Origin of the sequence: Microcoleus sp. Pol17C6 (genome assembly GCF_036701145.1) — a bacterium.
Taxonomy (GTDB): domain Bacteria; phylum Cyanobacteriota; class Cyanobacteriia; order Cyanobacteriales; family Microcoleaceae; genus Microcoleus.
In genome coordinates, this window is record NZ_JAUBQH010000005.1 from 1 (window position 1) to 115343 (window position 115343).

Genomic DNA, 115343 nt, shown 5'->3' on the forward strand with positions numbered 1-115343 from the left:
TGAGGACGACCAGACATTGTAATTGTCTCCTTTACTTTGAACACAAGTCTATCACATATTTAAAAAAATGGTATAAGTCAGCTTCCAACTGCTCAATCGTCGGCAAACATCCTTTTAGGAAAAGCTGTTTCTCAGTCAACAGCTAAATGGTCTATAACTTTTGCTCCCCATCCTCGCTGCTGTTGCCTGTTTAAAATATTCCGTTCAATTAGCCAGTAAAGCAACACTAATTCGCGATTAACAGAAAGTACGGCCCGCACTTGATATTGCACAATACCTTCCTTAAGTTCTCGCAAAAAATCATGATAATCTTCAGCAATTGACGAACTATCCGCCAGAACCCACCCTCTGCCGATTTTCCCGAATCATCGCCTCTAACTTGGCACTCTAGGCAAATTGCCTCTCCAACTTCGCCGTCAAATGCAGCATCTTCTCGTCCAAACCCTCCTCCTCCTCCTCCTCCGCCTCCGCCCTCATATACCTCTCAGGAGTTAAAACATAACACTTACCGTTTTGCTTTTTTGTTGCCTTTTGACTCCGCACAAGTGTTACAACTCTTCTGGAAAGTACATTTGCAGCAAATCTCTCCCGCCCTAACCCAACCGGCCTAACTTCTCCAGGACTTAGGTAAAAAGCACCTAAAGTATGATGCGAAACTCAGGCAAAACTCTTATTCTATAAATCGATCGGGCATTAAACCGATATCCACAACCGCCAAGATTTATTGCCAAAAATTAAATCTTTCCGGCGAAAACTTGCTATTTACTGAATAAGACTTTAAAATCCAGCTATGTAAATCAAAATCTCAATGAGCAGCCCTGCAAGCACGAACCCGAAATGGGTCGCAAGTGCCAAAAAGCAGCAAAAGCTACCTTTTTTAAGTCTTTCAACAGCAAAGCATTGGCAGAAAAACCCAGGGATCGACGGTTGGCATCTTGGAACGAATGCTTTGCTCGCAATACTACAAATGTATCAAAACTTGTCAGCCAAATTTAGTCCTAACAGATGCCTAGCTGTAACTCTTGCTGCGTAAGGTTTCAGTTTCTAATTAGGCTGGTTTTATTGTCTTTAACTACTTGAGTGAGGATTTGCTCGCATGGTTTCGATTTCTACAACTCAATCCGATCGGCTACCTTTGTCTTCGCCAACCGTAACGGCTGCAACCCAAAGCACCGTGGCCGCAGCCACTGGGGTCTGCGTGACGGTTCACGGTCACTTTTACCAGCCACCCCGGGAAAACCCTTATCTGGACGCGATCGAACGCCAAGCCAGCGCCTCTCCCGCCCACGACTGGAACGAACGCATTGACATCGAGTGCTACCGCCCGAACGCCTTTGCCCGCATACTCAACGATCGCGGCGAAGTCACGGGGATCGTCAACAACTACGAGTATATGAGCTTCAACATCGGGCCGACCCTGATGAGCTGGCTCGAACGCTACGACACGGAAGTCTACCAGCGGATTCTGGAAGCCGATCGCAAAAGCTGTCAGCGCCTCAACGGTCACGGCAACGCGATCGCCCAAGTATACAATCACATCATCATGCCGCTGGCTAACGAGCGAGACAAATACACCCAAATTCGGTGGGGGATCGCAGATTTTCGCTCCCGGTTCAATCGCGATCCCGAAGGAATGTGGCTCGCCGAAACCGCCGTAGACTACGCCACCCTCGAAGTTTTAGTCGCTGAAGGCATCCGCTTCATTGTTTTAGCCCCCTCCCAAGCCGAACGCTGCCGCCCGCTAATCGGGCAAAACCACGAAGGGGAACCAGGGCAAAATTCCGAATGGCACGAAGTCGGCGGGGGTCAAATCGATCCGACTCGCCCGTACCGCTGCTATTTGAAGCCGGAAATGCGGTTGATGGCTGACCAACTCTCGCCGCTGAGCACTCACTATTTTGGCCGCCAGCACTCCCAAAATTCTGCTGCCCCACCTGCCAACACTCCCTACATTGATATCTTTTTCTACGACGGCCCGATCTCGCGGGATATGGGCTTCAATGACGTTCTCAGCAGCAGCCACCACTTGGCCGGGCGGTTGGGTCAAGCAGTACGGGGAGACCACCGACCGGCTCAATTAATCTGCGTGGCGACGGACGGCGAAACTTTCGGCCACCACAAAAACGGTACCGAAAAATGCCTCGCCTACGCCTTCACAGAAGAGTTTCCCCGTCGAGGCTGGACGGTGACGAATTTTGCTCATTATATAAGTCAAAATCCGAGCGCTTGGGAAGTGGAACTCAAACCGGTGACGGCCTGGAGTTGCTCTCACGGGGTCGATCGCTGGCAAGATGATTGCGGTTGCGGTGGCGGCGGCGAGTGGAACCAAAAATGGCGCCGCCCTCTGCGGGATACTCTCAATTGGCTGCGCGATCGACTGATTCCGATTTACGAAGAAGCGGGGCGCAAGCTGTTGTGCGATCCCTGGAAAGCCAGAGATGAATATATTGAGGTCATCCGCGATCGATCGCCCGCTAACGTTGACAGTTTCCTCGAACGCCATCAAGTGCGCCCCCTCGATGCCTCCGAACAGGTGGACGCCCTGCGACTGCTGGAAATGCAGCGCCACACCCTGTTAATGTTCACTAGCTGCGGCTGGTTTTTTGAAGAAATCTCGCGCCCAGAAGGCGTGCAAATTCTGCGCTACGCGGCCCGGGCGCTGGAATTGGCGGGCGAAGTTACCGGCGTGCAGCTAGAAAAGGATTTTGTTGCTCAACTAGCCCTCGTACCCAGCAACGTTGACTATTTCACAACAGGGGCAGAAGTTTACCGCAAACTCGTGGTGACAGCCCAAATTAGTCTCCGACAAGTGGCCGCCCACTACGCGATCAGTTCTCTATTTGCCAAATATCCCCGCGAACAGCGAGTTTACTGCTATCAGGCCCAGCAGCAAGATTTCCAAATTCAGCGCATGGGCTCGATGACTCTGGCTGTGGGTCAATTGCAGTTAACCTCGGAAATTACGCGGGAAACAGAGGTTTTTGTGTTTGCTGCGCTGCACCTCGGCGGCTGGGACTTCCACTGCTGCATTCAGCCTTTTGGCAGCCGCCGGTCTTACACTATGCTCAAAGAGCGGTTGTTTGGAGTTATGCAAGAAGCTTCGGCGTCCCACGCGATTCTGGAAATGGTGCGGCTGTTTGGGGATCAGTCCTTTAGCTTGCGGGATTTATTTGCTGAGGAACGCCACCGGATCGTGCAGTTGCTGAGTCAGGAAAACTTGACTCGCTTGGATCAGCTTTACACTCAGGTTTACCGCGAAAATTACGGGGTGATGATGGCGTTCCACCGCGACGAGTTGCAGGTGCCGGTAGAGTTGCAGGTGGCTGCTGAGGTGGCTTTGGGACACCGCTGTTTGACGGCGGCCAAGGCCCTGGAAGTGGAAACGGAGGATGTGGAACCGCTGCTGGCCGAAATTGAGGCGATCGCCACTGAAAGCGGCCATCTCCGCTGTCGGTTGAACGTTCCCGAAGTCAAGGAAATTTTGGAAAAGATGGTTTGGCGATCGCTTGACGCGCTGCTGCAACCAGGATCGGGCGCGGAGGCTCGCTCGCCTGTCAACTTAGAAGCTGATATCCGCACGATCGAGCGTTTGATTGCGGTGGGCGATCGGCTGAGTCTGGGTTTGTGTCTGGATCGATCGCAGGAACTGTATTTCAATTCTCTGTACACTCAAATTGTGCCTCTGTGTTTGGGCTGGCTGCAACTGCAAGATGCCTCGGCGGGCGACAGTGTGGTCGCTGCCGTTGCCTTGGGGATTGCAGGTTCCGGCGTGGGCTGGGACTTGTCTTCGATCCGGCAGTTGCTGGAGTTGGGTCAAACCTTGGCCGTTGATGTTGAGTGTTGGTTAAATCAGTTAAATTGATTGTTTTTCGATTAAACCAAATCAATTCTCGCCCTTGAAAATCCGCCCGATCGAGCTTTAAAAGCCGATCGGGCCTGCGGGTTCAACCGAGAATGGATCGACATTTCGGCTGAGGTGGAGCGCGGCTGGGGATCGAAGCAGCGACAGGGAACCGCCAACTTTGTTTAAGTTTTCGCTCTACTTGTGGGAAGATAAGAAGACTGTCGGCAAAGCCTACAAGTGTTAAGCACCCCTAGGCTTTGCAGAGTTTTGAAGAGAGAACACTAAATATAAGTCTATGAAAGTTGGCGATCGCGTTTGCATTAAAAACTCTGTTGTTGTCTACCACCACCCTGAAAATCGCAGTCAACCATTTGATATTAAGGGTATGGAAGGAGAAGTCGTGGCGATCGTTCACGAATGGCACGGCAGACCTGTCAGTGCTAATTGGCCGATTCTAGTACAATTTGACAAAAAATTTCGAGCTCACCTGAAAGAGGATGAGGTCGAATTGATATCTTCGGAAGTCTAGCTGTCTCAAAAGTTGAAGCCGGAGCCCAAAGACAATATCAAATCCGGTCAGTCGATTTTAGATTTTAGATTTTAGATTTTAGATTTACTCCACAGATGAATCTGGAAGCTTGAACTAGAGTCTAAAATTTTGCGCTGATCACGACTCCTGTTGGAAAGCAGGTATCCGTTTTTGGGCGGGAGTCAAATAGCTGTTGTACAGTTTGTAGTGAGGACTTCAGTTTTTTATGTCGCTTTTAGTCGATCGGCGGGGCTAAACTCCTTACTACCAACCGTCTTTTTTATTTAATCATTAATTTTTCGACCGTCTGCGGCTGAACCAACCTAAAATATTCCAATCTCCCTGCATTTTCTGCAATTCCTGCTGATGCTGCTTGGCTGTAGCGTAATACCACTGGCAGTGAAGTTCTAGTTCTTGACGGTACTTAATTTCATCGTAAAACTCGCGGACAATTTGGTGTCTCTGAAAAATTTCGGCCGCGGGAGTCGGTTCTGGGGCAATGTTTTGCAACTCGTGGGGCAGCATGATTGTTTGGGGGCGACGGTGGCTAATATTGGCTTTAATGACTTTAAGCTAGCACACTGAATCAATTTTGGATTTGGGAAGTGACTTCACGGTTGAGACTACTTAAATTCTTCCATCCAAAATCCCCAATCTAAAATTCTGTTAAAGCCATCCCCGCAGCCGATAAACGATTAAGCCGATGTATTCTTTCAAAGCTTTAGTTGACTGGTTTAACTGATAGGTATCCGGCAATAAATCCAAGGCGACTGCTTGCCAATTGTTTTGGGATGCTGCGATATCCTGCTGCGTTATCTGGAAGTCTGTTGGTGCGGCAATTGTTTTTATTCCTTGACGCTGGAAAATTAAGAGCGAGCGAGTCATGTGCATTGCCGATGTCACTAGCAAAACCGGCCCTTTTATAGCTTTAGCATCTAAAATTTTCCGCACGTTGACAGCATTTTGATAAGTGTTGTGTGAATCGGGGTCTTGCAGAATTGCTGATGCCGGTACACCCATTGTTTGGGCAATTTCTGCCATGTCTGCCGATTCGGGAGCCCCGCCGCCTTTCCAATCTACTCTACCGCCGCTGAGAATGAGCAGCGGAGCTTTGCCTTGCCGGTAAAGTCGGGAACCGTAGATTATTCGATCGCCCGCTTCCGCTAATTCTACCCAAGGACGGGGAGGTAAAGCTGCTTTGACACCGCCACCCAAGACGATTATCGCTTCAGCTTGAGGGAGTTCGGCGGTTGGTAAGTTTTGCCATTCGAGCGATCGAACTAACGATTTTGAAACCCAACCGCTACTTCCGAGGAGTAAAATAATTAAAGCCCCAGCAATTGGCGCCGCCGCCCATTTCGGACGCTTCCAAAGTGTGATTAAAGCCGCCATCATTAACAGGCAACTCAACCCCAAAGGATAAATAAAAAGTGGCAGGAGTTTCGATAGAAATACAAACATTCAGCAAGTAATTCAAATTGCTCGTTAGCGGGAATGGGTAATTGGAAATGAACGAGCGTTAGTCGCTAATCTGTAATTAGTAATTTAGGTGGCGGGAGTGGTTAATTTTTAGTATAGAGTTGTGAATTATGAACTCTTTAACTTAAAGCTTACAACTCAATACTCAAAACTATTTTCGGTGCTAGCGACGATCCTCTGGTCCAGATAACCAGCCAAACAATGTAGCAGCATCACCCCTAGAGGTTTTGCTATATTTATGGGCGTCCCTTTGCACTACTTCTTTATTGACGATAGCATCTGAGGTTTTGTCCTTGGAATTCATATTCGGGTTGAGTAGTAATTCGTTGTGCCACCAAGCGACAATTAAACCTGCTGCCACGCCACCGATGACACCCAAGCCGAGACTCAGGGGCAGCGTACATCCTACTAAGCGAAACCCAACGGTAAACAACACAAACCATATCAGCGCGGGGCTAAACCCCTTGGAGTCTCCAGTAAATTTTGGCATGATCTGTAAGTTTTGTTTTTAATAATACAGAAAGATATTGACAATATTAGCAGACAATCAAATTGCCAAGGGCGATCGCTCTGCAACTACTCTCCACAAATCAAGTTTAATTGTACCTCTAAGTCTTGGGCGGTATCTACAATCTTTACAGAAATTTGCTCTAATTCTGTAAAAGGTTCAAAATCTGCTTGCTGCGAACTCAATAGTTCGGCTGTCGCGTCGGCAATATCGCCCCTGCGCTGTTGCAGGCGTTCTCGCAATACTTCAATTGGTGCGGTGCAGTAAATAATTTGCAGGGGCAAGCCGTGGGATTGAGCCTGATTAATTGCATCGGTTCTCAAGTTTTGGCGATCGAACTTTGCATCTAAAATCACATCCCAACCTCGGTCAGCCAGCACTATCCCCAACTCTAACAATCTACCATAAGTCTGGGCTGTCATTTCATCCGAGTACAAATCTTGCCCCCCGCGTTCATTTAAAGGAATTCCCCCTAAATGTTTGCGAACAGCATCGGATCGAATGTGAATTGCCCCTGTGCGGCGAGCCAAATATCGAGCTGCTGTACTCTTGCCAGAACCAGACAAACCCGACATCAAAGTTAACTTGCCTTGGCGCGGTTGCGTGTATTGCCAAGCCAGTTTATAGTAATGAGCTGCTGTCTGTGAAATCTCTGCTTTTTGGGCAGTTGAAATAGCGGCATCGTCCAACATTAACGAAGTTACTTTCGCTCTAACATAAGCTTGACGGATCAAATACAGAGGCAACAGTTGCAGTCCTTCCCAATCCCCTGTTTGTTCGATGTAAGTATTGAGAAAAGCATTGCCCAAGTCTCTGCGCCCCCGCGATTCCAAATCCATTACTGTAAAAGCCACATCGTACATGAAATCAACAAAGCGAAAAGGCTCGTTAAATTCAATGCAGTCAAACAGCAAGATTTTATCTTGCCAGAATGCTATATTCCGCAAATGCAAATCTCCGTGGCACTCGCGAATTTTATTATTGGCAATCCGCCGGTTAAATAACTCTTGATTGGTCACAAAAAACGCATCAGTATAATCTTTAGTTTCCTGATATTGTCTCTGAGTCTGCGGCCCGCCGATATATTTTTGCGAAATCCGGTAATTGTTATCTATTGCTGTGCGAATCTGACTGACTTCGCCAAATGTCCGAATATAGCTATTACTAATTGCTCTGCTGTGAAAGTTGGCAACTTCGCGCCCTAATTCTGCCATAAGTTGCTCTGTTAACAGTCCGCGTTCCAACAAACTAAGCAACAGCGTACCTTGAGGAAACTCCCGCATTTTTAGCACATATTCTACAGCATTTTCTGTAGATTTTAGTGCTAGTAAGTTCCTGCCCAATTGAAACGAATCCCCAATTTTAATAATTGGCAAAACTTCTAGATAAATTTCCGGAGCAGTGCGTCGGTTAAGCAGCAATTCTTCGTTGCAGAAATGCTGCCTTTTCTCCACAGTTGAATAGTCCAAAAAGCCAAAGTTGACTGGTTTCTTTAGTTTGTAAGTATACTCTCCTGTCAGCAAAACAAAGGAAGCATGAGTCTGAATTAGCTGCACTGGTTCTGTCACCCCATGTGGGTAAAACCCGGGCTGCAACATTTGCTGAATCAGAGGTGGGAGACAAGTATCAGTCATATCAATTTTAGATTTTGGATTTTAGCTTAGATCGATTTGGGCTTGGAGATTTAGATAAAGATAACTTAAAGAAAATAGATGTTGAGTTGAAGTCAATTTATTATAAAGTTGATAATTAGTGTAAACCAAAAATTACTGATGACAGAAAACAATCAAGATTCCCGCTCCGTGGATGTGTTTGGCGTGGGAAATGCCCTGGTAGACATCCTAGCATTGGTGGAAGATGAATTTGTACTCGGCCACGGGCTGAATCGCGGCGGGATGACGCTGATGAATTCGGAAACGCAGGGGGGGATTTTGCACGATTTAGAACACAATTCGCTGCAAATGCGATCGGGCGGTTCGGCGGCAAATACGATGATTGGTTTGGCTCAAAGCGGCGGTAAAGCGTATTATTCGGGGAAGGTTGCTAAGGATACTAACGGCGAATTTTATCGGCGAGATTTGCTGGCGGCGGGGATTGATTTTAACGTGCATCCTGCTGAGTCGTCGAAGGAACCCACTGGTACTTGTGTAGTGCTGACTACGCCGGATGCGGAACGCACGATGTGTACTAATTTGGGTGTTTCTACTACTCTGGCTGCGACTGATATTGATGTCGATCGCCTGAGTCACTGCAAGTACAGTTATGTTGAGGGTTATCTTTGGGATGCTCCCGATCCGAGAAAGGCTAGCATTGAGACGATGGAACAGTCTAAGCGTCTGGGTGTGAAGGTGGCTTTTACTTTTTCGGATGGCTTTTTAGTTGATCGCTTTGCTGATGATTTTCACAAGGTGGTTTCGGAATATTGCGATGTAATTTTTTGCAATGCTGATGAAGTTCGGAGCTTTTTTAAGGAGGAATCTCTGGAAGAGTGCGCTCGGAAAATGAGCGAGATTTCGGATTTGGCTTTTATCACTAATGGGGATAAAGGCTGCATGGTGGTGGAGAACAAACAGATTGTTGATGTGGCTGGATTTCCGGTAAAGGCGATCGATACTGTGGGTGCTGGGGATGCTTTTGCGGGGGGTGTTTTGTTTGGAATTACTAATGGTTTGAGTTCTACACAAGCGGCTCGTTGGGGCAATTATTTGGCTTCTTTGGTGGTGCAGATTCACGGGCCTCGTCTGGAGGGTTCTCAGGCTCATCTTTTGAGTGAGGTGATTTCTGGTTAGGAATTGAAATGGGCGATCGCACTTTTTGTCGTAAGGGCGATCGCTCTTTTTTAAACCGCAGATAAAGGCAGAGGAACGGGGATGAACGCAGATGCAGCAAGGGCGATGGTGTTAAAATCAGTGAAAGTTTAATTAACCGCACTTGAAATGCTAACAATTACATCGTTCACAGAGATAGTAAATAGGGCTTTAATTACCAATCAATTGCTCTTATGATTGCCAATAACTTATTCAGCCAGACCTATTTTAGCTGTTTTTTTTTGCACCTGACAACCTTTTGTGGGTCAGACAATCCAGAGAGTGTTTACTTTTCCAACTTATTAAACAAGCCCTAAGTATGTGTAAGGTGTACCGTGCGCCTTCTACAGATAGAGTTAGCACGTAATTCCTCAACCTTATTTCATCAGATAGGGAGGTTCAGATTACCCAAATAAATCCCGATCGCACTACTGGTACAATTGCGATCGACGTTTGCGCTCAATCAAATGGGCAGTATCTGTGTCAGATTTCATCATCTCTGAGCGATCGCCCTGATGATACCATGAATTTTTACGGACAAACGAAAGAACACGCGATCGCGATCGCTCTAGAACATTTAGCCGAAGAGTATCGCGAGAAAGCAGAAGAGTCTCAGAATATAGATTCGCTCGCCGTGGAAATTTCAGATTCTGAAGAACCAATTAATAAATATTATCATGTAATTGTACACTACGAAGAAATTGCGGAAGCAGAATCTAAGTTTAAGGCAGTACACAATACAATGATGGGAAATACGATAGTTGAGAAGGCCAGAATTGCAGCCATTGAGATTTCTCCAGATATTGAAATCCAGCCGTTAGAGCGATCGGGATATTGAGCGATCGGGACTTACGAGCAGAGACTATATGTAGGGTGCGTAGTGCGAACCTTACCCCTACGCATCAACGATCGAAACGTGAGTTTGAGGCGATCGACTAGAAGCGATTGCATAATTTCAAATACCCATTAATCCAGGTTTCGGAGGCAAATACGGACCGAATACCCCACCTACTACACCTATTGTTTGTGGTATCTTTCTGCTGTCTCCTTCCACAAGAGTTTCTCCCTTCACATTTAATTTAGACGAATCAGAACCATCTAGCATCATTACTCGATTAGCTCCAAAATTTATGAGAGTATCACCAGCATTTTTTTGATTTGAATTGCCGGAAGTAAACAATAAAACGCTCTCATTAATCCCATCAGAACCATGAAGATCGCCAATACCGATGAAAGTTCTGCCCTTTTCCACATTCCGTTCTGCTCCATACTCTATATGATCGTAGCTGACAAGAATATTTTTGGCTAAAGATGAATCGAAAGTGTTACTATTGTAGTCTTTGATAGTTGCCCGATCGGAGAACAACTCTAACATGAGTAGACTGTCTGCTTCCTCTTGGGTTTTAGCACCAGTGCTTGCTCTTTGCCCATCAATTTTTAGAGGGTGAATAACTTGAGCGCTCGTATCCCAGAACCAGCCTCCAAACCAAAAATTGTTAACAGTATCCAAAGGTCCTTGATCGAAGTATTGACCGTTGGTAACAGAGAAAACCCGCGAATTTGCTCTTGAAAAATCCGACCATGCCTCATCAATAGTTTGAGTCTTAAACTCAGGACTATTGCCCTGCTCAGTAATTTCTCCATGAAGGAACTTGACGGAGGCTCCTTTGCTTAGATCTACAACTTGTACGTAGTCAGAGTCTCTGCGATAAAAATCAACACCTATTGCACTAGGCAAAGTCTCGAAGCCATCGGGAATAGTTCGCGGTTTTTCAGGTATTGTACCGCCTGGGGTGTTGCCACCGTTGTTACTTCCTCCGGGGTTAGTGTTACCAGGATTGGACGGTTTAGCAGGCTCTTGGTAAGCAGTTGCCTTGTTGCCATTCCAGTAAATGTGACCGCCTTCAAAGTATTGAATCTTGTTACCGTTGCCCCGATCGATCTCTCCGCTCTTGGGAACTCCCAACCTACCATCCAATCCGCCTGTTTTCAAGTATTCTTGGCGGATACTGCCGTAAATCGGAAAAGTTCCTTTGGAACTGCTGACAATCGAACCGCGCTCAAATAGTTGATAGCTGACATTACCTGAATAGTTGGTGACATCAGAAGTGGGTTTGCCGATCGCACTTTGATACTTGTCGTAAACCGGATAGAATTTGCCAGCAATATTGTGACCGTTGATAGAGGTTGAATTAGGTGACTGTTGCTCTGGCTTTTCGATCGAATTGTCACCGCCATCAGATGCCGCTACTTCTACAGGAACCTCTATTTTTTGACCTTCAGAAATTACGCTGGGATTGGAAATGTTGTTGTGTTTGGCAATGAATTTGTAGTAATCGGGAGCAGCGCTGCCCATTGTTTCTCTGGCAATTTCGCTGAGACTATCTCCGGCTTGAATCGTGTAAGGTTGCCACTCATAAGATTTGCCGTTAAATCGATCGGCAGTAGCTCGTTCCATTGGCTTCGCGAGCCCTTCGTAACCCCAAGTTTCAGGTGTTGCGAATTCTGCGCGAGTGCTCGATTGCGGTGCTGTTTCCTTCGCTAGCTGCACGGCTTTATCTAAATTCAACAATCCAAAACCTGTTTTCCGATCCCAACCCGGTAAATTGACATCGATCGCACTTTGTTTGAGAATATCAATTACTTGGCGATCGCTCAACTCTGGATTGCTTTCCCACACAACAGACGCCATCCCAGTCGCTTTCGCTGCTGCAAAAGAAGTTCCCGTAAGCGCATCTAGATCGTTTTCCCCCTCGGCAACTACAGCATCCAAACCATAACCGTAACTCGAATATGACGATCGGCGCACTCCGTCAAACGCCCCAACTGTCATAATATTGTCAAACTCCTGGGAAGCTTGACCCAAAACCGACATCACACCGCCATCGTTGCCAGCAGCAACCACCAGCAGCACTCCATTCTGACGAGCATATTCTAAAGCAGCCCGCTCTCTGGGCGTCAATTCGTAGCGCGTCGTCACCCTGCCGTCGGGGTTAACTTGAGTTAAGTCTAGGCTGAGGTTGACAATAGCATTCCGCTGCCCCTGTGCCTTGGCTTCCTGCACAAAATCTGTCAGCGACAAGTCCCACTGCCCGGAACCGCTGGCGCGTCCCAGCCAAACAGGAGCGCGATCGTTAATACCGTCAATGCCAATATTATTACCTGCGCGAGCGCCAATCAAACTCCAAACAGCCGTGCCGTGTTCGTTTTCTGCATCAGACGACACTAAAGGGTTGTTGTCATTGTCAATGCGATCGCGCCCCAGTGTCACTTTAGAGTAGTCAAGATCCGGATTGTTCGCAGCAAACCCACTATCGATAATCCCAATCAAAGGCAGGCTGGGCTTCTCTGGTGGCACAGGCGGTTCCGGCTCAGCGGGCGGTTGAGTTTCAGCCGGTACCTGGGTATCATCAACAGGCGGTGTTGGCTCTACAGGAGGTGTTGGCTCTACAGGAGGTGTTGGCTCTACAGGTGGCGTTGGGGCTACAGGTGGCGTTGGGGCTACAGGCGGTGTTGGCTCTACAGGTGGTGTTGGGGCTACAGGTGGCGGTGGAGCCACAGGCGGTTTTGCCTCCGCAGGTGGCGTTGGCTCCGCAGGTGGCGGTGGAGCCACAGGCGGTTTTGCCTCCGCAGGTGGCGTTGGCTCCGCAGGTGGCGTTGGCTCCGCAGGTGGGGGTGAGGCTACAGGCGGTGTTGGCTCCGCAGGTGGGGGTGAGGCTACAGGCGGTGTTGGCTCCGCAGGTGGCAGTGGGGCTACAGGCGGTGTTGGTGCAGGTGTTGGCGCAGGTGCAGGTGTTGGCGCAGGTGTTGGCGCAGGTGCAGGTGTTGGCGCAGGTGTTGGTGTGGGTGGAGGCGGTTCTGTATCCGCAGGCGGTTTGCGCTCATCAGGCAGTTTTGAGGTGACATAATCGATCAATTTCTTACCGCCTTCAGATTTAGTCCAATCCTTAGCCGGAGCGATAACTTCTTTCACCTCGACCGCTTTGCCTGTCGCACCCGTCAAACGGAAAATCACATCCTCGTAGTCGTAATCTGACTTCGGAGTAATTGATCGATCCTCGATCGCGAATGTCTTACCATCGCCAGTAATATCTGCCACCTGACCCAACAGCCAAGCATCATCCGCGTCACTGCTAGATAGCGAAAACAGCGGACGATTGTCGCCGCCAATATCCGGTTTATCAAATACTTCTTTAACCGTGCCATCCGGCACCAGCATCACAGCAAATGCTTCTCCAGGAGTCATCGCAAACTTCTTCACACCTTTGTAGGGCCCGGTGTTCAGATTTACCTTCCCTAAAGTACCCCTGAATTGAGGATCTGTTCCTTCTGTAATATCAGAAATCACGACGTGACCCAACACCGAATTACTCAGAGCCCTTTTTGCAGCTTCCTTGATAAACTCCTCAGAGCCTGGAGTAAATTTCTCCATACCCTGCAAACTAAATATGGCTAATTGTCCTTTGAATCCGCCGCCATCATACAGGAAATCAAAGCCTACTTCACCGGCAGGATCGGACGTAAAAAAACCGGAGTCAACCTTCAAACCTGTGAGTGGGTCAACTTTGTCATTTGCCGCCAGACTAATCTGATAGGTTGTGTCGGAGGAGATGGGAGAAACTTTGAGAGTATAGTCTCCTGCGCCCAAATTATCGGTACTGAGAGTTCCGGGATTTTTGCCGCTAGTTGAAATAGTTTCGATCGGCTTTCCTTGGCTGTCGAGCAGTTCCATTTTCAGACCGCCGCTAAAACCTTCAGCCAAGACTTGGAAACTGCCTGCCGCAGGACGATTGAAACGATAAATGTCTGTGGAATCGAGCTTACCAACGAAATCGATATTGAAATAGTTATCGTTAAGACTGCCGAGTTGAATGTTAGACATTTTGCACCCTGCCCACAAACTTACTTGTATTTTAATCAGTCGGCATAATTGAGCGATCGAGTTTCAATACATCTGGGCTGCTTCCCAGATCAGGTCTCTCCCCACAACACAGATATCCACCCATTCCAAAATCTACGATTGTAAGCTACTACCTATCTCTCGGAATTAAGTCTTACTTTTTTCGCTGCAAGCAAACTTTACAGACATTACTTTGTAGCCAGGATATAGTATTAGTTTGGGTTAAAGATTTTTTGAAAGAAAGCTCATTACTACCTTCTATCTGTTGAGGATACTTTATGTGTGCAAAGTTGACAAGCAATCTGAACGATTACTAGCTTGGCGAATTTAGATGTCAGTCAATGAGACAGGACTTACGCACAGCCTCTAAATATAGGGTTTTGTAGGGCAATCCCCCCGCTGATGAAGACTCCATACATCTGGATATGGCGCGTAAATCCTGCTTGATGTGTTGTGGAACGGGCGGAATATCCCGTTTTCTTAGTCTCTTAGAGAGCGGCTTCATTTGTGTAGTAGTGCTTTCAACCGCCGGGTTTTAACCGCCGAGTTTCAGCCGCCGATTTTATGGACTTCAACCACTAGAATAAATCCCTCTTTCTTGCAGTTGTTGCATAAAAAACTCTTCCAAACTAGGCTTAGCCAAATTCATGGCAATTAGCTGCCCTCCCGTACCACTCAGACTAGAAATAAACTCCTTCGGCTCGCCCTGCAAATGACCGTACCACAAATCATTATCAACTTCCATATCCGGTATCCATTTTTGCAGGATATTCAAGTGGCCGCCCCTACCTTCAACTCGGTAAGTTTCAGTATTACCCAAGAGTTCGTCTATCGCCCCAATGCAGATTAATTCACCCCTAGCCAAAATAGCCACTCGATCGCAAATCTTCTCCACATCAGACAATATATGCGAATTAAAAAAAATTGTTTTTCCTTGATTTTTCAGCGATAAAATTATCTCCCGCATCTGATAGCGGCCCATCGGATCTAAACCAGACATCGGCTCATCCAAAAATACCACATCTGGATTGTTAATCAAAGCTTGAGCCATGCCGATCCGTTGCAGCATTCCCTTAGAATACTGGCGCAACTGTTTTTTAATTGCTGCCGATTGAGATAGCCCAACTAAGTCTAGCAAATTCGGAATTCGCTGCCGCTGAATTGAGGGGGGAATTTGAAATAAGCCCGCCGCAAATTGCAAGAATTCCCAGCCCGTGAGATAATCGTAAAAATAGGGATTTTCTGGCAAGTAGCCGACTCGCTGCTTCACAGTGCGATCGCCCAAAGGCCTCCCCAACAGCAGCGCCCTGCCAGAAGTCGGCCGTACTATACCCAGCAAAGTTTTCAGCAGCGTAGTTTTCCCCGCTCCATTTTGCCCTAACAGCCCGAAAGTTTCCCCCTCAGAGACAGTCAGAGTGCAATTTTTGAGCGATTCAATTTTTTCATTCATCCAGAAGCCGGTACGGTAGAACTTCCCCAGATTAAATGTTTCCACCACTGGGGTAGCTCTGGGCATCTCGATGGGATTTGGCGCATCTACAAGAGGTTCCATTTTGGTCAGAGAAATAACTAGCACCTGATTATATTCTATTGCATAAGTTAAGTAATAATTGCTATTTTTAATGTTAAACTAATATTAGCTGTAGTTAAAACTTGCTGAATATGGATCGTTCAAAAATTGTTGCTATTATCACCGGCGTGATTTCTATAATTTTAGCAGTTGCCTACCTGCTGCTCGTCACCCTCCTCGACTTCCGAGGCGAAATGCTGCCCGCACCTCCAAGTCAATTGCCCGTCTCCATGCCATTTCAGCAATTAGGCACTGCTAACCCGACTTTGCGAGCACCAAGAATTTATTCTCAATCGTGAGAAAATTAATACAATTAAAATTCCGAAATTTCCCCAGCACATGATGTAGACAAAATTACCGATAAACTAACGATAGGTTGAGATAATCGGCTAATAATTCTCACCTATATTTTGGCTCAATAAAGTCAATTTAGCATGATGGAGGATTTTAGATATGAAACCGATAATTCTAATCGCTATCTTAACTCCTTTGTGGTTGACTCCGCCGGCGAAAGCGGAAAATATTACTTGTACCCGACAACGGATTGCAACACATTACTGCAAAGATCATATTAGTCAAGCTCTGAATATTACTCTCGGACAAGCTTCAGATTTAATTAGCAAGTGGCTGGAGGCAAAGCAGACAATATTTGCTCCTCCATTCGATCGCCAATTGCTGGCTAAAATGACTACAGGTATTTTGTATGCCGATACAGTCAAAGGGATAGACTATCTGACAAACAGTAATTCTCAGTACAGATACGGTGTCCAAAAAGTTGAATCCGTCGAACGCTTTGCAGCATCTGGGAACAAAGCCACTATTGAAGTCAGAGTCACCGAAGATGCCACAGTTTACCGAAATGGCAAAGTCGATAGTAGCAGTTTCAACACTAAGCTAGTTCGCTATACCTTAGAGTATTGGGATGGCATCTGGAAAATTGCCGACTCTCAAATTATTAGCCATTAGTCATGGGTTAGTTGTTATTTGTTACTAATTATAATTAGTAATTGCTAATGGTGAGTGGAACTAATGACCAAAGACCCATAAACAAATCACAAATAACAACTCACTAATAAGAACTAACTAATACACATGAATTGCTTTCATCATGTGATATGCAACTAGCAACTGCGTCAAAGCTAGCGGGTAACTTTGCAAAACTTCACCAGTTGTGCCGATCAGTTTGCCAATTTCCGGGTTGCCTTGGGCGGAACAAAATCCCCGCAGGTGTGGCAACTCGCTGCACAAAATCTTTTCTAGTTCGTTTACTTGCTCACTGGTAGCATGGGAGTCTACTTCCAAAACGTCAACAGGTTTGCCCATGTCGCGATCGAGTCCCAAGCGAATTGCAGGTTGAAAACTATCGCTGCCTCGACCTAAAATTTCAGTAAAATCAGGGTGAGGAATTGTCGGTCTGAGCACTAAACGGACGCTCAAATTCGATTCATTGTCCGCTTCTGGCGGGTAAAAACTAACTACAACATCGGCAGATTTGCGCTGAGGACGAATGAAGTCTTCAGAGTCCGGTTCCCGTTTTTTTATTTCTGCAAGCACCTGTTCTTCAGTATAACCGCGCTTCATGACATCGCGCTTAACTTTCCACTGACTTCGCAATTCTTCGGGAGGAGCAAGATACACTTTTACGTCGTAAGAATCGCGGATGGTTCGGGTTGCGTAACCCAGCAAACCTTCAACTATTACAAATTTGCTGGGCTTGATGTATTCCGGTGGGTCGAATGTACCTGTGGTGTGGTTATAGATGGGTTTGAGAATTGCTTGTCCGGTACGCAGCAGGCTGAGGTGCTGCTGCATGATGTCGAGGTGATTGCAGTCGGGATGCAATGCTGTGATTCCGATTTCGGCCCGCTGCTTTCTGTCGTAGCGATGATAGTCGTCAGTGCAAATCACAGTGACATTTTCTGGCCCTAATACTTGGGCAATTCCCCGCGTCAGGGTGGTTTTGCCCGCTGCGCTGTCTCCGACAATACCGAGAATAATTGGTCGATCGCTCATTGTTTTTACCCGGACGCACAATAGCAAATTTTGTTGTCAATCTTAAATCTTATCAAAATTGTGTTCGATCCGATCGCTCGGTTTGACTTGCTTCCCCCAGAGTCTCCCCTATGTGTAAAATTATTGTAAAATTTCTTAATAAAATTCAACAAAGCATACTCAGGGAACATCTCATTGAACGATCGTAATTACCCAATTCTCACTTCCCTGTTTGGCCAATTCCCTGTTTGGCCAATGCCCCATTACCATTCATCGTTTCGTTTGTTGCTGTAAGTTTCCCAATCGTCTTGTTGGGGTGGCTGATACAAGGGTTCGGGTTCTATTTCGGGTTCCAATTCCGCTGACATTTCTAATTCTGGTTCCGATTCCTGCTGATAAATGTTCAGAGGTTCGACAACGCGGGCGATCGCATCTTTGACAAATGCTTTGACAAACTCGTCTTTCCGATTTAACTGAAACTGCCTTTGCACAACTTCGGTGATGCCACCGTCGCCCCAATCTTGGTCATGGCGGAAATATTCAATAAAACTTTTACCGGCAATTCTGGTTAAATAAGCGGCACTGACTGCTTGAATTGCTTTGCCAAGTACAAACCCGGCTACGCTTAACTGCAGCGCCCTTGATACTACTTGAATTACGCCTTCAACTATTCCCAAACTTGCTAGGGTTTTTGCTAGAGACAATGCCAATTCTTTCGCGCGATCGATATTTAATTCGCAGCCGTAAATCTTGGCAATTTCTACTACCATTTGAGCGTTAACTGCTGCTGTCGCTAACAAATCCACAACTGGCAAAGGGGTTACGGCAATTACTCCGGCTCCGATCCACTGAAATCGCTCTACTGCTTTATCAGCTTGCCGCCTCCTTTGAGCGTCAATTAACTTGCGCGCTTGATCTCCCAAGTGCTGAGATTGCAGCAAAATATTGTCCGCAATTAAGTCTTCGCCTTCAGCTCGCAAAATGGCAGCGACGCGCCGAATTAATGGCATAATATCCGGGTCTGGCTGAAAAATTGTGCCGTCTTCTAGTACAACTTTTTGCGGATTGGCGCTAATGGCTACTACATCCATTGCTGCTACAAAACCTTTGACTCGCTGCCGCAGTCGATCGAGAATTTCATCTCTGTCGGTGTCGGGATAAAGGTCAACTTTATTAAAAACCACGATCGACCTTTTGCCAATTTCCGCCAAAGTCCGCAGCGGTTCGTACTCGGATTTTCGCAAATCGCCGTCCAAAACAAATAAGATTAAATCTGCCCTCGCCGCCAACTGCCTCGCCAATTCTTCTCTGTAAGTCCCCGCAACTCCCGCTTCCAAGATACCTGGGGTATCAGTAATTGCTAATTCTCGATCGATTCCTTTCAATTTCAGAGTGTAAGTTTCGCCAACTTCCGTAGTTCCCATCGGCGCGCCCACTTGTCCCGCCATCCGCCCCACCAACGCATTCACAGCGGAAGTTTTGCCCGCAGAACCGGTGCCGAAAACAACTACTCGAACGCTGCCGCGAGCCATGCTAGCTTCAATTTCGCGGGCTCTCAACAGCAAAGCTTGCCGCGCTACTTCATCTTGAATGCGATCGACTTGTTGCCGAATTGCTTTGAGATTTTCCGAAGCTGCTTCACTTTTGACAACAGGAACCTTCGGAGTAATCGGCCGTTTTCCCTTAACTTTCTGAGGGCGTTGCAGCAGCCTAAAATAGTAAACCAGCGCAAAAATTAGGGTTCCCAAAAGTACAATTATCAGGAAAATCAGCAAATTAGCCAGCAGCGGAGAAGCAGACCACGCAACTTGACTGTAAAGCCCTGTTAAGGAACTCACCAGCCCAATAATCAGCCCCAGGGCGAGGCAGAAAGCAGCAATTAAGGTTAACAGGCGTGGCAAAGGCATGAGGAAAGTGGCAAATAAAAAGGTTATGCTTTGATTTTTACATTACGCCGATAGTCATCAGTCATTGCAAATCTAAAATCTAAAATCTAAAATCTAAAATGGCGAAGCGCCCGTTAGCGTTAGCGAAGCGATCCGAAGGAAAGCCCTCGAACAGGATCGTACTGCGCGAACCCGCAAATCCCGATTCAGTCGCACTGCAGGCGCGGTTTACGGAGTTTGATCGCCAGCGGGACGGACAAGTGCGATCGCCCTCTTGCTGCAATTGTAGCTTGCACGATAACTCAGCTACAGCTTATCACCCGCCGGAACAGCAGACTGGTTTATTTGCATCTACCTACTTATTTATTCGGTGATTTATTTGATCACGAGTCTAGCAATACTTTTTTATTAAGAAACAAATATGACATTAAGTACAGAGAAATCCGCTTTTGTAACACCAGTGCCTCCTGGAAGCTCGGAAACTAGAAACGAGAAACCGGGTTTCTTAGGCAAGGTAAGAGCATCCTAATTTACAAAAATTATCACATTAAATATCAATGCGGTACTCTCTAATCAGCCACGAGTTAAGTTAGACTGAATTGTCAGTGCGTGAATTATTCACAGGTTAGCATCTATGCAGCTCAAACATCTAAATCAGCCTTCACAAGAACTCTCTACCTCTTGCGAGCATAACATCAAAGAGACCCAGCCACCAAAGCCCAATTATTTCGCTCACATAGCCCGTTCCTTTGGCAACCTCAGTATTCACGAGAAAATCTGCCGTGGGTACGCACTGGCTCTTTGTGTTGCGATTGGGGGAACGAGTGTCGGGATGTTGGTGGGCACTCATTACTATCGAATAACTAATAATCAAGTACACATCGATCAAGAAAGTCAGCTTTTACATAAGTTGCAGGTGGCTTTAGTGCGGACGCAAAACAGCCAAGAGTGGTTGATTTACGGCATCGATAAGCCCCAAATATTTAACAGCAAATATCAACAGCTACAAAAAAATATTTACAGTTTAAAAGTGTTGTTATTTGAAGTAAAAAAAACTAAATACCTGAAACAAATAAAAGGGATAGGAAAATTTAGAAATACTTGCGATTCGCTACTCTCTAATTATATTTATCAACTCGAAATAGTTAATAAAAAAATTAGTTGTTTGCCAAATAACCCCGCTCAACAAAGCGTAAAACGTAAGTTGCTGTCGAATTTCGCTCGAAATAAAATAGCGTTGCAACTAGATATGGCTGTCAATGATATAGCAGCAATTATCGATCGCGCCCAACAGCAAGAAGATGCTGGGCGGGAGGATCTGCTGCGAGCCCAGGCGCTGCGGGTGCAAATAATTTTGGGTAGCATGGCACTGTCGATCGTCGTTGCAGCAGTGCTGGCGGGCTTCACCAGTCGGGCGATCGCCAAACCCCTAGCCGCTGTAACTAAAATCGCTCAGCGAGTGACTGAAGAATCTAATTTTCAGTTGCAAGTACCAGTTACCAGCACCGATGAAGTGGGAGTCTTAGCAGCTTCGCTGAATCAACTGATTCAGAAAGTAAATCAGTTGCTAGAAGAATTGAAATCTGAACAACAAACCCAGATACTTCAAAATGAGAAAATGGCAACTTTGGGGCGGATGTTAGCCGGTGTTGCTCACGAAGTTAACAACCCAATCAATTTTATCTATGCCAATATCGCTCCGGCCAGAAATTATGTTGAAGATATTTTAGATTTGCTCAAAACTTACGAAACAGAAATTTCCAACCCCCCGGCCGCAGTGGTCGCGAAAGGCGAAGAAATAGACATCGATTTTCTCAAAGAAGATTTGATCAAAATATTTGACTCGATGCAAGTAGGCGCTGAAAGAGCCAAAGCTATTATCTTAAGTTTGAAAGATTTTTCTCGCCTCGATGAGGCAGCCCCTCATCCCGTCGATTTGCACGCCTGCATAGACAGCAGTTTGCTGATTCTAAACAGCCGAATAAAACAAGGCATTGAAGTGGTGTGCAATTACGGGAACATCCCGAGTATTGAAGGCTATATGGGTTTGCTTTACCAGGTATTTGTGAATCTTCTGAACAATGCACTAGATGCTGTGGAAGAGAAAGCAAAAATTGATAAATTCAGCTCTGAGGAGGGGAAAAAACAATCGGCTTCGGAGTCAAGCAAACAGCAAGCACCGAGTTTTTCCCCAAGAATTGTGATTGCTACAGAATACTTGGACGAGGACTCAGTGGTAGTGCGAATTTCCGATAACGGTATGGGAATAGCGCCAGAGAGTCAAGAAAAAATGTTTGAAACATTCTTTACTACTAAACCGAGAGGTGTAGGTACGGGTTTGGGATTGGCAATCGGTCGCGAAATTATCGTCAAGAAACACGGCGGGACGATTAACTTTTGGTCTGAGGTTGGAAGGGGGACGGAATTTGCGATCGCCCTGCCGATTAAGCACGAGGATTCAATGCCAAATCCGCTGTTAAAACCTCCAATTGCTGGCGAATATAATTCCCTTGGCAACGGGAACGCGCCAACAAAGTCCGAAAAGAGAGGAACTGTAAAAACTTAAAAATATATTTTTTTTACACAGTAAAAAAATCCAACTGCAAGCAAGCTAAAAAATCTGAGATCATAATTCTTGCCAAATATCCCATTTCAAATAGTATGAGATTGCTTACTGACTGCCTGCCGCTACCCCACCCGCTGAGTGATAATACCAAAATAAAAACTATTTTCCATAATCTTGAAAAACAGGATTTGCTATAATTTAAAGTTGAGCAATCACTGTACGGAGCGAAAATTATGGGACTATTTGACCAAATTTTGAGCGCGATCGACAATCCCAACCAACAAGCAAGCCCCAATCAGTTGGGCAACATTATCGGTGCGGTAGAGCAGTTGAGCGGCAACCAGGGCGTCGATGCGGGTACGACTCAGTTGGCGATGTCGGTTTTGGGCGGATACGTGCGATCGGCATTGCAAGACGTGCGATCGCAGTCAGGAGACGCACAAGCTCAACAACTTGTCAACCAATTTAGCGGCACAAATCCCAATCCGCAAGCGGTACAGAGTTTGTTCGGAGCCGGCCAACTAACGCAGATAGTGGCCGATATCGCCCAAAGAACCGGTTTAAATAACGCCACAGTGCAGGCGATGATACCTGTTTTGGTGCCACTCTTACTGAATTTGCTACAAACCGGCGGTAACGCTCAAAATCCAGCCCAGGGGGGAAATCCCGTTTTGAATACGTTTTTAGATGGAGATGGAGACGGCGACGTAGATATTACTGACGCCATGTCGATGGCAGGCCGCTTTTTGAATCAACGCAGTTAATTTGGAATGTTTTAACCGCAGATATCAGCGGATGGACACAGATGAACGCAGATAAAATCCTATCTGCGTTCATCTGCGTTTATCTGCCTTCATCGGCGGTTACAAAAACTCCTACTTTAACCCAAACCCAAATCAGTCACAGCACCAACACTGCTAGAAGAAACCAACTTAGCATATTTAGCCAAAACGCCCTTAGTATAGCGAGGTTTAGGAGGCTGCCAAAGAGCCCGCCGCTGCTCCAATTCTGCATCAGAAACATTGAGCTGCAACAAGCGATTGTTAGCATCAATCGTAATTGAATCGCCCTCTTTTACCAAAGCAATTGTCCCGCCGACTTGCGCCTCCGGTGCAACGTGACCAACAACCATGCCGTAAGTTCCGCCAGAGAAGCGACCGTCAGTAATTAACCCTACAGAATCTCCCAAACCAGCGCCAATAATTGCCGAAGTTGGTGCTAACATTTCGCGCATTCCCGGCCCGCCTTTGGGCCCTTCGTAGCGGATGATAATCACATCTCCGGCTTGAATTTTCCCCGCTAAAATTGCATCCAAACAATTTTCTTCAGATTCAAATACCCGCGCCGGGCCGGTAATTTGGGGTTTTTTAACGCCCGTAATTTTAGCAACGGCTCCTTCTGTTGCCAGATTTCCCCTGAGAATTGCTAAATGTCCTTGGGCGTAAAGCGGGTTGTTCCAAGGGCGGATGACATCTTGGTCGGTGCGGGGTTCGGCTGGAATATCTGCTAACACTTCAGCAACAGTTTGGCCGGTAATTGTCAGGGCGTCTCCGTGCAGCAAACCCTTTTCTAGCAGCATTTTCATTACTTGAGGAATGCCGCCGGCTTTGTGCAAATCGGTTGCTACGTATTTGCCGCTGGGTTTGAGGTCGCACAGCACTGGTACTTTTGCTCGAATAGTTTCAAAATCGTCGAGGGACAACTCAACGCCGATCGCATTGGAAATGGCTAATAAATGCAGCACAGCATTGGTTGAACCGCCGACTGCCATGATTACCGCGATCGCATTTTCAAAGGCCTTGCGCGTCAAAATTTGGCTCGGTAACAACTGTTTGCGGACAGCTTCCACCACAACTTTTGCAGATTCGGCAGCGCTGTCAGCTTTTTCGGCATCCTCAGCAGCCATTGTCGAAGAATAAGGCAAACTCATGCCCATCGCTTCAAAAGCGCTCGACATCGTATTTGCTGTGAACATTCCGCCGCAAGAACCCGCACCCGGACAAGCATTCTGTTCCACTGCATTGAGTTCTGTTTGGTCAATTTTGCCTGCGCTGAATTGACCGACTGCTTCAAAAGCGCTGACAACGGTTAAATCGCGTCCGTTGTGGTGTCCTGGTTTGATCGTGCCACCGTAAACAAAAATAGCAGGAATGTTCATGCGGGCGATCGCAATCATCGCCCCCGGCATATTTTTATCGCAACCGCCGACAGCCAGCAACCCGTCCATACTTTGGCCGTTGCAAACAGTTTCTATCGAATCAGCAATTACATCTCTCGACACCAGAGAATATTTCATCCCTTCTGTTCCCATCGAGATCCCGTCGCTGATAGTAATCGTACCGAACATCTGTGGCATCGCCCCAGCTTCCTTTGCACCCGCAATAGCCCGCAAAGCGAGGTCGTTCAATCCCATATTGCAGGGCGTAATCGTGCTGTACCCGTTGGCAATCCCCACAATCGGCTTAGTGAAATCGCCGTCACCAAAACCGACTGCCCGCAGCATTGCTCGGTTGGGCGCGCGCTGCACGCCCCCAGTCACAGCTTGGCTTCTCAAATTTTCAGGCATTTTAAAATTTCCTTTGTCTGTTGACAGTTGACAGTTGACAGTTGACAGTTGACAGTTGTCAGTTGTCAACTGCCAGCTCGCCCAAAAACGAATACAAGTTTCCGATAATCGTCGTGGTGAGCCCATAATTTTAGACCAAAGTTCCGGCTCCCAGATGAATCTGTGGAGCAAATCTAAAATCTAAAATCTAAACTCGACTGACTCAGTGCCGAGCGCCGAGAGTTTTACCCTATTGTTGATTTTCTCAGAAGCTTTGATATTTGTCAGACCTTTTAGGAGGCAGTGGCACAGCAGTGTCCGGAAAGCAGTGCAAAGATTCTACAGATAGTACAGCGTGCAGAGTGAATACCGTAGTTATCTGGGATGATGTGGTAACACCCATCACTCTAACGTTTAAAAAAAATTGCGAGGCGAATGACATGGAGGCCGATCGAATTCTGAGGCAATATGCGGCCGGAGAAAGAAATTTTCGAGAGATTAACCTCGTCGGGGCCGACTTAAAAGGGGTAAACCTCAGCGAGGCTAACTTTACCCGAGCGAATTTCCAAGACGCAAACCTCAAAGGCGCTAACCTGACGGGAGCGAACTTGCGCGAGGTGAAATTGGCAGGGGTGGACTTGACGGAAGCCAACCTCAGCGAAGCAAATCTCATCGGTACCGATTTGAGCCGCGCCAATCTCAGCGGGGCTAACCTGATGGGAGCCAACCTGCGCGGATCAATGGCGAGAGAAGTCAACATGACCAAGGCTAATTTGACCGAAGCTAATTTGACCGAAGCCAACTTTACCGAAGCGAATTTGTTTGCGGCCAACTTAACCGACGCTAGCATGATTCGTATTAATTTGATGAAGGCAAATTTGAGTTGGTCAACTCTCAAAGCGGTAAACCTGACAAATGCCATCCTCAGCGAGTCGCTTTTAGAAAGAGCTAATCTGAATCAGGCAATTCTCAGCGGGGCGATGGTGAGCGGGGCAAACTTGGCTGGTGCAGACTTGCGCCAAGTAACGATGGTTGGAGCTAATCTCACCGACGCTAATCTGAGCAATGCTAATTTGAGAGTTGCTAATGTGAGTTGGTCTACGCTGGCAAGAGCTAATTTGAGCGGTGCTAATTTGTACCGGGCAAAGCTGTGCTGGTCTAATTTCAGCGGGGCTGTTTTGGTGGAAGCGGTTTTGATTGATGCTAATCTCAATCGAACTAACTTCCGCGATGCCGATTTGAGGCGGGCAATTATGCCGGACGGCACAACTAATGATTCTTAAAATTTGATTGTTGACTGTTAACTGTTGACTGTGGACTGTTGACTGTTGATTGTTGACTGTGGACTGTTAACTGTTGACTAATGACTAATGACTATCACTGAATTATTGATGTTGGGTGCGGCGGGAGTTTTTGCCGGAATTCTAGCTGGATTTTTGGGTATCGGTGGCGGTACGGTTCTCGTGCCTTTGTTGGTGGCTCTCAATTACGCCCCCGTGCAAGCGGTTGCTACTAGCGGTTTGTCGATCGTCATTACAGCTATTTCTGGCAGCATCCAGAATTGGCGCATGGGCTACCTCAGCTTGAGCCAAGTCGCAGGCATCGGATTTCCCGCCGTCATCACAGCACAAATCGGTGCTTATTTGGCGGGGATATTTCCGCCTTACTTGCTGTTACTTACTTTTGGGCTGTTGCTGTGGCTGAATATTTATTTGATTGAAGTTCGCAAGCACCTGACAGCTAAGAAGAAAGCGGAACTAGAACAACGGGAACTGGGAGGACAAGCGGGACAAGGAGAAAATGCTCAATTACCAATTACCAATCACGAATTACCCAATAATTCAAATATTTTATTCCATCCAACTTTTGCTAAAATTGCTACCGGCAGTGCGGCGGGTTTATTAGCCGGTTTGTTCGGCGTAGGCGGCGGCGTAATTATGGTTCCCCTGCAAATTTTGCTGTTAGGAGAAAGCATTAAAACCGCAATTCAAACCAGCTTGGGCGTCATAGTCATCACGGCAATTTCGGCGACGGCGGGACACGCGGCGCGCGGGAATGTTTTGTGGGTTGTGGGGTTAATTCTTGGCGGCGGCGGTTTGTTGGGCGCGCAGGTGAGCACGCGGTTTTTGCCGAGATTGCCCGATCGTATTGTTAGTTTAGCTTTTCGATCGCTCTTGGCAGTGTTATCGATTTATGTTTTCTGGCAAGCTTGGCAAAAATTTAGTAACGGGTAATGGGTAATTGGTAAGGTGCGCGACCCGGCGCACCCTACGAAAGAATGCGGGAAGATGCCCGCGCTGCACCCTACGAAAAACGAATAAGTAAGACTAATTTGCTGATAGTTTCTTCACGGCGCGAGTCAGACGCTGCAAATAAGGCTTGACAATTTCTTGATTTTGTCTCTGCAACTCGGACACTTGCTGCTGCAAATGCTGTATCTCGGTTTGCAGCATCCCTGCATCTATTGTGGGTCGATCGAGCAAATCCTGCAATTGCTTGAGAGAACCTTGGATTGTATCGAAGTCTACTTCATTCGATCGCTCCTGTAACTGAGCCGTAATAGTTTTAACTTCAGTTAACTGTTCGCCCATCAATAAAAATCGGACGTTGACATTTTCCCAATCATGCTCTCTGAGGGCGCTATTTTCCAAAATGCGGAGTTTTTGCTGCAAATCGGACAGTTGCGTGTGGAAATCCTGAGAATCTGCAGGCAGCGCCTGGGCTTGGCGTTCGAGGGAGGCTACGGCAGCTTGTACCTCGGCGATGGCCCCGGATTCCAAGCCCTGGAGTTTCTGCTGCAAGTCAGAGACGGCGGTGTAGAGTTCCGCAGGTTCTCCAGGTAGTATCTGAACTTGCTGCGATCGACGTTCTACTGCGGCCTGTACGTCCGCAATCGCAGAATTTGCCTTTTGTTGCATTTGTTGCTCGAAACGCTGGCGATTGGCGAGATTTATCGAGAGTGCTGCGGTTAAGGGGGCTGCAGCGTAGACAATTTGGCCCGACAATCCTGCAGCAATCGTGCCAATCGCTGAACCAGCAACAGAGGCGTATTCTACCAATTCTAGCCAGTCCGGCTGGTTCGGGGCACTTCTCAAAGCTGGGAATGATGCTTTTTCAATCTTCTGCATAGCCTTTTAGTCGTAGTCGGATAGATGGCGATACGGACATGATAAAAGCGATCGGCAAATAAATCAGGGCTATTTGTCAAAATTTCCTGATTGTGGTATTTTCATTGACCTCGTGCCGAATACGTTCTGCCTTCAAAACGGTCAATCTCAGGTAAAATTCAGGATTAAGTCGATCGCTCAACAGTTAACCAATAAGCGTTCACCGCCGTCTGTCAGGAGTATACAGAACATGGGTCTTAAGATTATTGAAAGCTACGATAGCAGTTTTGTCCTCGAACCCGATGCTAAAACTGCACTGTTCGGTTTATTAACCGGTGAAAGCTTTGTCAAACAAGTAGCGCTACAATTGCAATGCTCGCGCATTGAGTTTGCCGAATTACTTTTTCAGCCAGTCCCTTACAGCAGCGAGACGCCGAAGGGAATGCCTGCGGAATTTGAAAAGTATCATCAATCGAGCGATTTTGCGATCGTCAACGTCCCGCCTAATTTCATGTTCCAAGCCAAAATATTTAAACCCAGCCGCCTCTGTGCAATTTATCGCGTTTTCAAGAATTAGGTCAAGGCTGGTTAATCTGTGGTTTAATCTAAAATCTAAAATCTAAAATCTAAAATCGGATGACAGAAGACATTCAATCTCTCGCCAGCTTAGAATTCATTCCCTACATAGACTCCGAGGGAAAATTGCCCGATTTTGTGCAGGGAAAAATTGGCGTTTACGCGATTTTTGATAACGAGAAAGTCCTGCAATTTGTCGGCTATTCTCGCGACATTTACCTCAGCCTTAAACAGCATTTGGTACGCCAAACCCAGTATTGCTACTGGCTGAAAGTGCAAACTATTGACAAGCCCAGCCGCACTATTCTAGAAAGCATTAGAGAAAGTTGGATTGCCGAAAACGGTTCCCAACCCCAGGGTAACGGTGCCGATGCTGCCAAGTGGAACGATCCCATCGACACAAAAACGGTAATGACTGCCCAAGAAACGGCTAATTATGAAGGTATCTTCGCCGATGAAATTGCCAAAGATAAATTGTTGAAAAATGTCGCGCGGCGCGTGGAAAATGAAATTTTCGCGCTGCTGAAAGCTCGCGGCGTAACTGAAGAAATCCGGTTTAATCCCAAGCTCAAAACGAGCGGATTGTTGGATTTAAAGTAAATACGCTCTCTGGTCAATTCCCCACAATCAGCCCCTGTTTGTAAGGAGGACTGCTATCAAATCCGGTTGCATTGGAATTAATATTACCCACAGCTTTCGAGACGGCGCCGTGCCTTTCGTCGTGTCAACTTAAGCTTTTAGTCCGCCAGCCCTCCCGCTCACCCGGCAGTCCACCAGGGAATGAATTCCACGGGGCTTATAGCAAAAGTCCTCTAAAAGAGGACTGGATAATTTATTAGTCCTCTTTTAGAGGACTTTCGCTTTGAGGCAGGGGTTTCAACCCCTGACGGACTGAGGGACTATCGGTTTTACCTTAAACAGATGCTCGCGTACAATCTATCTGATATATCCTCTGGGTCGGTTAAATTTTAAAATGTTGAAATTTATTAAAATTTAACAGATATCGGAATCTGCACAATTAACTTGGTTCCTCGGCCCGGAGCAGAAATACAACTTATTTGACCTCGATGTTTTTCCACTACAATATCGTGACTGATTGCCAACCCTAATCCAATACCGCGGCCTACAGGCTTCGTAGTAAAAAATGGGTCAAATATCTGGTGGCGCACTTCCTCACTCATCCCACAACCGTTATCGGCAATGTGAATAACAACGGATTTATAGTTGTGAGTGGCTAATTTTGAATCTTGATTGTGCAGGGCCGATTCTGACTCACAACTTACTGAAGTGCTGATGGTAATTTTTCGGGGAGATGGTTGAGTTTCCAGGGCATCAATAGCATTACTTAGCAGGTTCATGAACACCTGATTTAACTCACTGGCGTAACAGGTGACTCTTGGCAGTTGGCTGTAGTGTTTAATGACCTCTATCTCACCAGCTTTGTTTGCTCCCTTCAACCGGTGCTGCAAAATAACTAAAGTATTGTCAATGCCTTCATGAATATCCACTGGCTTGTACTTTTGTTCGCCAAGGCGGGTGAATTTCCGCAAAGACATCACAATTTCGCTAATCCGAGAAGCACCTTCTGTCATCGAATTCAGAAGTTTTGGATAATCCTCTGCGATGAATTCGGGTTGAATCTCGTCCAATTCGCCGATAATTTCTGCCACCGGGTGCGGGTAGTAATGTCGGTACAATTCGAGGAGGCGAAGCAAATCTCGTGCATAGTCCGCCGCTAGAGCAATGTTACCGTAGATAAAGCTGACGGGATTGTTGATTTCGTGAGCAATTCCTGCCGCTAGCTGACCTAAAGAAGCCATTTTTTCCTTCTGTATTAACTGAGCTTGAGTTTTCTTGAGTTCAGTTACGGTTTGTTCGAGTTGCTGGGCGTAGGATTGTGTTTGCTGGAACAACTGGCGCTGCACGAGTTGATTTGAGACGCGGGCGAGAACTTCTTGTTCGTGAAACGGTTTTGTGATATAATCTATACCACCAACTTCAAAGGCTTTGACTTTATCTAACACTTCATTCAAAGCACTGATAAAAATAACCGGAATGTCCTTGGTTTTGGGAGAAGCTTTCAATGCTTGGCAGACTTTGTACCCGTCCATACCGGGCATCATGATGTCGAGCAAAATTAAGTCAGGAGGAGTTAACTCGATCGACCGCAGCGCTAGTTTGCCGTCGGGTGCGGTGCGTGTTTTGTACCCTTGCTGCGAGAGTATTTGAGCTAAAAGTTGCAAATTAGTCGGAATATCATCAACAATTAAAATATTCCCTTTTAAGACGGGAGTTGCTTCGTAATTCATATCTAGTTCGGTAAAATAACCTTTATAGGCTTGTAGTGAGTACGATCGTCCTAGCGGGTTTTATGAGGACGGTCGTACTCACTACGAACCGGGTATAATATCATTTCTCTTTCGTTTCGGGATGGATGAGAGCTAGTATTTGATTGAACTGAAACTGGTTAGCAAATCCGGCTAGAGCACTAGCTAAAGCGTCATTGCGATCGCGAATTTGCTCAATTTGGATCAGAATTAACTCTAAATCGCACTCAATTGTGGCTTTCTCTAAAGCTGCCAGCCAATCTGCGGGTAAGGCTGCAAGAGTCTCTGGAGTCGGAGCCTCGATTTGAGTTGACTCGGGAACACTCTCCGGTTCACCGTAAATGTAACGCACTCCCAGATGTTTGTGGAGGGTGGCAAAAATTTCTGTATCTCGAAAGGGTTTGTGGATAAAGTCATCGCAATCATCTGATACAGTAACGCTTTGCGCTTCTTCGGCGTTACCGGCACTCACGGCAATTATTGCCGTAGCTTGACCTTTAACGGTGGCTTTAATGCGTTTGGTTGCTTCATGTCCATCCATCACGGGCATCCACATATCCATAAAAATTAAGTGTGGCTCAAAACTCGACCACATTTCAATAGCTTCCATGCCGTTGCTGGCTTCTTCGAGTTCAAAGTTAAAGCCCGCGAGGAGTTTGATCAGCAGTTGGCGGTTGTCCGATTGATCGTCCACAATCAAAATACGATAGCGTGGCTGGTTGCGTTCCAGGGCTATCACCCGACGCAGTGGCTGTACGGGTTGAGTCGCCGGGGCATCAACGGCGCTGACGGGGATATCAAACGCGAAGGTGGTGCCGCGTCCTACTTCACTCCGTACAGTAATCACGCCGCCCATCAGCTTGACAAACTGTTGGCTGATAGCCAGCCCCAAGCCTGTTCCTTGCTGAGATTTGGTTCCTGTTTTGGTTTGCACAAAGGCTTGGAAAAGCTTATCTAACTCATCAGCAGCTATGCCGGAACCCGTGTCTTCTATTTCAAAATGTAATTGGTAATTACTGATGGGTAAGTGCTGATTTTCACTGTCGATAGATGCACTTACTCTTAACCTAATTACGCCGTGTTTGGTAAATTTAATGGCGTTAGAAAGCAGGTTAATTAAAACTTGGCGCAATTTCATTTGATCTGTTTGCACGTATTCGGGAGTTTCGCTAGAGCAGTAAAAGATTAACTGCAATTGTTGCTCCCTTGCCTGGAGTTGAAACATCTCTTCCAGATCGTTCAACAGGCTGCTTAATTGAAATTCGGTGGGGTTGAGTGTAATGCGTCCTGCCTCTATTTTGGCTAAATCTAATATTTGATTGATCAGAGCTAGCAAGTGTTCTCCGCTGCGGTTGATAATGCGGATATTTTCCTGTTGTTCGCGAGTGAGGTTGGTAGAGCGCTGCATCAATTGGGAGAATCCCAGAATTGCGTTGAGCGGGGTGCGGAGTTCGTGGCTCATATTTGCTAGGAAAGTGCTTTTGGCAAGGTTGGCAGCTTCTGCGGCCCAGGCGGCTTGTTGAAGCTGTACTGCTTGCTGTTGAGTGGCTTCCAGCAATTGAGCTTGTTGTAAGGCGACTCCCAGTTGAGTGCTAATTTGCAGCCCAATATTGATTTCTGCTTCGCGCCAAGTGCGGGGTGCAGAATTTTGATAGCTGGCGAGCAAACCCCAAAGTTGACTGCCGCAAAATATGGGGAAAATAACGTAGGCTCTAGCTTGGAATTGTTTTAACAGTTCTAGGTAACAAGGACTCAACCCAGCGCTGTATATGTCTTCAATTATGCGGTAAGGAACGCCTCTAGCGTACATACCGCCTTGATTTTTTTGTAGATAGGTATCCAGAACTGGTGTACCGCCGGCTTGCATAGTTTTCACGGTACAGCGAGAGTCTTCGACGAGAGTGTTTGGCACATTAAAATCGTCGGCTTGTGGGATCAGAGACTTCCAGCCGGCAGCCATTGATTCGGCAACAAATTCCCCGCTCCAATCAGGATTAAAGCGATAGATACCGACACGATCGCATTTTAGGGTTTGTCGCAGTTCAGAGGTTGTGGTTTTGAATATTGTGTCAATATCTAAGGATTGACGGATGCGCTCGATCGATCGGGCGATGGCTTGTTCTCCCTGGGCGCTTTCTCGCAAAGCTGACTCCGCTTGTTTGCGATCGCTAATATCCAAGACAGTGCCGAACAAACGGATCAACTGCCCTTTTTCATCATAAACAGGTTTCCCTCGGACTTCAATGTAACTGAGCGAGCCATCTCTTCGGATCAGCCGCAGATCAATTTCAAAGCTTTTCCCACACATAGCTTGATCGCGCACCATTGCCAGATAGCGCGATCGATCTTCTGGATGAAAACGCTCGATTAATTGTTCGCTGGGCAGCGGTTTTTGAGTCGGATCGAGCTCATAAATGCGATAGAGTTCTTCACTCCAAGTGGTTGTTGCTGTGGCAATATCGTATTCCCAACTGCCAATACGGGCAATTTTTTGGGCTTCCAGCAGTCGGGCTTCCGCCAACTGGCGATCGCTAATGTCGCGCGCTACCCAAACCGCAGAGCTATCCGACAGCGGCGAAATTTTCGCAGCCAACCAAACTTCTTGGTTATTAATCTGCAGACTGTAATCAAAACTAATAGTTTGTTGGGTTGCCAATGCCTGTCGAACTTGCGCGAAATAAATCGCCTCGCTGGCCTCCTGAAAAAATTGTTCGATGATGGTGTCGATCTGATTCGTATGATAGTTGTATTGAAAAATTCCCTTAGTGGGTATAATTTGGATGGTTTCTTCTTGGACATCAAAAATCAATACAATATCTGTAATTGACTCAAATATTTTCACAAATTGCTCAGTAGAAGTGTAAAGTTTTTGTTCGAGCAATTGGCGATCGGTAATTTCATATTGTAATAGTGCGTTAGCACGAGCTAATGCCCCGCTACGTTCGGCAACTTCGGCTGCTAAAGTGTGATTGTAGTCAGTTAATATTTTTTCAGATTGTTTGCGCTGTGCGATATTATAAAAAGCATGGATGGCATAAATAATATTTCCGCCTTCGTCAAAAATTGGTGTGGCGCGCACCTCAAAAGGAATAAATTTCCCATTTCGATGAAGTTCTACATCTTCCACGAATACTGTTTCGCCACGCAGTGCTCGGAATGCGGGCAGTTCTTCAGTGGGATAAAGCTGGTTTTGGCGGTAGATTTGATAAACTTCTACTGCTTCTTCTAAAGTCGCATCGGGGATAGTTTCTACGCCGAGCCAATGCTTGGCAGTTTTGTTCAAGTACACGACTTTACCGGAGGCATCGTGGATAGATACTCCCGCAGGTATGGCTTCGAGAAATTGCTTGAGTTGGCTCTCTCTTTGCGCTAAAGCTTCGTTTAAAGATTTTTGGTCTGCAAAAGCCTGTTGCAGTTGCGCTGCCATAAAATTGAAAGAATTGGCGAGATATCCGACTTCATCCCAGCGTCTAATTTCTAAAGGTTGATCCCATTTTCCTGTGGCAACATTTTGGGCTGCCGTATTCAAGCGCCTAATTGGCTTTGTCACCCAACGGGAAGTCAAAAATCCGATCGCGATCGCCAGCGGCAGTGTACCGGCCAATAACCACAATGTGTTGCGCGTATTTGCTTGAATCGGAGCCATGAAATCAGACTCTGGCACCACCACCACAATCAACCAATCCAAACCACGGAAATCTCGATAGGGAGTGACGCGGACAAACTGCCTCTCGCCCTTGCTCACCAGGGTCAATTTCTGGGTTGTTTGCAGGGTGCGGAAGTTGCCAAATCGGTTGGTGAGTTGTCGAGCAATATCTCGCGTGCGGGCATCCTTGCTGTTGGTGGCTAGCAATGGCGTCGGTTGCTTTTTTGCGGGCGTCACCAAGGGTGTTTCTAGTGTGGATGTGGCAATCAGATTGCCCGATCGATCCATAATAAAAGTTTGTCCTGACGCCGAGAATTGCAGCCTAGGCAGAAAGGTATTGATTGCCGACAGCCCATTATTATCCGTGAGGCGATCGCTAATCCGTTCTCCTACTTGTTCGATTAACTGATGCGCCACATCCTCGACTGATTCCTGACCACTTTTGAAAGAAAGATAGCCCACTAGCCCAACTACACTTACCGTTTGCAAAACAAACGGAACAATCAGAACCGTTCGCAGTGGCAGCTTGCTGAAAAATTTGGCGGTTAGGCGGTTGAAGTGATAAATGGGCATGGGTGTGAACCAATTGCGCTGATAATCCTATTTTAACTGCTGTAGCGTGCCTTTCCCGGCAATTGGCGCGCCCTAAAAACTGTGAAATTTTCCGCCCGGTTCAATATAGCCCACTACGGTTCATTTAAAACTATTTATTCCTCGGATATCACCCTCGCATCCCCCTTAAGAAGGGGGACTTTGAGTAAGTTATTGTCCCCCCCTTAAAAAGGGGGCTTAGGGGGAATCGAGCTTAAATGAACCGTATTGCAATATAGGCAACTACTATGGAAGATTGGACGCGCCTGTCAAAATTTGCTTCTGTTAGTTCTGTTTCTAACTGTTGAGCATTTGATTCATTTTTACTTACAAAAACTGTGATAACTTTTCTAATTTATTTGTTTATTTCGGCAATCATGTCGTTAATTAAAATCCAGCGGGGGCGGGTTTATGAGATTGTAGATTAGGGGCAATTATTATTGGTGAACCCGCCCTTACAAGATTTAACATCATACAAATCCGAATCAAAGGGAAATGATCTTATTTGTGCGTTAATCGAACCCGATCGCCCTAATGCCCTTTTGCTAACTTGGCTAAAACGGTGGCGAAGAGAGCGGGTTCGATCGGCTTTGTTAAATGTTCGTTGTAACCAATGGCGATCGCCCGATCGCGGTCTTCTTCGCTAGCATAAGCTGTCAGCGCCACGGCCGGCAAGCCCTTGATTTTGTCGGATTCGGACGATCGCACTTTGCTGATCAGCCAGTAGCCGTCCTCAACGGGCATACCGATATCGCTGACTAAAATATCCGGCGGCGACTCCTGTAAAATGTCGATCGCCTCTGCAGCCGAAGCAACCGCCGTCGCAGTCGCCCCGCACTGTTGGAGCGCAAGCATCAAAAACTCGCGGTTTTCGGGTTCGTCGTCAACTACCAACACCTTTAAACCAGCCAAAATACCCGGAGGCCTTGGATTGGATTTCCTTTCTCCTCTCAACTGCGGCTGCGTACTCCGAGGCTGTTTGAGAGGGAGTGTCACGGTAAATGTCGCACCCTGGTCTTTACCGGGACTTTCCGCAGTCACAGTGCCCCCGTGGAGTTGTACCAAGTGATCGACGATCGCCAATCCCAGTCCCAAACCGCCCTCAGCCTTAGTTTTCGAGGCGTCTGCTTGTCGGAAGCGATCGAACACGTAGGGCAGAAAATCAGCAGGAATGCCCTTTCCGGTATCGCTGACAGTAATTTGCACGTAATTGGGTGATGAGGAATCGCTAACAGCTACCGCAGATAAGCGCAGTTCCACATTTCCCCCCGAAGGCGTAAACTTCACGGCGTTAGTCAGCAAATTCCACACTACCTGCTGCAACCTCTGGGCGTCGCCCCACATCAAGCTGACTGCGGGGTCAAGTTCTAACGAAACGGTGACAGACTTGGCCTCGGCTGCCAAACGAACTAAATTATGAGCCGCCTCGATCGTCTTTACCATGTAGAACCAGCCGGGTTTCAGGGCCAGCTTGCCTTGAGTAATCCGGGAAACGTCGAGCAAATCTTCCACTAGCTGGCTCTGCACCTTCGACTGACGCTCAATGGCTTCCAAACCCGAAGCTAATTTAGCTTCGTTGTAGGGGTGGGCGCGCAGGATCTGTGCCCACCCCTGAATCACATTTAAAGGCGTTCGCAATTCGTGGGAAAGAGAGTCTAGAAACTCGTCTTTCCGGCGGCTGATAGCTTCTGCTTCCACCCGCGCGGCCTGTTCGCGTTCGAGCAACTGAGCGCGTTGGGCCTCGACTTGCTTGCGATCGCTGATGTCGGCGATGATCGACATACAGTTGATGTTGCCGTTGCTGTCGCGGACTGGAGTTGCCCACAAACTGATGTCGATCGAGCTGCCGTCTTTCCTTTGGCGGTGGGTTTCCATGCCTGCGATCGCGTTTCCTTCGCGAATTCTTTTCAAATTAGCCGTGAATTCCTCCCGCTTGTCTGCGGGAACGCAAGGCACAAATTGACCTACCGTTTCTGATTCATGCCAGCCAAAAATCCTCTCGGCTGCTGGGTTCCACATTTTCACAGTGCCGTCGTCGCAGTCCAAAACGGTAATTGCTAGGGGACAAGCCTGAATCAAGGCTTCTAAAGTTTGATTGATGTGCGATCGCGCGGCTTCTGCTTGTTTGCGATCGGTGATATCGACATTCACCCCGATCATCCGCAAAGGCAAACCCCGATCGTCCTGAAACACCTTCGCCCTGCAAGCAATCCAGCCCACGCTTTTGTCCGGGCGGCAGATGCGGAACTCAATGTTTAATTCCTCCCCGGACACCGCCGCAGCTTTTACCTGCTGTTGAGTCAAAGCGCGATCGTCTGGATGCACCATTTGGGCCCAATTTTGATAGCTGTCGATACCGCCTGCAGGCAGCCCGTACAAAGCCTCTAACTCCGGTGTACAGGCGATCTCGCCGGTTTGGACGTTCCATTCAAAAGTTCCGATTTTGCCTGCTTGCTGAGCGATTTGCAGCCGTTCTTGATTGTTTTTGAGTTCTGCTTCCACGCGGGAGATCTCGGTCAAGTCGATGAAGAATGCGACGATCGTCTCTGGTTCGCGATCGTCGGCACACAGAGTGGTTCCGCCCATCAGAATCGGCACGCGGCTGCCATCTTTGCGGATGTACTCTTTCTTGAAAGGAGTTGCGACTCCCTTAGCCCGCAGTTCTTGGGCCGCTAAGGCGTCAAGGTGCAGGTATTCGGGGGGGGTCATTCTGTCCCACCGTATTTGACCGGAGAGCAAGTCTGAGCGGGTGTAGCCGACCATGTTGAGCAGGGATTGGTTGGCGTAGGCGATGCGGCCGCTAAAATCGCCGATCGCGACTCCGAAAATATTTGACTCGAACAGCCGCCGGAATATGGCTTCGCTTTGCTGCATTACCCGTTTTGCTTGGTTGCGATCGGTGATTTCGGCAACCACGGTGCTGACTCCCAGCAGTGTTCCTGATTCATCGATCACGGGGTAAAAGCTGATTTGCCAATCCCGCACAACTCCTGGCTGTTGCTTGGTTGCGGACTTAACTTCCAAGTCAAGCACGGGGGTTTGCGTCGCCAGCACTTGGCGGTAAATCCGCTCTACCATATCGGCCATTTCGGGAATTACTTCTCTAACGGTGCGCCCGATGTGATCTGAGATCGATCGGTCATTTATCGCAGCGAGGCATTCGTTGATGCGGATGTAGCGCAAATTGGTATCGAGAAAGCACAGCCCGACTGGTGTGGTGTTGTAAACTAAGTCGAGTTCTGCTAGTTGGCGACGAATGCGTATTTCGTTTTCTCGGAGCTGATTTTGGACTTGTTTGCGATCGGTGATATCTAGTACGAAGAATGCTCCTTTGTCTGTACATCCTTGGAAGTTTCCGCCGCCGACTAAAACTGGGAAGCGCGTGCCGTCTTTGCGGAGATATTCTTTTTCAAAAGGTGTGCAACTTCCTTCTGCTTCGACTTGCGCGATGGCGACGCGATCGAGTTCTAGATATTCCGGCGCAGTGAGTTCGAGCCAGCGGATCTGTCCCGAAGCTAAGTCTTCTCTTGTATATCCGATCATTTCCAGCAAGGCGTCGTTAGCGTCCGTAACTTCGCCGCTGGCATCCCAGAAACCGATGCCGATCATGTTAGATTCTACCACGCTGCGGAATCGCATTTCGCTTTCCCGCAAAGCTAATTCAGTTTGTTTTTCTGCGGTAATATCTGTGATAATTAGGCCGACTCCGATTATTTCTGCCCTTTCATTTTTTACTGGGTAGTAGTTGGCGAGCCAGTAGCCGAAATATCCGGGTTTTCCATCAGGTTCGCCGCTCATTTCTAAGTTTAAAACAGGCTGGCCGGTTTCTAAAACTTGCTGAATTATCGGCGCAAATTTGGCTGCATGTTCTGGCAACAATTGCCGGAAGTCTTGGCCGAGATGCTGTTCTATCGGCAAACCGTTGAGTTCTGCTAATACTTGATTGATACGGATGAAGCGCATTTCGCGATCCAGAAAGCAAATCGCTAGGGGAGATGCTTCTAACAGCGCGTCAATTAAGGCGAAGGATTGCGATGTTTGAGATAGTGCTTCCTGCGCTTCTGTGTAAAGTCTGGCGTTGTCTAGGGCGATCGCCACGCGGTATGCTAAATCTTCTAGCATTGCCATGTCTTCTGCAGTGTAGCGGCGGCCCAACTTCGAGGTAAAGCAAGTGATGGAACCCATTACCCGCCCGCGGGCTTTCAGCGGTACGCAAGCGTGAGATCCGATATTGAGCGATCGCAATATTTCCATTTCTGCGGCATTTTCCGCTCCTGCTGCTAAAATCTCCTCATCCACTTCGGTAATTAGTTCGGATTTTCCGCTGCGGATTACCAGGGGATAGCCGTTAACAGCATTGTCAGCGCTCAAACTTCGGATTCTCAAGTTATTCAGACTATCAACTATAGAGGCTTCGGCGTGAGCTGCAGCGACTCGACGCACTTTTGAGTCGCTTTCGGTCAAATGAATGCAGCACCCGTCGGCGATCGAATTTATTGCTAATTCTGCTACCTTTTGCAGCACCGTTTCCCCGTCAAACGCATCAGCCAGCATTTTGCTGACTTCTGCTAAAAAGGCCGAGCGCTGCTGTTCTATTTCCGCTTTTTCCCTCGCTGTTTGCTCGATTGTTAACTGCAATCTTTGAGTTTCTGCAAGTTTTATTTCTGTGATATCGCGGGCGACAATTAAAGCCGATTCTGCTACGCCATTTTGGTCAAATTCTGGAACTACCCGCGATTGATAACTTCGGATGCCGTTGGTTGAGGAAGCCTGAAATTCGATGATTTCTTCTCGACCTGTTTCTAACACTTTGTGCAGGGTTTCCTCCCACATCTGGCACTGTTCCGGCGACATTCCTATTGCTTGACTGGTTTTGCCCAAGAAGAATGAAAGCGGTTTTCCTTGGGTTCTTTCAACTGCTTGATTGACATAAATATAACGCAGTTCTTTGTCAGCGCGGATAATGATATCTGGCGTATTTTCTAGCAGCCTTCTCAGTTGCTGTTCGCTGCTTGCCAAAGCTGTTTGCGCCTGTTGTCTTTCCGTGACATCTCTCACCGTGCCCACGTGTCCGATGAGTTCGCCGGAGTCCGAAAACATCGGCGAGGAACAAACGTTAATCCAGCGCACAATCCCCTGTGGTGTTTGCAGGCGATACTCGATCGCATATTCCCCACCTTGCCGAGTATAATCCAGCCATCGGCTCAATACGCGATCGCTGTCTTCCGGGTGAATGCACTTCTCCCAACCGTCTCCTAAAATTTCTGTCAAACTTAAGCCGCAAATAGCCTGACAGCGAGGGTTGGCATAGGTGTAGCGCCCCTCAAAATCTGCCATAAAAATGCCGACAGGCGAACAGGAACTTAAACAGCGAAATCGTTCTTCTTGAGCTTGCAGGGCTTCTTTAGCTACTGTCAGTTCTGCTGTGCGTTGTTTGACGTGGCTTTCTAGGTTAGTGTAGGATAAAGCCAGGGCTATTTCTGCTTCTTTGCGATCGGTAATATCAATACCAGTTCCTATCACATATTCCACCAAGCCATCGCCATCTAGGGTCACAGTATTAGACCAAGAAATTAAGCGCTTCTGCCCATTTTTAGTGCGCCAATAGTTTTGATATTGGCTGTTAAAATTTTCGAGCTTGAGCTTGGTAAAAACAGTTTTAACTGGCTCTGTTTCTTCTGGAATTAAAAACAAATCCCAAAGATATTTATTGATTACTTCTGCTGTCGAGTAGCCTGTAGTTTTTTCGCAAGCTTGGTTAAACCGGACAATCCGTCCTTGGCTGTCTAGAACTACAATCAAGCAAGCCGTCGTGTCAATTACTTTGGAAATAATATTACGTTCTATTTCTAGTTCTTGTTTTGCGGACTTTAAGCCCGCATACCAAGCGATGACCATTGCAGCCGCCAAAAGTAAGATTGCAGGAGCTGCCTGGAAGGAAAACAGTAACAGAGTTGTCAGCAGTAAAGCCGTGCCGGCGCTAAATGTAGCAATACTGTAAGATTTAATGGGTAAGGGCAAGACCTCAAACGGACTCATTTTTTTTGACCTGTAGCGATGGCGCGATCGCACTATTGCTTATGTCTATGAAACAACCTTGTTAAAACTTAGTTAAAACTAAGTATTTATTTTTTCTATACAAAACCACATTTGTCGGCTCTGTGCCATCTTCCCAGAGACAGATTGGCACGGGAATTTCTGCTAAATCAACTGCTATCATAGATCAAGGGACAGATTAGATTATCTAATTTCTGGGAGCAATAAGCGAGTGAATCACAAGCTGGCCAAAATTATCGGATTATTTTTCGCAGCCGCCACCCTCTTTGGATTCGTCGGTTACGCGCTGCAAAATCCCAACTTCGCCAGCAACTCAGCGATATCGATCGGCTTCCCCAATCTTACCACCCTGGCCGTCGGGGCGATCGACAACAAACGATCGCAAATCTATCTCAACGGAACTTGGCAATTTGTCCCCGCAGTTGGCAACCCCCAAAACCCCCCTGTCTCCCCAAATTGGGGTTCCATCTCGGTGCCCGGAGATTGGCAAAAAGAAAACAACGAATCCGTACCCGGAATCATCACTCGCGGCAACGGCAAAGATTGGGAAAACTTCAACAGTAAACAACTATCAAAAGCTTGGTATCAGAGAAATATAGACCTTCCCGGCGACTGGACAAACCGCCGAATTTTTCTCGACTTAGCCAGAGTCAGCACCGATGCAGTCATCTTTGTCAACGGCATTAACTGCGGTCAAATCCCCTGGCCCTACGGCACTATTGAAATTACCAAAGCAGCAAAACCAGGTCAAAACACCATATCTATTTTAGTGGTGGCAGTATCCGATGAAAAGGAAAAAGCCGTCATCATGGGCCCCACAGAAATCTACACAGAAAAATCAAAGTTGCAATCGCGGGGAATAATCGGCGAAGTAAGGCTTCTGAGCCTTCCTCCAGGCCCGCTAATTAGGGACGTATTCGTCCAAACTTCCACCAGAAAAAAGCAAGTTAAATTAGATGTTGAACTCAAAGACGTTGCCCAAAACGGTCAAGTAGAAATAATCGCGCAAATGCTCGACGAAAAAGGCAAAGTACAACAAAAATTCACCGCCACTACCAACGTTAAAGCTAAACCAATTCAAACCGTCCAAGTTCATTGGAATTGGCCAAATCCCCGTCTTTGGGATCTCGGGCAACCAAACCTTTACACCCTGCAATTAGAAGTAAAAGGCAGCGGCATTGACACACAATACAACCAACCTTTTGGCTTCCGCGAATTTTGGATAGAAGGGCGCAAATTTTTCTTAAACGGAACTGAAATTCGACTGCGACCAATCTTGCACTCCGATACTTGGCAAGGCGGCACAGTAGAAGTTGCAGATAGCCTAATTGATGGCTACGTCAAAGCCGGGTTTAACATAACAGAAATGTGGCCTTGGAATCACGACGAACGGGGTAGATGGCACTTCCGAGAGTTGTTTTCCGAAAGAGCAGACCTCAAAGGTTTTCCCATTATGGCTCCCGCTTTAGACATTAGTCCTATCGCTTGGAATGGCAAGTGGAAGAACCCCCTGTGGAAAAACCGCTGGAAAGAGCGAATGGTGACTGAAATGCGCCGCTACCGCAATCATCCATCAGTATTAATGTGGGCGACAAGTCCTAATTTTTTCGGCAACGCTGACGACCTAAATCCCCGTCGCATCGGCAAAAGCAAAGTAGAAGGAACTCTCAGTCCCCCGGAAAACCAGCGTTTGCGGGTCAACACTCCCCTAGGAAATGACGCTTTAGCTACTATTAAATCGGCAGACCCAACCAGACCTGTGATGGTACACCAAGGCGCCCACTTCGGCGATGTTTATGCGCTGAATTCTTATTTAAATATGATTCCCTTGCAAGAACGGGAAGAGTGGATTTCTGAGTGGAGCAAAACCGGGGAAAAGCCCTACATGGCAGTCGAGTTTGGGACTCCTCTGCACGCAACAATGATGCGGAATCGCAAAGGTTTTGGTCAGGTGATTCTCAGCGAACCTTGGATGACTGAGTTTGCGGCAATTTATTTTGGCAAGCAGGCTTACGAGTTGGAAACTGCCGCTTATAAAGCTAAAATTCGCGAGCAATTTGTCAAGGGTCAGGAGTATCAAAACTGGCATTTAAAAAAAGAGTTAGATTTTGCCCCAGCTTTTCAAAAGTTGCAGCAGTTATTCAGTACAAATACTTGGCGGAGTTGGCGGACTTTTGGAATGTCTGGGGGGATGATTCCTTGGAATGACGGACATGGTTGGGAAGTTTCCGAAGCAGGAAGAAAAAAGGTGGATATTGGGGCCTTTCAACCGGGTCGCCGGGGAGTTTATTTGAAGCAAGTCTCGAATAATCTTTTGAATTATTTGCAGCCCGAAGCTTACACTGTTCATCCTGGGGGCGAGGCTATTATGAATAATAATAGCTCGACTTTGGCTTGGATTGCTGGTGCTAGCCCGGTTTTTACTGCCAAAGATCACAATTTGTTTGTGGGCGGAAAAGTGGCCAAGCAAGTAGTGTTAATTAACGATAGGCGAACGCCGCAAGAATTTACGTTTAATTGGCGAGTTTTGGTGAATGGCAAAGAAGTAAAAAAAGGCGAGGGAAAAGGGATGATTGAGGCGGCAGGAACGCTGTTTTTCCCAATAGACGTAAAATTGCCAAATACCATTTCTAGCAAGGCTGACGGCGAAATTCGCTTGACCGCACGGGTGGGCGATCGCTCGCATTCTGATACATTTGCTTTCCGCGTTTTTCCCAAACAATCCAACATCAAAGATTCGGTGACAATTTTCGATCCAGCCGGCAAAACATCGGCAATGTTAAAACAATTAGGTTATCAGCTTGTACCGTGGAATGGTTCGCAAGTTTCATCGCTATTAATTATCGGTAGGGAAGCGTTTTCAAGCGGGGAAAATTTGCCGGGAAGTGTAGAAAGTTTTGTGCGAAACGGCGGCAAAGTAATTGTGTTTCCTCAGCGCCGGGAATGGCTGGAAAATACGGGTTTCCGGGTTGCTGCCCACGTCAGCCGCCGCGCTTATCCAGTTGACAGCAAACATCCCGCAATTAGCAGTTTAGACAGTGAAGATTTGCGGGATTGGGTGGGGGAAAGCACGCTGGTTGAAGCTTATCCAGATACGATCAAAACTGGCCCTAATTTGAGTCCGGCAAATAAACCTTGGTACGGCTGGCGTTGGGGAAATCGTGGCGGTGTCAGTAGCGCTTCAATTGAGAAACCGCACCGCAGCGGTTGGCGTCCCATTTTGGAATCTGAGTTTGATTTAGCTTATTCGCCGCTGATGGAATTGGATTACGGAAAAGGGCGGCTAATTTTAAACGAATTGGATTTGGAAGACCATTATTCTGTAGATGCTGGGGCGGCGCAGTTAGTGCAACAAATTGTGAGTTACGGGATGAATTCTCCGGTACTTGGAAAGCCGGATCAAGTGGTTTTAATAGGGGGAGATGAAGATGCCCAAAAGTTGGACAGTTTGGGGGTAATTTATCAGCGCGCTAGTTCGCTTTCTAATGATGTTGGTTTGGTGATTCTGGGGAAAGAAGCGAATCTGAAAGATGCAGATTTGCGCGGTTATTTGAATGCTGGCGGGAAGGCGTTTTTCTTGCCGCGTCAAGTGTCTGTTGCGGGTTTGGGCGTGGGTTTGCAGCAAGCGCAGGATTTTGGGGGTTCGCTGGCGGTTCCGAGTTGGGATGAGGTGAAGGGGGTTAGTGCATCCGATTTGCGATCGCGCTCTTTTTATGATACTTGGTTGATTAAGTCTGGGGGAGAAATCGGTGCTGACGGGTTGTTAAGTCGGGTACAAGTGGGCAAGGGTGTGGCGATTTTCTCTCAGATTGAACCGGACAGTTTGGATGCTGATACTAAGACTTATTTGCGTTTTACTCGCTGGCGGCAAACCAGGGCAAATGCTCAGATTTTGGCTAATTTAGGGGCGAGTTTTAAGGCGGATGGTTCTGTGTTTAACGGTTCGAGTCGGGAGTTTTATCACTGGGATTACAGAACGGATTTTGAGAATGGGGACGATCCTTATCGGTATTATAGATGGTAGAAGTTTTTAACCGCAGATTAACGCGGATTAACGCGGATGTTATGGAGGATATTACAGGTCAAAGTTACGGCGGAAGCGGGGGTCTAGTTTGTCTGTTTTCTTTTGGTTGCAGGTGCCGCAGAGGGTTTGCAAGTTGCTGATGTCGTTGCTGCCGCCGCGCGCTAGGGGGATGATATGATCGATCGTGAGTTGTGTTTCTAGTTTGGTTTTGCCGCAGCTTTGGCATTGGTATTTATTGCGAGTAAATACGTATTTTCTGACTTCCGGGGGAATGGGGATTCTAGGGGTTTTAGTCATGATGATTTTTAACCGCAGATGAACGCGAATTAACGCGGATGTTTGATGGATTAGCTGGGCGAGTTTTCTTGATTGAGAAGTTGGCGGCGCAAATCATCGAGGGGGGATTCTGGTTTGCTAGTTTCTGATTCGTTGTTTTCTGGTGTTTCTGCGACTTCGGGTTCATCTGGGCAAAACTCTATAGTGACATTGAGTTTGAGCTTCATCTTTCCTTTCTTCCAGCCCTGAGCACCCACTCTGAGAATTTCACAATCTATACCTTCACCAAACCAATTGTCATATGAAAAACGTTGTTGGCGAGTGTCAACAGGTACATCGATATGTAAGTTCTGTTCTTTTAACGATTTATTGAGTGTCTCTCCTAACCCATACTCAGGCAAAACTCTATTTACTGTTTCCTTTAGTTTTCCTACTTTAAGCATTGCTTTACCAAAAGATAAAGCATCATCATTACCGCAGTTGTGAAAATCAAATTTATTTTCCATATTTATATCTAACCTAATAGGTTTTTTACCCATGAGTTTTAACCGCAAATGAACGCGAATGAACGCGAATATTTGATGATGGCTCAGTCGGCAAATATTTCGTCAAAAATGTCATTTTCCGCACTCAGCCAATCTTGATAAGCTTGGGATACAAGCATCGGTTGAACTGATTCTTTCCCACTTTTAAAGAATAGGGCTATGTTCAGAAGTGTTGCTAACTTATCCTCTGAAAGTTTTTCGATTATTGTTAAAAGTTTTTCGCGAATGTTCATAGGATTAAAGTCGCTCTTTGTTGGCTATTGTAGCATAATAAACACAATAAAGATAGCGGGCGATTGGAAATCGCCGATTCCCGATTGCCAAAATTGCAATCATTCACCATCCACCGAAACGCTATCATTTTGTCCAATTACAGGCAACAAATGCTCGTGCAACTTCATCGCTTGCAAACAACTATTAATCCCCGAAACTGCCCGATCGTACTCTTGAATTTTCTGCTCATTCTCAGCTTGCCGCCGCAGATTCCCAGCAATCTTTTCCTCAGCCTCCTGTGCCAAAGTTTGCTCCAAATAATCGCGGGCTTGACTGTATTTCTGCAAAATATCATCAGCTTGCTTTTGGGCCAGCGGCAACAAATGCTCTTTCAGGGTTTGGTTGACAGTTTGGCGGAAAGTTTGCCGAATAGTTCTAGATACTTTCGGCTCAAAATCCAGCCGCAATAATTGCCGAATTGCCGGTTGGGCGTCCACCATGTTTTCGCAGTCGAAACCTTGAGAAGTTTGCTGCAATGTTTCCCGGAATTGATAAATCGAAAACGTGCCTTCGTCGTAAAAACGGGGACTTTCTCGCACGTAGCGATCGCACTCTACGCCCGCCGCATTTACCAAAGCATCAGAAACCCGCTTTGATAACTCCTCTAACTGCTGTTCAATTCCCCCGTCGTTCCCCAACAGCCGATAAAGTAATCGATAGTATTCTGACTTGCGAACGCTATCTTTCAAATACTGAAAATAATTATCAACCAGTGACTTAGTAGCCTCTACTAAAATATCTTCCAACTGATTCGCTAAATAGTAAAGTGCCTCAACTAAAACAGCAATTAAAGGTGCTGTCGCATTGCGGGGATGATTCCGCAAAGTGCGTCCGTAAGCCGCCTCAACAGAAAATCCGTCTAACAATTCATCCAAGCGCCGGATCATCCGAGATTGCAATTGCCGAAAGTCTGTATCGAAAATATCGCATTTATTCATAATCATTTCATTGACTTCTTCGGCGATATGTTCCCGAAAGTCCTGTCCGACTTGCTGCAACTCTTGATTTAGTCGCAAAAGTTCTTGTGCTTTCATCGCTTCAATTTCGCGGGGCTGGCTGTCCAAGTTCCGCTGAATTGTTTGGTAATGTTTCCGCAGTTGAATGCACAAGTCTTCCAAGTCGTCAGCTAAATTTTTGAACAGTTGCGGGCGTTTTTCTTCTGTGAGGTAACGGGTGATGGCTGTGCGAAAATCTTCGATGCCGCTATCTTGAATTAATTGAGCAATTAATGGTTGTCCTTGTTCTGCAAGAATCCGCACGTAGTTTTCATTTGGTGTTTCGTAGCTGTTAACAGAAACCCGAAATTTGCTGGGAGATAACTTGCCGGAATTGGCACAGTATCGGTTAAACTCGCTGACAAATTGCGGTGTTTCTTCACTATTACCGAGAAACTCTGAATCTAATTTATCATCTCCAGAAACTCGCCCTTGACTGCTGGCAAAGATTGTATTTAAACCAAAGCGATCGCGCCCTGTTGTCCCTCGAATCCTACTCCCGTAAAATCCCAACAATCCGCTAGTTTTGTAAACTCTCGCAGTATCGCGAAAGTCGGAATTAATCAGATTTTCTAAGCGCTGTCGCAGTTGCGTGTTGTACCAAGTTTCGTCGATGCGGTTGAAAATGTAAAACAGTCGATCGCGAATTCCCGGATTTCCCCGTGTTTTTTCCATCAACTCGGTTTCCTCCGTCGTCATTTCCCCAGACGAAGCTGCTTTCAAAACGCAGACAACTGCCGAAGTATCGGGGCTTTCAATCTTATCATAAGTCAATTCTGCATCCCGCTGCACGGGCGCATCAATTCCCGGCGTGTCGATAATAATATTGCCATCTTGTAGCAAGGGATGATAACAGTAATATTCAACTCGCTTGAGTACAGCACTGTTGCTACCGCGACGGGCATAACTAGCAGCTTCCTTGAGATTGGAAAAATTAAACTGTTCCATCGAGTAGGTAGCGTTTTCGAGAGTTTGGATGCGATCGCGATTTGCCTCAAAACCTTCTAACAGCAGCATCAAAGCCTTAGCTTTTTTGGCTAGTTCCGATTTATTTTCGCCGCCTTCCGTTTCAATAATTATGTTACATCCCTGAGACAACAGCGACACTACATCTGTTTGATTAATATTAAGTTCAGTAGTTAAACCTAACTGATGGCAAAGCACAGAAGCTTGCTGGCTAATCTCAAACTCGCTCAAAAAAGTTAGAACAACGCGCTCTTGTTCCGGCTCAGCAAAGGCGATATAACATTCCGTACCTGTCGCGTGTCCTTCAGCACTGTAGAGCAATTCCCGCTCCAGCAAAGCATTAATCAGCATCGATTTTCCCGCACTGAAAGCGCCAGCAAACACAATTTCAAACTCAGGAGAAATTGCCTTTTTCAGAGAAGCTTGTACCGCCGTGATATCTTGTTGTCGCAAAGAAGATTCCTGACGCAGCAGTTGCAGTAAAGAGTCAACTTGTTCTTGCAGATTGTTGCATTGAGGGGGCATTTGAGTCATCGCTGCAGACTGCTCCTGATTGTGGGAAAATTACCTTATTTTTAATTCTCTGCTAGTTCAGGAATAATCACAACAGTAATTTTACTTATGCTATCCAGGATTGCTGAAAGTGCGATCCTCTTCGAGGGCTCCGCTAACGGCTATTCTGGCGACAAATCTTATCGTTTACGGTTGTTTCGGAATTATTAAACCGCAGAGGCCGGAGAGGGCGCACAGAAAGAGAAGAGAGAGATAAATAATTGCTATACCCACGGATTTGATATCACCTATTTACAGCCAACTAGCTAAATCTGATATGTCAGTAAAATTTAGCCAAGCATCTCCTAATTTTTCGTAGACCATTAGTAGTAAGGCGCGCATTATTGCGCCTCTACAAAATTAAACTAGCGCCTTGCGTACTCTACATTAAACCGATAAATCCTGACGCGGTTTAAAAGACTCAACCTGCCGCAACTTTTCGTATAATTCCCGTTCCTCTTGACTAATTTCTTTGGGAATTAACACCTGAATTTCTACCAATTGATCGCCCCGATCGCCATTTCCTGTCGGATAGCCCTTGTTAGCCAGCCGCAACCGCTTTCCCGACGTTACTCCCGGTGGCAATTTCATTTTCACCCTACCATCTAGCGTCGGTACTTCCACATCTCCACCCAACACCGCTTCGCTGGGAGTCAGTGGCAATTCGCAGCAAATATCCGACATTTCCAAGCGAAAAAATGGATGGGGAGAAACTGTGATTTTTAAATATAAATCTCCGCCGCCCATACCTTGATTTCGCAAGCGAATCCGCTGGCCTGATACCATAGCAGGAGGCAGATTCACCTCGATCGCTCGCCCATCTTCCAGACGAATTCGCTCAGTACCGCCCGAATAAGCCCTTTCCAAAGGCAGAGTTAGCCTTGCTTCAATGTCTCTTCTGGGTTCGCGATCGACTGTTTCCCGTCGAATTTCGCGATCGACTGCTTCCCGTCGAATTTCGCGATCGTCCACATCCCTTCTGGTTTCGCGATCAACTGTTTCCCGTCGAATTTCGCGATCGACTGTTTCCCGTCGAATTTCGCGATCGTCCACATCCCTTCTATCTTCCCTAGAATTAGCTACATAACTCGTTCTCTTAGAAGCCGTACTCCACGGTTCATAGGAGGCTGCTCGCGGTGCATCATTGGCGGTCGCCATCCTCACTTCCCGGCGCCTTCCGAGCACTTGATCTAGAAATTTATTAAAATCCGAGTAATCGCTAAAATCGACATCTTCGGCCGGTTTTTTGCGGGTAGCTTTACCATTTCCCCAAGTTTTGAAATTGGGAAGTCGCACCCCTTGCTTGCCTTGAAATCCCTTTTGTTTCCAGAACTTACTAAACTGATCGTATTGAGCTCGCTTGTCAATATCGGAAAGAATATCGTAAGCTTCATTAATATCCTTAAACCTATCTTCAGCCGATTTATCCCCCGGATTTACGTCAGGGTGCAACTGTCTGGCTAGCCGTCGATAGGCTTTCTTAATCTCATCAGCCGTGGCATCTTTGGGCACTCCCAAAATTAGATAGTAATTGCGAAAATTCTGCATAGTTAGTCATTAGTTATTAGTCATTAGTCATTAGTCATTAGTTATTAATTATTAGTCATTAGTCATTAGTCATGCTGCTTCCCTGCTTCAAACTAGGGACTAATGACTAGGGACTAATGACTAACCACTAATTAGAGCCAATCGTCGTCATCATCCCAATCGTCGCTTTGATTTTGATAAGGCCGAGTGGGGCGATTAGCACTGCTTCTGCGATCGCCCATACGATCGCCCATACGATCGCCCATACGATCGCCGCTGCGATCATATGGGCGATCGGGAATTGGATCGACAGTCGATCGCCTGTACGGCTTAGCATTGGTATAATAGCTGCTGTCATCGCTGCGCCGCTTCGTACCGTCGCCCGTAAAAGTCCGCTTCACAGACTCAAAGAAATCGTCATCATCGTCATCCATCGCAAACGCGGAAACTTCTCGGCTCAAATCGTAAAGAGCATCCTGCAAATCCGAACCAACTTGGTCAACTCCCCGCTCATCATTGCGTTCCAAACTGTCTCGCAATTCCCGAATTAAAGTTTCAATTCGCTGGCGACTTCTTTGAGCAAACTGCATTCCGCGATCGAGCGCTACCTCTCGCAACTGCCGCTCCGCTTGATAAGCTAAAGCTTCAGCGCGATTGCGTTTTTCTACCCTTTCCCGCTGCAACTTATCAGCTTGAGCAAACTGTTCCGCATCGCGAATCATTTGATTCACTTCTTGTTGAGTCAGCGTCGAAGCACCTTGCACAGTAATGCTTTGTTCCCTGCCGGTAGTTTTGTCCAAAGCAGTCACCAACAGCATCCCGTTAGCATCAATATCAAAAGCTACTTGCACCTGCGGAATCCCTCGCGGCGCTGGCGGAATTCCAGTTAGTTTAAACCGTCCCAAAGACTTATTATCTCGGCCTAATTCCCGTTCCCCTTGGATTACGTGAATTTCTACCACAGTTTGGTTGTTTTCAGCAGTGGAAAAAATGTCTGATCGCCTGACGGGAATAGTAGTATTCCGAGGAATCAGTTTTTTCATCACACCGCCGATAGTTTCCAAACCCAGCGACAGCGGCGTTACATCTAACAGCAGCACATCGCGGACCTCGCCTCCCAAAATCCCCGCCTGAATTGCCGCTCCCACCGCCACAACTTCATCGGGATTCACATTTTGATTCGGCTCTTTATCAATCAAGTTGCGAACAACTTCCTGTACCAAAGGAATGCGAGTCGAACCGCCGACTAGCACAACTTCATCAATGCGAGAAGGACTCAAACTTGCATCAGCCAAAGCTTGTTTCACCGGACGCCGCAGCCGCTGCACCAAATCTGTGCACAGCCCCTCAAATTGACCGCGAGTTAGTCGCGTTTCCAGATGCAAAGGCCCGTCTTCGTTCGCATCGATAAACGGCAAATTAATCTCAGTGACACCGACTCCCGACAGCTCAATCTTGGCTTTTTCTGCCGCTTCGATCAAGCGCTGCAAAGCTTGCCGGTTGCGTCGCAAATCAATTCCTTCTTTTTCTAAGAATTGTTCTGCCAACCAATCCACAATTTTGGAGTCAAAATCATTACCGCCTAATTGAGTATCACCGCTAGTTGCTTTGACTTCAAATACTCCGTCTCCCACGTCTAAAATCGACACATCAAAAGTACCGCCGCCCAAATCAAACACTAAAATAGTTTGACTTTCTCGCCTGTCCAAACCGTAAGCCAAAGAAGCCGCTGTCGGCTCATTTAAAATCCGTTTGACATCAAGTCCGGCAATTCGTCCAGCATCCCGCGTCGCCTGTCGCTGCGAGTCATTGAAATAAGCGGGAACAGTAATTACAGCCCCCGTCACCTCTTGTCCCAGATAGCGGCTGGCTTCATCGGCCAGTTTCCGCAAAACCATCGCCGAAATTTCCTCTGGGGCAAAATCTTTTTTCAGGCGGGGACACTTGATTTTGATGTTCCCGTTCTCGTCGCGGCGAGTTGTGTAAGGGACGCGCTTTGATTCTGGAGTCAGTTCGGTATATTTGCGTCCGATGTACCGCTTGACGGCGTAAAAGGTGTTTTGCGGGTTGAGAACAGTCTGGCGTCTGGCCATCTGTCCGACAAGGCGTTCTCCTTCCTTTGTGAAAGCGACTACCGAGGGAGTTGTCCGCATCCCTTCTGCATTGGCAATCACAACCGGTTTGCCGCCTTCCATGACGGCTACTACTGAGTTTGTTGTTCCGAGGTCAATGCCAACTACTTTACCCATGCGTCAGTTGTCTCCTGTGGCGTTGTGTGTAGCCTTTTCAATATAAGCGTTAAGTATGATTGCATTTATTGTACCGCGTCGAGAAGCGGGGGCTGCAGGGGGATTGCCTCACCTGCGCTTCAGGTTGCTGGGGTTGGCTGGGTGCGCGCGGCGGGTTGCAGGCGCGTGTAGCTGGAATTTGCGTTAACCCGGATCGGCATTATTTGTTGGGTTCGTTTTACTGGCCCAACCTATGCTGTTTAAACTAGAATAGAAAGCAAATTTAGCGGGTTAATTATGCAAAGTATTAAAGTACGATCGCGCGTTGGTTCCGACGGGATGTTGCATTTGCAAATCCCCGGTGGTATCAAAGATACAGATTTGGAAGTTATTGTAATTTTCCAGCCCATAGCAATTGCAACTGAGGGTAAAACACCGGAAGATTTAGGCTGGCCGCCAGGTTTTTTTGAGAGAACTTTCGGGTGCTTTCAGGATGAACCTTTAGTTCGAGGAGAGCAAGGGGAATATGAAGAGCGAGAGGAATTGCTGTGATTTATTTACTGGATACTAATACCTGTATCGGTTACTTGAACGGCAGATCGATTGGAGTTTTGCAAAGGTTGCAGGCTCTACCTTCACAGGATGTCGCAGTATGTTCTGTTGTTAAAGCTGAACTGTTCTATGGATCTATGAAAAGCAACAATCCCGATCGCTCGATCGCCCAACAGCAAGATTTTTTGAATCGCTTCATATCTCTTCCCTTTGATGACCAGTCTGCCCTAATTTACGGTCAAATTCGCGCTCAATTAGCTGCATCTGGAACACCCATTGGCCCTAATGACCTTTTGATTTCCTGTATTGCTCTTGCCAACAACCTAATTCTTGTAACTCACAATACCCGCGAGTTCAGCCGTGTTGAGGGTTTGCGTCTGGAAGATTGGGAGATAGAGGCATGAGTTAGATGTATCGGGTTCGCCTACAATCACAATCTCGCTCCAACAATGCCTGCAATCAAAATAAAATTATGAAATTCACCCTCGATGTCGAAAACAATCCCGCAGGCTGGCCGGATCACACTCAATTACCAGAATCCGACGGCACTTTTGTGAAAAACTTTCAAGAACATCCCCAAAGCATTCTATTAACCGATTCAATTACTCCCGTTTTGCAAAGAATCCACGCTGACGGTAACTATTGCATCGGTCAAGACTGCGGCATTTACTGGCGATTAACTGAGCCGCTAGAACGGGGTGCGGAAGCACCGGACTGGTTTTATGTACCTAATGTCCCGCCAACAATTGACGATCAATTGCGCCGTTCTTATGTGATGTGGCAAGAGTTTGTATCACCGTTAATTGTGTTAGAATTTGTATCGGGCAATGGGGCAGAAGAACGGGACAGAACGCCTTTATTGCGATCGGGTCAACAGGAAACTAAGCCGGGTAAATTCTGGATTTATGAAAATGTCATCCATCCGGCATTTTACGGAATTTATGAAGTAACCAAGGCTAGTGTTGAAGTCTATCACCTGATCGAAGATAGGTATCAATTAGTTGCTGCAAATGAGCGAGGTCATTATCCGATCGCACCGTTAGGAGTGGAATTGGGGATTTGGCAAGGAGTGTATCAAAATGTGGAATTACCTTGGTTGCGCTGGTGGGATAGTGAAGGGAATCTGTTGTTATCTGGATCTGAAAGAGCAGAACAAGAGCGGCAAAGAGCCGATCGCGCCGAAGACCAATTAGAGCAATTGCGCGCTCAGTTGCGATCGGCTGGAATTGAACCGAAATTATGAATTGTCTGCAAGTGCGATCGCGCCCCTCCCCAGCGATCGCACGTAAAAACTTTACAATGGCGATCGGGAATATCGATCGCTCCTATTGAAGCTAAAATCAAACAACAACCCCAAATAAATCTATGGGACTCTTTGACAAGATTCGCGGCGAATTTGTCGATATCATCGAATGGTTGGACAATACCAGCGACACCATTGCCTATCGATTCGAGCGTCATCAAAACGAAATTAAACAAGGTGCTAAACTAACTGTACGGCCAGGACAAATAGCAGTCTTTGTCAGCGAAGGCAAAGTTGCCGATGTCTTCGATCCGGGAATGCACGAACTGTACACCCGCAACTTACCCGTTCTGAGTACCTTAAAAGGTTGGCCCTACGGTTTCAACTCTCCCTTTAAAGCAGAAGTCTACTTTTTTAACACCAAAATATTTACCAACCTGAGATGGGGAACATCTAACCCTGTAATTATCCGCGATCCAGAACTCGGCCCAGTGAGAATGCGGGCTTTTGGCACATACAACATCAAAGTTTCCCATCCAGAAAAACTCTTAAAACAACTAATCAGCACTGACGGGCTATTTCAAGTAGATGAAATCACCGATCAACTCCGCAATACAATAGTCAGTGCCTTTGCCAATTGGGTTGGCAATTCCCGCGTTCCCCTGCTGGACTTTGCAGCCAACTACACCCACATGGGCGAACAGGTACGAGTTGCCATAGAGCCAAGTATCCAGCAGTTCGGGTTAGAATTAACTCAGATATTAATTGAAAATATCTCGATGCCTCCAGAAGTTGAAGAAGCACTCGACAAACGAGCCTCGATCGGACTTCTGGGAAATATGCAGCAATATACCCAATATCAAGCTGCTAACGCCGTAGAAGCATCAGCAAATAACCCCAGCGGCGGCAATCAAGGATTAGAATTGGGCATGGGAATGGCACTAGGTCAGCAAATGACAAATATGATGCAGCCGCCAGCATCGCAGACTCCGCCGCCACCTCCCCCGCCAATACAAACTCAGTGGTATATTGCCCAAAACGGTCAACAATCAGGCCCTTTTGGATTGGAGCAACTTTTGCAAAATGGTTTGACACATCAGGTAATGGTGTGGCGTGCGGGTTTTGACGGCTGGAAGTTAGCATCGCAAGTGCCGGAATTAGCATCTTTGTTGGCGACAGTACCGCCGCCTCCCCCGCCAGCCGCCGCCTAAAATTTTGCATATTTAGTTAATTGGTAATTGGTAATTGGTATGGTTTCTCGATTACCAATTATCAATTACATCACCAATTAACCATTATGAATACTTCTGAACCTGCTGTTAAACGTTTTCCTTGTCCTAGCTGCGGGGCTTATTTAGAGTTCAACCCCCAAGCAGGAAAGCTCAAGTGTGCTTACTGCGGCTGGGAGGATGCAATTCCCCAAACTGCTGAAGAGGTAAAGGAGAACTCTTACGAACAATATCTCCAACTCGATCGCACAACGCTGACAACTTTATCAACAACAGCCCTTGAAGTAAAATGCAATGATTGCGGAGCAAGTGTTACTTTTGAACCGCCGAAAGTAGCGGGTAAATGCCCATTTTGTGCTTCGCCAATTGTGACGCAACCTGAAAAAGCTAGCCCTAGCTTGCATCCAGAGGGAATTGTTCCTTTTGAAGTTACTGATAAACAGGCCAGAGAAAGCATTCAGAAGTGGCTAAGCAACCGCTGGTTTGCTCCTTCTGCTTTGAAATCCCTAGCGCAACAGGAGCAAATTCAAGGGGTTTATTTGCCGTTTTGGACTTACGACACTTATACGGTTAGTTACTATCAAGGTTCTCGCGGAGAACACTACTATGTGACTGAAACTTATACGGAAACAAACTCGCAGGGCGAAACTGAAACTAAAACTCGCGAAGTCCAACATACCAGGTGGTGGCCTGCTTCTGGGAAAGTCGATCGCACTTTTGATGATATTCTGATTCCGGCTACAAGTTTGATCGATCGCCCGCGTCTGGATGCGTTAGAACCTTGGCATCTCAAGGAGTCGCTGCGCCCTTACAATTCATCTTATTTAGCTGGGTTTGAAGCGCAGCGATCGCAAGTTTCTCTCACTCAAGGATTTGAATCTGCTAAAAATGTCATGGCCGGTACTATTCACTCGGATGTTTGTAGGAATATTGGTGGCGACGAACAGCGGGTTCACAGCATTTCTACTGATTACAGTGGTATCACTTTTAAGCATATTTTGCTACCTGTGTGGCTGTGTGCCTATCGTTATCAAAACCAACGATATCAAGTAATGGTTAATGCACGCACCGCTGAAGTTCAAGGCGAACGTCCCTACAGTGTTTGGAAAATTACTGCTGCTGTTGTTAGTGGTGTCGTGCTTGCGGGTGTTATGTACCTATTGTTTACTGGTAATTGGAGATATATCCGTGTTCCCGGTTTGCCTCAACCGCAACCCCAACCAACTTCCCTACCTGTACCGAGACAACAATTACCGCCAGTTCCTATTCCCTCTAGCGCACCTGTACCGAGCCAAAAATTACCGCCAGCGCCTGTTCCCTCTTCTAATTAGTTCATTGTTCATTTTTTATTTAAACGAAGTACAACCGCGTCTCTGAGCGATCGCCCGCAGAAGATCGCGATCGCTTTCTAAACTATATTGCCCACATTCAACTCACCGAGGCGCTTCAAAATACTCAGCACACTGTACAAATCATTCCCCGGATTGAACATAGAAAACCAGCGAGAAAAAGCGTACTGCGGTGTTTCCCGCTTAACTAACTTGACAAACAGAAAATTAGAGCCATTCATTAACAATCCGTAAGTAGGTCGAGCGCTATTCAGATTAGCTAACATATAAGCTAGTAACTGCGGAATCCCGACCTCCAAAGAAAACGCCGCTTTCTTAGATTCAATAACTACTACCCAAAACTCCTGAAACAAAGCCAAAACATCCAACTGTCCCTTCACAATTACTCCCTCATCTTCGTCCACAATTTCTACAGATTTTTCTGAAGTAACATGAAAAGGAGCCAGATAAAAATCCGCTAAATCCAAAAAAGGAGACAGCACAACCATTTTGACTGTATTTTCTAGAAGTGGCGGATGTTTGAGCAAATTCCTGTAACTTGCCTTCACTCTGTCCAGCCGCTGTTTTTCATAATCGCTGATTTCTGCCAAATCATCTTGCCACTCGCGAAAGAATTGGTCATCTTCAACCCACTCAATTTTGAAGTGGGTTTCCAAATCATTCAGTGCAATATTTCTAGCTTGAATTGTTTGTACCATCATTTTACACTAAGTTTAAAGTCTATACAGATTGTGTTGTACGGTGGGCGTTGCCACCTTACAAATGGATTGTTAGCCTAATTACTGCCTCTATTAACTCTTGCTTTCCAACGCATCAACTCTCTTTTCCAGTTCTAGTATCCTCTGAATCATGGGTACACCTTCGACAGAATCTAGGTGTTTAGCTAGGGCGCTAACTATGACATCAGTTTGAGATATGCCCGTTTGCTGAACATATCTTTTGAGCTTGCTAAAAAGACTAGGAGGAACTCTAACAGCTATTTGAGATTTTTTACTCGGAGGTAGACCCTTGAGTTTGGGTTCTACACTTAATGGTTCCACTGCTTCTAGTGGGTGATTTACTTTGTAAACTTCAAAGTCTTTTTCTCTAATTGTGAAAATCCGTCTGTTAAAATACTCGTAATTTCCTTCAGTAAAAGTAGGGGGAGCACCATCTTTTAATTCTGCAGTTCCCAACAGGATTTGACCTTCTTTCTGAAGCTCTGAAAGACGTTCTTTAGAGACCCCTTTTCTGCTACAAAAATCTACTTCACTCTCTCGCACCCAAGGCATTTTACTGATCTCTTCCTCTTCTACAAGCCATACAATTTTAGCTTCGTGTACTAACGTCTCGTCTCTGACAAAACTGGCCATAATTTTTACCTCTATGTGGATGATAACCCGATTATAGCACGCATGGCGAATATGGCAATGCCATAACTCAACGACGCCAAAAATAACTCAGAGCATCCCCGCACCCCTCGCCTCACCTTCCCCAGTTCCCAAAAAAATGTAACGAGTTGTAAAGTATAATTAAACCGAAGCGAACACAGAGGCCAAGTAGTATCAAATGCGAGTTGCGATCGCCGGAGCCGGCTTAGCAGGACTTTCCTGCGCTAAATATCTTACCGACGCGGGCCACACCCCCATCCTCCTAGAAAGTCGGGACGTACTCGGCGGCAAAGTAGCCGCCTGGAAAGATGCGGACGGCGACTGGTACGAAACCGGCCTCCACATCTTCTTCGGCGCATACCCGAATATGCTCCAACTCTTCAAAGAACTTGACATTGAAGACCGGCTGCAATGGAAAGAACACAGCATGATTTTCAATCAGCCGGAAACCCCCGGAACCTATTCCCGCTTTGACTTTCCCGACCTTCCGGCCCCCTTCAACGGCGTCGCAGCCATCTTGAGCAACAACGATATGCTCACCTGGCCCGAAAAAATCCGCTTTGGCATCGGTTTGATTCCGGCGATGCTTCAGGGTCAAAACTATGTCGAAGCAATGGACAAATACTCGTTTTCCGACTGGCTGAAAAAGCAAAACGTCCCCCCCAGAGTCGAAAAAGAAGTATTTATCGCCATGTCCAAGGCGCTCAACTTCATTGACCCCCACGAAATATCTGCAACCATACTGCTGACAGCCCTCAACCGCTTCTTGCAAGAGAAAAATGGCTCGAAAATGGCCTTTTTAGACGGTTCCCCCACAGAGAGGTTGTGTCAGCCGATGGTAGACTACATAACTGAGCGCGGCGGTGAAGTCCGGCTGAATGCACCCATCGGGGAGTTTTTGCTCAACGATGACAACACGGTGCGCGGCTTCCAGATTCGGGGAGTAAAAGGGGCAGAGTCAGAAATTCTGACGGCCGATATTTACGTTTCCGCGATGCCGGTTGACCCGCTGAAGCTGATGATGCCGAAACCTTGGGGCGAAATGGATTATTTCAAACAGCTCGAAGGCTTGGAGGGAGTACCCGTGATTAATGTACACTTGTGGTTCGATCGCAAATTAACTGATATCGACCATTTGCTGTTCTCGCGATCGCCCCTGCTGAGCGTCTACGCCGACATGAGCAACACCTGCCGCGAATATGCCAACCCAGACAAATCAATGCTGGAACTGGTTTTAGCACCGGCAAAAGACTGGATCGGAAAATCTGACGAAGATATCGTCGCAGCCACAATGGTCGAGTTAGAAAAACTCTTTCCCGATCAAATCCCAGAACCCGCCAAACTGCTCAAATATCACGTAGTCAAAACCCCACGTTCCGTCTACAAAGCCACTCCCGGACGCCAGCAGTGCCGTCCCACACAAACAACTCCCATTAGAAATTTCTATCTAACGGGGGATTATACGATGCAGCGTTATCTTGCGAGTATGGAAGGTGCCGTGCTTTCTGGTAAGCTGACAGCGCAGGCTATTTCAACGGCCAATAACCAATGAAAAATTAAGAATTTTTCATAAAGACGTAAAAAATCTCCCGTTTTCTAAACGGGGGAAAATCAGTTCTAATCTTTAAATTTCTTATTCTCGGATGCTGCAACTGTCAAAACTCCAGTGCATGAGAACTCTGGCCTCTGTGGATGACTCTTACGAACTGTGCCGCCAAGTCACGGCGAGTTATGCCAAAAATTTTTATTTAGGCACTCAACTCATGCCCGAAGCCAAGCGTCGGGCGATTTGGGCGATTTACGTCTGGTGCCGCCGCACCGACGAACTCGTAGACGGGCCGGGTTCTGATGCAACGACCCCTGAAACCCTCAATCTGTGGGAAAAACGGCTAGAATCGGTGTTTGCCGGCCATCCTCACGACGACTACGACGTAGCGTTGGTGGATACGCTGTCTCGTTTCCCGATCGACATTCAGCCGTTTCGAGAGATGATTGCGGGCCAGCAAATGGACTTGTACCGTAGCCGCTACGAAACTTTTGAAGAGCTCAATCTTTACTGTTATCGAGTAGCGGGTACTGTAGGGCTGATGTCGATGTCTGTCATGGGTGTAGGCGAATCGAACTCCGCTGCTAACTGGAATTGGCATTGGGGGAATAGAATTCCCAAAGAAGAAGCGATAGCCCTGGGTATTGCTAAGCAGTTGACTAATATTCTGCGCGATGTCGGAGAAGATGCCCGCCGCGGCCGCATTTACATTCCCTTAGAAGACTTAGCCTTGTTTAACTACACCGAAGAAGATTTATTCAACGGTGTAATTGACAACCGCTGGCGGGAATTGATGCGGTTTCAAATTCAGCGAGCTCGCAAATTATACGCCAGCGCCGAGCCCGGAATTAAAGTGCTCAGTCCCGATATCCGCTGGACTGTTTGGGCTGCTACTATGCTGTACAGCAGGATCTTAAATGCGATCGAACGCAATCAATATGATGTGTTTCAGAAGCGGGCTTATGTTAGCAATTCTCAGAAACTGCGGTGTCTCCCCGCTGCTTGGCTGAAGTCAAAAGTGCTTTAGCCGCAGGCAATTGTGCTGGCGATTCGGCAACGGGTAAGGGGTATTTGTCAAGTTACAAATTATATGATGTCCAGCAAATTGCATATGAGGTTTGTGGGGATGCGCTAGTGCCGTGTCCCTAGGTTTGGTGTGTTAATTTAAGTCAAATTAGTGGAGTAGCGGGCGGAATTTGCAATTGGGCGATCGAACTTTCCAACAATTGCTTTTCCTGCTGGAGTTTTGCTTCTAAATTTTGAATTTGTTCTCGGCGGGCTTCAACTTCAATCAAGCGGCGAGACAATTCTTGACTCTGCAAAGTGAGAGATTGCCGCCAATCTTCGGCTTTCTGGGCTTCTTGCTGCAAAAAATCGGGAGTAAAGCCTGTTGTTAAATATTTCTCAACTAATTGTAGTACCCAGTTTGTAGCTGGTTGAATATTTACAACCTGGTTATTTTCGCCAATATCTGCTAATACTAGCATCCCTTCATTTAAAACATTAGTTGCAGAGTTAATTGGATTTTGAGCAAAATCTTTCGGTAATGTCAAGAAACTTTCTTCACTAAGAATAGCCCAAGTATCATCAGAATTTTGGCAAGCCAGCAATTGCAGACTTATCTCGCCTAAATTTTCCTGATTTTGTATTTGGGCTAAATATAGCATGAGGGTAATTAGTGATTGGTAAGTGGTAATTGGGTATTAATTATTGGTTATTAGTTATTGGTTATTAGTTATTTGTATATCTCGCTTGTAGCCGAGACTCGATCCCCCTAAATCCCCCTTAAGAAGGGGGACTTTGAGCGCTTTTGTCCCCCCCTTTTTAAGGGGGGTTAGGGGGGATCGAGAGGATTGTGACTCAGACAGAAAACCCATACTACCTTGACTGTACAATTTAGATGCGCCTCAACTTAACAGTCAACAGTCAACTGTCAACTATTAAAACACCTTTAGCCGATCGCGCAAAATCTCGGCCTGTTTTTCGGCTTCCGCCAAAGCATCCCTCGCCCCCTGAACCACATCAGGAGTAGCCTTATCCACAAACTTCTGATTAGTCAAGCGCGCCGCAGTATGCTTAATTTCAGCTTCCACCTTACTCAACTTCTTTTCTAACTTAGCACGCAAAGCCGCCAAATCGACCACCCCAGCCAGAGGAATCAATACTTGCACAGTACCTACAACCCCAGCAATTGTCTGTCCCAAATCTGTATCCAAACTAGCAGTAACTGTCAGATTTTCGACTTTTGCCAAATCCTGAATGTAAACGCCTCCATCTGAGAGGATTTGGCGTTCTTTCTCGCTTTCGCTTTGCAAAATCGCCGTCACCTTCACACTGGGTTTGATATCAGCATCTGCCCGCAAATTGCGAACTGTGCGAATTGTACCGAACAACAACTCAAACTGCTGTTCTAATTCAGCATCAATGAGCGAGATATCCGCTTCAGGATAAGCTTGCAAAGCCAAACATTGATCGTCACCTGTTTGAGTCAGAGTGTGCCAAATCTCCTCAGTAATGTGCGGCATAAAAGGATGCAGCAGTTTCAGAATACCCTCCAACACAAAAGCAAAAGTTTGCTGTGCCACTTTCTTAGAATTTGGTTCAGCATCTTGTTGCAAGCGAGATTTGACTAACTCAATATACCAGTCGCAAAAATCGCCCCAAATAAACTCATAAAGTCCCTTCGCCGCTTCCCCCAAACCGTAACTTTCCAAACAATTGCGGCTTTCTTGCACAACTTGATAATAGCGAGAAAGAATCCAGCGATCGCACAATTCCAAACCACCTCCCACAGAAGGACTTCCCAATTGTTGCGGAGTCTGTCCCTCCAAATTCATCATCACAAACCTAGCCGCATTCCACAACTTATTCGTGAAGTTCCGGGAAGCTTCCACCGATTTCGATTCATCAGTTTTGCGATCGTACTCCATGCGAATATTTTGACCTGCCCCTACCACTTCCTTAACCAAAGTGTAGCGCAAAGCATCAGTACCGTACTTGCCAATCAACAGCAGCGGGTCAATACCGTTATTTTTACTCTTAGACATTTTCTGACCGTTTTCATCCAACACCAAACCGTGAATGTAAACAGTATCAAAAGGCATCTTTCCAGTAAAATGTCCTGCCATCATCGTCATTCTAGCTACCCAGAAAAAGATGATATCAAAACCTGTAACCAAAGTAGTTGTCGGATAGTAAAAATCCAAATCTTTAGTTTCGTCCGGCCATCCCAGAGTTGAGAAAGGCCACAACCCAGATGAAAACCAAGTATCCAATACATCTGGATCTCTTGCTAGCTGCACGTCATTACCAAATTTAGCCGTAGCTTTTTCCTTAGCTTCAGCTTCTGTTTTCGCAACTATAAAAGGTGTTGTATCAGTAATTTCTCCTTGGGTTTCGCTAACAGCATACCAAGCCGGAATTTGGTGTCCCCACCACAATTGTCTGGAGATACACCAATCCTTTAGCTTCACCAGCCAATCGCGATAAACCTTTGTCCATCTGTCAGGAACAAAGACTGGTGAGTTACTTTGATCTAATGCTTCTAAAGCGCGTTGAGAAAGAGGGTTTATCTTCACAAACCATTGAGTAGATAGCAACGGTTCGACCGGAACTTTGCCGCGTTCGCTGTAGGGTACTGTATGCTTGTAATCTTCTATTTTAACCAAAACCCCGTCAGTTTCTAACCGCTGCACCACATTTTTCCGGGCAACAAATCGATCTTGTCCCTGGAACTCTCCGGCATTTTCATTTAAAGTGCCGTCCTTATTCATAATGTTAATAAACGGCAAATTGTGACGCTTACCCATCTCGAAGTCATTCGGATCGTGGGCGGGTGTCACCTTGACACAACCAGTTCCGAAAGTCGGATCGACAAACTCATCAGCAATGATTGGGATTTCGCGATTCACGATCGGCAAAGTCACAGTTTTACCGATAAGATGCTTGTAGCGATCGTCCTGTGGATTCACAGCCACCCCAGTATCGCCCAACATCGTTTCCGGCCGAGTCGTCGCCACCTCCAAATAACCAGAACCATCCGTCAAAGGATAGCGGAAATGCCACAAATGCCCGTCAACTTCCTGCTGGTCTACCTCCAAATCCGACACAGCAGACTGACTGGCTGGACACCAATTCACCAAGTAATTGCCGCGATAAATCAGCCCCTCATCGTACAGACGGACAAACGCTTCTAAAACCGCAGCGGATAAGCCTTCATCCATCGTAAAGCGTTCGCGCGACCAATCAACAGACACGCCCAAACTGCGTAATTGATTAGTAATAGTATTGCCCGATTCCGCTTTCCACTCCCAGGCCCGTTCCAAGAATTTTTCTCGGCCTAAATCGTGACGAGTTTTGCCTTCTGCTTTGAGTTGCTTTTCGAGAATAGTTTGAACTGCGATGCTAGCATGATCCGTTCCCGGCAACCATAGGGTATTGCGTCCAGTCATGCGGTGATAGCGGACGAGGACATCAATCAGCGTCTCTTCAAAAGCGTGTCCCATGTGGAGGCTGCCGGTCACGTTGGGCGGCGGAATGACAACGCAGTAAGGTTCGCCGCCGGCTTCTGGGTCAGCTTTGAAGGTTTGGTTGTCTTCCCAGTATTTTTGCCACTTCGCTTCGGTGGCTTGGGGGTCGTATTGGGGGGGTAGGTTTGCGGTCATGGTGGCTTGAGAGTTTGATCTTATTTAAGATTGTGCCACAGGAGAGGGAGGAGAAGAGTTTTGAACCGCAGAGGGCGCAGAGGGCGCAGAGGGAAGAATGCTGGGAGGGTTTTGGGTTATGATTGCGATCTAGGTTTGAGAAGAGGAGAGAGGAGAGTTGGGAGAGGAGCTTAATGAGTTGACTTATGCTGTGATTGGGTCAGCAATGGAGGTTCATAAGGAGTTGGGGCCGGGGTTTTTGGAAGCGGTATATGAGAATTCGTTGCGTGAAGAACTCTCGCGCCGGGGAATTCCTTTTCAACCTCAACCTACAGTAAATGTAACTTATAAAGGTGTTGTGGTTGGGGAAGGCAGATACGATATGCTGGTTGCCAACACTATCGTAGTTGAATTAAAGTCAGTCCAAACTATACTTCCTATCCATGAAGCTCAAGTTATTTCATATCTGAAAATGACTGGTTATCCTCTCGGTCTTCTCATCAACTTTAACGTCCGCTTTTTAAAAGAAGGAATCCGCCGCCTCATCCTCTCCTAAATAAACCTCTCATCCCTCTCTTCTCTGCGCCCTCTGCGCCCTCTGCGGTTAAATCCTCTTAATATCTCTAATTATTTCACCTCTTTATAATCAACTCCATAACTCGTATCTCTCCCCGACAAATACGTCGTTTTCCCCGTTAAAGTCTCAAGAGCTTTTTTCGTTTCAGCCGAAGTAATCGAATTCAGAGGTACGCCGAACTTGCTAGCCAAGGCAGCCGCCACGCCCACACCTTGTCCTTGATAAATATTCACTGTCGCAATTCGCCCGACGGATACAGCCATACCGACATAACCGGACGATCGCCCGACTATGGCTAAATTCTTCACTTTGCTAGCTAAAGCACTTTCTATCCCGAAATTATAGACTGGCAGCGGCGGAATTCTCGCAGATAAATTCTTGACTCCGCCCCGCATATCGAAATCGTAGGAAAAACTGCCGATCGACTTTTCGGGTACTGTTCCCCCTTTGATAATCTCCTGCCCCGTCAGCGGATCTACCACATCGCGAACGTTCAAAGTTTGCCTGATATAAATCTCGTCAGGAATAAATACTCTCACATCTTTACCAGACTTCTTTTGTAGCCAGTATTGGAGAAATGACATTTCTCTAATCATTTCAGGAGTCGGTTTTCTGCCGTTAGCTTCCATCTTCATGATTTGGTCAACTTGGTATTTAAACAGAAACCCGTTCCAAGACAGCACATTTTTGTTATAAACGCAGACATTGCCTTTATCAAAAAAGAATCCTTTATTTTGACTGAAGGGCAGCTTTCTGTCTATGTGATACGCTGCACCTATAGCTACGCTTCTGATGTCGTACCCGTCTGTATATGGCTGATAAATCGTACTCCAGAAATTCCTCATCCAGAATTTTGTACTAGCCGGATCTTTAGATTTCATAATGCTTTCTTTAATCTTTTTTACCAAAGGCCTGTTGTAGAGAATTTCATCTTCTATGCTGCGGAATTCGGACATCGTTATACCCGTGATTCTCGGAACTACAGAGACAGCTAAAGTTTCATTTTTGGATTTTATATTTTGAGATTCATATCCTGTATAATAAGATAACCCTGATTTTCTTGCCAATTCGGCGTCTTGAGTTACGTCAATAAAAGAGTTGGCTTTAATTATGAGATTGCTGCCTTTTACTTCGGCATATTCAATTTTTTTATCGACGACGCGGGGAGTAAGAGTTGAGTTGGAAATAACTTTGATTCCGGCTGCTGAAAGCATCTGTTTGAGAGCTCTATCTGCCTTTTTTGGGTCTAAGCAAGATTCGGGCGCATCCGCTTTATCTAAGAATTCCTTAAAACATTGCGCGTAAGGTTGGCGATACCAACCGGGGATTTTATCTACATCGATGTAAGCTAAACCGCCGCGGGTGAGTAAGCCGCCCAAAGGTGCTCTTCCGTAGTTTGATCGCACGATCGCAACTTTGCCCTTTGCGCCTAAAGTTTTCTTAGCCCATATCGCCGCACATATCCCCGGTACTTCATCACCATATACTACTACATCAAACTTTTGCTCCGGTGATTTTTTGGGAACTACCGGAGGCGGGCTGCTGGGTTTTTGCGGCAGATTTCCAGCGTCTAAGGTAGCACTTGCTGGGTCTCTATTTGCGATATAATTTTCTATTTCTCTGAAAACTGGATAATTAAGTAAAAGTTTTAGGGCGGCAAAGATAATTGCAATTGAAGCTAATTTCTTAAAAGTAGAGAGCATTCAGTTGACTCGTTTGTAAATTTGCATTACCTGAAAGCACAGTTCAGGGTTGACGGAATTGAATATAGCACGTTTAGATAATTTCGACACAAGTTTAAATTTTCCGGCAACTGTTGTTAGAGGTTTTGCCAGTGTTACTGGTTTGGCAGGGCAATTGATGAGGGTAATGATGGTGGGTGCGATCGCATCTCAGATATCTGGTGTCGGGAAGGGCGATCGGTTACAATAATTTAAAAACAACAATTGAGTCACCTTAAACATACCGAAAAAATGCAAAAAGTTTTTGTACATCCTGAATGTCCTTTTTCAGCAGAGACATTTAAATTATTGGAAGAATTTTCTGCGGCTGAGGACTGGTCGGATTTTTATATGGCACGTAAAAAAGATTTCTTAAAATATTTAGAACAGCCGTTAAAGCATATTTCAAGTCAGGTGGAAGAGATGTTGCCATGTTTTATCAAAAAACATATAAGTATTAAGTGGGAAAAACTTGCCTCTACCAACAAAATTAGAACATTATCTTCTTGCTTAATGGTTTATAGTGTAGCTTTTGGTCTTGAATATAGCAGGTCTCTAGATGATGCTCAGTTAATGCTAATATTCGATCGCCAAAATTTAACCTTTGGGTTTTATGCAGAAAAAGATTGTGTTAGTCACATACTAAATAATTATCAACGCAATTATATAGATAGAGTCGATGTAATGGGAATGCTTAAACGTTACACTCTCCCCAATCAATATTATTGCTCTTTAACTCAGAAAATAATTCGTGTGAATTCTCCTTTGCCGGAATCTCGTTCCATATCTATGGAACCTAAAAAATCTATTTATGAATTAGTAGAACATATTATTTCTCTATCCGAACTGCCACCCCCAATAAAAAATAACACAATTACTAATCTTCAGATTGATATATCACTTGAATCGGAAGAACTATTAGGATATTCTGCTAAACGGTTAATTCAAAAAATAACAAATACATTTCAACAAATATTTCCATTATTTTTATGTGCCAAGCGGTACGATGATGATTCAGATATTCTTTTCAGGGAAAGTTATTCAGCATATGAAGAAGAACTTAATCCAGTCTATCCTTTAGAATATTTTTCTTATATTACTGGTTTTCAAACATCTGAACTCGATCGCTGGATACGCACCATTAACCGCAAACAACAAGCCATCATCCAAGGCCCGCCCGGAACCGGAAAAACCTTCATTGCTGAAAAACTAGCCCAACACTTAATCGGTGGCGGTGACGGCTTTTCAGACATTATCCAATTTCATCCAGCTTATACTTATGAAGACTTCATCCAAGGCATCCGTCCCCAAAGTCAAAATGGGGAATTAACTTATCCCATAGTTCCCGGCAGGTTCCTAGAATTTTGCAAACAAGCCGAAGCCTGTGAAGACACTTGCGTTCTCATTATTGATGAAATTAATCGCGCAAATTTATCTCAGGTATTTGGAGAGTTAATGTATTTGCTTGATGACCGCGATCGCACCGTTAAATTAGCCAGTAGCGAACAATTTAGAATACCTAAAAATGTCCGCATTATCGGCACAATGAACACAGCAGACCGTTCTATTGCCTTAGTCGATAACGCACTCCGCCGCCGCTTCGCATTCATTCCCGTCTATCCAAACTATGAAGTCCTGCGACAGTATCACCACAGAGAGGAAACAGGTTTCCCAGTTGATAAATTAACTAGCATTCTAGAAGATGTCAATCGGGCAATTAACAACAAACACTATGAACTAGGCATCTCCTTCTTTTTGACAAAAACCTTAGCTGAAGATATCCAAGATATTTGGCAAATGGAAATTGAGCCATACCTCGAAGAATACTTCTTTGATAGCCTGGAAAAAATGGATGAGTTTCTTTGGGAGAATATCAAGAATAAATTGGGCTATTGACAATCTAACGCCGTCATTAACGCCGATACGGTGGCGTTACTGCATCCACGACAATTATGAAACCAGAATACCGCCGAATTATCGAACTTACAGAATATCAATTAGCAACTTTTGAACAAGACTCAATCCCCCTATCATTAGGACAGAAAATATACCATAATTATGCCAAGGAAATAGAGATAGAATTTCCCAACTTTAAAACAAAATATCAATGGCACTTAAAATCTAAAGGCAGAGTTGGCAACATTCCCATCACTCCAGAGTTTCACATTATCATCCACCCAAAAGTCCCAATTGCCAACTTATTCGGAATGCTTGAGTATGCCTACAAACTTAAGATAAAATTTCCCCAAGGAGCGATTCAGTGCCAATTTTTAGAACAAAGTTACGAGAGATTAGCTAACATTCTTGCCCAAAAAAATCTAGAACGCTGTCGCAAAGGATTATATCGCGATTACTTATCCAAAACCGAAAGACTCGCCTACATTCGCGGCCGCGTCGATTTGCGGTCAGCCCTGCAAAAACCTTGGGATGTTAAACTAAAATGCCACTATAACGAACAAACAGGCGACATCGAAGACAATCAAATACTCGCTTGGACACTATTCATCATTGGCCGCAGCGGTTTGTGCCGTGAATCTGTTTCATCCACTGTGCGAAAAGCCTTTCACGCACTCCAAGGATTTGTTACATTAAAACCTTTTAAATCAGAAGCTTGTATTGATAGAAATTATCACCGTTTGAATCAAGATTATCAACTTTTACACGCCTTATGTCGATTTTTTTTAGATAACACAGGGCCGAGTCACGAAAGTGGCGATCGCGAAATGCTCCCTTTTCTCATTGACATGGCTAATTTATATGAACAATTTGTCGCTGAATGGCTCAAAGCAAATACACCAAAAGGCTTTTTTGTCAAACAACAACACCGAGTCACCCATGACCAAAATTATTACGATCGGATTGACTTACTCCTCGGCGATAGTGAAACAAAAAAAGTCCAATACGTCATCGATACAAAATACAAAGCTCCCGATAAAGTAGCCAATAATGACATTCATCAAATAGTTGCTTACGCAAATGCGTTAAAGTGCCAAAATGCAATTCTCGTCTACCCGCAAAACCTCAAACAGCCACTAGATATAAAAAATGACGATATTCGAGTTCGCAGTCTAACTTTTTCCCTAAATAGCGACCTCAATGAAGCCGGAATAACCTTCTTAACCTCTCTACTTCCAAACACCCTCCCCTAACTCTACTCTGCACCCTCTGCGCCCTCTGCGGTTCATTTCTCCACAAAAAAAGAGGCGCAATTGCGCCTCCCCAATCTTTCATGTCTGCGTTTTAAACACTAACAGCCACTTTCGCTTCCTTCGCAGTCAACTTCTCGTAAGTCGCCCGCATCTTCAATCCGACTAACACTTGGAACAAACCAGTTCCATTGTTAGAACCAGGATATTCGCGGTGCTGGAGCAACAGGTGAGTTAACTCGCCTTCATACTTCGCAGAAGTCTTGCTCAAATGGCTTTCGATGTAAATAACTTCTTCGAGATTCTCGAACTGACCATCTACTTCTAAAATCGAGACTTCGTGACCGTAGAAAGCATCAGGCCCGTAGTACATCTTAATTCCGGGATAGGAACAAGTCAGCTTGCGGCCGCAAGGAACCCAGTTAATTGTGGAACCTTCGTCAAACAAATACGCAGGCTCAAAATTGGCGATGCCTTCGCGCTGGATCATCTGCACGCGCAGAACTTTCCGCTCTTTGTCATCTTTGATCAAGTTGGTCGGCAACACTTGAATTACCACATCAGCATATTGCTTTTGCGGGTCGATGTAGGCGGTAAAATCCGGTTTGCGAGCATTGATCGCAAACAGCACGTCTTCGTAACGGTGGCCCCGTTCCGCCATGTCGCGCTGGATTTTCCAAGCAATTTTTACCTCGTCGCTGATGTCGAGGTAGACGCTGAAGTCGAGGAGCGATCGAACTCGCTCGTCGTACAGCGGATGCAGCCCTTCAATCACAATCACATGATTCGGCTCTACCCGCTCAGGAGGATCGAGCAGACCGGTTTCGTGGTTGTAAATCGGCTTGTCGATCGCGTGACCTTCTTTGAGAGCCTTCATTTGCTCGGCCATCAGGTCAAAATTGTTGGCTCTGGGGTCAAGGGCTGTAATCCCTGTTTCCTTGCGCTGCTTGCGATCGAGACAATGATAGTCGTCGAGGCAGATTACAGTAACGAAATCTTCCCCGAACAAATCTGTCAATCGGCGTAAAAAAGTAGATTTTCCGCATCCGGAATCTCCGGCAACGCCAATTAAAACCACGCGATCCGGCTTACTGGTCATAGTTTCCCTCTAACAAAATCACTGTTTACTAACTAACTCAAGTCTAGATTCCACAAAATTTCAGCCCGCAGGTAGCGGCAAACAGGCTTTGTGCTGCTGTGCTACCCCGAGACGATCGAGTTCTCACCAGCATACAGCAGTGAGTTGACTGCCTGCCCGGGCAGACCCAAGCAATCTTCAAGGCAAGTAATTAATACTAACTTTAGTGGTTAATCTTACCAGAAGGCGTTGGCCCCCTACAAGCTCAACCTCATTAAACTCCTCGAATCTTCCTTTCTCTGGTGGGGCGCTCCCCAAATCACAAGGACTTATCGGGGCAGATCCCCCGATCGGGTAAAATATTGGCAGTACGCAGACAACAATAGCTATAGGTCAACAGCCGAACGCAATAGGGCTCGGTGAGCGCGGCGTTCGGCTAGTAGGGATTTGATACGCGAGCGATCGCAACTTCAACACTCCCGCCGGCGTGGCGAGGCCCAAAAATTGGCGCGGCCAATTAGTCCCGATGGCCTTAAGAAAAAAGTAAATTGAGTCTAACGTCACATTCTCTTTCTTTATAACTCTGTATCGTGAAGGACAAGCAACAAATGTACAGCCCAAGCATATCTGGTGTTGCGGCAAACTCAGAATCAGGCAGCCGCATCTTTGTTTACGAAGTGGAGGGTATGCGTCAGAGCCAAGCAACTGACCAAATAAGTAACCCGATTCGCCGTAGCGGCAGCGTATTTATCTCCGTGCCCTACGAGCGCATGAATCAGGAAATGCGCCGGATTGCTCGGATGGGTGGAAGAATTGTCAGCATCCGCCCCTCAAACAGCGCTCCCGAAACAAATGGCAAAGTCGCACCAGAAGCAGGGCTACAGAGTCAGAAATCTGGAGAAGAAACTAAGCCCATGACTCAAGCCAAGGAAAAAGTTCAGGTTCCTGTTAACCTCTACAAGCCGGCCAATCCCTATATTGGTAAGTGCATTTCTACAGAAGAATTGGTCAAAGAAGGCGGCGAGGGTACAGTCCGTCACGTCAAATTTGACATTTCTGGAGGCAATTTGCACTATCTCGAAGGTCAAAGTATCGGGATTATTCCCGATGGCACAGATAAAAACGGCAAACCTCACAAAATTCGGCTGTATTCGATCGCCTCCACCCGTCACGGAGACGATGTAGACGACAAAACAGTCTCTCTGTGCGTCCGCCGCCTAGAGTACAAAAGCCCAGAAACCGGCGAAAAAGTCTTTGGTGTTTGTTCAACTTTTCTCACCGGTTTGCAACCTGGAGATGATGTCAAAATCACCGGCCCCGTAGGCAAAGAAATGCTGTTGCCCGACGACGAGGAAGCCACCGTGATTATGATGGGTACCGGTACGGGTATTGCTCCTTTCCGGGCTTATTTGTGGCGGATGTTTAAAGAAAACAACCCCGATTACAAATTCAGAGGTTTAGCTTGGTTGTTCTTTGGAGTTGCTTACACTCCCAACATTCTTTATAAGGAAGAGTTGGAGCAATTGCAGCGCGAGTTCCCCGATAATTTCCGCTTGACTTATGCAATTAGCCGCGAGCAAAAGAATGCTGACGGCGGCAAGATGTACATTCAAAACCGGATTCAAGAGAACGCAGACCAATTGTGGGAATTGGTTCAAAAGCCGAATACTCACACTTATATCTGCGGTTTGAAGGGTATGGAAGGCGGAATTGATGAGGGAATGTCGGCCGCGGCTGGCAAGTACGGCGTTGACTGGGCTGCCTATCAAAAACAGTTGAAGAAAGAGCACCGTTGGCACGTTGAAACTTATTAATGTGTTACCTGATTTAATCTGATTTGTAGGGTGGGCTTGGCTCGCCCTACAATTGTTTTTAGGGCAATTGTATCCGACTTGTAATATCGTTTCCGGTTGCATCGGAATCATAAAATCGAGTCAACAGTTAACACTCAACCATTCAGTTTTTCGACCCGCCCGTCAACAGTCAACAGTCAACAGTCAACAGTCAACAACCATAAGGAGTGCAACCGGAATTGATATAAGGTACCGAATGCGTACCCTACAATACTATTTTCATTGCTCCGGTACGGGAATAGCCTACAATGGTTGTGGCTTAATTGAGTTTCTACGGGTCAAAGTCGTGGCTTTCAAAATTGGTTTGTTAGGTTTGGGTACAGTTGGCGCGGGAACAGCAGAGATTTTGCTCTCCCCAGACGGCCGCCATCCGCTGTTGCAGGAATTGGAAATCTATCGGGTGGGAGTGCGCGATATTTCTCGAACTCGGTCTTTACAATTGCCAGAAAATGTGCTGACAACTGACCTAGAAGCGATCGCAACTGACCCGAAAATTGATATTGTAGTAGAACTGATTGGCGGATTGGAACCGGCGCGATCGCTCATTCTGCAAGCTATTGCCAGCGGCAAGCACGTCGTCACTGCCAACAAAGCAGTTATCGCCCGCTACGGAAATGAAATCTTCGAGGCCGCCAACAAAAAAGGCGTTTACGTAATGCTAGAAGCTGCTGTCGGCGGTGGCATTCCGGTCATTCAAAGCCTCAAACAATCTTTAGGTGCAAACCGCATTAAAACTGTCACCGGCATCGTCAACGGCACAACTAATTACATCCTGACGCGGATGCAAACAGAAGGCGCAGACTTTGCCGAAGTGCTCGCCGACGCTCAGCAATTAGGTTATGCTGAAGCTGACCCCACAGCAGATGTAGATGGATTAGATGCTGCCGATAAAATTGCTATTTTAGCCTCGCTAGCTTTTGGCGGACGCATCAAATTAGCAGATGTTCACTGCGAAGGTATTAGAAAAGTTAGTGCCACTGATATTAACTACGCCGACAAGCTGGGATTTGTGATTAAATTGTTGGCTATTGCTCAAGAAACCTCCCGCTACAATGGCAAGCAAGCGGAGGGAGAAAGCGAACTGCTGTCAATTCGAGTGCATCCTAGTTTTGTGCCGAAAACTCATCCGCTGGCGAGTGTTAACGGGGTTTACAATGCAATTTTAGTCGAAGGAGAGCCGATCGGGCAATTGATGCTCTACGGGCGCGGCGCCGGTGCGGGCCCAACAGCTAGCGCCGTAGTATCCGACATAATGAATGTGGCGGCTATCCTGAAAACCGAAACTGTTCCGATTCCTCATCCTTTGCTGAGTTGCAGTCACCAACACTACTGCAAAATTTCTCCGATGCAGGAACTTGTTACTCGCTTTTACGCCCGTTTTCTGACGCGCGATACTCCGGGGGTAATTGGCAAACTCGGCACTTGTTTCGGCAACCACAAAGTTAGTTTGGAATCAGTTGTGCAGACGGGAATTCGCGGCGATTTAGCAGAAATTGTCGTCGTGACTCACGATGTTAGGGAAGGGAATTTTCAACAAGCACTCGATGAAATTCGCGCGCTGGAAGCAGTCGATAGTATTGCTAGCACCTTGCGAGTTTTGTAAAAGTGATTTGGTAGGGCGGGTTTCACATACAATATTTGCTCATCATTGACAATATCTAAAACCCGCCCTCTCTCTCACCCAACGGTAAATGTCATGTAGATTTTTGCCATTTGATACAAGTAAAAGTTACTTTAGATTATTCGTTGTGCGGTGGCGGGTTTAGGTAGCTTTTTTGTACTTATTAAATATTGTTGGTAAAATCGGCTGCTACGCGATAATGAAAGGAACAGAATTCGATTTTGTCGATCGCCAAACGGGAAGGCACTTGCTAGATTCCCTGTATGAAAAATTTGCCAAACCCCAACTGCACGATACTTTTAAACCCAATAATCCTTCAATTTACATTCGGCACGAAGAAGGGCAAGTTATTGATGGAAATTATATCATAAAAAAAGTGTTTGAAGACTCTCGCACTGGTTTTTATGCTGAAAGTCGCGTCCCCATTTCTGGCAATAATCCGCCTGTTTTAGTGATTCGCGGCTACGGTTCTTGGTATCCTTTCGAGCGCGTTTTGGAAGATACGCCAGATGTATTTATGGCAAAACTAGAACGCCAGTTAAAATCGGCGCAAACAGCAGGTGCTATTGATTGGATAAAGCAGCAATTTCACAGCGGGAATCCGCCGGATATCATCGGAGAAAGTTTGGGCGGCAAAGTTGCTCAGCAAATAGCAGCAAAATACCCGGGTTATATTAGATCCACTGTAATTTTTAATTCTTTGGGCGTTTCGGAAAAGTTAGCTAAAACTTCCACCGCTAAGAATGTTTTTCACTATTTTACTTTAGGCGAAAGGTATGCTTTCTGGGCAAATGAAGGCGATTACATACCGGGAACGATTTTCGTGATTTCCCAGAAAGGCAACAACTGTTGTTATAAAATCGAAGAGGCGATCGTCCGAATGGCGCGTTTTGAAGGCAAGTTTCTCAAAAGGCGCGCGATTGTGGCAATATTGGCTCAGTGGCTTTTGCTAAACAGACACAATGCGATCGTCCTCAACAAACGGCGGCCGGTAGTCGTTGAGATCGATCGCACTCAATTGCAAATTTTCCGAAAAAAGCGCTTTGTTTAAACTCACACAGAATGGCTTCAGGCCGCAGATGGCTGATTTTCCCGCGCTGCGACTGCCAGAAGCAGACAAAGTGCTGCGATCGCTTTTTCCCATTCTTGCTTTACAGCGGTGGGTTGAACTTCATCAAAGGCGCTAACTAAACGAGGGATCGCTCGTTCTAATGCCTGTCTGGGAATTGATTTGTGCAGATCGACTAAACGAGTTAAACTTTCTTGATTCTTCAAAAAACCGACTACCCATTTCGTAGTATGATCGGGACTGTTAGGGACGTTTTTAATTCCTAGTTCTGTTTGCAACCAGTCGTAAAAAGGCGGCAGCTTTTGAGCTAAAACAGTTCCAGCAGTTGGCAAAGTTTCTTTGAGTAAATTAGTATCCAAACTTCCCAAGACTTGATTGAATTCCGGTGAATCCAGCAAGCTGGTTAATGGAAGTGAAAGCAGGGCTTCAGAAGCGTCAGGGGATACATTTAAAGTCCGCGAAAATGTTTGCAGCATTGAAAAGTCTCTGGTATTGATGACTTTTTTAGCCTAACAATCACGCGAATCAATGAATATGAGCTACCTCATATTAGCAACATTGTAATATCTCAATCGCCAAAGAAGCCTCTCAATCTAGCTCCGTGCCTCTGCATTTAATAATTTGCCATTAAATATCCTACACAAATTCTCCCTTAGCAACCATCACCACCTTACCACCCACCAAAACTGTTATTTCCCCTTCATTCTTAGCGGCTTGTAACAACAGCAAAGAAGGTCGATCGATTTCATAACCCTGCTCAACTCTTACATCAATCTTTGCTTCCCCATAATAATCATGTTCTACCAAATATCCAGCCAAGCAGCCGTTAGCACTGCCAGTCGCCGGATCTTCAGGAATTCCTAATGAATGGGCAAAAACTCGCACGCTTAAATCATTAACGTCGCTGTAAGTTTCTGGGCAAAATATCAAAATTTCTTTTGCTTCCATTGTATTAACTAGCTCAAAATATTTATCTAAGTTGACTTGAGCCTTTTTGAGCGAGGCGATAGTTTTTAACGGTACAATAATAAACGGCACTCCGGTCGAAACTTCTTGAATTGGGAAGTTGGCATCAATTTCATCGGGTTGTAAATTCAAGACATTTGCCAGACTTTCGGCTGATAAAACTTGACCAAAACTAGGCGGGTTTTGTCGCATCCACAAAATCTCGGCCGATTCATTGTGATAATTAAAACTAACTGGAATTTGACCGACGGCTAGATTTAGAATTACTCGATCGACCTTTTGGCGAATAATCTCTTGCTGCAACACAAATGCAGTGCCTAAAGTCGGATGACCGGCAAAGGGCAATTCCTTCTTGGGCGTGAATATCCGCACGTCATAGCCACCATCTCGCGGATCGGGCGATCGAATAAACGTAGTTTCTGAATAATTGATTTCCCTCGCTATCAGCAGCATTTGGGCCTCAGATAGTTCGGCAACTCCCGCACCGCAAAATACAGCTAGCTGGTTGCCAGCATACTTTGACTCGGCAAACACGTCAACTATATAAAAATTCACATTTCCCTCTTCAACAGTAGTTTGTGTAGCAGCGGTTTCAACCGCCTCCTCCTTATAAAAGAGGTTTTTAACTTGCTATTTCAAACAGCGAATTGCCTCTAACATTCCCCTGGCTTTATTGAGCGTTTCTTCGTACTCCATATCCGGGTTAGAATCGGCCACCAAACCAGCACCTGCTTGCACAGAAACCGAATGTTTATCACCACCTAAAGAACGAACAACCATAGTCCGAATGGCGATCGCACTATTCAATTGCCCCTCAAAATCATAATACCCGTAAACCCCAGAATACGGCCCCCGGCGGCAACCTTCCAACTCGTGCACAATCTCCATCGCCCGAATCTTCGGAGCACCGCTAACCGTACCTGCAGGAAAACCAGCTTTCAACAAATCCCAAGCAGTCTTATCCTCAGCCAATTCTCCCACCACATTGCTCACAATGTGCATGACGTGAGAATAACGCTCAATTTCCATTAACTCGTCAACTTTTACAGTACCGTTTCGGCAAACTCTTCCTAAATCGTTCCTGCCCAAATCAACTAACATGACGTGTTCCGCAATTTCCTTCGGATCTTGCAGCAATTCAGCAGCCAAAGCATCATCTTCTTGAGGAGTTTTACCCCGGCGGCGAGTGCCGGCAATCGGTCGCAAAGTTGCAATCTTTTTGCCATCAGCAGTGTTTTCCGCCTTCACCATAATCTCGGGACTCGAACCGATAATCTGCCAATCTCCGAAATGAAAATAAGCCATGTACGGAGAAGGATTTATCAGACGCAAAGATCGGTAAAGTGCAAAAGAATCGCCACTGTATTCAGCCTCTAGTCGCTGCGAAATAACTACTTGAAAAATATCTCCGGCTTTGATATAATCCTTAGCTTTTAAGACATTGGCACAATACTTTTCACGGGTAATATTGCTCGTGTAAGCCAATTCTGTATTTCCGGTTGTGGAACGGGTATCTTGCGCGTTATTGGGAGGTGTCCATTCTATGAGAGTAGATTGCCGGGAAAGCGGCGATTGCAGCTTCTCAACTAACTTACCAACCCGATCGCACGCTTGCTGATAAGCATCGGCCAAATCAACGCCAACCTCGCGCAAATCCGCATAGGCGACGGCCCAAATTTTCCGCTTCACCTGGTCGAAAATCAGCAAATTATCCACCTGCATCCACAACCCATCCGGCAAATCATTCTCGCTTGCTGGATGCACCGGAACTCGCGGTTCTATCCACTTAATTAACTCGTAACCCCAAAAACCGAATAACCCGCCAATTCCCGGTGGCAACTGCGGCAATTTCACCGGTTGATAAGACTCCAAACATTCAGTTAAAGCTACAAACGGATCGCCCGTAAATACTTTTTCGGAACCGTCACGGTAAACTTGAGTTGTGCGAGATCCCCTTGCCTCCAAAATCCACAACGGATCGCACCCTAAGAAACTATAACGCCCAAGTTTTTCCCCACCTTCCACCGACTCCAGCAGAAAACTGTAAGGTTGACCCGCACAAACCCGATACCACGCAGACACCGGCGTATCCAAATCAGCAACCCATTCTTGATACACGGGTACAAAATTGCCTTGTTTCGCCAGTTCCGAAAATTGTGAGAAATCGGGGAATATCATATATATCAGAAGGGAGAAGGAAGAAGGAAGAGGGAAGAAGGAAGAAAGAAGAAGGAAAATGGAATCCTGGCAATAATTTCAGCGATTAAAAGCGTCCTAACCGTCTTGGGTTCAATAAACAAAAGACGGAAAGCAACAGCCATGAGGCTGCTGGTACTCGCCAACTGCCATCACGGCCATCGGTTTGAGCGCGCGCAGCCCCTCTTGCAAACACCAGCGAAACAAACTTGCGTAACGCACCGGCAAGTGGAAAGAAAGCTGTGCTTCGGAGTTCGACGCGGCCGCCCCCAACAGTAAAGCCTGCATATCCGCCTCAGTTTCCGCGACGCTGTGGCTCAAAGCCGACACCGCACAAGTATAAGCCACAATCCGACCTTGTTTGCAAGCAACCCAAGGAGAAAAGAAATTCAGGGCGTACTCAATATCGCTAGTTCGATCGCACCTGTATAATTTCTTGCACAAAGCCGCACATTCACCAACATCCTCACTAGCCATCGCCCGAACCTCAAACCCATTCTGTGGCTGGCTGCGAAACTTCCCCTCCATTAACACGAAAGGTTCCTTCACCTCAAAACCCAAAGAAGCGTACAGCGACAGCGACGCCATATTAAAAGATTCTTGAACCAAACGGATACCCACAGCGTTCTGTCCCTTTTCCAGCAAAGCTTTCATGATTTGCCGTCCCGTGCCACGGCCCTGAAAAGTTTGATCGACACTGACGGGCCCGATACCGCGAATCGGGTTGCGTTCGTCCATAAACCCGCAGCCGACAACCGCACCCTCACTCTCGGCTACTATGCCAAAAAACAACGGACTTTCGATCAGAAGACCAATAATTTCAGTTGAAAACTCCAGCGTCTGAAAATCTGTAGGGAATTGATGGCGATCGGAAATAAATTTAAAAGCTTCATAAGTAATGCGAGCGCAAACATCGATATCAGAAGGCTGCGCTCGCCTGATTGCGACATTCATTATTAATTTAACGATTAACTTTTAATAAGATTTGAAGTTTGCAGTAGTATTTTGGCGCTGCGGGCTTAGCCTCCCGCGCCAGAATACTACTGCAAAAACAAGTTTACAAGCTGAGCCTTACAGGGAATATTACCTATGTTTTGCTCAGCCATGAACTCATTGTCTAAGGATCGAAAGTCTTCTTACCGCTGAACTTGAGCTTAGCCGGATTTGGATTGCTGCCAATATTGCGGTCAATCTTACCGTTGTAGGGACGACCTTCGTTCACCTTCTCAGGGAACACGCCATCTTTGGGATGGAGGTACTCAGTAGTACCGTCGGGAAACACCCGGTAAATTTTGTAGTTGGTGATTTTGAATTTGGCCCGCAGTTGCTGGCCGCCCAAAGCGATGCACTGCTCCTTCCGGGGCAGATGCAGCAAGTTGTCGCCTTGACGCATAATCGCAGCGCCACCAGTAGGCATTTCAAACACCTGCTCCTTGGGGCTAGTCCAAGTGATAGCGTACTTCTCTTCAACTAGCGCCTTGGTCAGCAAGCCGCCGGTGCTGCCGCCGAAGATTGGGGGTTGTCCAGTAAGTTGTTCGGCCATAGATATATCCAAAGGATTTTTACGGCATCGTATCATCGAGACTGCACGCTGTTCTCGAAATTGTAAGGAAAATTAACAGTTTTTTGGCGATCGATCTCTTCTGATAATTGATAATTAGTAGTTAATAATTGATAATTGATAATTTCCACCAAAGTTATAAAACCAAATTAGGCAGCACGAATCCCGAAAAAATAATCAAAAAAAAACAGCAATTATTCTGGTGCTTGTGGGGCACCCGAATAATCGCACATTCCTCCAATTTCTCCCCACACACGATCGAACAATTTACCGCGTCAACCCTAAGTCAAGAACCAATTAGGGTCATAGCCGCGCGGAATTTGGCTCAAAGCAGTCCAAGTTTCTTGATTGACAATCCCGTCGGCCTCAATCCCAAAGCTTTTTTGAAATGCGCGAACAGCTTTGTCCGTCAAAGTAGCAAAGTCACCGTCAACTTTACCGCCATAATGCTTGGAAATTTTGAGAACTTCCTGAACAGTAGCGACTGCTTCCCCAGAACTTCCCAATCTGAGTACCGGCATATTAACTGGAGCACCAGTATAAAGCGCCTGCCAAGTCAGCGGCCCGACAATACCGTCCGGCGACAAGAAAACCCGAAACTGAAACAGTTTCACAGAAAATTCAACTGCTTTGTTAAAAATTCCTTTAGCAGGATGCCGATAAAGTTGCAACTTGGTTAGCAGTTGTTCGAGTTCCAATACCGCTTTACCTTCAGAACCTAATTGTAGTTGTGGCTTTTTGGCCATAGGTTGAGTAGATTTCATCTGGGTTGTAGGTGACATAATTGATTTTCCTAACCTCTAGGTTTGAGTATTCTTCTGGAAAAAAACTTTTTCCGGGCGAAACATTTGCATTCTCAAATTTTCACGAATCAACACTGGCGCCGTCAGTGCCTCAACAGATTCGAGCGACTTTTACCATCTCACGACTTGTGGACAGGAGACTTACACCATTTTAGATTTTAGATTTTAGATTCGGCATGACTGATTACTATCGGGGTTTGTAGCTTACCTACAGTTGGATTCTTTTTTTAAACTGATATTAATTGGCTGCAGCCTCCCTAGGTATTCTGTCGCCAAACCGGGTTTAAGACGGCAAGCGCATCCTGAATCTGCTTTGATACTTTCGATTTTAAAGCGGAACACCGCGTGCCTACATCACCTTTAAGGCCGATCTAAGAGGGTGAGGATTGAGGGTGAGAGAGAGTGTAGCAGCGGAGGCTGGTTCTGCAGTGAAAACTTTTCTGTACAATCGTATCTCGGTCGATCCATTAATATCGATTCCGGCTGCACCGGACTCATTGTTGATTGTTGATTGTTGACTGTGAGTCAAAAAACTGAAAATTGCGCGAATTATTTGTTGGCCTCGGGATTCGACTTTACGCCCGACGATGAAGGGCGGATTTGATATCATTCCGGTGCAGCCGGATTTGATATAACTTGATCGATACTTGCGCGCTCAGACGCCCACAAACCAGGGTTTTTACAGTATATTCCCTGTAGATTTAGTACGGAGAAAGCGGGTTTCGAGCAACAGAATTATTAAGGATGCGAGAACTGTAAAGAAACCCGGTTTCTGGCGTGTACTTCATAAGCCTGGAATACGCTGTATTAATTGAGTCTAAACAGTGGGAATAGTAAAGTGAAATTCACTTCCTCGGTCTTTTCCTGCGGAATCTACCCAAATTTTACCGCCCCAGCCGGCAACAATCTGTTTGCAAATTGCCAATCCCAAACCGGTACCGCCGGCACTGCGGCGCAAAGCTCCTTCTTCTTGATAAAATCGATCGAACACTACTTTTAAACTATTAGCCTCTATTCCCCTCCCCGTATCGGCTACGAGCACCTCCACCATCTGAGAACCGTTGTATTTCGCTTGCACTGTCACGCTTCCTTGAGGTGTGGTGAATTTGCAAGCGTTGTCTAGCAGTTTAGAGAGCACCTCTACCAACCACTCTCCGTCAGCTTGCACTAAAGGCAATTCTGCGGACACTTCGGCGATAATTTCCGGTAACTGTTGATCGACAGTGCGCGAGCGCACGCTGCTGAGGGCCAAATCAACGCATTCTTGCAGCGTCAGCGATTCTACATTCCATTGGACTCGCCCGCTTTCTAAGTGAGAAAGAGTTAAGAAATCCTGCACGAGTTTCCGCATTCTATCGGCATCGCCGAGGGCAGTTTCTAACATGATTTGCCGCAATTCGGCAGGCATATCTGGTTCGGAGTTCAAACTTTCCAAACAAACTTGAATCGTAGAAAGAGGGGTGCGGAGTTCGTGTCCGGTGATGGCAATTAGATTGCTGCGAGTGCGGTCTAATGCTTCTAATTGTTGGTTGAGTTCTTCTAAATGAGCGTAGGTTTCTGCTTGAATTAAGGCGGCTCCGAGTTGGGTGGCGATCGCCTCTACTAAAGCAATTTCGTCTTCTTCCCAAGGCAAAACCGATCGGCACTGGTGCATTTCCACCATCCCCAAAACCCGCCCCTGATAAAGCACTGGCACCATTAACCAAGAGACAATTTGCCAATTTTTTACAGTTTTTTCCAGGAATTTTGTATTGACAATCAGCGGGTGCTGTGATGTGTCTTGGATGTAAACTCGCTCTTGCCGCGCCACCGCGTCGCTCCATATTTGATTTTCCTGCAACAGCCAAGTCTGATCCAGCATAGAACTAGCGCCCGGAGCCAAAAACTCGCGATCGATTTTGACCGCCACATCTGTGGCCTTGCACCGATAAATCAAACACCGGCTGGCCGACAGGGCAGTGCCGAGTTCTTGGACTGCAACTTCGACGATTTCTTGTGGGTTGAGAGACTGTCGCATTGCCGTGGTAATTAAGTTTACCAGGCGTTCTTTGCGTTCCTGAGCGGCGATGGCGCTGTATGCTTTGAGCAGTTTGTGCTGGCCTGCTTGCAAGTAGGTTACTAAGCGTTCGGTAAAAGCATCGCTCAATTTTGGATTGGGAATTTTTGAGTTTTTTCTCGTACTTATGTCTGGTTTGGCGGCTTGGGAAGTGGCGGATTTCCGCGTTTTTTTCGGTGTTTTGAGCTTGTAAGTAGTTCGCGCTCGATCGATCTTTTCGGCCAATTCCGGGCGATAATTGACAATTCTATCGAGCAACAATGCGGCCGCTTTGGAGCTGACCTCGCGATCGAACGTCCAAATTCCTTCAAATCTGCGAGCTTGATCCATCAACAGTGGCCCGCGATCGTCCTGGTTGTCGATCGGCACAATTTTTTCTTGACAAATCAAGCAAGTTGAGTATTGTTGGCCGAGCACCACTAAGTGCCACTCTTTACTTAATCCGTCATCCGGTGCAAACGCCACAGTTTCGTGACACTCCGAAGCATTTTTAAAGTCAGTTTCCGGTGCTGCCAGCACGTATACCTGAGACGAGCGTGAGGCAATTCGCCGGTAGCGGTGAGCTTCCTGGCGGTAGAAGCGCTCTCGCTGAAAGCTTGCAATGACTAGCGGTTCGTCGTCGGAACCCGCCAAAACTAAGTCTTCCATTGCGTGAGACAGGGCTGTCATGGAAGATTTGAAATAAATTTGTGCCCGCAGTTGGGGCAAAGCTTGCAGAAGTTCTGCCAGTAGCGAAATAGGGACGATCATCTAGCCTTAAACGTGCATTTTTGCCGATGACAAAACAGGATCGATAGGAGGTTTAGAGCGATCCCTTTTCAGTATCTGATACATTTATGCTTCATAACACGACTGTTTAAGTCATATCATGCTAGGCATATCATTTAGACGAATCTAAGCAGAGGTATGCCTCCAAGACCTTGAGTTCATCCCAAAGTCACCTGTTTTTACCTCTAGGTTTTGACGCCAACTCATCTATTCAGGCTTCGATTCGGGCGTTAGGACTCTCACCATTCAGACTTGTTAGGCACCGCTTGCGGATCTCTTGCATTATACTATTCTTGAGCTATTTGATATCAGCGCCATCTTTATCGGTTTTTGGCGAATCGGTTTTTGGCGATCGCTCTGGCTAATCGGCAATTAAACTTTCAAAAATCACAAATAATTGGCCATTAGCTAAAAACTAACGGCCAATTATTGTGAGGACTTATATCCAATCTGGTTAGATTCGGAATGATGCCAAGGATGCTCGGAAAATTATTATGCCGATGAAGCGCGGAAACGATTTTCACCAAAATCTATGAAGAAAAAGGGTTTCGGACACCTAGCGTGTAAATCCTATTTTTTTTTTGAGGCATCGCCCCTAAGTATAAATGCTGCCGCTGTGGTTGTCTTAGGCTAGTTCGCCCCCTTCGTCGCTGCCGCCCGGAGATGATTTGTAGAGAGCATCTAATTGTTCGCGGGCGTCTTGGACAGTCAGCGAACGCATCACTAACAGGGGCTCATTGACAATGTGGCCGTGTTCGTCTAAAAGTTCTGGATGGGGTACAGATTGAGAGCGAGGATGGGATGCGTGGCGATTATTTGCCATGAATTGTTGAGGGCGCTGGGACTCCATACCTACGGTGACTAGACTGCGGATTAAGTTACCGACTGCCAGAAAGGCAAGAACGGTAAAAGCTAAAATATAAAGCAGGTGCAACATTATTTTCTCCTCCGGGCTAAACAGCCACACAGCAATTTACAAAGGTGTTTCAGCAAGTAATAACTTATTAACTGGAAATATGTTTGAGGTTGTCAAGTCAGCCACTACATTTCCAAAGGTTTGGGGTTTGAGTGCAAGTTTTACTTGAACTCGCTTCCTTATTTTCCTGGGTGAGCTGACTGCAATGAGCGAAAGCGGGACGATACTTGCCAGCATTCGGCGAGCAGTCGGTGCCACGGCATCAGTGCTGCTGTTTCAATCCCAACTTGACCTCCGGTTGCTTGAAATAGAGCTGTAGCCGCGCCTACTTCTTGCTGAGCCTGTTTGACTCGCGCCAGCAAGTCAGATTGATCTTCGTCGCTGAGAAAGGGAATTTCTTCAGTTTCTAAGAGCTTTGCCGATCGAGCGAACCAGTAATTGAAATCCTCTAACAGCGGTTCCAGTAACGCTTTGAGCAATTCTGGCTCGGGCAAGTTGGAATTAAGCATGGATCAAAATTGGGTTATTTATCTATTATAGTCTTAGACGGTCTTTACAAATTGTAACATATTTTTAACAAAAATTCAATAATTTAATCACAATTAGCAGGTGGGTGTGAATAAATTTAACTGTGCCAGCAGCGATTTTTGAGTCGAAATCCCAAATTCTGCAATATCCGCTCAGACTCGCTAGCAATAGCTCATAGCAGAAGGAAGTTCGGCAACGGATTCGCTTTCTTCGGATGTAACGGATGTAACGGATGAAAGAAAGAAAAAAGAAGGAAGAAAAAAACTATGCCCAATGCCCAATGCCCAATGCCCAATGCCCAATGCCCAGAATGACCTAATTTCCCGGAGTGTCCGCTAGTCGGAAGTCGGCGCTTGCTGTCCCAATCTGAGTAAGATAGAAGCAACTGCAACTAAATTAATTGCTAATTCAGCCGATGTCTAGCTCACAATCCATGTCCCCTCCAGAAGAGTCCGTTAAGATTGAGTTGCCCCGCACGAGTGAGTCGGAGGCACTAAAAAAAATTCGCCACACCACCTCCCACGTTATGGCGATGGCGGTGCAGAAGTTATTTCCCAAGGCGCAAGTAACCATTGGCCCTTGGATTGAAAACGGTTTCTATTATGACTTTGACACTCCCGAACCTTTTACGGAACAGGATTTAAAAGCCATTAAAAAAGAGATGATCAAAATCATCAACCGTAAATTGCCTGTAATTCGGGAAGAAGTCAGCCGCGAGGAAGCGGAACGCAGAATTAAGGAGATTAACGAACCTTACAAATTAGAAATTTTAGAAGGTTTGATCGAACCAATTACTATTTACCATGTGGGCGAGGAATGGTGGGATTTGTGCGCCGGGCCTCACTTAGAAAATACCAGTGAGTTGAATCCAAAGGCGATCGAGCTAGAAAGCCTAGCAGGCGCTTACTGGCGCGGCGACGAAACCAAAGCTCAATTACAGCGCATTTACGGTACTGCTTGGGAAACTCCCGAACAATTAGCAGCATACAAACACCGCAAAGAAGAAGCATTAAGGCGCGATCACCGCAAATTAGGCAAAGAATTAGGCTTGTTTATCTTTGCCGATCCGGTGGGACCTGGTTTGCCTTTGTGGACGCCAAAAGGCACTGTTTTGAGAAGTATTTTAGAAGATTACTTGAAACAAGAACAAATCAAGCGCGGCTATTTGCAAGTTGTGACTCCGCACATCGCTAGAGTCGATTTGTTCAAAATTTCTGGACATTGGCAAAAATACAAAGAAGATATGTTTCCGCTGATGGCGGAGGATGAAGAAGCGGCAGCAAACGAACAGGGTTTTGTGATGAAACCGATGAACTGCCCTTTCCACATCCAAATTTACAAAAGCGAATTGCGTTCCTATCGCGAATTGCCGATGCGGTTGGCGGAATTCGGCACAGTTTACCGCTACGAACAATCGGGAGAATTGGGCGGTTTAACGCGGGTGCGTGGCTTTACGGTGGATGATTCCCACTTATTTGTGACGCCGGAACAATTGGATGCAGAATTCTTGAATGTGGTGGATTTGATTCTGTCAGTATTCAAGAGTCTGCAACTGAAAAACTTTAAGGCGCGTTTGAGTTTCCGCGATCCGAACAATTTAGAGAAATACATCGGTTCCGATGAAGCTTGGGAAAAGGCTCAAGGTGCAATCCGCCGCGCGGTGGAAACTTTGGGAATGAATTACTTTGAGGGAATTGGGGAAGCGGCTTTTTACGGGCCAAAACTCGATTTCATTTTCCAAGATGTTTTGGATAGAGAATGGCAATTAGGAACTGTTCAGGTAGATTACAATTTGCCAGAACGTTTTGATTTGGAATACGTTGCTGAAGACGGCATTCGCAAGCGTCCGGTGATGATTCACCGCGCTCCTTTCGGTTCTTTGGAACGCTTGATCGGGATTTTGATCGAGCAGTATGCGGGCGATTTTCCGCTGTGGTTGGCGCCGGTTCAGGTGCGGTTGTTGCCTGTCAGCGCGGAGTTTTTGCCGTTTGCGAAGGAAGTGGCGGCGAAGATGAAGGCGCTCAATATTCGCGCTGAAGCTGATGAGGATAGCGAGCGTTTGGGCAAGTTGATTCGCAATGCTGAGAAGGATAAAATTCCGGTGATGGGTGTTGTGGGTGCGAAGGAAGTTGAGGCGAATAGTTTGAATATTCGGACTCGGGCTTCTGGGGAGTTGGGGGCAATTTCGGTTGATGAAGTGATTCGGAGATTGCAGGAGGCGATTAGTAGTTACGGGAATTTTTAAGCGATTTTAATCGCAGATTTTAGAACGGGCGTCTCGCCCGTTCCACAATTCACTTAATGGGCGTCTCTCCCCTTCCACAATTCACTTAACGGGCGAGACGCCCGTTTCACAATTAATACAAATGATAAGCTGTTGTGCATTTAATTTTCACAATCCTCTCCGTGGCCTTTGCGTGCAGGTGATGCTGAACAAATTGTAGATTTACAAGCGTTATTAAAGGGGGTTTACGATCGCCCCGCCTATGACTTTAGAATAGATTATACCGTCGCACCCCTTGCTGCGCTGTCGGAAACCGATGCTGTTTGGGCGGATGTTTTGTTGGGGGAGAGGGGATTGATCGGATGATAGAGGGAGGTTTAAGTGCGATCGCCCCGATATAAATTGCTGAGATATAATTAGATGGCGTAGAGTGGCAATAGAAAGTAATGGCAGATATTCAAATCAGCGTCGAATGACAAGATGCAGTTGCTGCTAAAGATGAACTGTTTGCGATTTCTGGCTTGTCGGGAAATTGGGAAACAACCGGGGATGATGAAAAAGAGGGAACTTTAATAATCATCCGCTTACGATCCAGAGACAATTCCAGAACTAGGAGAACTAGATGAGCTACAAATCTTTATATGATAAAAAAAACAATCTGGGTGTGGACAGCAGTAGATTACTTTAGACCAGGTATTCTAGGATGGGTATTAGGAGACCGAGCGTCCTAAAACGTTTGAACCTTTGTGGGATGTAGTTAGTAGATGGAGATGCTATTTTTATGTGACGGATGGCCCGAAAGTTTATGCAATGTTTATTCCAGATGGAAACCAAATTATGTGCCCAACTTACATGACTTGCGGTTGAAGGTGAAAACACAAGATTAAGACACTATCTGGCTCGATTAAAACGGAAGATTTTTTGTTATTCAGGCAGCCGAACAAATGCTCAGATATCCAATTAAACTACTTATTCAGTATCTCAAGTTTAATGATGTTCGCCTTCCCTATTCAATTAATTATTTCGAGCGAGCATTAGTCACCGCACGCGATCGCTAAACCATACCCCTATTCAGCAACGCCGGGATTGGTTTGTGTGGACGGTGTAGGGTACTGGGTTCTACGACTGATGCGTTACAAATTGTTGCGAAATGATGCCGTAATGCAGTAAATAGTAAGATAGTTGGTAGTGGTGCATTATCATGTTAAACTAATAAAATAATATCAATACTCCTGAGTATATATGAGTATCACTTGTTTAAGATGTCCTTCGGGGAAAATTATTAAATACGCTCATACAAGTGGTAAACAAGTGGTAAACAAGTGGTAAACAAGGATATAAATGTCAAGTAATGTGGGCGACGGTATTTTGTCCATGAGTATAATTTATCGTTAAGGCGAGTTCCGTGACCTGCAATTACTATACACTACTACCCAATTACTATGTACGACAAAAATAATCCAAATAAGCTCATGCCAGATCCAACAAGTGAAGGGAAGACTCACTTTATCTCACCACGGTTACTAAAGTTATTAAGTTACCAGACCCCTATAAGACAATTCTTTACCCAAGCGACCTATATGAGTCGCCGAACTGAGCCGGGAAGTATTGATTTTACTATCGGTGATGCCCATGAAGTACCACCTCCAGGGTTTGTAGAAGCCTTACAGCGTTGGAGTGTACCGCAAAATCAAGGGTGGTATGGCTACAAAGGAAATATTCCACAATCACGGATCACTGTATCCGCTGCTCTTCAGGATAAACGCGGACTTTCTATATTGCCTGAAGATATTTTTATGACCAATGGTACTGTAGTTGGTTTGGCGATTTGTCTGCAAATGTTAGCTGGTGAGGGAGATGAGGTAATTATTTTGACTCCACCCTGGTTAGGTTATAGGAGTATGGTGCATTTTACCGGTGCGGTTCCGGTGGGTGTGCCTGTGGATACAAACACCTTTGATATGGATTTGCAGGCGATCGCATCTGCAATTACAGAACGGACTCGAGCAATCATTATCAATTCACCCCACAACCCTACAGGTAAGATTTTTTCAGCTAGTACCCTAGAGGGTTTGAGCGGTATACTTAACGAGGCTTCTAAGCACTATGGCAAGCCTATTTATATTATTTCCGATGAAACCTTCAGCCGCATTGTTTTCGACAACCAAACTTGTCCCAGCCCTACTCAGTTTTACCCATTTTCTTTCTTAGTATATGGTTATAGTAAGACTTTAATGGCACCCGGTCAACGTATAGGGTATATTGCTTTACCTCCCACTATGCCTAATCGGGAAGAAATAAGACGAATCATTGCTTTCCTACAACAAACTCCTTTTGGTTGGTGTTATCCTAGTGTGCTCATGCAGTATGCATTAGGAGACTTAGAGCAACTAAACATAAATATCGAGCATTTACAAAACAAGCGAGATCGGATGGTGAAGGCACTGCGGGATATGGGTTACAACCTGTATGACCCTGATGGGACGTTCTTCCTCTTGGTGAAATCACCTTGGGATGATGACCTTGCTTTTGCCGAGTTATTAGCAAGTCAAGATATATTTGTTTTACCAGGAACTCCCCAGGAAATACCCGGTTACTTCCGAATTTCCCTTACTGCCAACGAAGAAATGATTTCGCGTTCTCTACCCAAATTCCAAGCTGCGATGGAATACGCTGTTGCTAACCCACTTGCTTCGCCCTCTTCTGTCACTAACCGCCAGAGTATAATAGAACAAAATCTCTCAAACCAGAGCTAGGTCTATGGTTAACCCTCGCCAAGCTATTTCAACCTTGAAATTGATTGATCAGTATTGTCGCTATTACAGAAATCTGTTTTCAGAAGTCAGAAGCTTCAAAGCTTTTACACACCTTCATGCTGGTATAATTTCTGAGATGGCGTTGCTGAATAGGGGTATGGTTTAGCGATCGCGTGCGGTGACTAATGCTCGCTCGAAATAATTAATTGAATAGGGAAGGCGAACATCATTAAACGTGAGATAATGAATAAGTAGTTTAATTGGATATCTGAGCATTTTTTCGGCTGGCTGAATAACAAAAAGTCTTTCGTTTTAAGCGAGCCAGATAGTGTCTTAATTTTGTGTTTTCACCTTCAACCGCAAGTCATGTAAGTTGGGCACATAATTTTGTTTCTCTCTGGAATAAACATTGCATAAACTTTCGGGCCATCCGTCACATAAAAATAGCACCCCCATCTACTAACTACATCCCACAAAGGTTCAAACGTTTTAGGACGCTCGGTCTCCTAATAGCCATCCTAGAATACCTGGTCTAAAGTAATCTACTGCTGTCCACACCCAGATTGTGTTTTTTTATCCGACAAAGGTTTGTAGCTCATCTAGTTCTCCTAGTTCTGGAATTGTCTCTAGATCGTAAGCGGATGGTAGCAGCTTTCCAACTTGCTTGAGCCAATTAATTATTGTCGTGTGATGCAGGTCTTTGACTCTCTTGCTCGCACGAAAACCCATACCATTGACATATATTTTTAGGTATTGATATTTAACTTTTTGCGCGTAACAATGCTGGGTTTGATAGCACTCTCTAAATTGTATGCCACAGTCAACAAAAATATAATTTTGCTTGCCTTTGTTCGGCGCATTTTTATTAACATGAGTTGACTTATATTCAGAAAAATTTATTGGCTTTGACTTTCAGTTAATTGGTTTTTGTGAATCGCTCACTCGCTCTATCGTACCTCAATTCAACAACGCCAGGAAAAGATTGGCAATGTTCGAGGGAAAGCTGCTACTTTGCACCAACTAGCAGGAATTTATGCCAATCAAGGGGAAGTAGCAAAGGCGATCGCACTTTATGAAGAATCTCTCGAACTTCAGGAAAAGATGGGCGATGTTCAAGGGAAAGCTGATACTTTCGCAATGTTAGGACTGTTGTTAGCAGATAAGAAGAGAGATTTTGACAAAGCTTTGAATTATTTACAGCAATCTTTGGACATTTTGCAGCATTTGCGATCGCCCGACGCGGAGACAGTGAGGCGAATTATTGCTGAAGTTCAGCGGATGGCTGATGGCTGAAGAAAGTTTAGCCCGATTCTCTGCCGCCCGAAACCAGCCTGCGGCAATCTGAAATCTAAAAAATCCTACACAAAACGTTACATATTTGTTACCATCGGGGCGAGTCTGTTCTCAGCAGCCCCTCTGTTAACCTTCTAAACTAACCGTTATGAGTCAACCTCCCTCAGCAATTCCCGCGTCAGAAGAGTCCGCCGAAAACCAGACAGCGCCGACAAACACTGCACCTCCACCGAGTTATGTCAAGCTGGCGATGCGGAACATGGTTCGCAAGCGGGCGACTTCTTTGTTTCATTTTGCCTTGACGGCGGCGGGACTTTTAGGCGTACTCGTCGGTTTGGCTTTTCTCGATCGCTATTTCAATTCTTAATAGGGGATTCCAACAATCAGCCTCTAATTTCTGGTGATGTTTTTGATCTTTCTTAATCGGGAGTTAAGCTAATTGTTCTGCCTGCCTGTTGCAATCTCTAACAGATTACTGTATCTTTCCAGCAACAGCAAAATCCCCTGCCGTTCGATCGCGCAATTGGAATTTGTAAAAAAATTGAATATATCCCTTGACAGGAGAGCAAAAAAATGTTAATAGAGGTGAACGTCGAAGACTGTTACGGGCTCGCCCAGCAGTCAGCCGACGCTTCCAACCTCCCTGAGAGTGCAGCCAGCGGGGAGATTTCAGCCGAAACCTGGGAAAATTGGTTTAGCGTTTGGCTGGAAAACCAGGAAGAGTATGTGCCAGTCGCTCCGGGCTACGAAGTCACTCTGCGTTTAACCGCCGATACGGAGATGCAAGCCCTCAACCTCCAGTACCGCCAGCTAGATCGATCAACCGATGTACTAGCTTTCGCAGCTTTAGAGGTAGACTGTCCTCAGCTAGAGGAAATGCAGTCATCTGAACCCCTATACTTGGGTGATATCGTCATCTCGATCGATACAGCTAACCGACAAGCTCAGCAGCAAGGACATCCCCTGAAGACCGAACTAGCTTGGCTGGCAGCCCACGGTTTTCTGCATCTTTTGGGCTGGGATCACCCGGATGAAGAAAGTCTGACTCAAATGCTCGATCAACAAGAAACATTGCTGCAGGCGATCGGTCTTGCGATCCAAACAGCATAACTGAAGTTGATGGTGATTTAACAAATCATGTCAAGCCCAACATAACTTTCTGAAATTAAACCAGAACTTTAGTAAAAACTTAGAAAAGTTACCTAGACTTGATGAAGTTAATTTGAAAAGTTTAGCTTTCATTCATCTCTGTAAATTAAAGTTGGTTCTTTATGACACTAGATAGACCCTCAATTTCATCACAAGTTGCACAGTTTCTGCCCATGCCTCAAGACTCTTCTAGCCAGACAGTCCACGAGCCTAAAAAAGCCTTGAAATACAACCGAGAGCTATCCTGGAAAATCGCATCTAGCTTAGCTACGAGTTTTAGATACGCTTGGGGGGGTCTGAGTTATGCTTTTGAAACTCAGCGCAATTTTCGGATTCACACTGTTATTGGCACTTTGGCGATCGGACTCGGCCTATTTTTGCAACTCAAACCTGTAGAAATATCTGTGATCGGCGTCACCATTGGCATAGTTTTAGCAATGGAACTGTTAAATACGGCGATCGAATCCGTGGTAGACTTGACAGTCGGGCAATCTTATCACGAACTAGCCAAAATTGCCAAAGACTGCGGTGCCGGAGCGGTTCTGGTATCGGCAATGGCTGCGATCATCGTCGGTACTGCACTTCTGCTTCCTCCTTTGTGGGCAGTCGTTCAAATTGCGATCGCCCGTTAGTAACTTATTGGAGCCAGAAAATTTTAGGTTTTAGAGGATCAATTTGAGATTTTTAGTTTTATTCGTCTATATTGCAGCTATTTTTATCTTCGGCATCTATCTAAAATCTTGAAACCCTTGCTTTCAGACAGCGAGTTAACCTAAAATCTAAAATCTAAAACCTAAAATCTAACTTAACCCGTGATTATAGTCATCGATAACTACGACAGTTTTACATACAATTTAGTACAGTATCTAGGAGAACTGGGTGCTGAGTTGCAGGTAGCAAGCGAAGTGCAAGTCTACCGCAACGACCAAATCTCCTTAGCAGAAATTCGCCAATTACAGCCTGCCGCCGTGGTGATTTCTCCAGGCCCGGGGCGGCCGGAAGATGCGGGAATTTCTCTGGAATTAATCAAAGAATTGGGTCCGACTCTACCCATTTTAGGCGTGTGCCTCGGACATCAAAGTATTGGTCAAGTATTCGGCGGCAAAATTGTTTCTGCACCCCTGTTGATGCACGGCAAAACTTCTCAGGTAGAACACACAGGAGTCGGAGTTTTTCAGGGCGTGGAATCGCCGATGATTGCAACTCGCTATCACAGTTTGGTAATTGAAAAGCAGAGTTGTCCAGAAGTTTTGGAAATTACGGCTTGGGTTGAAGACGGAACTATTATGGGTGTGCGGCACCGAGAATATCCGCACATTGAAGGTGTACAATTTCACCCGGAAAGTATTTTGACGACTGCGGGAAAGCAATTATTACGAAATTTCTTGAAACGGCTTTAGTTGGGTTTTGAATTTTGAGTTTTTGTCTGAATCTTTCGGGTACGCCATGGGCATCTTACGGTGGAAATTCTGTGAAGCTTTCTGGTGCGAATTACCTACCTTACCGTAAAACTAGCGTGTACATTTCGCACCTGACGGTGTTTTGTGGTATAACAACAAACGACCAACACCCGACAACCCCAACCACAAGATGAAACGGCGACAATTAATACGTTACGCACAGACGGGTTTGCTAGCAGCTTTAGCAACAGGTTTGCCATCTGGATGGGAAAGCTATCAAGCTCAAACTGCTGATTCTTTGTCGATTCAGTGGTTGGGCCACACTTGCTTCTTGTTCGCCGGAGGCGGTGCGAGGGTGCTGGTGAATCCTTTTCGCCCCCTGGGCTGTACCGCAGGCTATCGCTCTCCTAAAGTGCAAACAGATTTGATTCTGATTAGCAGTCGGTTGCTTGATGAAGGGGCGATCGACGGATTTGCGGGCAATCCCGGCCTTTTGTACGAACCGGGGGCTTACAGGTCTAACGGGCTGCGGATTCAAGGGATTCGGACGCAAAAAGACCGTGAGGGTGGACGGCGATTTGGGGTCAATGTGGCTTGGCTGTGGCAGCAAGCGGGCCTTAAGATTTTACACTTGGGCGGAGTTGCTGGCCCGATCGGCATTGAAGAACAAATCTTGATCGGGCGGCCGGATATCCTGCTGATTCCCGTGGGCGGAGGGCCGAAAGCTTACACTCCGGCGGAAGCGAAGCAAACTTTGCAACTTCTCAAACCAAAGATGGTGATTCCGACACATTTCAAAACCCAAGCCGCCGATACTGCGTGCGATTTGGTGCCGCTAGATGAATTCTTGGCGCTGATGGATGGTACGCCGGTGCGCCGATTGAATAATGACACGATTTCGATCAAATCTGGTGACTTACCCCAAAGTGGTTCGGTGATTGAGGTTTTGAGTTACAGATTTAGCGGTTGATGCCCGATTTCTCAGCTTGCGTTATAGTAAGGAAGTTTTGGTCGATCGGGGATGCAAGAGAAATTTCTCTCTATCTTAGCCTCTGGCAACCTTGCCTTTTGTCGAGATTTGGCTAACATAACAATTCATGTTCACGGTTTTATCTCCTAAGGAAATGCAAGCGCAATGAAAAATCAAAATTTACCTAGCTGGATGAAACAACTGACAGGTTTCGCAGGAATAATCGGCGCTAGCGCGTTGATTGGTTTCCCCGCTTGGGCTCACATCACCTCCAGCACCAATGTTGCTAATGCAACTCAAACTCCACAAGTTGCAGGAAACGTAAAAACCACTGCTTCACCGACACCAACTGGCGTTTCACAGGCACCAACTGGCGCTTCACCGGCACCAACTGGCGTTTCACCGGCACCAACTGGCGCTTCACCGGCACCAACTGCCGCTACTAAGGATATTGTTGCTATTGCATCTGGCGACGCTCAATTCAAGACGCTGACGAAGGCTTTGGGAGCAGCAGGTTTGGTTACAACTTTACAAGGAAAAGGTCCTTTCACTGTTTTTGCTCCGACTGACGCGGCATTTGCTGCTTTGCCAAAAGCAACTGTGGATGATTTGCTCAAACCGGCCAACAAAGCCAAACTTACTAAGATTTTAACTTACCACGTTGTTCCTGGTTCGGTTTTATCTACTAGCCTGAAATCCGGCGATGTTAAAAGTGTCGAAGGCAGTTCGCTCAATGTGGCTGTTAGCGCAGGCAAAGTTACTGTCAGCGGCGCTAATGTTGTGAAAGCTGATATCAAAGCTAGCAACGGCGTTATTCACGTAATTGACAAGGTATTGATGCCCCCTGCTTCAACAAGGTAGGACGAGCGTTTTTTGCATCAATTGATCTCAGATTCGGTTAAATGAAAGCGAAATAAGGACACAACAATGTTGTGTCCTTATTTGTATGGCAGGCAATTCAGAATTAATACAGATAAAGCTTGAGCTAGCTGCGGGTACTTACAAAAATGGCTGCCAACCCTTACCCCGATAGCCAAAATCGAAGATTTCGGGATGGAGAATTTCTGCTAAAATTTCTAACGAATCAACCAATCTCGGCCCCGGCCGATTAAAGTAAGAATTGCCGTCAGTTATGTAAACTTTCCCAGTTTTTACTGCTTGCAAATTAGCCCATTCTGCGTATTTAGTTATCTGCATTGCTTCGCTGCGAGTGCGGTTTAAATCAAAGCCGCAAGGCATGAAAATAATTACATCGGGATTAGCTTCTACTAGCGATTCCCATTTTAACCAAGGGGAATGTTCGCCGACAATTCCAAACAGCGAATTGCCTCCCGCCATTGCGACTAATTCGGGAATCCAGTTACCCGCAGCCATCAAAGGTTCAATCCACTCGATGCAAGCTACTTTGGGAAGTCTCTCTTTTGTGGTAATAATAGAGGATGCTTGTGTTTTCGAGGTAATAGCATCGATGCGGGATTGCAAAAGGTCGATCGCACTTTTGGCATCTACGCCCAAAGCATCAGCAACTCGCTGAATATCCGTCCAGATTTCTGCTAGCAGATTCGGCTGCAAAGAAATAATTTCCGGCTTGCTATTTACCAGCGTGCTTACCGCTTGTTTAACCTCTGTTAGAGAACAAGCGCAGACTTCACATTGAGCTTGAGTAATAATGTGAGTCGGCTGCAATTTTTCCAAAGTATCTATTTCTACTTTATAGACACTCAGCGCATTTTGCAACAATTCTGTCACGCGGTTGTGAATTTCGCTGCTAGTTCCTTCGGGATTGAATTTAGGCTGAGTGCAAACAGGTAAAATTTGGATTTCTGGGGGATAATCGCATTCGTGGGAACGGCCCACAATTGCAGTGGTTAATCCTAAAAGTGCTACAATTTCAGTGGCACTAGGAATTAGAGAGACAATTCTGAGTTGGTTCATTGATTTTCGTTTTTTTACAGATTTAGAAGCACAGGCGTTACAGATTTAGAAGCACAGGCGGGACGCCCGTGCCACAGTAAAAGGGATTGTTAAATTTTTAGTTTTTTTAAGTATTGCAAATCTTGCCATGCTTGAATGAGATTACCTTGCATCAGAGCTGCTACACCGTTTAAAACTCTAATTTCCGGTAGATTGGAGTTGAGAGCGAGAGCTGGTTTTAAGGCTGTTTGAGCGGCTTTGGGATGCCAGCCGTACAGGTGTACGAAAGCGAGATAGGCGTAAGCGTAAGGGTTTTTTGAGTCGAGTTGGGTAACTTTTTCTAAGGCGACGATCGCACTTTCGACATTCTGCTGCAATACCCGAGAAAATGCCAAAGCATAAGCCAATTCTAAATTATTTGGTTCCTGCTGCAACCGATATTCTAACGCTTGTTCCGCTTGCACGGTATAATCTTGAATTGGATCGTACTGATTGATGCGCCCAATCTGCTCGAACACAGGTTCTAAACCTGGCAATCCTTTGGGTAAATTAACCGCCATCGCCCGCAATTGAGTCACCAAATCTAACTCAGGCTTATCTGTATTATCCTTGTTTCCCGGCTCTGCCTGAGAACGCATATCCAGAGGCTCTGCCTCGATCTTAACACTCACTGCCGGCACATTAATCGGATAAGTTTCCCCCGTTTTCCGATTTAGATAAGTAGCTTGTAGATTGTAAGTTCCCGGTGCAATATTAGCAGGAGGAAGCATCGCCGTGCGATCGACAACTCGAAACCCCACAGCAAATTTATCCGCTTCCAGAATCCCCGGATGCAAAGTCGCCCCGGCGATCGCGCGATCGTGTAAAATCCTGAAAGTCTGTCCCGGTGAAATATCGCCAGACTGCTGATTTTGCCACGTTACCAACACTAAACCAGACTGCAACTGCTGCCAAGGCCCAGACCAAGTATAAGTAACCGGTAGCGCCACTCCGGGAACTGCTTTTGGAGCGACAGTAACTCGATCTAATTGTACTTGCGATCGCCCTTCATTCAACGGCTGTATTTCGACAGGCTGCACTCGCTTGCGATAAAGATTTAAATTAGTATAATCTGGCAAAATCCAAGTTTTATCTAACTCAAATTTATCACCTTTTTCAATTGCATTTACGGCTGCATTTTGAGCTTGTTTAATCCGTTCGCGAATCGAACCTTGCGGGCCGCTTTTAGTTACGAACCAAGAGAGCGATCGCACATCTTGCGGCACTTCCTTTAAATTCGTTCCCACCTGCCGCCCGTAAACCTGAAAATTAGCCAAAGCACCGTAAAAATTCAAATTATGCTGGTTAATTTCCGGCGTCGAAGGTAACACGCCTAAAGTAGATTGCAAATAAGGTTCCCTATCAATAATTTCGGCAATTACCTCTCGGTGCGGCCACTCTTTCCCCAAGTAAGGATAGTTAGAATTGCCGGGACTGATAATTTGGACTAAGCTATGTCCAAAAGCACCTCCCAGCGGCCAGATATGGAACAACATTGCCAGAATTGCCAAGCCAATTGTACCCCAGCGAATTTGTCGTCCCCACCGAGAAGGCCACAGCGTTAAACAGTAGGCTAAGAAAATAGATAAAACTGGCAAATAAGGTATCACATATCGGTCGTCTTTGTTGATATTTAGAGAATTAATTAAATAAGCTCCTCCCCAGAAAACAGCCAGCCACCGACAGGAGTTGAGATGCAAAATTGACGAACTATTTTGCCGACGATGCCAATAAAGTATCAATCCTACTAAGGGAACAAGTAACAGAGGCCAAGAAACCTGTTCGGGTAAGTGCTTACCGTAGTAAATCCAAGCGTCGATCGTATTGATGCCCGGATCTCCTTCGGCGATCGCAGAATCCAGCGTTGCCCGTTTTCCCCCGGTCAAAATTAACAGCCAATTGGTTTTCGCCCAGGGTCCAAACACCGCCACTGACAGCAACAGAGCACCTGTTAATTGACCTAATCTTCCCCAACCTTTTTGCCGCACAGCACCGACAGCCAGCCACACAATCGGGGTAAACAGAAATAATACGGTAGTGTGTTTAACTAATATTGATAAGCCGAGAGAAATTCCAAAGGCGATCGCCCAAAAGAAAGACGACGGGGAGAGGGGGAGAGTGGGGGAGGGGGAGAATTTATACTTTTTCTTTGTTCGTTCCTCCAACAGAGTTCTATCGGTTACATCCGTTACATCCGTTACAGAATCCGTTGCCGAACTTCCTTCTTCCTTCTTTCCTTCAGAAGCCTTCCACATTGTCAGACAATAGAAAGCAAAAGTAATCGCAGCAGTGAGGGGATAGTCGAGCAAAAATTGCAAGCGGAACCGATAAAGTCCCGGTAACAAAACGCAAATTGCAGCGGCCCACAAACCCACTTGCCGGTTAAATAGTTGGACGCCCAGACTGTAGACTGAGGCGAGGAGAATTGCACTAAATAATAAATGAACGAGGGTTGCCCGATCGCCCCCAGTACCGAAAACCTGAAGAAACGGAACCGTTAAGATGTATGCCAAGGGCGGAATTTTCGTCGAAAGCAGCCAGAAGTTTGTCCACCACTCCCCGGAAAACCACTGAGGATGCTGCAACGCCTGCAAGTATTTCAGCGTGCTAGTCAGGTAGTCTGCTTGATCCCACGCCGGGACAGATCGATCGAGGGCAAACCAGAGGCGATCGCTAATTGCCCCCAGCAGCCAAATTATGCCCAAGACAAGCAGACTCTTACTTCCGCTGTCCCGATGTTGCTGTGCCATTGCGATTGTTGGATTTTAGGTTGCAGCTTTTAGCTTACAGGCGGGCGGTTCCGGGCGATCGAAAATTAATTGAGAAAAGTGCTTGCTAAATTCTGTATGTGTCTGCTAAGATAGTAAAGCGCGAAAAAACAAGCCGGGATAGCTCAGTTGGTAGAGCAGTGGACTGAAAATCCACGTGTCACGAGTTCAAGTCTCGTTCCTGGCATCGCAAAGCCCTCACAAAGTTGAGGGCTTTTTTTTGTGTAGGCAGTCGCTCTTCGGAGAATCCAGATTTTTCTGCCTTTTTTCTAATTAACACTCATAATGTGTAGATTTAAAGCGTTTTTTCAAGTTAACACTCATAGTGTGTAGATGTGAAACACTTATAAGCTTTATATTTTTGGCGTGACAGAAAATAATCAGCTTAAGATATTTGGCGAACAGGTTCGGAAATTTAGAAAAGCTAGGGGGCTAAGCCAAGAGGAGTTAGCTGAACTAGCAGAACTGCATCGAAATTACATTGGCGGCATAGAACGTGGCGAGAGAAATGTCGCTCTTCTGAATATTGTGCGTCTAGCTAAAGCTTTGGAAGTACCGCTAAGCAAATTGTTGGAGGGGATAGAGTAAATGACTTCACCTTATGCGGGGCTTGCCACAGAAGATTGGGCACTAAAAACGCGGGAACTGATAGAGATACATCCACTTACCCCCAAGGAAATATATGAAGTAGTAATTCAAGTCTGGCGAGAAATATTTGAATCTAATTTCACCAGCAAAAACTATAAAATAGGTGTAGATTTATTTCCCCGCCCCCAAATTATGGGATACTTTTTGCACGAACTCATCCCCTTAGAATTGACTAGGCGATACCCAGAAGTTTGGCGTCGCGAAGAAAATGCTACTGAAAAAGATCTGGTCTGTCTTCTAGATGATTGCTTCTCGATCGAGATAAAAACTTCTTCAAGTAATCGTAATACATATGGAAATCGCAGTTATACTCAACTAAGCACTACTGGTATAGAAGGAAAGAAGAATAAATCGGGCTATTATCTTGTTGTTAACTTTCAGAAATTCAACAAAAACATTCAAGGCTCACAACTACCGCAGATTAATTTAGTCAGATTTGGATGGTTAGACCGAGAAGATTGGCAAGGTCAAGCCGCTGCAACTGGGCAACAAGCGAAATTAAGTCCTGCTGTTGAACGTTATAAATTGCTGCAATTACCAACTTTAGAATAAAGATAACTGTGCTTCTCTAACTTCCTTGTCCCTCAAAAAATTATCGATTCTACTAGCGACAATCTCACAGTAATCAGCCCTAATTTCAAACCCAATAACTTGACGCTGCAAACCCAGAGCCACAATTGCTGTAGTACCGGAACCCATAAACGGATCTAAAACAATGTCGTTTAAATTCGATGCAGACTTGATGATGCGATCGACAACAGCAACAGGAAATTGAGCGGGGTGAGGCGTGCGTTCTTTTGAAGCTCGGTTTTTCCCCGACGTAACTTTTGGGAACTGCCAAACATCCGTTGGATTTTTGCCTTTTAAGTTTACTTTAATCTTGCCGTTCTTTTTCTGATTCGGATATTTCACATTTGGGTCGCGCACTTCATCCAAATTAAATGTATACTTGTCTTGATTTTTCACATACCAGAGAAACTTTTCATTGCGGGGTGAAAAGAACTTGCTGCCCGCAACTCCCGCGCCGTAATTCCAGACAACTTCTTGAATCAGATAAAAAGGCACTTTGTCCCAAAGCAGATAGGAAATCGGAATTGCTTTTGCCCGATCGCGAATTGACAAATAACCTAAATTCAGCCAAAAGGCTCCTCGATCGAGCGTTACCCGGTAAACCTCGGCTATCCACTGCTCGCACCAGTTTAAATACTCATCTAACACCAAGGATTTTTCGTACTCTTTGCCGATGTTATAAGGCGGGCTGGTAACGGTTAAATCTACAAATTGATCGGGCAGCAGCTTCAATGCTTCCAAGCAATCCATGTTATAAATTACGCAATTAGGAGCTTGAAAGTACGGTTTACCTAAAATCTTCGCGATATCAGTCAAGCTCATGAAATATGGGGGAGATATTTTGTTGACAAGATGCAATAATTATAGTAAGTGAGTTTAGAAATATTGTCAAACTCATCTGGACTGGGTAATCGCCCTGTCGGAAGCAAAAGGTTACAATCACAAATACATTCTATTTCCATAACATTACTGTTTATAGCTTGAACTCCTCAGTGACAAATAACAACACCTCAACTCAATCCTTTCAATTTGACTCGATCGACAGTGCCCTCGCAGACCTCAAAGCAGGTCGCCCCCTGGTAGTAGTCGATGACGAAAACCGCGAAAACGAAGGCGATGTGATTTGTGCCGCCCAATTCGCCACCCCCGACAACATCAATTTCATGGCCGTGAACGCGCGGGGCTTGATTTGTCTGGCATTGAGTGGCGAAAGGCTCGATCGCCTGGAACTGCCCCTCATGGTCAGCAAAAACACTGACAACAACCAAACTGCCTTCACCGTCAGCATCGATGCAGTCAACGGCGTCAGTACCGGTATCTCCGCCGAAGACAGAGCCCGCACCATCCAAGTTGCCATCCACCCGGACACCAAACCTCAAGACTTGCGCCGTCCCGGTCACATTTTCCCCCTGCGGGCGATCGACGGTGGCGTCCTCAAACGCGCCGGTCACACCGAGGCTTCGGTTGACCTCGCCAGACTCGCTGGCCTGTATCCCAGCGGCGTCATCTGCGAAATTCAAAACCCCGACGGTTCGATGGCGAGGTTGCCGGAATTAATCGAGTACGCCAAAACCCACAACCTTAAAATAATCAGTATTGCTGACTTAATTAGCTACCGACTCAAGCACGATCGATTTGTCCGCCGCGAAACAGTGGCCAAATTGCCAACTCAATTCGGCGAATTTATGATTTACGCCTACCGCGACACCCAAGACAATTCAGAACACGTTGCTATTGTCAAGGGCGACCCGGCAGAATTTAAAGACAAACCCGTGATGGTGCGGGTGCATTCCGAATGCCTGACCGGCGATGCTTTGGGTTCCCTGCGCTGCGACTGCCGGATGCAACTGCAAGCGGCACTGAAAATGATCGAAAATGTCGGTTCTGGCGTCATCGTTTATTTGCGCCAAGAAGGTCGGGGCATTGGATTGGTAAATAAACTAAAAGCTTACTCGCTGCAAGATTTGGGATTCGATACTGTAGAAGCCAACGAACGGTTGGGATTTCCCGCCGACTTACGGAACTACGGCGTCGGAGCGCAAATGCTCAACGATTTGGGAGTTAAAAAAATTCGGTTGATTACCAACAACCCCCGCAAAATTGCAGGTTTGAAAGGTTACGGAATTGAAGTAGCCGATCGCGTCCCATTACTAATTGAAGCCACAGATTACAACTCGATCTATCTGGCAACAAAAGCCGAAAAACTCGGTCATATGCTACTGCAAACTTATTTAGTAACAGTGGCGATTCAGTGGAACGAAAAAGCAGAAGGAAAAGAGGAAGATTCTGCCATTCAAAATCGGTACGAACACCTCGAAAAACTGCGGCATTTGGCGGCTAACCAGCACTTGCTGCTGCAAGAAGAAGCGCGGCCGGTGGGTATAGCCCTTTTCGGAGAAGGCTCCCTCATCGTTCACCTCGGCTTCGATCAAGCCGGACTCGCAGCCCCCGACTGGTACTCGGAGGTAAACCATCCTTACGTCAAGGCGATCGGCCAAATTCTGGGCGAAATCAGCACTGAGCCGAATTTGCAAACATTAGAATTCATGGTTTCCTCCGGTGGAGATCCGCTCAAAACCCTGCAAGTCCAGCTCGATCGCGAGACATTTCTTTTGTCGGAATTAACCGGAATTTGCGATCGGCTCGAACCTCAAAAAATCTACAGTTTTGCTCCTCTTCCCTGAAGGCAGAAGGTAGAAGCCAACCCCCCCTACCCTAGCAGGGGGGTTGGCAGAAGCCAATAAAAACTCTGAATTTCAGAATAATACTTGTTGATAAGCTGTTACGCATTCAAATTGGAAATTCTGGACAGGCTAGAAGCCCGTCCCACAAGAGTTTTATTGATTTTTGACACACAGTTTAAATGTAGAACAGCTTACCAGCATCTTCCTTTCGTCAGAAAGCAGCCACCAATACAAACAGTGAATAACAATGTTAATTGCAGTCTAACAAGTCGATGTAGCGAACAATTGAGAGAGAAGCTTCGAGGCACATTTATCTTATTAAGCAGTATTAATACTCATTAAATTATTCACTAGGACTTTTAGTTAATGTTAATTTTTTTAGACATTGATGGTGTACTTATTCCTGACAGAAGAAATGGATCGAGTTTGCAAACTGATATAATGAAATTTAATTCCGATTGCCTTAATCACTTTGAAAATGTCCTCCGTTCCTATCCTAATGCGCGAGTAGTAATTTCATCATCTTGGAAAGAAATATTCCCCTTCGAGGTAATCCCGCCATTGTTTTCACCAGATATCGCTATCCGTATTATCGGATTCACCCCTTTTCTCAACCCCAAAAATATTCACCAACACAAATATTTACGACACCAGGAAGTTCTTGAGTATCTTCGACAAAATCAAGCAGAAAACTCACCTTGGGTAGCCATTGACGATATTCCCGAACACTATCCGCCAGATGCACCAGTTGTGGCTATTGATGATTACAATGGTTTTGACCAGAACTCAGCAAAGATACTTTCAGAATATCTAACTTAATTTCAAAGGTTAGGAAAAAAGTATCGGAATAGAGAGGGTGAATTTGACATGGAAATGAACGTTGGTGACTTTCTGCACCGACTCGATCTCAGGGGACAAGCACTTAAAGGCACCAACCTTGGCGGTGCGGAACTCCGGGGAGCCAACCTCCGAGGCACGGATCTCCGAGAAACCAACCTCAGCGGCGCTATGCTCAGGTATGCAGACCTGATCGAAGCCGACCTCAGCGGTGCTAATCTCAGCGGGGCGGATTTAGCTGAATCATTTCTTAATTTAGCTAACCTCACTAGAGCCGATTTGACTGGTGCTTTCCTCCGAGAAGCTAATCTCGTAGGAGCCGAATTCACCGGCGCCAACCTCAAACAAGCAAGTTTGATCAAGGCTAATTTAGTTGGAGCAAATCTCCACGAAGCCAACTTAACCAGAGCCAACCTCAGTGGAGCCGATTTGCGCGGTTCTCAGTTGAGCGGCGCCATTTTAGACAAGGCGGTATACAACAACCGGACTATCTTTCCCGAGGATATCGATCCGGGTGCACTGGGAGCATTTTTGCTAGCTCCCAATGCTTCGCTCCCTGGCTTAAATCTGGCTATGGTAGATTTGACCGAAGCCGATTTAAAAGGAGCCGATTTGCGGCGGACAAACTTATACAAAGCTATTTTATTTGGCGCAAAACTCGATCGGGCAAACTTAGCAGGAGCCAACCTCAGCGCAGCGGACTTGAGGGAAGCTAGTTTGAGCGGTACGATTTTGGAGAAAGCTGTTTACAGCAACAAAACATTGTTTTCAGAAGGCATTGACCCCGCTCTGGGCGGAGCTTATTTAATTGCTCCCAATGTATCGCTGCAAGGGGTAAACTTAACCGGAGCCGACTTAAACGGGTCAGATTTAAGCGGAGCTAATTTGAGCGCTTCTAACTTAAGTTCGGTCAATCTCAAAAATGTAGATCTCAGCAGAGCTAGCTTAAAAAAAGCTTACCTCAAAGGTGCAAACTTGGAGCAAACAGATTTGAGAGGAGCCGATTTAAGCGGCGCAATTTTACACCAAGTAAACTTGAGTTCTGCTGACCTTCGGGGTGTAGACTTAACAAGGGCTGACCTCAGCGGTGCTAATTTAAGAGATGCCGATTTGAGGGAGACAGATTTCACCGGAGCTACTTTGCTGTTCGCTAACTTGAGCGGGGCCGACTTGAGAGGTGTAGACTTGACAAAAGCTAACCTCAGTGGCGCTAAGTTAAACGAAGCTGATCTCCGAAAAGCAGATTTGATGAGAGTAAATTTGGAGGGAGCAGATTTAACTGAGGCAGACTTGAGCGATGCTCATTTATTCCGAGTTAATCTCAGAGGTGCTAACCTGAAAGGTACTAACCTCAAAGGCGCAAGTTTAAAAGGGGTATTTTTGACCGACGCTTATTTGAGCGAAACGGATTTGACCGATATACATCTGAGTCCGAGTTTTTTTGAATTGCCATTAGAATCGGAATGGTAATTAGTTGACTGTTAACAATCAAAAATCTACAATCAAAACTCGCCCCGCGAAAATTGCCCGATTATTAACAATCGAAAATCTAAAATCTAAAATGGATCGACCGTTAGGCTCTGTTATTCAAGGTTCCCTGAGCAAGGGATTAGAAGTGCGACTGCACGCCGATGTTTCGGTGGAAGATATGAGGGTGGGGAAATTTCTAGTAGTGCGGGGGGTGCGATCGCACTTTTTCTGTATGCTCACCGACGTGTCTCTCGGAACTTCTAGCGCCCGCATTTTATCGAATCCTCCCAATCCCGACGACGATTTTCTTCTGGCAGTGCTAGCCGGTAGCAGCACCTACGGTACGATCGAACTTTCGCCGATGTTGATGTTGACTGCTGAGAGAGAAAAACAGCAGGCAATTTTCGACCCGACGAAAAACGGCGGAGCCCGCGAGAATAAGCTGGCGTTAGGAAATTTGGCTTCTTTTGAGTCACAAACGGGCGCGGATATTGAGTTGCTGCCCGTTAAAACTATTCCCAGCCACTTTTCCCAGGTGTTTGATGCCAAAGAAACTGATTTTCGGGCAGTTTTTGGCTGGGAAGATGACCCGTACCGCCGCAATTTTGCGATCGGCAAACCGATTGACATGGACGTTGCTGTGTGCTTGGATTTAGACCGATTTGTGGAACGCAGCAACGGGGTTTTTGGCAAGTCGGGAACGGGAAAATCTTTCCTGACGCGCTTGCTTCTATCGGGAATTATTCGCAAGCAAGCTGCTGTCAATCTAATTTTTGATATGCACTCGGAGTACGGGTGGGAAGCTGTTTCGGAAGGGAAACAGTTCAGCACTGTTAAAGGTTTGCGGCAGTTGTTTCCCGATAAAATGCAGATTTATACCCTCGATCCAGAATCGACAAAACGCCGGGGAGTCCGCGACGCTCAAGAGTTATTTTTAAGTTTCGATCAAATTGAAGTGGAAGACATCGCGCTGGTGCAGCGCGAGTTAAATTTGTCGGAAGCTAGTATCGAAAATGCGATTATTTTGCGAAATGAGTTGGGCAGTGGTTGGATAAACAAGTTGTTGGAAATGACCAACGAAGATATCCAAATGTTTTGCGAAGAAAAGCGGGGGAATAAGTCTTCGATTATGGCTTTGCAGCGAAAGTTAGAGAGATTGAATGATTTAACATACATTCGTAAACGCTGTCCAAAAAATTATGTAACTGAAGTTTTGCAGTGTTTGGATGCTGGCAAAAATGTAGTAATTGAGTTTGGTTCGCACTCGGATTTGCTGTCGTATATGTTGGCGGCAAACGTGATTACTCGTCGCATTCACGGATCTTACGTACGAAAAGCTGAGAAGTTTTTGCAGAGTAAAAATCCGTGCGATCGCCCGCAGCCGTTGGTGATTACCATTGAAGAAGCTCACCGCTTTCTCGATCCGGCGATCGTGCGATCGACTATTTTCGGGACAATTGCCAGAGAAATGCGAAAATACTTTGTCACCCTACTGATTGTAGACCAGCGTCCTTCCGGCATTGATGCCGAAGTCATGTCGCAAGTAGGCACCCGCATTACAGCCTTGTTAAACGACGATAAAGACATCGATGCTATTTTCACCGGCGTTTCAGGAGGGCAGAGTTTGCGTTCTGTTTTGGCAAAACTCGACTCCAAACAGCAAGCATTAGTTTTGGGCCACGCCGTACCGATGCCCGTAGTCGTGCAAACTCGCCCCTATGACGAGCAATTCTACAGGGAAATCGGGGATATTGACTGGCAAGAAATGCCCGATGAACAAGTATTTGCCGAGGCAGAAGCTGCTAAAATGGATTTGGGATTTTAGATTGACAACTGCTAGATTCATTACAGAACTTAGGCAAAGGTTACTGTAAATTAGTCGGGGCGCAGAATTGGCGATCGCTGGCAATGACAGAAATATCAGATTTTTGCCTCAGTTATAAACGAAAAAGTGCGATCGAACCTCAAAAAAATTAGCCCCCAGCTTTCCGTCAGAAGCTTTTCCCCTTTCACCCCCTCACCCCTCATCCCTAACTGCCCAAAATTTGCCTAAGCTTAAACATGATGGAGATGATGGAGCCTCGCAGCACAATGAAAGTCAAACAGGGCAACAGCCAGCCTTTATACACCTTGTCGTTACTCGTAGCAGAATTGGATTAGCATATTTAAATAAAAATGTCAAGAAATATTTTAAACAGTTACTCCCATCTAATACGGCGATCGAGTTCGGTTATCTCGCATCCCACCATCTAGGCAGCGAGAAAATTTCAAGCGATGATGGAACAGAGAGCAAAACAAAGCCCTCGAATTGCATGAGTCTGTTTGCATGAGTATTGTGAAGTTGAGTGGCAGTTAAAACTAACAGGGAATTCAAAACCTTAAGGAAAAATGTAGAATCTTGACCTTAAGACAGAGGTTTTTACCCTTTACGATCCTCAAAATTGGGAATAATATTGAGAAAACTAAACTCTTGCTTCACTTCGCCTTGAACTAGCCGTTAAAGCTAGCGAGCTACCGAAAATCGACGGGGATTACTGGAAAATCCAGCACAAAAGTAATCCCAAACAAAAAGCTTCTACCGATCGTCACCGATAAACATGAGGGGAAACATCCCCTTTGTCGCAGTCTTTATCCCACTTGCAAAAGTGGGACAGGGTATCACCAACTTTTTATCTGTTGTTACAAGGAGTGCAATACTCACCCATGTCCACCACAACCCCCAAAAACAAAACAGTGAAAGCCGATCGCATGGGCAGCCGGCCATACTCCTCAACGGATACGGTTCGTACCTATCTGCACGAGATCGGTCGCGTACCCCTGCTAACCCGAGAAGAAGAAATTGTTTTCGGGAAGCAGGTGCAGCAAATGATGAAATTAATCGAAGCAAAACAAGCACTTGCTAAAGAATGGCAGCGGGATCTGACGAATCAAGAGTGGGCTGCCGAAATGGAGTTGACCGAACCTGAACTTAGCCGCATCTTACACATAGGGCGGCGGGCAAAGCAAAAGATGATTGAAGCGAATTTGCGGCTAGTAGTGGCGATCGCCAAAAAATACCAGAAACGCAATATGGAATTCTTGGATTTAATCCAAGAAGGCACCCTCGGTTTAGAACGAGGAGTCGAAAAATTTGACCCGATGCGGGGATACAAATTTTCTACCTATGCCTACTGGTGGATTCGGCAAGCAATTACCCGCGCGATCGCCCAACACGCCCGCACAATTCGATTGCCAATTCACATCACCGAAAAACTCAACAAAATCAAAAAGGTGCAGCGGGAACTCACGCAGCAGTTGGGCAGATCTCCCTCCCCCGGGGAAATTGCCGCAGCCTTGGAACTGCACCCTTCCCAAATTCGGGAATACCTGCTGATGGCAAGACATCCAGTTTCTTTGGACTTGCGGGTAGGAGACAACCAAGATACCGAATTGCAAGAACTCTTAGAAGACGAAACGGCATCTCCAGACAACTACATTACCTCGGAATTACTGCGGCAAGACCTCAATACTTTGATATCAGAACTTACCCCCCAGCAGCGAGATGTAATAATTCTGCGCTTCGGTTTGGAAGACGGCACGGAAATGTCTCTGGCGAAAGTCGGAGAACGGTTAAATCTCAGCCGGGAACGGGTGCGGCAGCTAGAACATCAAGCCCTTGCCCACCTGCGGCGCCGCCAATCTCAAGTCCGAGAATACTTGGCTAGTTAGTCACTAAAAAAGTTGAGATTTCCCAAAATCTCAACTTTTTTTTTTCATGTTGGCGCGGCTGGGAAGGATACTTTTATACCAGTTAAAAAAAAGAATGCAACTGTAGACCCGTACTCGAAACCCTTATGAAATACGTCACGCCACATTATTCAATTCTTTAATCTAAAATTAAAAATCTAAAATGGTATTATTTGAGGGGTCGATCGCGCGATCAGGGCGGAGGCAAAATTGGTCCAAACTAATCTTAGATTTAAGTTCAGGAACCGGGCGGGCGATCTTTCCTTCAAGTTAATAGCCAACATTAAGCCAAATACCCGGTTTCTCTCCGATCTTTGTGAAACTGGTACAAGAGGCGCTTGGAACCAGCTATTTTAAATTTTGGGGTCTGGAGTGGTTTTGACTTATTTGATATTGACAGGAAGTTTAGAAGCGATCGCGATCGTGCTTGCTCTCTCGCCCGGTAACTTGAGCATCGCATTCCCCGCACACCGATCACAGGACTCGGACATCAAATCCGACATTTTGAGCTGGCAATCCCCCCCAAATCCTGCGCCAGATACAGCTAGCACAGGTTTAGGAGAGGGCATTTATCTCTACGGCCAGTCGAGCAACCCAGATGAAATTAAACAAGAATATTTTGTATTTGAAATGCGGCAGAGTAAGGTAGTAGGAGCTTTTTACCTGCCTCGGTCTGCTTTTTACTGTTTTTACGGCACAAGCGATCGAACTCAGTTAAATTTAACAGTAGTTGACACTTACGACGGCAGTCGCTCTCCCTACTCCGTAAACCTGGAACAGTATTACCCAATTTCTACCATCAGCGAGAACGATCGGCGCATCTTGGGTATTTGCAAAGAATCTCACAAACAGCAGGTGTGGGAAAAGTAGGAAACACGCGCTGCGCCACCAGTCAATCGATTTTAGATTTTAAATTTTAGATTTTAGAATTGAAGAAAGCAACCCCACTGATACATCGGGCGCCCCCGGACCAAATTGCTTTCGGTCAGGGTTCAGGAAACAGTAGTAAAATTGCTCCTAAGTTGAGAATTTCGGACGGACACCACACACATGGCAAGATGAAACTGCGTCGGAAAACACTATCGATCATTGGCATTACCATCGCTGGATTGACTGGCATTCTGTATGTCGCCTCCTCAAGCATCCTTTTGGGCAGCCTGATCAAAGCAGAGGAACAAGAAGCCACACAGGTTGTCAAGGGAGTGCTCAATGTGTTCGGGCAAACCGCAGATGACTTTAACTCGCGCTTTGCCGACTGGTCGTCCTGGGACGACACCTACACTTTCATCCAAAACCGCAACTCAAAATTCATTGCCTCCAATTTAATTCCAGAAGGGCTGGCTAATATAAGAGTTAATATAGCCATATTTGTCAATACTTCTGGCAAAATAGTTTACAGTACGGGTTTAGACAGCCAAAAGCTGAAACTAACGCCTGTTCCAGAAGCATTAAAACGGCGCATTTCTCTCAGCGACCCGCTGTTGCAGCACCCCAACGCCAAAAGCAGCCTCGCTGGTATCCTGCTGCTACCGTCAGGGCCAATACTGATTACTTCCCGGCCTATTCTCACGACTAAAAGCACCGGCCCGATCCGAGGTACGCTGATATTCGGGCGCAATTTGGATGCTGCGGGCATTGCGAAGGTTTCTAAAATTACTCGCTTGCCACTAATCGTACACAGCGTGAATGAGGGTCGGTTGCCTGCAGACTTTCAGCAAGCGCGGGAGAAACTGTCGGAAAAAAAACCAATTTGGGTGCGTCCTTTAAGCGAAGAGTCGATCGCAGGTTACGCTTTGATCCGCGATATTTACAACAAACCTGCGCTGCTATTGCGGGTTGATATCCCCAGAGAAATATACCGGCAAGGTCAAATTAGTTTGCTGTACCTGCTGGGGTCTGTAGCGTTAGCCGGAGTTGGGTTGGTCGGCTGCACTCTGCTACTGCTAGAGCGTCTGGTGCTGTCTCGGTTGAGCGGTTTGGCGAAAGCAGTGAACCACGTCAGCAGCAGCCAAGACCTCTCGATGCGACTGCCGGTGACGGGCGAAGACGAGTTGTCCGACCTTGCCCATACTATCAACGGAATGTTGAGTGCGATCGCCCAAGCCGACAGCGAACAACTTGAGGAAAAAGCCCGCTACAGAGCCGTAGTCGAGCAAGCTACAGATTGCATTTTCCTGTGGGACGCTCAAACCAAACGCCTTTTGGAAGCCAATACAGCGTTTAGAAACTTGCTCGATTACAGTCCTGATGCGATTTCGCAACTGACTATTTACGATATCATCGCTTACTCTAAAGACCTAATTGACAACAATATCGAGTTGCTGCTGACGGACAAACAATTTAGAATTGGCGAAGTTCTCTACCGTCGCCGAGACGGTTCCTGCGTGGATGTGGAAGTGAGCGGGAGCGTGATTTCCTACGGCGGCCGCGAGATTATTTGCACGGTTGTCCGCGACATTACCGAGCGCAAACAAGCCGAAGTCCAACTGCGAGCCTCGGAAGAACGCTACAGACTTTTGTTTAAAAATAACCCCCATCCGATGTGGGTTTACGATTTAGAAACTCTAGAATTTATAGCCGTCAATCAGGCTGCTGTCCAACACTACGGCTACACTCGCGACGAATTTCTCAACATGACCGTTGCGGACCTTCGTCCCTCCAAAGAGCTGCCGAAATTGCTAGAAAATATATCCCAAGTAGATGCCGGTATTGAGTTTGCAGGTGTGTGGCAGCACCAGAAAAAAGACGGAACAATTATTGATGTAGAAATTACTTCTTATGCTCTGGTATTTGATAGCAGAAATGCTGAATTAGTTCTGGCTCACGACGTGACCGACCGCTTGCAAGCCGAGGCAGAACTCTACAAGGCAAAGGAAGCCGCAGAAGCCGCTAGTTTGGCTAAAAGTCAGTTTTTGGCTAATATGAGCCACGAACTGCGAACTCCTCTGAATGCGATTATCGGTTACAGCGAGATTCTGCAAGAAGAGGCTTTAGATTTGGGCGAAGAAAATTTTGTGTCGGATTTGGAGAGAATTCACCATTCAGGCCAGCTTTTACTTTCCTTAATTAATGATATTCTGGACTTGTCGAAGATTGAAGCCGGTCACGCGGAACTTGAATTAGAAACTTTTGACGTGTCGGAGGCAGTTCAAGATGTAGCCAGAACTGTTGAACCGCTATTTTTGCGAAACACTAATCGTCTGAATGTGGAGTGTCCTAATAATATTGGCGAAGTGTATTCGGATCAAATTAAGTTTACTCAAATTTTGTTTAATTTGCTCAGCAATGCAGCTAAGTTTACTCATAAAGGAACAGTTACACTCAGCGTGGAAAAAATTAAAAATGACGAGAATATTAGGGATTCGGAACTGTTAATTATTAAGTGTACTGATACGGGGATTGGGATTACTCCTGAACAGCTACAAAAATTATTTCAACCTTTTACGCAAGCTGATGCTTCGACTACCCGCAAGTACGGAGGTACGGGTTTGGGTTTGGCAATAGCGCAGAAATACTCTCAGATGCTGGGGGGAAAAATTACTGTGAGTAGCGAGTTTGGCAAGGGATCAACTTTTACTCTGATGTTGCCAGCATAGCTCTTTTTTAAATTTTAGAGGGGCGAAAAAGTCTTGACTACAAACAATATTAATACTCAATGCCTGGTTGAGCTTTAATCCCTTGTTCTCGGAATGGATGCTTAACTAAAGTCATTTCTGTCACCAAGTCGGCCCGTTCTATTAGCGCTGGCGGGGCGCCTCTGCCTGTTAAAATAATGTGGGTTTCTTCTGGTTTTTTGTCTAACCCGGAAAGCACTTGCTCGATTTGCAAATAACCTAGTTTTAATGCTATATTGACTTCATCTAGAAGAACTAATTTAAATTCGGGATTACAGATAAAAGTTAGGGATTTTTCCCAAGCTTTTTGAGCTGTTTCAATATCTCGGTCGCGGTCTTGCGTGTCCCAGGTAAAGCCTTCTCCCATTGCGTGAAATTCTAGCTGTTTTTCCCAGAGTTGAAAAACTGCTTTTTCTGCGGGTTCCCAAGCTCCCTTAATAAATTGTACTATAGCGACGCGGTATCCGTGACCGAGCGATCGCACAACCATTCCCAAAGCGGCCGTGGTTTTGCCTTTACCGTTACCCGTATTGACTATAATTAAACCTTTTTCTTTGGAGGAGTTAGCGATTCGCTGTGATTGCACTTCTTGGCGCCGCTGCATTTTCTGTTTGTGTTGTTGGGCTGTTAACCCAGTGGTTGCAGTGGTTTCTATATTGGTTTCCATAGTATTTTTTAACCGCAGATGAACGAGAAAGATGAACGCAAATAAACGCTGATAGATGCCATATGTCTAGTTATTGCCACAGTGTTTTCAAGTTTAGCACGAAACCGGGCAAAACATCTTCTCCTGAAAGTTCTGTTGGACATTCCAAAACTTCTATTTCTTGTCCTTGGCGATAGATTTCGACTCTCCGGGTTTTGCGGTTGATTAACCAGCCGAGTTTTACTTGATTATTCATGTATTCTTGCATTTTGTCTTGGGTATCTTTTAAACTGTCGGTTGGCGACATTAACTTTAAGACAAAATCCGGGGCAATGGGAGGAAATTTTTGTTTTTGTTCGGGAGTGAGTGCATCCCATCTTGATTTTTCAATCCAAGAGACATCGGGAGAACGATTGGCACCGCTTGGCAGTTTGAAGCAAGTTGAAGAATCGAAACAAATTCCCAGTTGAGTTTGTCGGTTCCAAATCACAAAATCCGCATTAATTTCTGAATTGTAATTTCCGGTTTCTCCTCCTGTGGGTGGCATGACGATTATTTCTCCTTTGGCGTTGCGTTCAAATTTGACATCGGGGTTGTCGCGACACAGTTGATAAAATTGGTCGTCGGTTATTTTGGCGATCGAGTTGAAGTTGATGGTAACTGCTATCATGGTATTTTATCAGGATGCGTGGGGATTTTTAAGCCACATAATGTATATGAAGGCGGATAAATGCCGATCGATGCAGATGTTGTAAATATTATTATTAATGGTTAAGAGGATTTCAGGGATATCTTTTTATGCACTTTCGCTCATTATATCACATCGTTATAACTAGCTATTAAGAGTTTTATCAAACGCTTTTTGGAGGAAACAGTTACAGACATACCAATAATAAAATGCAATGTTGATTTCGCTAAGCAATTTAGGTACTCCCTCTAGTAAACTGGAGAATATCTTGTTTTTTAAATGCAGGGAATCCACGCCGATCGCAAAAAACAACAAGCCTACACCCGCTAACAATATTTGGTAGGGAGTTAACTGTAGTTCTCGCCGAAAAAACCATCCGTAGGAAGACAAAACCACGGCGTATAAAAGACTTACTCCTAGCTTAGGAATTCCCCCTGCTACCATATATATATGAATTCTGTAAATTTCATTTAGTAAAAATCCACCTGTTAACAAAGCCGAAAACAGAATAAATCGATTGTCTGAAGTGCGCGGTTGAATACTTTGAGCTAATTTATAGGTAAAAGTACAAACAATGACGGGTACAGAACATAAAATTTGGAAAGTCCGAGTTAACAAGGCGACATTGGGATGGGGATAAGAATAAGGCGGAAAGAATAAATCGCTGACTTTTAACCCTGAAAGCTGAGTGAAAAATATCAGTATCGCCACCAAAAATAAGGATAAACAATTGAGTCTAACAACCAAACGAGAAATAGTCATAAGCAATTAACACCAAAAATTAGGTTGACTGCCCAAATACAAAAAAATTATATCACCAATATCTCTGGATATTTTGCT

At 46.0% G+C, this 115343-nt stretch carries 88 protein-coding genes, 1 tRNA gene and 2 pseudogenes; 49 read left to right on the forward strand and 42 right to left on the reverse strand.

Translation table 11 applies throughout. The annotated features are described in order from the left end of the window. Positions 1–131: 131 nt before the first annotated feature. Positions 132–296 carry a DUF1016 N-terminal domain-containing protein gene (locus QUA25_RS04010; protein WP_333035763.1) on the reverse strand — a complete coding sequence of 55 codons (165 nt, stop codon included), beginning with the start codon at positions 294–296 and terminating at the stop codon, positions 132–134. An 800-nt stretch (positions 297–1096) separates the two neighbouring features. Between QUA25_RS04010 and QUA25_RS04015 the strand changes: the two genes are divergently transcribed. Together QUA25_RS04015 and QUA25_RS04020 are read left to right on the forward strand one after the other, a co-directional pair. Beyond that, the gene (locus QUA25_RS04015) at positions 1097–3862 is read left to right on the forward strand and encodes a DUF3536 domain-containing protein (protein ID WP_333035765.1); all 2766 of its coding nucleotides are present in this window, start codon (positions 1097–1099) and stop codon (positions 3860–3862) included. Positions 3863–4139: 277 nt separating this feature from the next. Further along, on the forward strand, positions 4140–4373 hold the full coding sequence (locus QUA25_RS04020; protein WP_006635793.1) for a ferredoxin-thioredoxin reductase variable chain: 234 nt from the start codon (positions 4140–4142) through the stop codon (positions 4371–4373). A gap of 291 nt (positions 4374–4664) precedes the next feature. On the opposite strand, the gene QUA25_RS04025 is transcribed toward QUA25_RS04020, so the two are convergent. The 4 genes from QUA25_RS04025 to QUA25_RS04040 form a co-directional block, all read right to left on the reverse strand. Further along, the gene (locus QUA25_RS04025) at positions 4665–4898 is read right to left on the reverse strand and encodes a hypothetical protein (RefSeq protein ID WP_333035767.1); all 234 of its coding nucleotides are present in this window, start codon (positions 4896–4898) and stop codon (positions 4665–4667) included. A 141-nt stretch (positions 4899–5039) separates the two neighbouring features. Continuing rightward, complete coding sequence (locus tag QUA25_RS04030) at positions 5040–5834, reverse strand: YdcF family protein (protein WP_333035768.1); 795 nt, start codon at positions 5832–5834, stop codon at positions 5040–5042. Positions 5835–6015: 181 nt separating this feature from the next. After that, the gene (locus QUA25_RS04035) at positions 6016–6342 is read right to left on the reverse strand and encodes a hypothetical protein (RefSeq protein ID WP_333035770.1); all 327 of its coding nucleotides are present in this window, start codon (positions 6340–6342) and stop codon (positions 6016–6018) included. An 86-nt stretch (positions 6343–6428) separates the two neighbouring features. Continuing rightward, the gene (locus QUA25_RS04040) at positions 6429–7994 is read right to left on the reverse strand and encodes an AAA family ATPase (RefSeq protein WP_333035772.1); all 1566 of its coding nucleotides are present in this window, start codon (positions 7992–7994) and stop codon (positions 6429–6431) included. Between the two features lie 138 nt (positions 7995–8132). On the opposite strand from QUA25_RS04040, the gene QUA25_RS04045 reads away from it, so the two are divergent. Beyond that, positions 8133–9149: an adenosine kinase gene (locus QUA25_RS04045; RefSeq protein WP_333035774.1), complete on the forward strand. Its 1017-nt coding sequence runs from the start codon at positions 8133–8135 to the stop codon at positions 9147–9149. 541 nt (positions 9150–9690) lie between these two features. Then, on the forward strand, positions 9691–10005 hold the full coding sequence (locus tag QUA25_RS04050; RefSeq protein ID WP_333035775.1) for a hypothetical protein: 315 nt from the start codon (positions 9691–9693) through the stop codon (positions 10003–10005). A 117-nt stretch (positions 10006–10122) separates the two neighbouring features. On the opposite strand, the gene QUA25_RS04055 is transcribed toward QUA25_RS04050, so the two are convergent. Both QUA25_RS04055 and QUA25_RS04060 read right to left on the reverse strand, forming a co-directional pair. Beyond that, positions 10123–14049, reverse strand: coding sequence for a S8 family serine peptidase (locus tag QUA25_RS04055; RefSeq protein ID WP_333035776.1), 3927 nt, complete (start codon positions 14047–14049; stop codon positions 10123–10125). A 589-nt stretch (positions 14050–14638) separates the two neighbouring features. Next, positions 14639–15619 (reverse strand): ABC transporter ATP-binding protein, encoded by a 981-nt coding sequence (locus tag QUA25_RS04060; RefSeq protein WP_333035778.1) that lies wholly within the window; start codon positions 15617–15619, stop codon positions 14639–14641. Positions 15620–15729: 110 nt separating this feature from the next. Here QUA25_RS04060 and QUA25_RS04065 point away from each other — a divergent pair, with 110 nt between their 5' ends. Together QUA25_RS04065 and QUA25_RS04070 are read left to right on the forward strand one after the other, a co-directional pair. Beyond that, on the forward strand, positions 15730–15936 hold the full coding sequence (locus tag QUA25_RS04065; RefSeq protein WP_333035781.1) for a hypothetical protein: 207 nt from the start codon (positions 15730–15732) through the stop codon (positions 15934–15936). Positions 15937–16090: 154 nt separating this feature from the next. Further along, positions 16091–16603, forward strand: a complete 513-nt coding sequence (locus tag QUA25_RS04070) for an ARC6/PARC6 family protein (RefSeq protein WP_333035783.1) — start codon at positions 16091–16093, stop codon at positions 16601–16603. Between the two features lie 117 nt (positions 16604–16720). On the opposite strand, the gene QUA25_RS04075 is transcribed toward QUA25_RS04070, so the two are convergent. Continuing rightward, the gene (locus tag QUA25_RS04075; protein ID WP_333035784.1) at positions 16721–17650 is read right to left on the reverse strand and encodes a phosphoribulokinase; all 930 of its coding nucleotides are present in this window, start codon (positions 17648–17650) and stop codon (positions 16721–16723) included. A gap of 242 nt (positions 17651–17892) precedes the next feature. Continuing rightward, positions 17893–19536, reverse strand: a complete 1644-nt coding sequence (locus QUA25_RS04080) for a GTP-binding protein (protein WP_333035786.1) — start codon at positions 19534–19536, stop codon at positions 17893–17895. A gap of 98 nt (positions 19537–19634) precedes the next feature. Here QUA25_RS04080 and QUA25_RS04085 point away from each other — a divergent pair, with 98 nt between their 5' ends. From QUA25_RS04085 to QUA25_RS04095, 3 genes are all read left to right on the forward strand, one after another. Next, positions 19635–19889 (forward strand): hypothetical protein, encoded by a 255-nt coding sequence (locus QUA25_RS04085; RefSeq protein WP_333035787.1) that lies wholly within the window; start codon positions 19635–19637, stop codon positions 19887–19889. 260 nt (positions 19890–20149) lie between these two features. Next, positions 20150–22081 (forward strand): ATP-binding protein, encoded by a 1932-nt coding sequence (locus tag QUA25_RS04090; RefSeq protein ID WP_333035789.1) that lies wholly within the window; start codon positions 20150–20152, stop codon positions 22079–22081. A gap of 233 nt (positions 22082–22314) precedes the next feature. Further along, positions 22315–22845 carry a hypothetical protein gene (locus tag QUA25_RS04095; RefSeq protein WP_333035792.1) on the forward strand — a complete coding sequence of 177 codons (531 nt, stop codon included), beginning with the start codon at positions 22315–22317 and terminating at the stop codon, positions 22843–22845. Between the two features lie 116 nt (positions 22846–22961). Here QUA25_RS04095 and ilvD read toward each other — a convergent pair whose 3' ends face one another. Then, entirely contained in the window at positions 22962–24647 is a 1686-nt protein-coding gene (ilvD, locus tag QUA25_RS04100) for a dihydroxy-acid dehydratase (protein WP_333035795.1), read from the reverse strand. A 419-nt stretch (positions 24648–25066) separates the two neighbouring features. On the opposite strand from ilvD, the gene QUA25_RS04105 reads away from it, so the two are divergent. Then, a complete protein-coding gene (locus tag QUA25_RS04105) occupies positions 25067–25909 on the forward strand; it encodes a pentapeptide repeat-containing protein (protein ID WP_333035969.1) in 843 nt (280 codons plus the stop codon). A gap of 87 nt (positions 25910–25996) precedes the next feature. Further along, entirely contained in the window at positions 25997–26860 is an 864-nt protein-coding gene (locus tag QUA25_RS04110) for a sulfite exporter TauE/SafE family protein (RefSeq protein ID WP_333035797.1), read from the forward strand. 93 nt (positions 26861–26953) lie between these two features. Here QUA25_RS04110 and QUA25_RS04115 read toward each other — a convergent pair whose 3' ends face one another. Then, positions 26954–27754 (reverse strand): hypothetical protein, encoded by an 801-nt coding sequence (locus QUA25_RS04115; protein ID WP_333035799.1) that lies wholly within the window; start codon positions 27752–27754, stop codon positions 26954–26956. Between the two features lie 229 nt (positions 27755–27983). On the opposite strand from QUA25_RS04115, the gene QUA25_RS04120 reads away from it, so the two are divergent. Continuing rightward, positions 27984–28310, forward strand: a complete 327-nt coding sequence (locus tag QUA25_RS04120; RefSeq protein ID WP_333035800.1) for a hypothetical protein — start codon at positions 27984–27986, stop codon at positions 28308–28310. A 59-nt stretch (positions 28311–28369) separates the two neighbouring features. Continuing rightward, positions 28370–28909 (forward strand): GIY-YIG nuclease family protein, encoded by a 540-nt coding sequence (locus tag QUA25_RS04125; RefSeq protein WP_333035802.1) that lies wholly within the window; start codon positions 28370–28372, stop codon positions 28907–28909. A 386-nt stretch (positions 28910–29295) separates the two neighbouring features. Here the strand turns inward: QUA25_RS04125 and QUA25_RS04130 are convergent, their stop codons facing one another. The 3 genes from QUA25_RS04130 to QUA25_RS04140 all read right to left on the reverse strand — a co-directional run bounded on the left by QUA25_RS04130 (position 29296) and on the right by QUA25_RS04140 (position 40912). Beyond that, entirely contained in the window at positions 29296–30618 is a 1323-nt protein-coding gene (locus tag QUA25_RS04130; RefSeq protein ID WP_333035804.1) for a response regulator, read from the reverse strand. 100 nt (positions 30619–30718) lie between these two features. Next, complete coding sequence (locus tag QUA25_RS04135) at positions 30719–34855, reverse strand: ATP-binding protein (protein WP_333035806.1); 4137 nt, start codon at positions 34853–34855, stop codon at positions 30719–30721. A gap of 549 nt (positions 34856–35404) precedes the next feature. After that, positions 35405–40912, reverse strand: a complete 5508-nt coding sequence (locus QUA25_RS04140) for a PAS domain S-box protein (RefSeq protein ID WP_333035808.1) — start codon at positions 40910–40912, stop codon at positions 35405–35407. 229 nt (positions 40913–41141) lie between these two features. Here QUA25_RS04140 and QUA25_RS04145 point away from each other — a divergent pair, with 229 nt between their 5' ends. Beyond that, positions 41142–44954 carry a glycoside hydrolase family 2 TIM barrel-domain containing protein gene (locus QUA25_RS04145; protein WP_333035810.1) on the forward strand — a complete coding sequence of 1271 codons (3813 nt, stop codon included), beginning with the start codon at positions 41142–41144 and terminating at the stop codon, positions 44952–44954. 51 nt (positions 44955–45005) lie between these two features. On the opposite strand, the gene QUA25_RS04150 is transcribed toward QUA25_RS04145, so the two are convergent. The 6 genes from QUA25_RS04150 to dnaK form a co-directional block, all read right to left on the reverse strand. Beyond that, positions 45006–45251, reverse strand: coding sequence for an HNH endonuclease (locus QUA25_RS04150; protein WP_333035812.1), 246 nt, complete (start codon positions 45249–45251; stop codon positions 45006–45008). A gap of 50 nt (positions 45252–45301) precedes the next feature. Continuing rightward, positions 45302–45769, reverse strand: a complete 468-nt coding sequence (locus tag QUA25_RS04155; RefSeq protein ID WP_333035815.1) for a KGK domain-containing protein — start codon at positions 45767–45769, stop codon at positions 45302–45304. 50 nt (positions 45770–45819) lie between these two features. Next, complete coding sequence (locus QUA25_RS04160) at positions 45820–46008, reverse strand: hypothetical protein (RefSeq protein WP_333035817.1); 189 nt, start codon at positions 46006–46008, stop codon at positions 45820–45822. A 99-nt stretch (positions 46009–46107) separates the two neighbouring features. Further along, positions 46108–48543: a dynamin-like GTPase family protein gene (locus QUA25_RS04165; protein WP_333035819.1), complete on the reverse strand. Its 2436-nt coding sequence runs from the start codon at positions 48541–48543 to the stop codon at positions 46108–46110. Between the two features lie 405 nt (positions 48544–48948). Then, positions 48949–50109 (reverse strand): DnaJ C-terminal domain-containing protein, encoded by a 1161-nt coding sequence (locus tag QUA25_RS04170; RefSeq protein ID WP_333035821.1) that lies wholly within the window; start codon positions 50107–50109, stop codon positions 48949–48951. A gap of 131 nt (positions 50110–50240) precedes the next feature. Beyond that, complete coding sequence (gene dnaK / locus QUA25_RS04175; RefSeq protein WP_333035823.1) at positions 50241–52337, reverse strand: molecular chaperone DnaK; 2097 nt, start codon at positions 52335–52337, stop codon at positions 50241–50243. A 276-nt stretch (positions 52338–52613) separates the two neighbouring features. Here dnaK and QUA25_RS04180 point away from each other — a divergent pair, with 276 nt between their 5' ends. From QUA25_RS04180 to QUA25_RS04200, 5 genes are all read left to right on the forward strand, one after another. Continuing rightward, the gene (locus tag QUA25_RS04180; protein ID WP_333035824.1) at positions 52614–52868 is read left to right on the forward strand and encodes a hypothetical protein; all 255 of its coding nucleotides are present in this window, start codon (positions 52614–52616) and stop codon (positions 52866–52868) included. Next, positions 52865–53272, forward strand: coding sequence for a type II toxin-antitoxin system tRNA(fMet)-specific endonuclease VapC (gene vapC / locus QUA25_RS04185; RefSeq protein ID WP_333035826.1), 408 nt, complete (start codon positions 52865–52867; stop codon positions 53270–53272). Before QUA25_RS04180 ends, vapC begins: the two co-directional genes overlap by 4 nt. A gap of 68 nt (positions 53273–53340) precedes the next feature. Further along, entirely contained in the window at positions 53341–54111 is a 771-nt protein-coding gene (locus QUA25_RS04190) for a Uma2 family endonuclease (RefSeq protein WP_333035828.1), read from the forward strand. Between the two features lie 122 nt (positions 54112–54233). Beyond that, a complete protein-coding gene (locus QUA25_RS04195) occupies positions 54234–55322 on the forward strand; it encodes an SPFH domain-containing protein (protein ID WP_333035829.1) in 1089 nt (362 codons plus the stop codon). 86 nt (positions 55323–55408) lie between these two features. Beyond that, positions 55409–56671 carry a hypothetical protein gene (locus QUA25_RS04200; RefSeq protein ID WP_333035830.1) on the forward strand — a complete coding sequence of 421 codons (1263 nt, stop codon included), beginning with the start codon at positions 55409–55411 and terminating at the stop codon, positions 56669–56671. Between the two features lie 77 nt (positions 56672–56748). Here QUA25_RS04200 and QUA25_RS04205 read toward each other — a convergent pair whose 3' ends face one another. After that, positions 56749–57390, reverse strand: coding sequence for a restriction endonuclease subunit R (locus tag QUA25_RS04205; RefSeq protein ID WP_445242195.1), 642 nt, complete (start codon positions 57388–57390; stop codon positions 56749–56751). Positions 57391–57480: 90 nt separating this feature from the next. Next, the gene (locus QUA25_RS04210; protein ID WP_333035831.1) at positions 57481–58041 is read right to left on the reverse strand and encodes a DUF6009 family protein; all 561 of its coding nucleotides are present in this window, start codon (positions 58039–58041) and stop codon (positions 57481–57483) included. Positions 58042–58237: 196 nt separating this feature from the next. Between QUA25_RS04210 and pds the strand changes: the two genes are divergently transcribed. Together pds and crtB are read left to right on the forward strand one after the other, a co-directional pair. Beyond that, complete coding sequence (gene pds / locus QUA25_RS04215; protein WP_333035833.1) at positions 58238–59611, forward strand: 15-cis-phytoene desaturase; 1374 nt, start codon at positions 58238–58240, stop codon at positions 59609–59611. A 91-nt stretch (positions 59612–59702) separates the two neighbouring features. Next, the gene (gene crtB / locus QUA25_RS04220) at positions 59703–60632 is read left to right on the forward strand and encodes a 15-cis-phytoene synthase CrtB (RefSeq protein ID WP_333035836.1); all 930 of its coding nucleotides are present in this window, start codon (positions 59703–59705) and stop codon (positions 60630–60632) included. A 142-nt stretch (positions 60633–60774) separates the two neighbouring features. On the opposite strand, the gene QUA25_RS04225 is transcribed toward crtB, so the two are convergent. Together QUA25_RS04225 and QUA25_RS04230 are read right to left on the reverse strand one after the other, a co-directional pair. Beyond that, a complete protein-coding gene (locus tag QUA25_RS04225) occupies positions 60775–61272 on the reverse strand; it encodes a hypothetical protein (protein WP_333035839.1) in 498 nt (165 codons plus the stop codon). Between the two features lie 273 nt (positions 61273–61545). Next, on the reverse strand, positions 61546–64269 hold the full coding sequence (locus QUA25_RS04230) for a valine--tRNA ligase (RefSeq protein ID WP_333035840.1): 2724 nt from the start codon (positions 64267–64269) through the stop codon (positions 61546–61548). Positions 64270–64426: 157 nt separating this feature from the next. Here QUA25_RS04230 and QUA25_RS04235 point away from each other — a divergent pair, with 157 nt between their 5' ends. Continuing rightward, a complete protein-coding gene (locus tag QUA25_RS04235) occupies positions 64427–64804 on the forward strand; it encodes a GxxExxY protein (RefSeq protein WP_333035842.1) in 378 nt (125 codons plus the stop codon). A 71-nt stretch (positions 64805–64875) separates the two neighbouring features. On the opposite strand, the gene QUA25_RS04240 is transcribed toward QUA25_RS04235, so the two are convergent. Beyond that, entirely contained in the window at positions 64876–66528 is a 1653-nt protein-coding gene (locus QUA25_RS04240) for an FAD-dependent oxidoreductase (RefSeq protein WP_333035844.1), read from the reverse strand. Between the two features lie 58 nt (positions 66529–66586). On the opposite strand from QUA25_RS04240, the gene QUA25_RS04245 reads away from it, so the two are divergent. From QUA25_RS04245 to QUA25_RS04255, 3 genes are read left to right on the forward strand one after another with little or no spacing between them, the layout of a single operon-like run. Next, positions 66587–66757 (forward strand): hypothetical protein, encoded by a 171-nt coding sequence (locus QUA25_RS04245; protein WP_333035845.1) that lies wholly within the window; start codon positions 66587–66589, stop codon positions 66755–66757. 41 nt (positions 66758–66798) lie between these two features. Further along, positions 66799–68442: an AAA family ATPase gene (locus QUA25_RS04250; protein ID WP_333035847.1), complete on the forward strand. Its 1644-nt coding sequence runs from the start codon at positions 66799–66801 to the stop codon at positions 68440–68442. Positions 68443–68498: 56 nt separating this feature from the next. Then, entirely contained in the window at positions 68499–69695 is a 1197-nt protein-coding gene (locus QUA25_RS04255) for a 5-methylcytosine restriction system specificity protein McrC (RefSeq protein WP_333035849.1), read from the forward strand. A gap of 91 nt (positions 69696–69786) precedes the next feature. On the opposite strand, the gene QUA25_RS04260 is transcribed toward QUA25_RS04255, so the two are convergent. Next, positions 69787–70791, reverse strand: coding sequence for a phosphoribulokinase (locus tag QUA25_RS04260; protein WP_333035850.1), 1005 nt, complete (start codon positions 70789–70791; stop codon positions 69787–69789). Between the two features lie 587 nt (positions 70792–71378). On the opposite strand from QUA25_RS04260, the gene petH reads away from it, so the two are divergent. The 3 genes from petH to QUA25_RS04275 all read left to right on the forward strand — a co-directional run bounded on the left by petH (position 71379) and on the right by QUA25_RS04275 (position 75295). Next, positions 71379–72584: a ferredoxin--NADP reductase gene (gene petH / locus QUA25_RS04265; protein ID WP_333035852.1), complete on the forward strand. Its 1206-nt coding sequence runs from the start codon at positions 71379–71381 to the stop codon at positions 72582–72584. A 325-nt stretch (positions 72585–72909) separates the two neighbouring features. Then, on the forward strand, positions 72910–74226 hold the full coding sequence (locus QUA25_RS04270) for a homoserine dehydrogenase (RefSeq protein WP_333035974.1): 1317 nt from the start codon (positions 72910–72912) through the stop codon (positions 74224–74226). Positions 74227–74398: 172 nt separating this feature from the next. Further along, positions 74399–75295: a hypothetical protein gene (locus QUA25_RS04275; RefSeq protein WP_333035853.1), complete on the forward strand. Its 897-nt coding sequence runs from the start codon at positions 74399–74401 to the stop codon at positions 75293–75295. 17 nt (positions 75296–75312) lie between these two features. Here the strand turns inward: QUA25_RS04275 and QUA25_RS04280 are convergent, their stop codons facing one another. From QUA25_RS04280 to QUA25_RS04320, 9 genes are all read right to left on the reverse strand, one after another. Next, positions 75313–75789, reverse strand: coding sequence for a hypothetical protein (locus tag QUA25_RS04280; RefSeq protein ID WP_333035855.1), 477 nt, complete (start codon positions 75787–75789; stop codon positions 75313–75315). 160 nt (positions 75790–75949) lie between these two features. Continuing rightward, positions 75950–76834, reverse strand: a complete 885-nt coding sequence (locus QUA25_RS04285; RefSeq protein ID WP_333035857.1) for a PhzF family phenazine biosynthesis protein — start codon at positions 76832–76834, stop codon at positions 75950–75952. A gap of 75 nt (positions 76835–76909) precedes the next feature. Further along, positions 76910–78457: an anthranilate synthase component I gene (gene trpE / locus QUA25_RS04290; protein WP_333035858.1), complete on the reverse strand. Its 1548-nt coding sequence runs from the start codon at positions 78455–78457 to the stop codon at positions 76910–76912. Positions 78458–78568: 111 nt separating this feature from the next. After that, complete coding sequence (locus QUA25_RS04295) at positions 78569–79429, reverse strand: GNAT family N-acetyltransferase (protein ID WP_333035859.1); 861 nt, start codon at positions 79427–79429, stop codon at positions 78569–78571. 163 nt (positions 79430–79592) lie between these two features. After that, positions 79593–80018, reverse strand: coding sequence for a photosystem I reaction center subunit II PsaD (locus QUA25_RS04300; protein WP_332949173.1), 426 nt, complete (start codon positions 80016–80018; stop codon positions 79593–79595). Between the two features lie 299 nt (positions 80019–80317). After that, complete coding sequence (locus QUA25_RS04305) at positions 80318–80818, reverse strand: peptidoglycan-binding protein (protein ID WP_333035860.1); 501 nt, start codon at positions 80816–80818, stop codon at positions 80318–80320. An 838-nt stretch (positions 80819–81656) separates the two neighbouring features. Continuing rightward, positions 81657–83645 carry a DICT sensory domain-containing protein gene (locus QUA25_RS04310; RefSeq protein WP_333035862.1) on the reverse strand — a complete coding sequence of 663 codons (1989 nt, stop codon included), beginning with the start codon at positions 83643–83645 and terminating at the stop codon, positions 81657–81659. 643 nt (positions 83646–84288) lie between these two features. Next, positions 84289–84600 carry a DUF2973 domain-containing protein gene (locus QUA25_RS04315; RefSeq protein WP_333035863.1) on the reverse strand — a complete coding sequence of 104 codons (312 nt, stop codon included), beginning with the start codon at positions 84598–84600 and terminating at the stop codon, positions 84289–84291. A gap of 158 nt (positions 84601–84758) precedes the next feature. Beyond that, positions 84759–85088 (reverse strand): DUF2605 domain-containing protein, encoded by a 330-nt coding sequence (locus tag QUA25_RS04320; protein WP_333035865.1) that lies wholly within the window; start codon positions 85086–85088, stop codon positions 84759–84761. Positions 85089–85522: 434 nt separating this feature from the next. Here QUA25_RS04320 and thrS point away from each other — a divergent pair, with 434 nt between their 5' ends. The 4 genes and pseudogenes from thrS (at position 85523) to QUA25_RS04340 (ending at position 90087) form a co-directional block, all read left to right on the forward strand. Beyond that, positions 85523–87352 carry a threonine--tRNA ligase gene (gene thrS / locus QUA25_RS04325; protein ID WP_333035867.1) on the forward strand — a complete coding sequence of 610 codons (1830 nt, stop codon included), beginning with the start codon at positions 85523–85525 and terminating at the stop codon, positions 87350–87352. A 168-nt stretch (positions 87353–87520) separates the two neighbouring features. Beyond that, a complete protein-coding gene (locus tag QUA25_RS04330) occupies positions 87521–87697 on the forward strand; it encodes a DUF4058 family protein (protein WP_333035870.1) in 177 nt (58 codons plus the stop codon). 219 nt (positions 87698–87916) lie between these two features. After that, positions 87917–88389, forward strand: a pseudogene (locus QUA25_RS04335) (IS1 family transposase); the annotation flags it as partial. Between the two features lie 384 nt (positions 88390–88773). Continuing rightward, positions 88774–90087, forward strand: a complete 1314-nt coding sequence (locus QUA25_RS04340) for an aminotransferase class I/II-fold pyridoxal phosphate-dependent enzyme (protein WP_333035871.1) — start codon at positions 88774–88776, stop codon at positions 90085–90087. Between the two features lie 162 nt (positions 90088–90249). Here the strand turns inward: QUA25_RS04340 and QUA25_RS04345 are convergent. Then, positions 90250–90987: pseudogene (locus QUA25_RS04345) on the reverse strand (IS1 family transposase). A 111-nt stretch (positions 90988–91098) separates the two neighbouring features. Between QUA25_RS04345 and QUA25_RS04350 the strand changes: the two are divergent. The 7 genes from QUA25_RS04350 to QUA25_RS04380 all read left to right on the forward strand — a co-directional run bounded on the left by QUA25_RS04350 (position 91099) and on the right by QUA25_RS04380 (position 95760). Next, positions 91099–91380 carry a tetratricopeptide repeat protein gene (locus QUA25_RS04350; protein ID WP_333035873.1) on the forward strand — a complete coding sequence of 94 codons (282 nt, stop codon included), beginning with the start codon at positions 91099–91101 and terminating at the stop codon, positions 91378–91380. Between the two features lie 148 nt (positions 91381–91528). After that, complete coding sequence (locus tag QUA25_RS04355) at positions 91529–91747, forward strand: DUF3285 domain-containing protein (RefSeq protein ID WP_333035874.1); 219 nt, start codon at positions 91529–91531, stop codon at positions 91745–91747. 206 nt (positions 91748–91953) lie between these two features. Next, positions 91954–92490 (forward strand): rRNA maturation RNase YbeY, encoded by a 537-nt coding sequence (gene ybeY / locus QUA25_RS04360; RefSeq protein ID WP_333035875.1) that lies wholly within the window; start codon positions 91954–91956, stop codon positions 92488–92490. Between the two features lie 161 nt (positions 92491–92651). After that, positions 92652–93161 (forward strand): diacylglycerol kinase family protein, encoded by a 510-nt coding sequence (locus tag QUA25_RS04365; protein ID WP_333035877.1) that lies wholly within the window; start codon positions 92652–92654, stop codon positions 93159–93161. 180 nt (positions 93162–93341) lie between these two features. Further along, positions 93342–93929 carry an aminodeoxychorismate/anthranilate synthase component II gene (locus tag QUA25_RS04370; protein WP_333035879.1) on the forward strand — a complete coding sequence of 196 codons (588 nt, stop codon included), beginning with the start codon at positions 93342–93344 and terminating at the stop codon, positions 93927–93929. Positions 93930–94119: 190 nt separating this feature from the next. Beyond that, positions 94120–94899: an MBL fold metallo-hydrolase gene (locus QUA25_RS04375; RefSeq protein WP_333035880.1), complete on the forward strand. Its 780-nt coding sequence runs from the start codon at positions 94120–94122 to the stop codon at positions 94897–94899. A 165-nt stretch (positions 94900–95064) separates the two neighbouring features. After that, entirely contained in the window at positions 95065–95760 is a 696-nt protein-coding gene (locus QUA25_RS04380) for a fasciclin domain-containing protein (RefSeq protein WP_333035882.1), read from the forward strand. Between the two features lie 138 nt (positions 95761–95898). Here the strand turns inward: QUA25_RS04380 and QUA25_RS04385 are convergent, their stop codons facing one another. Together QUA25_RS04385 and QUA25_RS04390 are read right to left on the reverse strand one after the other, a co-directional pair. Continuing rightward, positions 95899–96834, reverse strand: a complete 936-nt coding sequence (locus QUA25_RS04385; RefSeq protein WP_333035883.1) for a cobalamin-binding protein — start codon at positions 96832–96834, stop codon at positions 95899–95901. 89 nt (positions 96835–96923) lie between these two features. After that, positions 96924–99602 carry a phospholipid carrier-dependent glycosyltransferase gene (locus QUA25_RS04390; protein WP_333035885.1) on the reverse strand — a complete coding sequence of 893 codons (2679 nt, stop codon included), beginning with the start codon at positions 99600–99602 and terminating at the stop codon, positions 96924–96926. A 132-nt stretch (positions 99603–99734) separates the two neighbouring features. Between QUA25_RS04390 and QUA25_RS04395 the strand changes: the two genes are divergently transcribed. The 3 genes from QUA25_RS04395 (at position 99735) to QUA25_RS04405 (ending at position 100820) form a co-directional block, all read left to right on the forward strand. Beyond that, positions 99735–99807: transfer RNA gene (locus QUA25_RS04395), tRNA-Phe, on the forward strand. A 179-nt stretch (positions 99808–99986) separates the two neighbouring features. Next, entirely contained in the window at positions 99987–100208 is a 222-nt protein-coding gene (locus QUA25_RS04400; protein ID WP_333035886.1) for a helix-turn-helix transcriptional regulator, read from the forward strand. After that, positions 100209–100820 carry a ScaI family restriction endonuclease gene (locus QUA25_RS04405; RefSeq protein WP_333035887.1) on the forward strand — a complete coding sequence of 204 codons (612 nt, stop codon included), beginning with the start codon at positions 100209–100211 and terminating at the stop codon, positions 100818–100820. Here the strand turns inward: QUA25_RS04405 and QUA25_RS04410 are convergent. Continuing rightward, a complete protein-coding gene (locus QUA25_RS04410) occupies positions 100812–101660 on the reverse strand; it encodes a site-specific DNA-methyltransferase (protein WP_333035888.1) in 849 nt (282 codons plus the stop codon). The two genes, QUA25_RS04405 and QUA25_RS04410, sit on opposite strands and share 9 nt — an antisense overlap. A 170-nt stretch (positions 101661–101830) precedes the next feature. Here QUA25_RS04410 and ribBA point away from each other — a divergent pair, with 170 nt between their 5' ends. The 7 genes from ribBA (at position 101831) to QUA25_RS04445 (ending at position 113151) form a co-directional block, all read left to right on the forward strand. Then, on the forward strand, positions 101831–103522 hold the full coding sequence (gene ribBA, locus QUA25_RS04415) for a bifunctional 3,4-dihydroxy-2-butanone-4-phosphate synthase/GTP cyclohydrolase II (protein ID WP_333035889.1): 1692 nt from the start codon (positions 101831–101833) through the stop codon (positions 103520–103522). A gap of 366 nt (positions 103523–103888) precedes the next feature. Next, positions 103889–104341 (forward strand): HAD domain-containing protein, encoded by a 453-nt coding sequence (locus tag QUA25_RS04420; RefSeq protein ID WP_333035890.1) that lies wholly within the window; start codon positions 103889–103891, stop codon positions 104339–104341. A 48-nt stretch (positions 104342–104389) separates the two neighbouring features. Further along, positions 104390–105829, forward strand: coding sequence for a pentapeptide repeat-containing protein (locus tag QUA25_RS04425; RefSeq protein WP_333035891.1), 1440 nt, complete (start codon positions 104390–104392; stop codon positions 105827–105829). A 91-nt stretch (positions 105830–105920) separates the two neighbouring features. Then, the gene (locus QUA25_RS04430; protein ID WP_333035893.1) at positions 105921–107654 is read left to right on the forward strand and encodes an ATP-binding protein; all 1734 of its coding nucleotides are present in this window, start codon (positions 105921–105923) and stop codon (positions 107652–107654) included. Positions 107655–108532: 878 nt separating this feature from the next. Further along, a complete protein-coding gene (locus QUA25_RS04435) occupies positions 108533–109537 on the forward strand; it encodes an RNA polymerase sigma factor, RpoD/SigA family (protein WP_333035894.1) in 1005 nt (334 codons plus the stop codon). 390 nt (positions 109538–109927) lie between these two features. Then, positions 109928–110425, forward strand: coding sequence for a hypothetical protein (locus QUA25_RS04440; protein WP_333035895.1), 498 nt, complete (start codon positions 109928–109930; stop codon positions 110423–110425). Between the two features lie 188 nt (positions 110426–110613). After that, the gene (locus QUA25_RS04445; RefSeq protein ID WP_333035896.1) at positions 110614–113151 is read left to right on the forward strand and encodes a CHASE4 domain-containing protein; all 2538 of its coding nucleotides are present in this window, start codon (positions 110614–110616) and stop codon (positions 113149–113151) included. A gap of 49 nt (positions 113152–113200) precedes the next feature. Here QUA25_RS04445 and cobO read toward each other — a convergent pair whose 3' ends face one another. From cobO to QUA25_RS04460, 3 genes are all read right to left on the reverse strand, one after another. Then, on the reverse strand, positions 113201–113836 hold the full coding sequence (cobO, locus tag QUA25_RS04450) for a cob(I)yrinic acid a,c-diamide adenosyltransferase (RefSeq protein WP_333035897.1): 636 nt from the start codon (positions 113834–113836) through the stop codon (positions 113201–113203). Positions 113837–113906: 70 nt separating this feature from the next. Continuing rightward, positions 113907–114485, reverse strand: a complete 579-nt coding sequence (locus tag QUA25_RS04455) for a Uma2 family endonuclease (RefSeq protein WP_333035898.1) — start codon at positions 114483–114485, stop codon at positions 113907–113909. A 162-nt stretch (positions 114486–114647) separates the two neighbouring features. After that, the gene (locus QUA25_RS04460) at positions 114648–115265 is read right to left on the reverse strand and encodes a hypothetical protein (RefSeq protein ID WP_333035899.1); all 618 of its coding nucleotides are present in this window, start codon (positions 115263–115265) and stop codon (positions 114648–114650) included. Positions 115266–115343 lie beyond the last annotated feature (78 nt).

Excerpts from the sequence above, each read along its gene's own strand:
- QUA25_RS04170 (WP_333035821.1), bottom strand. The coding sequence starts at position 50,109 with ATGCAGAATTTTCGCAATTACTATCTAATTTTGGGAGTGCCCAAAGAT.
- QUA25_RS04200 (WP_333035830.1), top strand. The coding sequence starts at position 55,409 with ATGAATACTTCTGAACCTGCTGTTAAACGTTTTCCTTGTCCTAGCTGC.
- QUA25_RS04230 (WP_333035840.1), bottom strand. The coding sequence starts at position 64,269 with ATGACCGCAAACCTACCCCCCCAATACGACCCCCAAGCCACCGAAGCG.
- ilvD (WP_333035795.1), bottom strand. The coding sequence starts at position 24,647 with ATGCCTGAAAATTTGAGAAGCCAAGCTGTGACTGGGGGCGTGCAGCGC.
- QUA25_RS04035 (WP_333035770.1), bottom strand. The coding sequence starts at position 6,342 with ATGCCAAAATTTACTGGAGACTCCAAGGGGTTTAGCCCCGCGCTGATA.
- QUA25_RS04320 (WP_333035865.1), bottom strand. The coding sequence starts at position 85,088 with ATGCTTAATTCCAACTTGCCCGAGCCAGAATTGCTCAAAGCGTTACTG.
- QUA25_RS04225 (WP_333035839.1), bottom strand. The coding sequence starts at position 61,272 with ATGCTATATTTAGCCCAAATACAAAATCAGGAAAATTTAGGCGAGATA.
- petH (WP_333035852.1), top strand. The coding sequence starts at position 71,379 with ATGTACAGCCCAAGCATATCTGGTGTTGCGGCAAACTCAGAATCAGGC.
- QUA25_RS04385 (WP_333035883.1), bottom strand. The coding sequence starts at position 96,834 with ATGAACCAACTCAGAATTGTCTCTCTAATTCCTAGTGCCACTGAAATT.
- QUA25_RS04050 (WP_333035775.1), top strand. The coding sequence starts at position 9,691 with ATGAATTTTTACGGACAAACGAAAGAACACGCGATCGCGATCGCTCTA.
- QUA25_RS04135 (WP_333035806.1), bottom strand. The coding sequence starts at position 34,855 with ATGCCCATTTATCACTTCAACCGCCTAACCGCCAAATTTTTCAGCAAG.
- QUA25_RS04305 (WP_333035860.1), bottom strand. The coding sequence starts at position 80,818 with ATGTCACCTACAACCCAGATGAAATCTACTCAACCTATGGCCAAAAAG.
- QUA25_RS04030 (WP_333035768.1), bottom strand. The coding sequence starts at position 5,834 with ATGTTTGTATTTCTATCGAAACTCCTGCCACTTTTTATTTATCCTTTG.
- QUA25_RS04110 (WP_333035797.1), top strand. The coding sequence starts at position 25,997 with ATGACTATCACTGAATTATTGATGTTGGGTGCGGCGGGAGTTTTTGCC.
- QUA25_RS04085 (WP_333035787.1), top strand. The coding sequence starts at position 19,635 with ATGGCGAAGCGCCCGTTAGCGTTAGCGAAGCGATCCGAAGGAAAGCCC.
- QUA25_RS04310 (WP_333035862.1), bottom strand. The coding sequence starts at position 83,645 with ATGATCGTCCCTATTTCGCTACTGGCAGAACTTCTGCAAGCTTTGCCC.
- QUA25_RS04380 (WP_333035882.1), top strand. The coding sequence starts at position 95,065 with ATGAAAAATCAAAATTTACCTAGCTGGATGAAACAACTGACAGGTTTC.
- QUA25_RS04115 (WP_333035799.1), bottom strand. The coding sequence starts at position 27,754 with ATGCAGAAGATTGAAAAAGCATCATTCCCAGCTTTGAGAAGTGCCCCG.
- QUA25_RS04020 (WP_006635793.1), top strand. The coding sequence starts at position 4,140 with ATGAAAGTTGGCGATCGCGTTTGCATTAAAAACTCTGTTGTTGTCTAC.
- crtB (WP_333035836.1), top strand. The coding sequence starts at position 59,703 with ATGCTGCAACTGTCAAAACTCCAGTGCATGAGAACTCTGGCCTCTGTG.
- QUA25_RS04375 (WP_333035880.1), top strand. The coding sequence starts at position 94,120 with ATGAAACGGCGACAATTAATACGTTACGCACAGACGGGTTTGCTAGCA.
- QUA25_RS04390 (WP_333035885.1), bottom strand. The coding sequence starts at position 99,602 with ATGGCACAGCAACATCGGGACAGCGGAAGTAAGAGTCTGCTTGTCTTG.
- QUA25_RS04180 (WP_333035824.1), top strand. The coding sequence starts at position 52,614 with ATGCAAAGTATTAAAGTACGATCGCGCGTTGGTTCCGACGGGATGTTG.
- QUA25_RS04120 (WP_333035800.1), top strand. The coding sequence starts at position 27,984 with ATGGGTCTTAAGATTATTGAAAGCTACGATAGCAGTTTTGTCCTCGAA.
- QUA25_RS04405 (WP_333035887.1), top strand. The coding sequence starts at position 100,209 with ATGACTTCACCTTATGCGGGGCTTGCCACAGAAGATTGGGCACTAAAA.
- QUA25_RS04060 (WP_333035778.1), bottom strand. The coding sequence starts at position 15,619 with ATGGAACCTCTTGTAGATGCGCCAAATCCCATCGAGATGCCCAGAGCT.
- QUA25_RS04435 (WP_333035894.1), top strand. The coding sequence starts at position 108,533 with ATGTCCACCACAACCCCCAAAAACAAAACAGTGAAAGCCGATCGCATG.
- QUA25_RS04015 (WP_333035765.1), top strand. The coding sequence starts at position 1,097 with ATGGTTTCGATTTCTACAACTCAATCCGATCGGCTACCTTTGTCTTCG.
- QUA25_RS04255 (WP_333035849.1), top strand. The coding sequence starts at position 68,499 with ATGAAACCAGAATACCGCCGAATTATCGAACTTACAGAATATCAATTA.
- trpE (WP_333035858.1), bottom strand. The coding sequence starts at position 78,457 with ATGATATTCCCCGATTTCTCACAATTTTCGGAACTGGCGAAACAAGGC.
- QUA25_RS04300 (WP_332949173.1), bottom strand. The coding sequence starts at position 80,018 with ATGGCCGAACAACTTACTGGACAACCCCCAATCTTCGGCGGCAGCACC.
- cobO (WP_333035897.1), bottom strand. The coding sequence starts at position 113,836 with ATGGAAACCAATATAGAAACCACTGCAACCACTGGGTTAACAGCCCAA.
- QUA25_RS04365 (WP_333035877.1), top strand. The coding sequence starts at position 92,652 with ATGACACTAGATAGACCCTCAATTTCATCACAAGTTGCACAGTTTCTG.
- thrS (WP_333035867.1), top strand. The coding sequence starts at position 85,523 with ATGTCTAGCTCACAATCCATGTCCCCTCCAGAAGAGTCCGTTAAGATT.
- ybeY (WP_333035875.1), top strand. The coding sequence starts at position 91,954 with ATGTTAATAGAGGTGAACGTCGAAGACTGTTACGGGCTCGCCCAGCAG.
- QUA25_RS04420 (WP_333035890.1), top strand. The coding sequence starts at position 103,889 with ATGTTAATTTTTTTAGACATTGATGGTGTACTTATTCCTGACAGAAGA.
- QUA25_RS04425 (WP_333035891.1), top strand. The coding sequence starts at position 104,390 with ATGGAAATGAACGTTGGTGACTTTCTGCACCGACTCGATCTCAGGGGA.
- QUA25_RS04460 (WP_333035899.1), bottom strand. The coding sequence starts at position 115,265 with ATGACTATTTCTCGTTTGGTTGTTAGACTCAATTGTTTATCCTTATTT.
- QUA25_RS04095 (WP_333035792.1), top strand. The coding sequence starts at position 22,315 with ATGGGACTATTTGACCAAATTTTGAGCGCGATCGACAATCCCAACCAA.
- QUA25_RS04205 (WP_445242195.1), bottom strand. The coding sequence starts at position 57,390 with ATGATGGTACAAACAATTCAAGCTAGAAATATTGCACTGAATGATTTG.
- QUA25_RS04040 (WP_333035772.1), bottom strand. The coding sequence starts at position 7,994 with ATGACTGATACTTGTCTCCCACCTCTGATTCAGCAAATGTTGCAGCCC.
- QUA25_RS04195 (WP_333035829.1), top strand. The coding sequence starts at position 54,234 with ATGGGACTCTTTGACAAGATTCGCGGCGAATTTGTCGATATCATCGAA.
- QUA25_RS04210 (WP_333035831.1), bottom strand. The coding sequence starts at position 58,041 with ATGGCCAGTTTTGTCAGAGACGAGACGTTAGTACACGAAGCTAAAATT.
- QUA25_RS04070 (WP_333035783.1), top strand. The coding sequence starts at position 16,091 with ATGAAACCGATAATTCTAATCGCTATCTTAACTCCTTTGTGGTTGACT.
- QUA25_RS04155 (WP_333035815.1), bottom strand. The coding sequence starts at position 45,769 with ATGGGTAAAAAACCTATTAGGTTAGATATAAATATGGAAAATAAATTT.
- QUA25_RS04105 (WP_333035969.1), top strand. The coding sequence starts at position 25,067 with ATGGAGGCCGATCGAATTCTGAGGCAATATGCGGCCGGAGAAAGAAAT.
- QUA25_RS04410 (WP_333035888.1), bottom strand. The coding sequence starts at position 101,660 with ATGAGCTTGACTGATATCGCGAAGATTTTAGGTAAACCGTACTTTCAA.
- QUA25_RS04140 (WP_333035808.1), bottom strand. The coding sequence starts at position 40,912 with ATGAGTCCGTTTGAGGTCTTGCCCTTACCCATTAAATCTTACAGTATT.
- QUA25_RS04160 (WP_333035817.1), bottom strand. The coding sequence starts at position 46,008 with ATGAACATTCGCGAAAAACTTTTAACAATAATCGAAAAACTTTCAGAG.
- QUA25_RS04065 (WP_333035781.1), top strand. The coding sequence starts at position 15,730 with ATGGATCGTTCAAAAATTGTTGCTATTATCACCGGCGTGATTTCTATA.
- QUA25_RS04455 (WP_333035898.1), bottom strand. The coding sequence starts at position 114,485 with ATGATAGCAGTTACCATCAACTTCAACTCGATCGCCAAAATAACCGAC.
- QUA25_RS04250 (WP_333035847.1), top strand. The coding sequence starts at position 66,799 with ATGCAAAAAGTTTTTGTACATCCTGAATGTCCTTTTTCAGCAGAGACA.
- QUA25_RS04080 (WP_333035786.1), bottom strand. The coding sequence starts at position 19,536 with ATGCCTTTGCCACGCCTGTTAACCTTAATTGCTGCTTTCTGCCTCGCC.
- QUA25_RS04075 (WP_333035784.1), bottom strand. The coding sequence starts at position 17,650 with ATGAGCGATCGACCAATTATTCTCGGTATTGTCGGAGACAGCGCAGCG.
- QUA25_RS04355 (WP_333035874.1), top strand. The coding sequence starts at position 91,529 with ATGAGTCAACCTCCCTCAGCAATTCCCGCGTCAGAAGAGTCCGCCGAA.
- QUA25_RS04055 (WP_333035776.1), bottom strand. The coding sequence starts at position 14,049 with ATGTCTAACATTCAACTCGGCAGTCTTAACGATAACTATTTCAATATC.
- QUA25_RS04315 (WP_333035863.1), bottom strand. The coding sequence starts at position 84,600 with ATGTTGCACCTGCTTTATATTTTAGCTTTTACCGTTCTTGCCTTTCTG.
- QUA25_RS04445 (WP_333035896.1), top strand. The coding sequence starts at position 110,614 with ATGAAACTGCGTCGGAAAACACTATCGATCATTGGCATTACCATCGCT.
- QUA25_RS04130 (WP_333035804.1), bottom strand. The coding sequence starts at position 30,618 with ATGAATTACGAAGCAACTCCCGTCTTAAAAGGGAATATTTTAATTGTT.
- QUA25_RS04280 (WP_333035855.1), bottom strand. The coding sequence starts at position 75,789 with ATGCTGCAAACATTTTCGCGGACTTTAAATGTATCCCCTGACGCTTCT.
- QUA25_RS04025 (WP_333035767.1), bottom strand. The coding sequence starts at position 4,898 with ATGCTGCCCCACGAGTTGCAAAACATTGCCCCAGAACCGACTCCCGCG.
- QUA25_RS04125 (WP_333035802.1), top strand. The coding sequence starts at position 28,370 with ATGACAGAAGACATTCAATCTCTCGCCAGCTTAGAATTCATTCCCTAC.
- QUA25_RS04165 (WP_333035819.1), bottom strand. The coding sequence starts at position 48,543 with ATGACTCAAATGCCCCCTCAATGCAACAATCTGCAAGAACAAGTTGAC.
- QUA25_RS04190 (WP_333035828.1), top strand. The coding sequence starts at position 53,341 with ATGAAATTCACCCTCGATGTCGAAAACAATCCCGCAGGCTGGCCGGAT.
- QUA25_RS04045 (WP_333035774.1), top strand. The coding sequence starts at position 8,133 with ATGACAGAAAACAATCAAGATTCCCGCTCCGTGGATGTGTTTGGCGTG.
- pds (WP_333035833.1), top strand. The coding sequence starts at position 58,238 with ATGCGAGTTGCGATCGCCGGAGCCGGCTTAGCAGGACTTTCCTGCGCT.
- QUA25_RS04295 (WP_333035859.1), bottom strand. The coding sequence starts at position 79,429 with ATGAATGTCGCAATCAGGCGAGCGCAGCCTTCTGATATCGATGTTTGC.
- dnaK (WP_333035823.1), bottom strand. The coding sequence starts at position 52,337 with ATGGGTAAAGTAGTTGGCATTGACCTCGGAACAACAAACTCAGTAGTA.
- QUA25_RS04430 (WP_333035893.1), top strand. The coding sequence starts at position 105,921 with ATGGATCGACCGTTAGGCTCTGTTATTCAAGGTTCCCTGAGCAAGGGA.
- QUA25_RS04240 (WP_333035844.1), bottom strand. The coding sequence starts at position 66,528 with ATGCTCTCTACTTTTAAGAAATTAGCTTCAATTGCAATTATCTTTGCC.
- QUA25_RS04090 (WP_333035789.1), top strand. The coding sequence starts at position 20,150 with ATGCAGCTCAAACATCTAAATCAGCCTTCACAAGAACTCTCTACCTCT.
- QUA25_RS04340 (WP_333035871.1), top strand. The coding sequence starts at position 88,774 with ATGTACGACAAAAATAATCCAAATAAGCTCATGCCAGATCCAACAAGT.
- QUA25_RS04150 (WP_333035812.1), bottom strand. The coding sequence starts at position 45,251 with ATGACTAAAACCCCTAGAATCCCCATTCCCCCGGAAGTCAGAAAATAC.
- QUA25_RS04260 (WP_333035850.1), bottom strand. The coding sequence starts at position 70,791 with ATGACCAGTAAGCCGGATCGCGTGGTTTTAATTGGCGTTGCCGGAGAT.